At 72.1% G+C, this 110,677-nt stretch carries 110 protein-coding genes, 1 tRNA gene and 1 riboswitch (2 of these 112 cut by a window edge); of the genes, 52 read left to right on the plus strand and 59 right to left on the minus strand.

The features are described from left to right. The 9 genes from LRP67_RS06785 to typA all read right to left on the minus strand — a co-directional run. Positions 1–502, minus strand: the beginning of a protein-coding gene (locus LRP67_RS06785; RefSeq protein ID WP_231269427.1) for a LacI family DNA-binding transcriptional regulator. The gene continues 536 nt to the left of window position 1, outside the view; the window shows 502 of its 1,038 coding nt (coding positions 1–502); the start codon lies at positions 500–502; the stop codon falls past the left edge of the window. Between the two features lie 19 nt (positions 503–521). Further along, the gene (locus tag LRP67_RS06790) at positions 522–1,988 is read right to left on the minus strand and encodes a GH1 family beta-glucosidase (RefSeq protein ID WP_231269428.1); all 1,467 of its coding nucleotides are present in this window, start codon (positions 1,986–1,988) and stop codon (positions 522–524) included. Then, positions 1,985–2,803: a carbohydrate ABC transporter permease gene (locus tag LRP67_RS06795; RefSeq protein ID WP_231269429.1), complete on the minus strand. Its 819-nt coding sequence runs from the start codon at positions 2,801–2,803 to the stop codon at positions 1,985–1,987. Before LRP67_RS06795 ends, LRP67_RS06790 begins: the two co-directional genes overlap by 4 nt. Next, a complete protein-coding gene (locus tag LRP67_RS06800) occupies positions 2,800–3,813 on the minus strand; it encodes a carbohydrate ABC transporter permease (protein WP_231269430.1) in 1,014 nt (337 codons plus the stop codon). The genes LRP67_RS06795 and LRP67_RS06800 overlap by 4 nt, the downstream gene beginning before the upstream one ends. A 10-nt stretch (positions 3,814–3,823) precedes the next feature. Then, complete coding sequence (locus tag LRP67_RS06805) at positions 3,824–5,143, minus strand: ABC transporter substrate-binding protein (protein ID WP_231269431.1); 1,320 nt, start codon at positions 5,141–5,143, stop codon at positions 3,824–3,826. A 536-nt stretch (positions 5,144–5,679) separates the two neighbouring features. Beyond that, entirely contained in the window at positions 5,680–6,063 is a 384-nt protein-coding gene (locus tag LRP67_RS06810; protein WP_231269432.1) for a hypothetical protein, read from the minus strand. Beyond that, positions 6,060–6,476, minus strand: a complete 417-nt coding sequence (locus LRP67_RS06815; RefSeq protein ID WP_231269433.1) for an MFS transporter — start codon at positions 6,474–6,476, stop codon at positions 6,060–6,062. Before LRP67_RS06815 ends, LRP67_RS06810 begins: the two co-directional genes overlap by 4 nt. 59 nt (positions 6,477–6,535) lie before the next feature. Next, complete coding sequence (locus LRP67_RS06820) at positions 6,536–8,491, minus strand: MFS transporter (protein WP_231269434.1); 1,956 nt, start codon at positions 8,489–8,491, stop codon at positions 6,536–6,538. A 21-nt stretch (positions 8,492–8,512) separates the two neighbouring features. Beyond that, positions 8,513–10,399, minus strand: coding sequence for a translational GTPase TypA (gene typA, locus LRP67_RS06825; RefSeq protein WP_231244260.1), 1,887 nt, complete (start codon positions 10,397–10,399; stop codon positions 8,513–8,515). Between the two features lie 183 nt (positions 10,400–10,582). On the opposite strand from typA, the gene LRP67_RS06830 reads away from it, so the two are divergent. From LRP67_RS06830 to LRP67_RS06840, 3 genes are all read left to right on the plus strand, one after another. After that, positions 10,583–11,467 (plus strand): pyruvate, water dikinase regulatory protein, encoded by an 885-nt coding sequence (locus tag LRP67_RS06830; RefSeq protein ID WP_231269435.1) that lies wholly within the window; start codon positions 10,583–10,585, stop codon positions 11,465–11,467. Further along, a complete protein-coding gene (gene ppsA / locus LRP67_RS06835; protein ID WP_231269436.1) occupies positions 11,464–13,854 on the plus strand; it encodes a phosphoenolpyruvate synthase in 2,391 nt (796 codons plus the stop codon). The genes LRP67_RS06830 and ppsA overlap by 4 nt, the downstream gene beginning before the upstream one ends. 123 nt (positions 13,855–13,977) lie before the next feature. Continuing rightward, on the plus strand, positions 13,978–15,333 hold the full coding sequence (locus tag LRP67_RS06840) for a protealysin inhibitor emfourin (RefSeq protein WP_231269437.1): 1,356 nt from the start codon (positions 13,978–13,980) through the stop codon (positions 15,331–15,333). A gap of 6 nt (positions 15,334–15,339) precedes the next feature. Here the strand turns inward: LRP67_RS06840 and LRP67_RS06845 are convergent, their stop codons facing one another. Both LRP67_RS06845 and LRP67_RS06850 read right to left on the minus strand, forming a co-directional pair. After that, positions 15,340–16,029 carry an aspartate/glutamate racemase family protein gene (locus tag LRP67_RS06845; protein WP_231269438.1) on the minus strand — a complete coding sequence of 230 codons (690 nt, stop codon included), beginning with the start codon at positions 16,027–16,029 and terminating at the stop codon, positions 15,340–15,342. Positions 16,030–16,074: 45 nt separating this feature from the next. Further along, positions 16,075–16,827 (minus strand): SDR family oxidoreductase, encoded by a 753-nt coding sequence (locus LRP67_RS06850; protein ID WP_231269439.1) that lies wholly within the window; start codon positions 16,825–16,827, stop codon positions 16,075–16,077. A 47-nt stretch (positions 16,828–16,874) separates the two neighbouring features. On the opposite strand from LRP67_RS06850, the gene LRP67_RS06855 reads away from it, so the two are divergent. The 3 genes from LRP67_RS06855 (at position 16,875) to LRP67_RS06865 (ending at position 19,121) form a co-directional block, all read left to right on the plus strand. Next, the gene (locus LRP67_RS06855) at positions 16,875–17,222 is read left to right on the plus strand and encodes a hypothetical protein (RefSeq protein ID WP_231269440.1); all 348 of its coding nucleotides are present in this window, start codon (positions 16,875–16,877) and stop codon (positions 17,220–17,222) included. 112 nt (positions 17,223–17,334) lie between these two features. Then, positions 17,335–18,594 carry a D-inositol-3-phosphate glycosyltransferase gene (mshA, locus tag LRP67_RS06860; protein WP_231269441.1) on the plus strand — a complete coding sequence of 420 codons (1,260 nt, stop codon included), beginning with the start codon at positions 17,335–17,337 and terminating at the stop codon, positions 18,592–18,594. Positions 18,595–18,614: 20 nt separating this feature from the next. Further along, a complete protein-coding gene (locus LRP67_RS06865; protein ID WP_269211272.1) occupies positions 18,615–19,121 on the plus strand; it encodes a YbjN domain-containing protein in 507 nt (168 codons plus the stop codon). Positions 19,122–19,133: 12 nt separating this feature from the next. Here the strand turns inward: LRP67_RS06865 and LRP67_RS06870 are convergent, their stop codons facing one another. From LRP67_RS06870 to LRP67_RS06880, 3 genes are all read right to left on the minus strand, one after another. Then, entirely contained in the window at positions 19,134–20,081 is a 948-nt protein-coding gene (locus LRP67_RS06870) for a DMT family transporter (RefSeq protein WP_231269443.1), read from the minus strand. A gap of 194 nt (positions 20,082–20,275) precedes the next feature. Beyond that, on the minus strand, positions 20,276–20,953 hold the full coding sequence (locus LRP67_RS06875; protein WP_231269444.1) for a response regulator transcription factor: 678 nt from the start codon (positions 20,951–20,953) through the stop codon (positions 20,276–20,278). Beyond that, positions 20,950–22,107, minus strand: a complete 1,158-nt coding sequence (locus LRP67_RS06880; RefSeq protein ID WP_308189706.1) for an ATP-binding protein — start codon at positions 22,105–22,107, stop codon at positions 20,950–20,952. Before LRP67_RS06880 ends, LRP67_RS06875 begins: the two co-directional genes overlap by 4 nt. Positions 22,108–22,228: 121 nt before the next feature. Here LRP67_RS06880 and phoU point away from each other — a divergent pair, with 121 nt between their 5' ends. Then, the gene (gene phoU, locus LRP67_RS06890) at positions 22,229–22,885 is read left to right on the plus strand and encodes a phosphate signaling complex protein PhoU (RefSeq protein ID WP_231269445.1); all 657 of its coding nucleotides are present in this window, start codon (positions 22,229–22,231) and stop codon (positions 22,883–22,885) included. Positions 22,886–23,028: 143 nt separating this feature from the next. On the opposite strand, the gene LRP67_RS06895 is transcribed toward phoU, so the two are convergent. From LRP67_RS06895 to LRP67_RS06905, 3 genes are all read right to left on the minus strand, one after another. Continuing rightward, positions 23,029–23,772, minus strand: coding sequence for a phosphoglyceromutase (locus tag LRP67_RS06895; protein ID WP_231269446.1), 744 nt, complete (start codon positions 23,770–23,772; stop codon positions 23,029–23,031). Beyond that, positions 23,772–24,398: a hypothetical protein gene (locus LRP67_RS06900; RefSeq protein WP_231269447.1), complete on the minus strand. Its 627-nt coding sequence runs from the start codon at positions 24,396–24,398 to the stop codon at positions 23,772–23,774. Before LRP67_RS06900 ends, LRP67_RS06895 begins: the two co-directional genes overlap by 1 nt. Before the next feature lie 72 nt (positions 24,399–24,470). Beyond that, positions 24,471–25,349 carry a UbiA family prenyltransferase gene (locus tag LRP67_RS06905; protein WP_231269448.1) on the minus strand — a complete coding sequence of 293 codons (879 nt, stop codon included), beginning with the start codon at positions 25,347–25,349 and terminating at the stop codon, positions 24,471–24,473. A 208-nt stretch (positions 25,350–25,557) separates the two neighbouring features. Here LRP67_RS06905 and LRP67_RS06910 point away from each other — a divergent pair, with 208 nt between their 5' ends. From LRP67_RS06910 to LRP67_RS06920, 3 genes are read left to right on the plus strand one after another with little or no spacing between them, the layout of a single operon-like run. After that, a complete protein-coding gene (locus LRP67_RS06910; RefSeq protein WP_231244242.1) occupies positions 25,558–26,043 on the plus strand; it encodes a CarD family transcriptional regulator in 486 nt (161 codons plus the stop codon). 59 nt (positions 26,044–26,102) lie between these two features. Further along, complete coding sequence (locus LRP67_RS06915) at positions 26,103–26,609, plus strand: hypothetical protein (protein WP_231269449.1); 507 nt, start codon at positions 26,103–26,105, stop codon at positions 26,607–26,609. Positions 26,610–26,654: 45 nt separating this feature from the next. Then, a complete protein-coding gene (locus LRP67_RS06920; RefSeq protein ID WP_231269450.1) occupies positions 26,655–27,335 on the plus strand; it encodes a 2-C-methyl-D-erythritol 4-phosphate cytidylyltransferase in 681 nt (226 codons plus the stop codon). Here the strand turns inward: LRP67_RS06920 and LRP67_RS06925 are convergent. The 16 genes from LRP67_RS06925 to LRP67_RS07000 all read right to left on the minus strand — a co-directional run bounded on the left by LRP67_RS06925 (position 27,322) and on the right by LRP67_RS07000 (position 40,251). Beyond that, the gene (locus LRP67_RS06925; protein WP_231244239.1) at positions 27,322–27,630 is read right to left on the minus strand and encodes a hypothetical protein; all 309 of its coding nucleotides are present in this window, start codon (positions 27,628–27,630) and stop codon (positions 27,322–27,324) included. The two genes, LRP67_RS06920 and LRP67_RS06925, sit on opposite strands and share 14 nt — an antisense overlap. Further along, a complete protein-coding gene (locus tag LRP67_RS06930; RefSeq protein WP_231269451.1) occupies positions 27,627–28,433 on the minus strand; it encodes a 2-C-methyl-D-erythritol 4-phosphate cytidylyltransferase in 807 nt (268 codons plus the stop codon). Before LRP67_RS06930 ends, LRP67_RS06925 begins: the two co-directional genes overlap by 4 nt. Before the next feature lie 49 nt (positions 28,434–28,482). Further along, on the minus strand, positions 28,483–29,811 hold the full coding sequence (locus LRP67_RS06935) for an NAD(P)H-dependent oxidoreductase (RefSeq protein ID WP_231269452.1): 1,329 nt from the start codon (positions 29,809–29,811) through the stop codon (positions 28,483–28,485). Continuing rightward, complete coding sequence (locus tag LRP67_RS06940) at positions 29,808–30,227, minus strand: PTS glucitol/sorbitol transporter subunit IIA (RefSeq protein WP_231269453.1); 420 nt, start codon at positions 30,225–30,227, stop codon at positions 29,808–29,810. The genes LRP67_RS06935 and LRP67_RS06940 overlap by 4 nt, the downstream gene beginning before the upstream one ends. After that, on the minus strand, positions 30,224–30,595 hold the full coding sequence (locus LRP67_RS06945) for a hypothetical protein (RefSeq protein WP_231269454.1): 372 nt from the start codon (positions 30,593–30,595) through the stop codon (positions 30,224–30,226). The genes LRP67_RS06940 and LRP67_RS06945 overlap by 4 nt, the downstream gene beginning before the upstream one ends. Positions 30,596–30,704: 109 nt before the next feature. Further along, positions 30,705–31,289, minus strand: a complete 585-nt coding sequence (locus LRP67_RS06950; RefSeq protein WP_269211205.1) for a protein-N(pi)-phosphohistidine--sugar phosphotransferase — start codon at positions 31,287–31,289, stop codon at positions 30,705–30,707. Continuing rightward, complete coding sequence (locus LRP67_RS06955; RefSeq protein ID WP_231269455.1) at positions 31,286–31,906, minus strand: PTS glucitol/sorbitol transporter subunit IIC; 621 nt, start codon at positions 31,904–31,906, stop codon at positions 31,286–31,288. Before LRP67_RS06955 ends, LRP67_RS06950 begins: the two co-directional genes overlap by 4 nt. 146 nt (positions 31,907–32,052) lie before the next feature. Continuing rightward, positions 32,053–32,457, minus strand: a complete 405-nt coding sequence (locus tag LRP67_RS06960; RefSeq protein ID WP_231269456.1) for a transcriptional regulator GutM — start codon at positions 32,455–32,457, stop codon at positions 32,053–32,055. After that, positions 32,454–33,452, minus strand: a complete 999-nt coding sequence (locus LRP67_RS06965; RefSeq protein ID WP_231269457.1) for a sugar-binding transcriptional regulator — start codon at positions 33,450–33,452, stop codon at positions 32,454–32,456. The genes LRP67_RS06960 and LRP67_RS06965 overlap by 4 nt, the downstream gene beginning before the upstream one ends. Positions 33,453–33,599: 147 nt before the next feature. After that, positions 33,600–34,082, minus strand: coding sequence for a PTS sugar transporter subunit IIA (locus LRP67_RS06970; RefSeq protein ID WP_231269458.1), 483 nt, complete (start codon positions 34,080–34,082; stop codon positions 33,600–33,602). Then, positions 34,079–35,473, minus strand: coding sequence for a PTS galactitol transporter subunit IIC (locus tag LRP67_RS06975; RefSeq protein ID WP_231269459.1), 1,395 nt, complete (start codon positions 35,471–35,473; stop codon positions 34,079–34,081). The genes LRP67_RS06970 and LRP67_RS06975 overlap by 4 nt, the downstream gene beginning before the upstream one ends. A gap of 69 nt (positions 35,474–35,542) precedes the next feature. Further along, positions 35,543–35,818: a PTS sugar transporter subunit IIB gene (locus LRP67_RS06980; RefSeq protein ID WP_231269460.1), complete on the minus strand. Its 276-nt coding sequence runs from the start codon at positions 35,816–35,818 to the stop codon at positions 35,543–35,545. Between the two features lie 31 nt (positions 35,819–35,849). After that, positions 35,850–36,800 carry a sugar-binding transcriptional regulator gene (locus LRP67_RS06985; RefSeq protein ID WP_231269461.1) on the minus strand — a complete coding sequence of 317 codons (951 nt, stop codon included), beginning with the start codon at positions 36,798–36,800 and terminating at the stop codon, positions 35,850–35,852. Between the two features lie 158 nt (positions 36,801–36,958). Then, the gene (locus tag LRP67_RS06990; RefSeq protein WP_231269462.1) at positions 36,959–38,227 is read right to left on the minus strand and encodes a dihydrolipoamide acetyltransferase family protein; all 1,269 of its coding nucleotides are present in this window, start codon (positions 38,225–38,227) and stop codon (positions 36,959–36,961) included. Further along, entirely contained in the window at positions 38,227–39,249 is a 1,023-nt protein-coding gene (locus tag LRP67_RS06995; protein WP_231244225.1) for an alpha-ketoacid dehydrogenase subunit beta, read from the minus strand. Before LRP67_RS06995 ends, LRP67_RS06990 begins: the two co-directional genes overlap by 1 nt. A gap of 24 nt (positions 39,250–39,273) precedes the next feature. Then, entirely contained in the window at positions 39,274–40,251 is a 978-nt protein-coding gene (locus LRP67_RS07000) for a thiamine pyrophosphate-dependent dehydrogenase E1 component subunit alpha (RefSeq protein WP_231269463.1), read from the minus strand. A 188-nt stretch (positions 40,252–40,439) separates the two neighbouring features. Between LRP67_RS07000 and nirD the strand changes: the two genes are divergently transcribed. Continuing rightward, on the plus strand, positions 40,440–40,802 hold the full coding sequence (gene nirD, locus LRP67_RS07005; RefSeq protein WP_231269464.1) for a nitrite reductase small subunit NirD: 363 nt from the start codon (positions 40,440–40,442) through the stop codon (positions 40,800–40,802). 13 nt (positions 40,803–40,815) lie between these two features. Here nirD and LRP67_RS07010 read toward each other — a convergent pair whose 3' ends face one another. From LRP67_RS07010 to ispF, 3 genes are all read right to left on the minus strand, one after another. Next, complete coding sequence (locus LRP67_RS07010) at positions 40,816–42,201, minus strand: GntP family permease (RefSeq protein WP_231269465.1); 1,386 nt, start codon at positions 42,199–42,201, stop codon at positions 40,816–40,818. Beyond that, positions 42,201–42,728: a gluconokinase gene (locus LRP67_RS07015; RefSeq protein ID WP_231269466.1), complete on the minus strand. Its 528-nt coding sequence runs from the start codon at positions 42,726–42,728 to the stop codon at positions 42,201–42,203. The genes LRP67_RS07010 and LRP67_RS07015 overlap by 1 nt, the downstream gene beginning before the upstream one ends. Positions 42,729–42,830: 102 nt before the next feature. Beyond that, on the minus strand, positions 42,831–43,310 hold the full coding sequence (ispF, locus tag LRP67_RS07020) for a 2-C-methyl-D-erythritol 2,4-cyclodiphosphate synthase (RefSeq protein ID WP_231269467.1): 480 nt from the start codon (positions 43,308–43,310) through the stop codon (positions 42,831–42,833). 32 nt (positions 43,311–43,342) lie between these two features. Here ispF and LRP67_RS07025 point away from each other — a divergent pair, with 32 nt between their 5' ends. Then, entirely contained in the window at positions 43,343–44,896 is a 1,554-nt protein-coding gene (locus LRP67_RS07025) for a molybdopterin-dependent oxidoreductase (RefSeq protein WP_231269468.1), read from the plus strand. A 48-nt stretch (positions 44,897–44,944) separates the two neighbouring features. On the opposite strand, the gene LRP67_RS21795 is transcribed toward LRP67_RS07025, so the two are convergent. Then, entirely contained in the window at positions 44,945–46,228 is a 1,284-nt protein-coding gene (locus tag LRP67_RS21795; RefSeq protein ID WP_231269469.1) for a peptidase C39 family protein, read from the minus strand. Positions 46,229–46,313: 85 nt separating this feature from the next. Between LRP67_RS21795 and cysS the strand changes: the two genes are divergently transcribed. The 5 genes from cysS to LRP67_RS07055 all read left to right on the plus strand — a co-directional run bounded on the left by cysS (position 46,314) and on the right by LRP67_RS07055 (position 52,178). Further along, positions 46,314–47,699: a cysteine--tRNA ligase gene (gene cysS / locus LRP67_RS07035; protein WP_231269470.1), complete on the plus strand. Its 1,386-nt coding sequence runs from the start codon at positions 46,314–46,316 to the stop codon at positions 47,697–47,699. Positions 47,700–47,834: 135 nt separating this feature from the next. Beyond that, positions 47,835–48,773, plus strand: a complete 939-nt coding sequence (gene rlmB / locus LRP67_RS07040) for a 23S rRNA (guanosine(2251)-2'-O)-methyltransferase RlmB (protein WP_231269471.1) — start codon at positions 47,835–47,837, stop codon at positions 48,771–48,773. 8 nt (positions 48,774–48,781) lie between these two features. After that, entirely contained in the window at positions 48,782–50,338 is a 1,557-nt protein-coding gene (locus LRP67_RS07045; protein WP_231269472.1) for a metallophosphoesterase, read from the plus strand. 25 nt (positions 50,339–50,363) lie between these two features. Then, positions 50,364–50,993 (plus strand): TetR family transcriptional regulator, encoded by a 630-nt coding sequence (locus tag LRP67_RS07050; protein WP_231269473.1) that lies wholly within the window; start codon positions 50,364–50,366, stop codon positions 50,991–50,993. A 30-nt stretch (positions 50,994–51,023) separates the two neighbouring features. Then, a complete protein-coding gene (locus LRP67_RS07055; protein WP_231269474.1) occupies positions 51,024–52,178 on the plus strand; it encodes an acyl-CoA dehydrogenase family protein in 1,155 nt (384 codons plus the stop codon). Positions 52,179–52,241: 63 nt separating this feature from the next. Here LRP67_RS07055 and LRP67_RS07060 read toward each other — a convergent pair whose 3' ends face one another. Then, complete coding sequence (locus tag LRP67_RS07060) at positions 52,242–53,468, minus strand: DUF4032 domain-containing protein (RefSeq protein ID WP_231269475.1); 1,227 nt, start codon at positions 53,466–53,468, stop codon at positions 52,242–52,244. A gap of 10 nt (positions 53,469–53,478) precedes the next feature. After that, positions 53,479–55,272 carry a glycoside hydrolase family 13 protein gene (locus tag LRP67_RS07065; RefSeq protein ID WP_231269476.1) on the minus strand — a complete coding sequence of 598 codons (1,794 nt, stop codon included), beginning with the start codon at positions 55,270–55,272 and terminating at the stop codon, positions 53,479–53,481. A gap of 97 nt (positions 55,273–55,369) precedes the next feature. On the opposite strand from LRP67_RS07065, the gene LRP67_RS07070 reads away from it, so the two are divergent. After that, the gene (locus tag LRP67_RS07070) at positions 55,370–56,101 is read left to right on the plus strand and encodes an SDR family NAD(P)-dependent oxidoreductase (RefSeq protein ID WP_231269477.1); all 732 of its coding nucleotides are present in this window, start codon (positions 55,370–55,372) and stop codon (positions 56,099–56,101) included. On the opposite strand, the gene LRP67_RS07075 is transcribed toward LRP67_RS07070, so the two are convergent. Next, complete coding sequence (locus LRP67_RS07075) at positions 56,061–57,305, minus strand: MFS transporter (RefSeq protein WP_231269478.1); 1,245 nt, start codon at positions 57,303–57,305, stop codon at positions 56,061–56,063. The two genes, LRP67_RS07070 and LRP67_RS07075, sit on opposite strands and share 41 nt — an antisense overlap. Before the next feature lie 100 nt (positions 57,306–57,405). Between LRP67_RS07075 and LRP67_RS07080 the strand changes: the two genes are divergently transcribed. Both LRP67_RS07080 and LRP67_RS07085 read left to right on the plus strand, forming a co-directional pair. After that, positions 57,406–57,903 (plus strand): beta-lactamase hydrolase domain-containing protein, encoded by a 498-nt coding sequence (locus LRP67_RS07080; RefSeq protein ID WP_231269479.1) that lies wholly within the window; start codon positions 57,406–57,408, stop codon positions 57,901–57,903. Between the two features lie 21 nt (positions 57,904–57,924). Further along, a tRNA-Thr gene (locus LRP67_RS07085) sits at positions 57,925–57,997 on the plus strand. 147 nt (positions 57,998–58,144) lie between these two features. Here LRP67_RS07085 and pdxY read toward each other — a convergent pair. Then, a complete protein-coding gene (pdxY, locus tag LRP67_RS07090) occupies positions 58,145–58,996 on the minus strand; it encodes a pyridoxal kinase PdxY (RefSeq protein WP_231269480.1) in 852 nt (283 codons plus the stop codon). A gap of 94 nt (positions 58,997–59,090) precedes the next feature. On the opposite strand from pdxY, the gene LRP67_RS07095 reads away from it, so the two are divergent. Genes LRP67_RS07095 through LRP67_RS07110 form a run of 4 tightly spaced genes read left to right on the plus strand, consistent with a single transcriptional unit; the run spans position 59,091 to position 64,883 of the window. Then, entirely contained in the window at positions 59,091–60,734 is a 1,644-nt protein-coding gene (locus LRP67_RS07095; RefSeq protein ID WP_231269481.1) for a GMC family oxidoreductase, read from the plus strand. 2 nt (positions 60,735–60,736) lie between these two features. Beyond that, a complete protein-coding gene (locus LRP67_RS07100) occupies positions 60,737–62,296 on the plus strand; it encodes a succinic semialdehyde dehydrogenase (protein ID WP_231269482.1) in 1,560 nt (519 codons plus the stop codon). A gap of 54 nt (positions 62,297–62,350) precedes the next feature. Continuing rightward, positions 62,351–63,928: an FMN-binding glutamate synthase family protein gene (locus LRP67_RS07105; RefSeq protein WP_231269483.1), complete on the plus strand. Its 1,578-nt coding sequence runs from the start codon at positions 62,351–62,353 to the stop codon at positions 63,926–63,928. 1 nt (position 63,929) lies between these two features. After that, a complete protein-coding gene (locus LRP67_RS07110) occupies positions 63,930–64,883 on the plus strand; it encodes an aldo/keto reductase (protein WP_231270002.1) in 954 nt (317 codons plus the stop codon). A 27-nt stretch (positions 64,884–64,910) separates the two neighbouring features. Here LRP67_RS07110 and LRP67_RS07115 read toward each other — a convergent pair whose 3' ends face one another. Both LRP67_RS07115 and LRP67_RS07120 read right to left on the minus strand, forming a co-directional pair. Then, complete coding sequence (locus LRP67_RS07115; protein WP_231269484.1) at positions 64,911–65,687, minus strand: dioxygenase; 777 nt, start codon at positions 65,685–65,687, stop codon at positions 64,911–64,913. A 28-nt stretch (positions 65,688–65,715) separates the two neighbouring features. Further along, positions 65,716–66,408 (minus strand): uracil-DNA glycosylase, encoded by a 693-nt coding sequence (locus LRP67_RS07120; protein WP_231269485.1) that lies wholly within the window; start codon positions 66,406–66,408, stop codon positions 65,716–65,718. Between the two features lie 80 nt (positions 66,409–66,488). Between LRP67_RS07120 and LRP67_RS07125 the strand changes: the two genes are divergently transcribed. Continuing rightward, on the plus strand, positions 66,489–66,770 hold the full coding sequence (locus tag LRP67_RS07125) for a GNAT family N-acetyltransferase (protein WP_231269486.1): 282 nt from the start codon (positions 66,489–66,491) through the stop codon (positions 66,768–66,770). 59 nt (positions 66,771–66,829) lie between these two features. Here LRP67_RS07125 and LRP67_RS07130 read toward each other — a convergent pair whose 3' ends face one another. From LRP67_RS07130 to LRP67_RS07155, 6 genes are all read right to left on the minus strand, one after another. Continuing rightward, positions 66,830–68,266 carry an aminotransferase class V-fold PLP-dependent enzyme gene (locus LRP67_RS07130; RefSeq protein WP_231269487.1) on the minus strand — a complete coding sequence of 479 codons (1,437 nt, stop codon included), beginning with the start codon at positions 68,264–68,266 and terminating at the stop codon, positions 66,830–66,832. Beyond that, a complete protein-coding gene (locus LRP67_RS07135) occupies positions 68,263–69,597 on the minus strand; it encodes an MFS transporter (protein ID WP_231269488.1) in 1,335 nt (444 codons plus the stop codon). Before LRP67_RS07135 ends, LRP67_RS07130 begins: the two co-directional genes overlap by 4 nt. A 55-nt stretch (positions 69,598–69,652) precedes the next feature. Then, positions 69,653–70,807, minus strand: a complete 1,155-nt coding sequence (locus LRP67_RS07140) for an alpha/beta fold hydrolase (RefSeq protein ID WP_231269489.1) — start codon at positions 70,805–70,807, stop codon at positions 69,653–69,655. 33 nt (positions 70,808–70,840) lie between these two features. Continuing rightward, positions 70,841–71,251: a GNAT family N-acetyltransferase gene (locus LRP67_RS07145; RefSeq protein WP_231269490.1), complete on the minus strand. Its 411-nt coding sequence runs from the start codon at positions 71,249–71,251 to the stop codon at positions 70,841–70,843. After that, positions 71,248–72,675 carry a trehalose-6-phosphate synthase gene (locus LRP67_RS07150; RefSeq protein WP_231269491.1) on the minus strand — a complete coding sequence of 476 codons (1,428 nt, stop codon included), beginning with the start codon at positions 72,673–72,675 and terminating at the stop codon, positions 71,248–71,250. The genes LRP67_RS07145 and LRP67_RS07150 overlap by 4 nt, the downstream gene beginning before the upstream one ends. A 157-nt stretch (positions 72,676–72,832) precedes the next feature. Further along, on the minus strand, positions 72,833–73,831 hold the full coding sequence (locus LRP67_RS07155) for a Gfo/Idh/MocA family protein (RefSeq protein WP_231269492.1): 999 nt from the start codon (positions 73,829–73,831) through the stop codon (positions 72,833–72,835). Positions 73,832–73,941: 110 nt separating this feature from the next. On the opposite strand from LRP67_RS07155, the gene LRP67_RS07160 reads away from it, so the two are divergent. From LRP67_RS07160 to LRP67_RS07185, 6 genes are all read left to right on the plus strand, one after another. After that, a complete protein-coding gene (locus tag LRP67_RS07160; protein WP_231244193.1) occupies positions 73,942–74,238 on the plus strand; it encodes a DUF3263 domain-containing protein in 297 nt (98 codons plus the stop codon). 2 nt (positions 74,239–74,240) lie between these two features. Continuing rightward, a complete protein-coding gene (locus LRP67_RS07165; RefSeq protein ID WP_231269493.1) occupies positions 74,241–74,738 on the plus strand; it encodes a LytR C-terminal domain-containing protein in 498 nt (165 codons plus the stop codon). Positions 74,739–74,856: 118 nt separating this feature from the next. Next, positions 74,857–75,702: a trehalose-phosphatase gene (gene otsB / locus LRP67_RS07170; protein ID WP_231269494.1), complete on the plus strand. Its 846-nt coding sequence runs from the start codon at positions 74,857–74,859 to the stop codon at positions 75,700–75,702. 308 nt (positions 75,703–76,010) lie between these two features. After that, entirely contained in the window at positions 76,011–78,338 is a 2,328-nt protein-coding gene (gene lon, locus LRP67_RS07175; protein ID WP_231269495.1) for an endopeptidase La, read from the plus strand. 131 nt (positions 78,339–78,469) lie between these two features. Continuing rightward, positions 78,470–78,602, plus strand: a riboswitch (SAM riboswitch). Between the two features lie 9 nt (positions 78,603–78,611). Then, positions 78,612–79,904 (plus strand): threonine synthase, encoded by a 1,293-nt coding sequence (gene thrC / locus LRP67_RS07180; RefSeq protein WP_231269496.1) that lies wholly within the window; start codon positions 78,612–78,614, stop codon positions 79,902–79,904. A 31-nt stretch (positions 79,905–79,935) separates the two neighbouring features. Next, complete coding sequence (locus tag LRP67_RS07185) at positions 79,936–80,211, plus strand: MoaD/ThiS family protein (RefSeq protein ID WP_231269497.1); 276 nt, start codon at positions 79,936–79,938, stop codon at positions 80,209–80,211. Here the strand turns inward: LRP67_RS07185 and LRP67_RS07190 are convergent. From LRP67_RS07190 to LRP67_RS07200, 3 genes are read right to left on the minus strand one after another with little or no spacing between them, the layout of a single operon-like run. After that, on the minus strand, positions 80,186–81,409 hold the full coding sequence (locus tag LRP67_RS07190; RefSeq protein WP_231269498.1) for an RNA polymerase sigma factor: 1,224 nt from the start codon (positions 81,407–81,409) through the stop codon (positions 80,186–80,188). The two genes, LRP67_RS07185 and LRP67_RS07190, sit on opposite strands and share 26 nt — an antisense overlap. A 23-nt stretch (positions 81,410–81,432) precedes the next feature. Then, positions 81,433–81,786, minus strand: coding sequence for a YciI family protein (locus tag LRP67_RS07195; protein WP_231269499.1), 354 nt, complete (start codon positions 81,784–81,786; stop codon positions 81,433–81,435). Next, positions 81,783–82,148 (minus strand): YciI family protein, encoded by a 366-nt coding sequence (locus tag LRP67_RS07200; RefSeq protein ID WP_231269500.1) that lies wholly within the window; start codon positions 82,146–82,148, stop codon positions 81,783–81,785. The genes LRP67_RS07195 and LRP67_RS07200 overlap by 4 nt, the downstream gene beginning before the upstream one ends. Positions 82,149–82,238: 90 nt before the next feature. Here LRP67_RS07200 and LRP67_RS07205 point away from each other — a divergent pair, with 90 nt between their 5' ends. The 4 genes from LRP67_RS07205 (at position 82,239) to groL (ending at position 86,671) form a co-directional block, all read left to right on the plus strand. After that, positions 82,239–83,081 carry a RimK family alpha-L-glutamate ligase gene (locus LRP67_RS07205; RefSeq protein ID WP_231269501.1) on the plus strand — a complete coding sequence of 281 codons (843 nt, stop codon included), beginning with the start codon at positions 82,239–82,241 and terminating at the stop codon, positions 83,079–83,081. A 69-nt stretch (positions 83,082–83,150) separates the two neighbouring features. Beyond that, the gene (locus LRP67_RS07210) at positions 83,151–83,651 is read left to right on the plus strand and encodes a SigE family RNA polymerase sigma factor (protein ID WP_231269502.1); all 501 of its coding nucleotides are present in this window, start codon (positions 83,151–83,153) and stop codon (positions 83,649–83,651) included. Then, on the plus strand, positions 83,648–84,805 hold the full coding sequence (locus tag LRP67_RS07215; RefSeq protein ID WP_231269503.1) for a hypothetical protein: 1,158 nt from the start codon (positions 83,648–83,650) through the stop codon (positions 84,803–84,805). The genes LRP67_RS07210 and LRP67_RS07215 overlap by 4 nt, the downstream gene beginning before the upstream one ends. 234 nt (positions 84,806–85,039) lie before the next feature. Beyond that, the gene (gene groL, locus LRP67_RS07220) at positions 85,040–86,671 is read left to right on the plus strand and encodes a chaperonin GroEL (protein WP_231269504.1); all 1,632 of its coding nucleotides are present in this window, start codon (positions 85,040–85,042) and stop codon (positions 86,669–86,671) included. A 150-nt stretch (positions 86,672–86,821) separates the two neighbouring features. On the opposite strand, the gene LRP67_RS07225 is transcribed toward groL, so the two are convergent. Further along, entirely contained in the window at positions 86,822–88,609 is a 1,788-nt protein-coding gene (locus LRP67_RS07225) for a serine/threonine-protein kinase (RefSeq protein ID WP_231269505.1), read from the minus strand. Between the two features lie 126 nt (positions 88,610–88,735). On the opposite strand from LRP67_RS07225, the gene LRP67_RS07230 reads away from it, so the two are divergent. The 12 genes from LRP67_RS07230 to LRP67_RS07285 all read left to right on the plus strand — a co-directional run bounded on the left by LRP67_RS07230 (position 88,736) and on the right by LRP67_RS07285 (position 100,742). After that, positions 88,736–89,299 carry an RNA polymerase sigma factor gene (locus LRP67_RS07230; protein WP_231269506.1) on the plus strand — a complete coding sequence of 188 codons (564 nt, stop codon included), beginning with the start codon at positions 88,736–88,738 and terminating at the stop codon, positions 89,297–89,299. Next, complete coding sequence (locus LRP67_RS07235) at positions 89,296–89,967, plus strand: hypothetical protein (protein WP_231269507.1); 672 nt, start codon at positions 89,296–89,298, stop codon at positions 89,965–89,967. Before LRP67_RS07230 ends, LRP67_RS07235 begins: the two co-directional genes overlap by 4 nt. Continuing rightward, a complete protein-coding gene (locus tag LRP67_RS07240) occupies positions 89,964–90,515 on the plus strand; it encodes an NTP transferase domain-containing protein (protein WP_231269508.1) in 552 nt (183 codons plus the stop codon). The genes LRP67_RS07235 and LRP67_RS07240 overlap by 4 nt, the downstream gene beginning before the upstream one ends. Positions 90,516–90,568: 53 nt before the next feature. Further along, complete coding sequence (locus LRP67_RS07245) at positions 90,569–91,450, plus strand: MoxR family ATPase (protein ID WP_231269509.1); 882 nt, start codon at positions 90,569–90,571, stop codon at positions 91,448–91,450. Beyond that, a complete protein-coding gene (locus LRP67_RS07250; protein ID WP_231269510.1) occupies positions 91,447–92,568 on the plus strand; it encodes a VWA domain-containing protein in 1,122 nt (373 codons plus the stop codon). The genes LRP67_RS07245 and LRP67_RS07250 overlap by 4 nt, the downstream gene beginning before the upstream one ends. Continuing rightward, complete coding sequence (locus LRP67_RS07255; RefSeq protein ID WP_231269511.1) at positions 92,561–93,709, plus strand: XdhC/CoxI family protein; 1,149 nt, start codon at positions 92,561–92,563, stop codon at positions 93,707–93,709. Before LRP67_RS07250 ends, LRP67_RS07255 begins: the two co-directional genes overlap by 8 nt. After that, positions 93,709–94,767 (plus strand): S9 family peptidase, encoded by a 1,059-nt coding sequence (locus LRP67_RS07260; RefSeq protein ID WP_231270003.1) that lies wholly within the window; start codon positions 93,709–93,711, stop codon positions 94,765–94,767. Before LRP67_RS07255 ends, LRP67_RS07260 begins: the two co-directional genes overlap by 1 nt. An 87-nt stretch (positions 94,768–94,854) precedes the next feature. Further along, on the plus strand, positions 94,855–96,090 hold the full coding sequence (locus LRP67_RS07265; RefSeq protein ID WP_231269512.1) for a helix-turn-helix domain-containing protein: 1,236 nt from the start codon (positions 94,855–94,857) through the stop codon (positions 96,088–96,090). An 87-nt stretch (positions 96,091–96,177) separates the two neighbouring features. Further along, on the plus strand, positions 96,178–96,651 hold the full coding sequence (locus tag LRP67_RS07270) for a (2Fe-2S)-binding protein (protein WP_231269513.1): 474 nt from the start codon (positions 96,178–96,180) through the stop codon (positions 96,649–96,651). Beyond that, positions 96,648–99,179 (plus strand): xanthine dehydrogenase family protein molybdopterin-binding subunit, encoded by a 2,532-nt coding sequence (locus LRP67_RS07275; RefSeq protein ID WP_231269514.1) that lies wholly within the window; start codon positions 96,648–96,650, stop codon positions 99,177–99,179. The genes LRP67_RS07270 and LRP67_RS07275 overlap by 4 nt, the downstream gene beginning before the upstream one ends. After that, the gene (locus LRP67_RS07280) at positions 99,176–100,030 is read left to right on the plus strand and encodes a xanthine dehydrogenase family protein subunit M (RefSeq protein ID WP_231269515.1); all 855 of its coding nucleotides are present in this window, start codon (positions 99,176–99,178) and stop codon (positions 100,028–100,030) included. Before LRP67_RS07275 ends, LRP67_RS07280 begins: the two co-directional genes overlap by 4 nt. A gap of 4 nt (positions 100,031–100,034) precedes the next feature. Continuing rightward, positions 100,035–100,742 carry an SRPBCC family protein gene (locus LRP67_RS07285; protein WP_231269516.1) on the plus strand — a complete coding sequence of 236 codons (708 nt, stop codon included), beginning with the start codon at positions 100,035–100,037 and terminating at the stop codon, positions 100,740–100,742. Positions 100,743–100,870: 128 nt separating this feature from the next. Here LRP67_RS07285 and dapD read toward each other — a convergent pair whose 3' ends face one another. Both dapD and LRP67_RS07295 read right to left on the minus strand, forming a co-directional pair. Beyond that, the gene (gene dapD / locus LRP67_RS07290; RefSeq protein WP_231269517.1) at positions 100,871–101,815 is read right to left on the minus strand and encodes a 2,3,4,5-tetrahydropyridine-2,6-dicarboxylate N-succinyltransferase; all 945 of its coding nucleotides are present in this window, start codon (positions 101,813–101,815) and stop codon (positions 100,871–100,873) included. Positions 101,816–101,835: 20 nt separating this feature from the next. Further along, positions 101,836–102,576, minus strand: coding sequence for a hypothetical protein (locus LRP67_RS07295; RefSeq protein WP_231269518.1), 741 nt, complete (start codon positions 102,574–102,576; stop codon positions 101,836–101,838). A gap of 35 nt (positions 102,577–102,611) precedes the next feature. On the opposite strand from LRP67_RS07295, the gene LRP67_RS07300 reads away from it, so the two are divergent. Next, positions 102,612–103,037 (plus strand): DNA polymerase ligase N-terminal domain-containing protein, encoded by a 426-nt coding sequence (locus LRP67_RS07300; protein ID WP_231269519.1) that lies wholly within the window; start codon positions 102,612–102,614, stop codon positions 103,035–103,037. Here the strand turns inward: LRP67_RS07300 and LRP67_RS07305 are convergent. Together LRP67_RS07305 and LRP67_RS07310 are read right to left on the minus strand one after the other, a co-directional pair. Continuing rightward, positions 102,947–103,144: a helix-turn-helix transcriptional regulator gene (locus tag LRP67_RS07305; RefSeq protein ID WP_231269520.1), complete on the minus strand. Its 198-nt coding sequence runs from the start codon at positions 103,142–103,144 to the stop codon at positions 102,947–102,949. The genes LRP67_RS07300 and LRP67_RS07305 overlap by 91 nt on opposite strands. Then, the gene (locus LRP67_RS07310) at positions 103,144–103,557 is read right to left on the minus strand and encodes a hypothetical protein (RefSeq protein WP_231269521.1); all 414 of its coding nucleotides are present in this window, start codon (positions 103,555–103,557) and stop codon (positions 103,144–103,146) included. The genes LRP67_RS07305 and LRP67_RS07310 overlap by 1 nt, the downstream gene beginning before the upstream one ends. Positions 103,558–103,694: 137 nt before the next feature. Here LRP67_RS07310 and LRP67_RS07315 point away from each other — a divergent pair, with 137 nt between their 5' ends. Next, the gene (locus LRP67_RS07315) at positions 103,695–104,285 is read left to right on the plus strand and encodes a hypothetical protein (RefSeq protein ID WP_231269522.1); all 591 of its coding nucleotides are present in this window, start codon (positions 103,695–103,697) and stop codon (positions 104,283–104,285) included. Positions 104,286–104,297: 12 nt separating this feature from the next. Here the strand turns inward: LRP67_RS07315 and LRP67_RS07320 are convergent, their stop codons facing one another. After that, positions 104,298–104,948: a PepSY domain-containing protein gene (locus LRP67_RS07320; protein ID WP_231269523.1), complete on the minus strand. Its 651-nt coding sequence runs from the start codon at positions 104,946–104,948 to the stop codon at positions 104,298–104,300. Between the two features lie 326 nt (positions 104,949–105,274). Here LRP67_RS07320 and ileS point away from each other — a divergent pair, with 326 nt between their 5' ends. Beyond that, positions 105,275–108,496, plus strand: coding sequence for an isoleucine--tRNA ligase (ileS, locus tag LRP67_RS07325; protein ID WP_231269524.1), 3,222 nt, complete (start codon positions 105,275–105,277; stop codon positions 108,494–108,496). An 11-nt stretch (positions 108,497–108,507) separates the two neighbouring features. On the opposite strand, the gene LRP67_RS07330 is transcribed toward ileS, so the two are convergent. Further along, on the minus strand, positions 108,508–109,353 hold the full coding sequence (locus LRP67_RS07330) for an LLM class F420-dependent oxidoreductase (protein ID WP_231269525.1): 846 nt from the start codon (positions 109,351–109,353) through the stop codon (positions 108,508–108,510). Positions 109,354–109,505: 152 nt separating this feature from the next. On the opposite strand from LRP67_RS07330, the gene dapE reads away from it, so the two are divergent. After that, positions 109,506–110,585 (plus strand): succinyl-diaminopimelate desuccinylase, encoded by a 1,080-nt coding sequence (dapE, locus tag LRP67_RS07335; RefSeq protein ID WP_231269526.1) that lies wholly within the window; start codon positions 109,506–109,508, stop codon positions 110,583–110,585. Between the two features lie 8 nt (positions 110,586–110,593). After that, a protein-coding gene (locus LRP67_RS07340) for a TIGR00730 family Rossman fold protein (protein ID WP_231270004.1) crosses the window boundary here: on the plus strand, positions 110,594–110,677 show its beginning. It continues 630 nt past the right edge of the window; only the first 84 of its 714 coding nucleotides appear in the window; its start codon is at positions 110,594–110,596; the stop codon falls past the right edge of the window.

Genomic DNA, 110,677 nt, shown 5'->3' on the forward strand with positions numbered 1-110,677 from the left:
CGGCGCTGGTCCACGGCCGCCCGACGAAGGCGCACGGCAGGTCGAGCGCGGCCAGGTGGTCGGCCAGGCTGTCGCTGCGGTGGTGGGAGACGACGAGCGCCCCGTCGATGTGCCGGTTGCGCAGGTAGCGCAGCATCCGCGCCTCCTCCTCGCCCGGGCGCGTGAGCAGCAGCACCAGCTGCAGGTCACGCTCGGCCAGCACCCGCGTGACCCCACGCAGCGTGCGCGCGAAGAACGGGTCGGAGAAGACCCGCTCGTCGGGCTCGGGGACGACCAGGCCGACCGAGTCGGTACGCCGGGTGACCAGGCTGCGGGCGGCGTGGTTGGGGGTGTAGCCCAGCGCCCGCACGGCCTCGTCGACGGCGCTGCGGGCCTGCGCGCTCACGCGGTTACCGCCGTTGATCGCGCGCGACGCGGTGGCGCGCGAGACCCCGGCCAGGCGCGCGACCTCGTCGAGCGTCGGCGAGCCCCCAGGTCCCGCGATGCTGCGGCTTCCGTCCACGCGCGCCACCGTAGCGACCTCAGCTCTCCGGCGCCTGGAGGTTTCCGGTACGGGCGGTCTCCGCGTAGAGCAGGGCGCTCGACTTGGGCGTGCGGATCTGCGTCTCGTAGTCGACGTGGACGATCCCGAACCGCTTCTCGTAGCCGAAGGCCCACTCGTAGTTGTCGAGCAGCGACCACTGGAAGAAGCCCCGCACGTCCACCCCGTCGGCGATAGCGGCGTGGACGGCGGCGAGATGCGCGACGACGTAGGCGACGCGCTCGGGGTCGTGCACGCGTCCCTCCGCATCCACCTCGTCGTCGTAGGCGGCGCCGTTCTCGGTCACGTAGAGCGGGGGCGCGTCGTAGTCGGCGTCGATCCGCTTCAACAGCCGCGTGAGTCCCTCCGGCTGCACCTCCCACCCCATGGCCGTCCGCGGGAGGCCACGGCTCGGGAAGGTGACGTCCTCGCACCCGACGAACGGCGTGCGGGTCGGCCGCTCGGCGTGGGCGCCGTCGACGCCCGTCGTGTCCGGCTGCGGGTGGCCCGAGACGGCGTCGCCCTTGTAGTAGTTGATCCCGAGCAGGTCCAGCGGGGTGCCGATGAGCGCGAGGTCGCCGTCGCGAACCACCTCGGTCCAGGGCCGGCCCGCCCACGCGAGCCCGGCGGTGTCGGCCAGCAGGTCGGCGGGGTAGCGGCCGGTGAGGATCGGGTCGAGGAACACCCGGTTGTGCAGCGCGTCGATGCGCCGGGCGGCGTCCCGGTCGGCCTCGTCATCGGGGTCGAGGGCGTCCGCGACCGTGCAGTTGAGGGTGATCCCCAGGTCGGCGGTGGTGCCGCGCCGGCGCAGCTCGTCGACGACCAGGCCGTGCCCGAGCATCAGGTGGTGCGCGGCCACGAGCCCGGCCACGCCCTCCTGGCGACCGGGGGCGTGCTGGCCCCCGGTGTAGCCGAGGAAGGCCGAGCACCACGGCTCGTTGAGCGTCGTCCAGACCGGCACCCGGTCGCCGAGCGCGTCGTAGACGGAGAGCGCATAGTCGGCGAAGCGGTAGGCCGTGTCGCGGTTCGTCCAGCCGCCCGCGTCCTCGAGGGTCTGGGGCAGGTCCCAGTGGTAGAGCGTCATCCAGGGACGGATGTCGTGGGCCAGGAGCTCGTCGACGAGGCGGGCGTAGAAGTCGAGCCCCGCCGGGTTGACCGGGCCGGCGTCCGGCCGGACCCGCGGCCAGGCCACGGAGAACCGGTAGCTGCGCAGGTGCAGGCTCTTCATGAGCGCTACGTCCTGCGGCATCCGGTGGTAGTGGTCGCAGGCGACGTCGCCGGTGTCGCCGTTGACGACGGCGCCGGGCACCCGCGCGAAGGTGTCCCAGATGGACGGCGTACGGCCGTCCTCGCCGGTGGCGCCCTCGATCTGGAACGACGCGGTCGCGGCGCCCCAGAGGAAGTCGGGCGGGAAGCGGAGCTCCGCGCCCTGGCCGGTGTCGGTGCGGGTGTCGAGTGAGTGGGTCATCCCTTGACTGCTCCTTGCATGATGCCGGCGACCAGCTGGCGGCCGGTGAGGACGAACAGGACCAGCAGCGGGATGGTCGACAGCACGGCGGCGGAGAGCACCAGGCTGTAGTCGACGTAGTAGCTGCTCTGGAGCTGAGCGAGTGCGATCTGCACGGTGGGGTTGGTGGAGGGGAGCACGATCATCGGCCAGAAGAAGTCGGTCCAGACGGTCATGAACGTGAACAGCCACAGGATCGCGGCGGCCGGGCGGGCGGCCGGCACGGCGACGTTCCAGAAGGTGCTGAACATCGAGCACCCGTCGACGCGCGCTGCCTCGATCAGCTCGTCGGGGATCGCGTCGACGAGGTACTGACGCATGAAGAAGACGCCGAACGCCGTCACCAGGGTCGGCACCATGATCGCCCAGATGTGCCCGGTCCAGCCGAGCTTGGCCATCTGGATGAACAGCGGGATGACCCCGAGCTGGGTGGGGACGGCCAGCGTCCCGACGACGAACACCATGAGCCCCTTGCTGCCGCGGAACCTCAGCTTGGCGAACGCATAGCCGGCCAGCGTGCAGAAGAACACCACCGACGTGGCGCACACGGTCGAGACCGCGAGGCTGTTGCCGAGGGCCTTCCAGAAGTCGACGGTCTCGAAGACGCGCTGGGCGTTGCTGAAGAAGTGGCCTCCCGGCAGCAGGGGCGGGACCTCGCGGGTCACGACCTCCTTGGTGTGCGAGCCGACGATCAGCGACCAGTACAGCGGCAGTGCCGAGGCGAGGACGAACGCCGACAGCAGGCCGTAGACGAGGAATCCCGGACGGCGGCTCACTTGCGGCCTCCCGCGCCGAGGCGCTGCGCCACCGCGAGGTTGACGAGCGCGAAGAGCACGATGAAGAGGAACAGCAGCCAGGCGACCGCCGAGGCCATGCCGAGGTCGCGCAGGCGCCAGCCCAGCTCCCAGAGGTACAGCGTCACGGTCTGCCACTGCCGATCGGAGCCGCCGAGCCCGACGTTGTCGAAGAGGCGGGCCTCGGTGAAGATCTGCAGCCCTCCGATCGTCGAGGTGATGACGACGAAGATCACCGTCGGGCGGATCATCGGGATCGTGATCGACCGGAACTGGCGCACCTTGCCGGCTCCGTCCATGGCCGCGGACTCGTACAGGTCACGCGGCACCGCCTGCATGGCGGCGAGCAGGATCAGCGCGTTGTAGCCGGTCCAGCGCCAGTTGACCATGGAGGCGATGGCGATGTGGCTCGGCAGGGTGTCGACGTGCCAGGCGATCGGATCGATTCCGATCAGCCCGAGACCGCCGTTGATGAGGCCGTAACGGTCGCCGAACAGGTTGCCGAAGATCAGGGTGGCCGCGGCGGGGGCGACCACGAAGGGGATCAGCACGCTCATCCGCCAGAACGTCCGGGCGCGCAGCTGGGTGTCGAGCAGGCCCGCGATCGCGAGGGCCAGCAGCACCTGCGGGATCGAGGACAGCAGGAAGATGCTGACGGTGTTGCGCAGCGCCCGCCAGAAGTAGCGGTCCCCGAAGACCGCCCGGTAGTTGTCGAGGCCGACGTAGTCGCCCTGGCCGCCGATGAGGCCCCACTCGTGGACCGAGACGTAGGCGGTGTAGGCGAGCGGGAACATCCCGATGACGAGGAACAGGAGGAAGAACGGCGACACGTAGAGGTACGGCGAGAAGCGGACGTCCCAGCGGGAGAGCCGCTGCCGCAGGGTCAGTGGGGGTGGGTCCTGCGGCAGCGGCTCCGCCTGAGGGGCCGGCCCGACCGGGGAGGTCGAGGAGGAGACCTCCCCGGCGGGCGCGACTGGTGGGTGAGGGCTCATCGACGCCGGCTCAGCCGATCCGCTCGACGTCCGCGGTGAAGGACTCCCACGCCTCGTCCGGCGACTCCTGGCCCTGGTCGACCCGGAGGATGGCCGCCTGGAACGCCGTGATGATGTCGGCGTACTTGGGGCCCTTGTAGGGCTGCAGCTCCACGGCCGCGGCGCGGTTGGACAGGATCTGCCCGACCGGGGCGTCGTTGAAGAACGGCTGCGTCGCCTCGAGCAGCACCGGGTCCTTCTGGGCGTCGACCTGGCTCGGGAAGGTGAACTTGGCGTCGAAGGCCTTGATCTGCTGCTCGGGGGCGGTCAGCCACTCGGCCAGCTTCTTGGCCTCCTCCTGGTGCTCGCCCATGGCGGGCACGGTCAGGAACGAGCCGCCCCAGTTGCCGCCGCCGCCGGGGAAGGCATCGGCGATGTCCCAGCCCTTCACGCCCGCGGCGTTGCCCTCGATGATGCCGAGCATCCAGCCGGGGCAGGCCATCGTGGCGAAGCCGTCGTTCTGGAAGGCGGCGATCCAGTCGGGGGACCACTGGTCCAGGTTGGTGGCCAGCCCCGCGGCCTGCATCGACGTCACGGTGTCGAACACCTCGCGCACCTCGGGGTTGGAGGTGGCGACGACGTTGTTGTCCTCATCCTCGAACGGGTAGGCGAGCTGGTTGATCATCGCCTGGCTCGTGCCCTTGGACGAGTCGTACCAGGCGGTGTCCGGCATCTTCTCCACGAAGTCCTGGCCGGTCTCGAAGTAGGTGTCCCAGTCGGCGAACAGGGCGGCGACCTCCTCGCGGTCGGTCGGCAGCCCGGCCTTCTTGAAGAGGTCGGCGCGGTAGCAGATGCCCTCCGGCCCGATGTCGGTGCCGTAGCCGATGAGCTCACCGTCGGCGTTGGTGCCGGCCTTGACCTTCCAGTCCAGCCAGCGGCCCTCGACGCTCTCGTCGCTGAGGTCGATGAACGCGCCCTTCTCTTCGAGGATCGCCGGCATCCCGTCGCCCTCGATGGCCTCGATGTCGGAGAGCCCCGACCCCGCGGCGAGCTTGGTGTAGAGGTTGTCGCGGTGCTCCTCCCAGGTCCCCAGCTTCTTCTGGACGACCTTGATGTCGGGGTTGAGCTCCATGTACTCCTCGATGAGGCCCTCGTACCCGAACTCGTTGAAGGTCGCGACGGTGAGGGTGGTCTTGCCGTCCTCGGCCTCGTCGTCCCCGCCGCACGCGGCGAGGCCCAGGCTGAGGACCAGAGCACCGGCGGCGGCGAGCGCCAGGCGCCGGCGTCGCGTGGTGCTGGTCGTGAATGGTAAGCGGGGCTCCTGGCGGGGCCCGAAGGGTGAGATGTGCACGGGGGAACGCTCCTGCCGTTGTGCGGACTGCGGATCGGGGGTGACCCGGAGGGACGCGGTCTCGGTGTGAGAGCGCTTCCATGTTCTTGGCGTCCACAACATGACACGCGTCACACCGCCGTCACAACCTTCTGCCTGGCCCGGGCGTAATTAGGGTGTGGAGGTGTGGGAGCGCTTCCATGGGGTTGATGCTTGCGCGACACCGGGAGGACGAGTTTCACCGGGCGCCCGGTGAAACTCACGGCTCCCGTGCGAACCTTCGTACGGGAGCCGTGAGTTTCGCGCGGGTCGCGTGACGGGTGGTGCGGCCGCCGGCCGCCCGCCGCCCGCCGCCCGCCGCTCGCGCAGCCCGCGGCCGCGCCGGTCGGGCTCAGGCCCAGCGGCGGCGCGGCGGGGGATGGCGAGGGTGAGGGCCATGCCCAGGAAGGCGGCGCCGGCGCCGATGAGGAAGCCGACCACCATGGCGTCCTCAGAGGGCACCGGGAAGCCGTGGACGTCGGTGACCGAGGCCGCCAGGATGCCGACGCCGGCCGAGGTCACGCAGGAGACGACGAGCAGGTGCCGGGCGCGCCGTGGATGGCGACGGCGACCAGGTGGCCGCTGCCGAGCACGGCGGCGCCGACGGCGAGCGTCACGCGGGCGCCGTAGCGAGTGATCAGGGCGCTGGAGACCGGGGCGAAGGCCATCATGACCAGCCCGGCGGGGGGTCGTCCAGAGGCCGGCGGCGACCATCGACTACCGAGGCCGTGGTCGGTGAGCTCGGGCAGCTGCAGCAGCTGCGGCACGATGATCACCTGGGCCATCAAGCCGAAGCCGATCGCCACGGCGGCGATGTTGGTGAGCAGGACCGGGCGGCGCGCGGTGACGCGCAGGTCACAGAGCGGGGCCGGGTGGGCGAGCTCGTAGCGGCCCCAGGTCACCAGTGCGACGAGGCCGACGACGAGGCACGCCCACGGGCGCGCGGTGTCCCGACCCCACTCACGGCCCTTGGTGAGCGACCAGGACGGCCACGAGACCGACGGCGATGCCCAGCGGCGCCCACGAGGTCGAGCCGGGCTCGTCGGGCGGCCGGCACGCGCGGGATGAGGGGCGCGACGGGCAGCGCCGCGAGGACGGTCAGGACGGTCGAGGACCAGAAGAGCGCGTGGAAGTCGTAGCTGTCGGCGATCCACGCCGCCAGCGAAGGCCGATCGAGCCGCCCACCCCGAGGGTGGGCGCTCACGGCGGCCGTGGCCGTGCCGGTGCGCCCTGGCGGCACGACGTCGCGGATCAGGCTGATGCCGACCGGGACGAAGCCCATGGACAGCTCCTGCAGCGTGCGGCCGGCGAGCATGGGCAGTGCGAGGGGACGGACGCGGCGCCGTGATGGGGGAAGGGCCCAGCTGCGACCGCTCAGGCGAGCGGGGTGCCCAGAACCAGGTCCACGTCGCGCGCGGCCTCCCAGACCGTGATCGGCCGGGCGCCGATGGCGCCGTCGCGGGAAACGACCGTCAGCACGTAACGCCCGCTCGGCGGCCGAGGGATCTCGTAGCGGCCCTCGTGGTCGGTGCGGATGGTGGCGACGGCCTCACCCGAGTGGCGGGTCAGCACGACCAGGGCGTCGATCACCGGCGCGCCCTCGCCGTCGGTGACCACCCCCGCGAGGCGCAGGCGGTCGCGCAGGACGATCGGCGGCACCGGGGCCTCGCGGTCGAGGTGCATCATCCGGGACCGGGGCTGCCAGCCGTCGGCGGTGGTCACGACCAGGTAGTCCGCGGCGGTGGGGATGGCGGCGTTGAACCAGCCGTCCGAGTCGGCCTGGCCCCAGTCCACCGGCTCTCCTTCCGGTGTCAGGACGGTGACGACGGCGGTCCGGATGGGCCGGGCGCCCGCGTCGAGCACCTGGCCACGGACGACCTGCACGGGACGTCCCGCGCCCGAGCGGTCGCCCTCCTCGGCGTAGTCCTGCATCCGGAGCATCGGGACGCCGATGAGCGTGGCGCAGAGCGACGCGACGGCGGCCAGCCACAGCAGCGTGTTCAGGCCGCTCTGGCTGGGCAGCACCTGAGATCCGACCGTGATCACCGACGCGCTCGTGATCGCCGCGGTCGTGGCGCTGGCGGTCGAGGTCCCGAAGGCGCGCAGCAGCACGTTGAGGCCGTTGGCCGAGGCCGTCTCGGTCACGGGTACGGCGCGCATGAGCAGCGTCGGCACCGCGCCGTACATCATCGCGGTGCCGACGCCGACGACCACCGAGCCGATGACGACCTGGGTGAGGTTCTCGCTGAGGAAGACCCGAGCGGCGTAGGTCACCGCCATGATGGCCGCGCCGGCGATCATCGTGACCTGAGGGCCGACCCGGCGGATCAGCCACGCCGAGACGGGAGCCATCAGGCCGAACGCCGCGGCGTTCGGCACCATCCACAGCCCGGTGTGCAGCGTGTCGAGGCCCAGGCCGTAGCCGGACTCCTTCGGGACCTGCAGGAACTGGGTGGTGAGGAGCATGTTGATGAACATCGCGAACCCGGCCATGACCGAGGCGACGTTGACCAGCAGCACCGCGGGTCGGCGCGCGACCCGGATGTCGACCAGGGGGCTGGGCGTCCGCAGCTCGAGCGGGATCCAGAACGCGAGCACCGCGAGACCGACCACGGCCAGGCCGAGGGTGGTCGGGGAGCCCCAGCCCCACTGCGCGCCCTTGGACAACGCGAGCAGCATCGCGGTCAGCGCCGTCGTGAGCAGCACGGCGCCGCGTACGTCGAACGCGCCCTGCGTGCGGACGGGGGACTCCGGCAGCAGGACGAGCGCGGCGACCAGCAGGGCGCTGCCCACCAGGCCGGTCACCCAGAAGATGGCGTGCCAGTCCAGGTGCTCGACGAGCAGGCCCGAGAGCGGCAGGCCGACGCCAGCGCCGATCGCGAGGGTGGCGCTCATCAGGGCGACGCCGAGCGGGACCCTCTCGCGCGGCAGCTCGTCGCGCATGATCGCGATGCCGACCGGGACCACCGCCATGCCGACGCCCTGGAGAGCGCGGGCGCCGATCAGCAGCGGGAGCGCGTCACTGAGGGCGCCGAGCAGCGAGCCCAGCACGGTGATCGCCAGCGTCAGCGCCATCATCCGGCGCTTGCCGTACATGTCGGCCAGCCGGGAGATGGTCGGCGTGGCGACCGCCCCGGTCAGCAGGGTGGCGGTCACCAGCCAGGACGCGGAGTCCGCCGTGGTGTCGAGGTACTCGGGCAGCAGCGGCAGGAGCGGCAGCAGCAGGGTCTGCTGCAACGACACCACGATGCCGCACAGCGACAGGGTGGCGACGACGACGGCCGGGCTGCTCCGGGGGCGCGTCTCGAGCGACGCTGCGGGAGCGCTCATGCGGTCGCGACTTCCGACCGGCTACTTGCTCTTGCGGGCGCGGCTCGCGATCTTGGCCCGCTCGTTGGCGTCGAGGATCACCTTTCGGATGCGCACCGACTCGGGGGTGACCTCGACGCACTCGTCCTCGCGGCAGAACTCCAGGCACTGCTCGAGCGAGAGCTTCTTGGGCGGGATGAGCTTCTCGAAGTTGTCGGAGGTGGCGGAGCGGATGTTGGTCTGCTGCTTCTCCTTGGTGATGTTGACGTCCATGTCGTCGGCGCGGGAGTTCTCGCCGATGATCATGCCCTCGTAGACCTCGGTGGTGGGCTCGACGAACATCACGCCGCGCTCCTGCAGGGAGGTCATGGCGTACGCCGTGGCCGCACCCTTGCGGTCGGCGACGAGGGAGCCGTTGTTGCGCGAGCGGATCTCGCCGGCCCACGGCTCGTACTTCTCGAAGATGTGGTGGGCGATGCCCGTGCCGCGGGTGTCGGTGAGGAACTCCGTGCGGAAGCCGATCAGGCCGCGCGCCGGGACCAGGAATTCCATGCGCACCCAGCCGGTGCCGTGGTTGGTCATCGACTCCATGCGGCCCTTGCGGGTGGCGAGGAGCTCGGTGATCGTGCCGAGGTACTCCTCGGGCGCGTCGATGGTCAGGCGCTCGACCGGCTCGTGGACCTTGCCGTCGATGTCCTTGGTGACCACCTGCGGCTTGCCGACGGTGAGCTCGTAGCCCTCGCGGCGCATCTGCTCGACCAGGATCGCCAGAGCGAGCTCGCCGCGGCCCTGGACCTCCCAGGCGTCGGGGCGCTCGGTGTTGAGGATCTTGAGCGAGACGTTGCCGATGAGCTCCTGGTCGAGGCGATCCTTGACCAGGCGGGCGGTCACCTTGGAGCCCTTGACCCGGCCGACCAGCGGCGAGGTGTTGGTGCCGATGGTCATGGAGATCGCCGGCTCGTCGACGTGGATGAGCGGCAGCGCGACCGGGTTCTCGGGGTCGGCGAGGGTCTCGCCGATGGTGATCTCCGGGATGCCGGCGATAGCGACGATGTCGCCGGGCCCGGCCTCGGTGCCGGGCTTGCGCTCCAGGCCCTCGGTGACGAGGAGCTCGGTGATCTTGACGGTCTTGACGTCGCCGTTGCGGCGCATCCAGGCGACCTGCTGGCCCTTCTTGAGCCGGCCCTCGTGGATGCGGACCAGCGCGAGGCGCCCCAGGAACGGCGAGGCGTCGAGGTTGGTGACGTGCGCCTGCAGCGGCGCGCCCTCGGTGTACTCCGGCGCCGGGATGGTGTCGACGATGGTCTTGAAGAGCGGCTCGAGGTCCTTGGCGTCGGGCAACGTGCCGTTCGCGGGCTGCTCGAGGGAGGCGATGCCGGCCTTGCCGCTCGCGTAGACGACGGGGAAGTCGAGGGCGTCCTGGCCGTGTGACTCGTCGAGCAGGTCCATGAAGAGCTCGTAGGTCTCGTCGACGACCTCCTCGATGCGGGCGTCGGGGCGGTCGACCTTGTTGACCACGAGCACGACCGGCATGTCGGCGTTGAGCGCCTTGCGCAGCACGAAGCGGGTCTGGGGGAGCGGGCCCTCGGAGGCGTCGACGAGCAGCACGATGCCGTCGACCATCGACAGGCCGCGCTCGACCTCGCCGCCGAAGTCGGCGTGGCCGGGGGTGTCGATGATGTTGATCGTCATGCCCTCGGGCGCCGAGGGGCCGTTGTAGTGGATCGCGGTGTTCTTCGCGAGGATCGTGATCCCCTTCTCGCGCTCCAGGTCCCCGGAGTCCATGACCCGCTCGGCGACGCTCTCCGCCTCGTGGGCGGTGAAGGCGCCGGCCTGGCGCAGCATCGCGTCGACGAGGGTGGTCTTGCCGTGGTCGACGTGCGCGACGATGGCGACGTTGCGCAGGTTGGCGGTCTTGGTGGCAGACATGGGTGTACGGCGACTCTTCCAGTGGAGGTTCAGGGGGCCCGATGGGCCTCAGGGAGTCTAGTCGGGGTCTCGGTGATACCCGCATCGGCGACCTCGCGCGGTACGGGATCCGGGCGGTGTCTCGTGCAGGCGCCGGGTTTGGGACGATGCTCCACCACGCGTCACCAATGGGAGGATGCACACGTGAGCAATCCGTCGCCCGAGCGCGTGGTCCCGGTGTTCTTCCTGTCCGACAGCACGGGCATCAGCGCGGAGACGATGGGCAACGCGCTGCTCATCCAGTTCCCCGACCAGGTGTTCGAGCGCACCGTGATCCCGTTCATCTCCTCAGTGGAGGATGCCCGGCGAGTGGTGGACATCCTGGACGAGGCGATGAACGGGCCGGTGACCCCGTTGGCGTTCACCACCGCCGCCGAGGACCTCATCCGCAACGAGCTGCTCAAGACCAAGGCGCCGCTGATCGACTTCTTCGGAATGCACATGGACGCGGTGGAGGCGATCCTCGGCCAGCGCGGCATCCGCGAGCCGTCGCGGCTGCACGGCGTCGGCGACATCAAGCGCTACAACACCCGCATGGCCGCGGTCGAGTTCACCATCGAGCACGACGACGGGCAGAGCGTGCGCGCCCTCGACAAGTCCGACGTGATCCTGCTGGCGCCCTCGCGCTGCGGCAAGACGCCGACCAGCATGTACCTCGCGCTGCAGCACGGGCTGTTCGTCGCCAACTACCCCCTCGTCGACGAGGACCTGGAGTCCTCGGAGCTGCCGCGCCCGGTGCGCGACCTCCGGGACCGGTGCTTCGGCATCACCACGAGCGTCGACCGCCTCAGCCGGGTGCGCAACGAGCGTCGCCCCGGCTCCCGCTACGCCACCCCCGAGCAGTGCCGCTGGGAGCTGCGCCGCGCGAACGACATCTTCGCGGCGCACGGGGTGCCTGTCATCGACTCCTCGGCCAAGTCGGTCGAGGAGATCTCCACCCTGATCCTGCAGACCCTGAAGAAGAACGGCGGCGTCCCGAGCCGTCAGCGCTTCAAGGCCCGGGACAACCACCGAAGTGAGCAGCCATGACCACTCCCTCCCGCAACGTCCGCTGGTTCTCCGAGCTGGGCCTCGGTGACCTCGAGCAGGTCGGCGGCAAGAACGCCTCACTCGGCGAGATGGTCTCCCACCTCACCGACCTCGGGGTGCGTGTGCCCGACGGCTTCGCGACGACGGCCGAGGCCTTCCACCGCTTCATCGGGGACACCGGACTGGCCGAGCGGATCGCCGGCCTGCTCGACGGCCTGGACACCGACGACGTACGCCGCCTGGCCGAGGTGGGCCGCGAGATCCGCGAGGCGGTCGTCGGCCAGCCCTTCCCCGAGGACCTCGAGGCCGAGGTGCGCACGGCGTACGAGAAGCTCGCGGCCGAGAGCGGCGGGGAGGAGGCGTCGTTCGCCGTACGCTCCTCGGCCACCGCGGAGGACCTCCCCGACGCGTCGTTCGCGGGCCAGCAGGAGACCTTCCTCAACGTCCGCGGCATCGACGCCGTGCTGCTCGCGATCCGCGAGGTGTTCGCCTCGCTCTACAACGACCGCGCGATCGCCTACCGCGTGCACCACGGCTTCGCCCACGCCGACGTCGGCCTGTCCGCCGGCGTCCAGCGCATGGTGCGCTCCGACATCGGCTCCTCCGGCGTCCTGTTCACGATGGACACCGAGTCGGGCTTCCAGGACGCGGTCTTCATCACCTCGGCCTACGGCCTCGGCGAGGGCGTGGTGCAGGGCGCGGTCAACCCCGACGAGTGGTACGTCTACAAGCCCGCGCTGCGGGCCGGCCGGCCGGCCGTGCTGAAGCGCGGCGTCGGGGACAAGGCCACCAAGATGGTCTACACCTCCGACACCACGGTCGGGCGCACGACGGAGTTCGTCGACGTCGACCCCGCCGACCGGCGGCTGCTGAGCCTCACCGACGAGGAGGTCCAGGAGCTCGCCCGTCACGCGCTCGTGATCGAGGAGCACTACGGCCGGCCCATGGACATCGAGTGGGGCAAGGACGGCGTCGACGGGCAGCTCTACGTGCTCCAGGCCCGCCCCGAGACGGTCGAGTCGCGCCGGACGGGCGCGCAGGAGCGCTTCCGGATGCAGGGCTCCGGGCCGGTGCTCGTCGAGGGGCGTGCGATCGGGCAGAAGATCGGCGCCGGCGCCGTGCGGGTGATGACCTCGATCGAGGACATGCACGAGTTCCAGGAGGGCGAGGTCCTGGTCGCCGACATGACCGACCCCGACTGGGAGCCGATCATGAAGCGGGCCTCGGCCATCGTCACCAACCGCGGCGGCCGCACCTGCCACGCGGCGATCATCGCGCGCGAGCTCGGCATCCCGGCCGTCGTCGGCAGCGGCTCGGGCACCCGCGACCTCGCCGACGGCCGCGAGGTCACGGTCTCGTGCGCCGAGGGCGACACCGGGCTGGTCTACGAGGGCATCCTCGACTTCGCGGTCGAGCGCACCGAGCTGGCCGCCATGCCCGACGTACCGGTCAAGATCATGATGAACGTCGGCACGCCCGAGCAGGCGTTCTCCTTCGCGCAGCTGCCCCACAAGGGCGTCGGGCTGGCGCGGCTCGAGTTCGTCATCAACCGCCAGATCGGGATCCACCCCAAGGCCCTGCTCGACCTGGAGGCCGATCCCGAGAGCCTCGACCCCGCGCTGCGGGCGCGGATCACCGAGACCATCGCGGCGTACCCGAGCCCTCGCTCGTTCTTCGTGCAGCGCGTCGCCGAGGGGATCAGCATGCTGGCGGCGGCGTTCGCGCCCGAGCCGGTCATCGTACGGATGTCGGACTTCAAGTCCAACGAGTACGCCAACCTCGTCGGCGGTGAGGCCTACGAGCCGCACGAGGAGAACCCGATGCTCGGCTACCGGGGCGCCTCGCGCTATCTGTCCGCCGAGTTCGCCGACTGCTTCGCGATGGAGTGCGAGGCGCTGCGCCACGTCCGTGACGAGATGGGGCTGACCAACGTCTGGGTGATGATCCCGTTCGTGCGCACCCTCGCCGAGGCGCGCGGGGTCATCGAGCTCCTCGGCAAGCACGGTCTGGTCCGTGGCGAGAACGGGCTCAAGGTCGTGATGATGTGCGAGGTGCCCTCCAACGCGGTGATCGCCGAGCAGTTCCTGGAGTACTTCGACGGCTTCTCGATCGGGTCGAACGACATGACCCAGCTGACCCTGGGCCTGGACCGCGACTCGGCCCTGGTCGCGGAGGGCTTCGACGAGCGCGACCCCGCCGTACTGCACATGCTCGAGCTGGCCATCACGGCCTGCAAGAAGCAGGGCAAGTACGTCGGTATCTGCGGCCAGGGGCCCTCGGACCACCCCGAGCTCGCCGAGTGGCTCCTGGGCCAGGGCATCGAGTCCATGTCGCTCAACCCCGACACCGTCGTGGACACCTGGCTGCGCCTCGCCAAGCTCTCCTGAGCCTCCCGCCGCTGACCCGCCAGAAGCTTTTCTGACGGGTCAGCGGTGATTTCGTGCAGTGGGTGACGGGTCGGCGGTGATCGAAGGGTTGTGGGTGTCGGTGGGGTGGGGTTTCTTGGTGACATGTCTCGCCATCACTGCCTCGTGCCGGCGCACCGGTGCTTCGTGCCGCCGTACCTGCTCCACCGACTGAGCGACGCTCGCCCCGACCTGGCGAAGCGCTGGGCCGCGGCGGCTTTGGCCGAGGACGAGCGGCTGCGCTCGCGGCGGCTGCTGCGGGTCGGGGCGCCGCGGGCAGGCGAGGCGGCCGCCGGTGGTCCGGCCTGGGTGGTGCACACCGCCGGCAACGAGACCTCGCTCCCCGGCGAGGTCGTGCGCTCGGCCGGCGAGGCCGCTAGCGGGGACCCCGCGGTCGACGAGGCGGCGGCCGGCGTGGCCGGCTCGCTGGCGCTGTTCGAGGAGGTCTACGGACGCTCGTCGTACGACGACGCGGGCGCCCGCGTGTCGCTCACCGTCCACTACGGCCGCGACTACGCCAACGCGTTCTGGGACGGCACCCAGCTGGTCTTCGGCGACGGCGACGGGGAGGTCTTCGACCGGTTCACCAAGCCGGTCGACGTCCTCGCCCACGAGTTCACCCATGCCGTCACCGAGCACACGGCCCGCCTGGAGTACGAGGGCCAGTCGGGCGCGCTCAACGAGTCGGTCAGCGACGTCTTCGCCGCCTGCCTCAAGCAGCGGCTGCTCGGGCAGAGCCCGGTGGAGGCCGACTGGCTGATCGGGGAAGGGCTGTTCCTGCCCGGAGTGCAGGCGCGTGGCCTGCGTGACATGGCCAACCCCGGCACGGCCTACGACGACCCGGCGCTGGGGCGCGACCCGCAGCCGGCGCACCTGGACGACTACGTCGAGACCACCGAGGACTACGGCGGGGTGCACCTCAACTCCGGCATCCCCAACCGCGCCTTCCACCTCGCCGCGCTCGCGATCGGCGGCACGAGCTGGGGGGGAGCGGGGCGGGTCTGGTACGCCGCGCTGACCGGCGGGCGGGTCACCGCACGGACCGGCTTCGCCGCGTTCGCCGCGGCGACGGTGGAGGCCGGACGCGGCCTCGGCGGCGACGATCAGGCCGAGCAGGTCGAGAGGGCCTGGGTGGAGGTCGGGGTCACGCCGGCGGCCTCCGAGACCGCGCCCGGGGTCCCGCCACCCGCGGGGGAGCCGCGTCGCGTGCGGGTGCGCCGGGGCGGCGGGTTCGCGGGCCGGACCACCGAGGCGGAGGTGGACCTGGACGGCGACGACGAGCGCGCCGGCGAGCTGCGCGACCTGGTGTCGCGCATCGACCTGGCCGGGCTGCGACCGAGCCGGCCGCAGCCGGACCGGTTCGTCTACGACTTCGACCTTGCCGGCAGCACCGCGCGGGTGCTCGAGCAGGACCTGACCGACGACCTGCGCCGGGTCGTCCGGCTGGTGCTCGAGCGCTGAGCCGGGTCAGCCGAGCGCGCGGTCGAGTGCAGCCGCGACGTGCAGCGTCGTACAGGGGAAGAGCGGCAGCTCGGAGTCGGGCTGGTGCACGAGCAGCTCGAGCTCGGTGCAGCCCAGCACGAGGCCGCCGGCGCCGGCGTCCCAGAGCTCCTCGATGAGCCCGACGACCTGGCGGCGGGAGCTGTCGAGCACCTTGCCGTGCACCAGCTCGTCGTAGATGACCCGGTTGAGGGCCGCGTGGTGGCGGGGGTCGGGCACGTGCACCTCGAGCCCGTGGCCAGCGAGGCGTTCGGTGAAGAAGGAGCGCGACATCGCGAACGTGGTGCCCAGGAAGCCGACCGAGGTGACCTGCTGGGCCCGGCAGGCCTCCGCGACCACGTCGGCGAGGTGGAGCAGGGGGATCTCCACGGCGGCCGCCACCTGCTCGGCGACGCGGTGGAAGGTCGTGGTGCAGAGCATCAGGAAGTCGGCGCCGGCGCGCTCGACCCCCTGGGCGGCCGTGATGAGGATCTGGGCGACGTCGTCCCAGCGCTCCTGCTCCTGCAGGGCGGTGACCTCCGCGAAGTCCACGCTCGCGAGCACCGTGCGCGCCGAGCTCAGCCCGCCGACCCGCTGCGCTACGCCGAGGTTGAGAGCCTGGTAGTAGACGGCGCTGCTCTCCCAGCTCATGCCGCCGACGAGTCCGATGGTCTGCACGCGCTGCAGTCTGCCACCAACTCACGTGGGTGACGACCGGGGCGATCAGCCGCGCGGCACCCGGTGCACCTTGTGCTGCGCGGCCTGGGCCCGCGGCCGGATGACCAGCTCGTCGATGTTGACGTGCGGGGGACGGGTGACCATCCACCCGATCGCGTCCGCGACATCCTCCGCCGTCAGCGGCTCCGCCACGCCGTCGTAGACGGCCTCGGCCCGCTCCCGGTCGCCCTCGAAGCGCACCAGCGAGAACTCGTCGGTCTTCACCATGCCCGGGGCGATCTCGCACACCCGCACCGGCTGGTCCCAGAGCTCCAGGCGCAGGGTCTCGGTGACCACCTGGGTGCCGTGCTTGGCCGCGGTGTAGCCGGCGCCGCCCTCGTAGGCGATGCGGCCGGCCGTCGAGCCCACGTTGAGGATCACACCGGCGCCCGACGCGACCAGCGCCGGCAGCAGCGCCCGGGTGACCTGCATCAGGCCGATCACGTTGACCTCGTACATCCGGCGCCACTCGTCGCTGTCGGCCTGCGCCACCGGGGAGGAGCCGAAGGCTCCGCCGGCGTTGTTGACGAGGACGTCGAGTCGGTCGCCGACCTGCGCGGCCAGCGCAGCGACCTGCTCCTCGGAGGTCACGTCGCACACGACCGGCGTACCCCCGATCTCGGCGGCGAGCGCCTCGACCCGATCGGCGCGCCGGGCGGCGCAGTAGACGTGGAAGCCCGCGTCGGCGAGCGTGCGTGCGGTGGCGGCGCCGATGCCGCTGCTGGCACCGGTGACGACGGCGGTGGGGGAGGGGCTCATGGACGTCATTGTGGCCGCACTCCCGGCGGTGGTGGCAGACTCCCCCCGTGCATCTCATGGTCGTGGCCCGTGTCGCCGGCGTCCTGGGCGGCCTGGCGTGGATCGTCCGCCACGTGGCGGACGTCGAGGCGCTGCGCTGGCCGGGGCTGGTCCTGCTGGCCGTGGCGCTGGCGGCCTACGGCGCCGGGCTGGTGAGCCGCAGCGCGACGTGGCTGCGGGCGATCGTGGCGCTCTGCCTTCCGCTGCTGGTCTGGTCGGTCGTCGAGGTGGCCCACGGCGCCGGTGACGACTCACTCGTGGACGCCGTGGCCGGCGGGGCGGTGGCGCTGGTGAGCATCGCCGGGATGGTGCGTGCGCGGGCCGCCCGCCAGCCGGCCGGCGCGCACGCCGCCTGACCGATCTGCGCCCCGCGGGAATCAGCGGCGCCCCCTCGTGGTTGGTTGACCGGGGACGTTGGGCACGGGGCCCCACATCGGGCCCGTGCAATGGGGACAGACGAGGAGCGAGATGCAGCCGATCCGGCGGGTGGCGATGGTCAGCCTGCACACCTCGCCGCTCGACCAGCCGGGCACCGGCGATGCGGGCGGCATGAACGTCTACGTGATGGAGCTCGCCACGCGGCTCGCACGCCAGGGCATCGAGGTCGACATCTTCACGCGCGCCACCAACTCGGCGCTGCCGCCGCTCGTCCAGGCGGCGGACGGGGTCGCGGTCCACCACATCCACGCCGGCCCCTTCGAGGGCCTCACCAAGGACGAGCTGCCCGGCCAGCTCTGCGTCTTCGCCCGCGAGGTGCTGCGCGCCGAGGCTGCCCAGCCGCTGGGCCACTACGACGCCGTGCACTCCCACTACTGGCTCTCCGGTCAGGTCGGCGCGCTCGCCCGCGATCGCTGGGGGGTTCCGCTCGTGCACTCGATGCACACCATGGCCAAGGTCAAGAACGCCGCGCTCGCCGAGGGCGACAAGCCGGAGCCGGTCGCGCGGATCATCGGCGAGGAGCAGGTGGTCGAGGCGGCCGACGTGCTCCTGGCCAACACCGCTCTCGAGGCCCGGCAGCTCATCGACCTGTACGACGCCGAGCCGGCCCGCGTCGAGGTGGTCCACCCCGGCGTCGACCTGAGCGTCTTCCGCCCCCTCGACCAGACCGAGGTGCGCGCCTCGCTGGGGCTGCCCGCCGACGCCCAGGTCCTGCTCTTCGCGGGCCGGATCCAGCCGCTCAAGGCGCCCGACGTGCTTCTGCGCGCCGTGGCCGTGCTGCTCCAGCGCGACCCGCTGCTGCGCTCGCGCCTGGTGGTGCCCATCGTCGGTGGCCCCTCCGGCTCCGGCCTCGACCGACCAGAGTCGCTGGCCGCCCTGGCCTGTGAGCTGGGCATCGACGACGTGGTGCGGTTCGTGCCGCCGGTCTCGCAGGGCGAGCTGGCGCGCTGGTACGCCGCCGCGACCCTCGTCGCCGTCCCCTCCTACAACGAGTCGTTCGGGCTGGTCGCCGCCGAGGCACAGGCCACCGGCACACCGGTGGTCGCCGCGGCCGTGGGCGGCCTGACGACCGTCGTGCGCGACCAGCACAGCGGCTTCCTCGTCGACGGCCACGACGCCGGCGACTGGGCCACCGCGCTGGCCCGACCCCTCGCGGACCACGAGCTCCTGCTGCGGCTGCAGGCGGGAGCGCTGGAGCAGGCCCGACAGTTCTCCTGGGAGGCCACCGCCGCGCAGACGCTGGCCGTCTACGAGCGCGCCCACAGCCTCATGCGAGAGTCGGTGTCGTGAGCAGCTACCCCCCGGCCGCCCTGGTCCGCGACTACCTGCGCGACAACGAGATCGAGTTCGAGGAGGGCGACGAGGGCGTCTTCTCGCTCACCCTGCCCGGTGAGAAGAAGCTCCAGACCGCCGTACGGCTCGACGTGGGACCGCACGCCCTCGGCGTGCACGCGTTCGTCTGCCGCAAGCCCGACGAGAACCACGAGCGGGTCTATCGCTGGCTGCTCGAGCGCAACCTGAAGATGTATGCCGTCGCGTTCGCCGTCGACCGGCTGGGCGACATCTACCTCGACGCCCGGCTGCCGCTCGCCTCGGTCAGCCCGGACGAGCTGGACCGGCTGCTCGGCTCGGTCCTGACCTACGCCGACGACTCGTTCAACTCGATCCTCGAGCTCGGCTTCGCGGGGTCGATCCGCAAGGAGTGGGAGTGGCGCAAGCTGCGGGGGGAGCCCACCCACAACCTCGAGGCGTTCCGCGGGTGGCTCGAGGCGGAGGACGCCGCGGAGGCGGTCGGCGAGGACGCCCGACAGCCCTAGCGTCGGCGACGCTCAGGCTGGCGCGGGGGCGTCCCGGGCGGGGGTGCGGGGCTTGCGCCGCGCCACGGCGACACCGACCAGCGCGAGCGCGCCGCCGACGTACGCCATGGCCGGCGGGACCTCGTCGAGGAAGATCAGGCCCATCACGATGGTGAGGGGAGGGACCAGGTACGTCGTGACGCCCAGGCTGCTGGCCGTCATGTGCTGCAGCGCGTAGGCGTAGGTGGTGAACGCGATGGCCGTGGGGAACACCCCGAGGTAGACGACCCACAGGATCGACGAGGTGGGCGCAGCCGCCACCTCGCTCGCGAGTGCGGGCGCGAAGGGCAGGCAGGCGAGGGCGCCGACGGTGCAGGCCAGCCACGTCACGTGCAGCGCCGAGAGGCGGGCGACGAGCGGCTTCTGCAGGATCAGGCTGATGGAGTAGACGACGGCCGAGACCAGGCACAGCCCGACGCCGAGCAGGTCGCGGTCGCCGCCGCCGCTCGGCGACGTGCTGAGCCCGATCACGGCGACACCGCCGAACGCCAGCGCCAGGCCGAGACCGAGGTAGACGGTGAAGCGCTCGGAGAGGAAGACCGCCGCCAGCAGCGCGATCAGCACGGGGGAGACCTGGATCAGCATCGCCGCGGTGCCGGCGTCGACGCGCTGCTCGCCCTCGTTCAGCGCGACGTTGTAGACGCCGAACCACAGCACGCCGATGGTCACCAGCGAGACCCACTCCCGTCCGGTCGGTCGCGGCAGGCCGCGGCTGAGCGCCAGCGCGCCCAGCGCCAGCGCGCCGACCGCCGTACGGCCGAGGGAGAGGGGGCCGGCCGAGAAGTCCGGGCCGAGGTGGCGAATCGCCACGAACGCCGAGGCCCACAGGACCAGCGTCGTCGCGACCGCGGCCACCGGCAGCCAGCTCGGGGGCGAGGTGTGGTCCCGGGTGCTGGGCTCGGGTGCAGTCGTGCTCGTCACCGCCCCAGCCTATGGACCCCCTCGTGCCGCAGACACGTGGTTTTCGGACGGGGATGCGCGAGATGCGGACAGCCGTCTGACGCGGTGAGTTTCACCGGGTGCCCGGTGAAACTGGATCCTCCCGCACGAAACTTCGTACGGGAGGCAGGAGATTCACCGGGGGCCCGGTGAATCTTGTGACTCGCGCGCCGCCGCTACAGGTCGAGCTTGTACCCCAGCCCGCGGACGGTGACCAGGTACCTCGGCTCGCTCGGCTCGGGCTCCAGCTTGGCGCGCAGACGCTTCACGTGGACGTCGAGGGTCTTGGTGTCGCCGACGTAGTCGGAGCCCCAGACGCGGTCGATGAGCTGGCCGCGTGTGAGCACCCGGCCGGCGTTGCGCAGGAACATCTCGAGCAGCTCGAACTCCTTCAGCGGCAGCCGCTGCTCGTGACCCTGGACGGTGACGACGTGGCGCTCGACGTCCATGCGCACCGGGCCGGCCTCGAGGGTGTCAGGGGAGACCTCGGCGTCCTGGCCGCGGCGCAGGACGGCGCGGATCCGGGCGACGAGCTCGCGCGGCGAGTACGGCTTGGTGACGTAGTCGTCTGCACCGAGCTCGAGGCCGACCACCTTGTCGATCTCGTCGTCCTTGGCGCTGACCATGATCACCGGCACCGTGGAGGTCTGGCGGATGGTCCGGCAGACCTCGGTGCCGGGGATCCCCGGGAGCATCAGGTCGAGCAGGACGATGTCGGCGCCGTGGCGGTCGAACTCGCTCAGCGCCGCGTGGCCGTCGGCGGCGATGGCGACCTCGAAGCCCTCCTTGCGGAGCATGTAGGCGAGGGCGTCGCTGTAGCTCTCTTCGTCCTCGACGACGAGTACCCGCGTCATTGGACCTCCTCCTGGAGCTGCCGATCGGATGCCCCGCTTCCGGCATGGTGGGGCAACGAGAGGGTGAACGTCGAGCCCTGCCCCTCGGCGGACCAGACCCGGATCTCGCCACCGTGGGTGGCGGCGACGTGCTTGACGATGGCGAGGCCGAGGCCGGTGCCGCCGGTGGAGCGGTGTCGCGCCGGGTCGACCCGGTAGAAGCGCTCGAAGATCCGGTCGATCTCCGTGGTGGGGATCCCGATGCCCTGGTCGACCACGGAGACCTCGACGACCTCGTCCGCGCGCTTGGTGGTGACCAGCACCGTGGACTCCGGCTCGGAGTACGCCACCGCGTTGGCGACCAGGTTGGCGACGGCGGCGGTGATCTGCTCGTCGTTGCCGAGCACGGTCAGGCCGCTCGGACCGCTGTTGACGATGCGGATGCGCTTGGCGGAGGCGTCGATGGCGCTGGTGTCCATCGCCACCTCGATGACGTGGTCCAGCGACACCGGCACGGGGGAGTCGAGCGGGTCGTCGCCCTGCAGCCGCGACAGCTCGATCACCTGGTGCACCAGCTGCGAGAGCCGGTCGCTCTCGTGGAGCATCCGGTCTGCGAACCGCGTCACCGCGACCGGGTCGTCAGCCGCCTCGTGCACCGCCTCGGCGAGCAGCCGGATGGCCCCCACCGGCGTCTTCAGCTCGTGGCTCACGTTGGCCACGAAGTCGCGGCGTACCGCCTCGACGCGCCGCTCCCGGGTGCGATCCTCCACCAGCGCGAGCACCAGGCGCGAGCCCAGCGGCGCCACCCGGGCCGTGAGGTGGCGGTCCGGTCCGACGGCCCGTGCCATCACCAGCTCCGACTCGCGGATCTGCCCGTCGCGGCGTACCTGGCGCACCAGGTCCGCGAGCTCGTGGGACACCAGGTGAGTGCCGCGCACGAGCCCGAACGAGTACGCCGGGGCGGACGCCTTCAGCACCACACCGGCCTCGTCGACGACGAGCGCGCTGCTGCGCAGGACCGAGAGGACACCGGCGACCCCGGGCGGGACCACCGGCTCCTCCGCGTCGGGCGAGCGCTGCTGCTGGCGCTCGCTGACCGCCCAGGCGAGTACGCCGCCGCCCGCGACGAGGGCCCCCGCCAGGGCGGCGAGGAACGCCTGCGTCGTCGGGTCCACGAGGTGAATCGTACGGCCGCGTCCACCCCCGGTTCGGCCCCGGGAGCCAGGCTTCGCAGTGTTCACCCGGCGTTCATGCGTCCGCCCCGGCTGGACACCTCCGCCGCCTAGGGTCCCGGCCATGCGCGAGCTCTTCCATGACCAGCTGGACGCGATGTTCGTCGACCTCGCCGGCATCTGCGGCCAGGTCGAGACGGCGGTCGGCCAGGCCACCGAGGCCCTGCTGAGCGGCGACGTGGCCATCGCCGAGCAGGTGATCATCGGCGACATCGAGATCGACCGGGCCCGCGAGAAGGTCGAGGACGACGCCTTCGCGCTGTTGTCGCTGCAGCAGCCGGTGGCCGGGGATCTGCGCACGGTCGTCGCCGCGCTGCGGATGGTGACCGAGCTGGAGCGGATGGGGGACCTGTCGGTCCACGTCGCCAAGATCGCCCGGCTACGGGTGCCCCAGGTCGCCGTACCCGTGGAGATCCGGCCGACCGTGAGCCGCATGGCCGCCGTCGCCGAGGACATGGTGCGCCGGGTCTCGCAGATCATCACCGGCCGCGACGTCGAGGCCGCGATCGAGCTCGGTCGCGACGACGAGGTGATGGACCAGCTGCGCCGTCAGAGCTTCACCGAGCTGCTCTCCGACGACTGGCCGCACGGCGTCGAGGCCGCCGTCGACATCGCGCTCCTCGGGCGCTACTACGAGCGCATCGCCGACCACGCGGTCTCGGTCGCCCACCGCGTCGTCTTCGTCGTCACCGGCCTCAACCCGAGCTCGGTCGGCGCCTGATCGTCCGTACGGCGTGCTCGGGCGGGTCGTGCCGCGGTCCTTGCTGGATGTCGACGCGCCCGTCGCGACCTCGTCCCTCGGTCGCGGGGATCGCTCGATCTCGCTGAGCCCACGGAGCGGGCTCGTGCCTCGCCCGCTCCTGCTCAGCGACCCTGGTTGGCCACGGCGGCGGCGGCTGCGGCAGCGGCCTCGGGGTCGAGGTAGGTGCCGCCGGCGGTCACCGGGGTGAAGGTGTCGTCGAGCTCGTAGACCAGGGGCATGCCGGTGGGGATGTTGAGGCCGGCGATGTGCTCGTCGCTGATGCCGTCGAGGTGCTTGACGATGCCGCGCAGGCTGTTGCCGTGGGCCGCGACCAGCACCGTGCGACCGGCCGCCAGATCGGCGGTGATGTCGGACTCCCAGTACGGGAGCATCCGGGCGATGACGTCCTTGAGGCACTCGGTGCGTGGCATCTCGTCGCCGAGGTCGGCGTACTGCGGCAGGCCGACCTGCGACCACTCGTCGTCGTCGGCGAGCGGGGGCGGGGGAGTGTCGAAGCTGCGGCGCCAGAGCATGAACTGCTCCTCGCCGTACTCCTCCAGCGTCTCCTTCTTGTTCTTGCCCTGCAGCGCGCCGTAGTGGCGCTCGTTGAGGCGCCAGGACCGCTTGACCGGGATCCAGTGGCGGTCGGCGGCGTCGAGGGCGAGGTAGGCGGTGTTGATGGCGCGACGCTGCAGCGAGGTGTGGACGATGTCGGGCAGGACGCCGGCCTCGCGCATCAGCTCGCCGCCGCGGGCGGCCTCCGCGCGGCCCTTCTCGGTCAGCGCGACGTCGACCCAGCCGGTGAAGAGGTTCTTGGCGTTCCACTCGCTCTCGCCGTGGCGGAGCAGGATCAGGGTGTGGCTCATCAGTGCGCCTCGTCCACTTCGGTGTCGCACGACCAGGCCGTGGTCTTCTCGGCCGCGTCGTCGGTGGGCTCGGTCGACGGCTCGTCGCCGGCGCTCGCGGTCTCGCTGGGCTCGCCGCTGCCCGCGGACGGGGAGTCGGACGAGGACGCCGACGGGGCGCTGTCGAGCCCCTCGTAGAAGCCGCACTCGCGCACGACCGGGACCTCGACGTCGACGCGCTCCCCGCTGTCGAACTCGAACACCACGTCCACGACGTCGCCGGGCCGGAAGTCGCCCTCGACGCGGATGCCGTCCCCGAGGTCCGCCAGCTGTACGGCGCCGCGCCCGGTGATCTCGGTCGGCTCGACCTCGCCGGCACTCAGCTCGACCTCGCCACCACTGGTGACGCTGGCCAACTGGGCCTGGTCTTCGGTGTTGTTGGCGAGGGTGCCGCTCAGCGTGCCGGTGCCCTCGCTGCCGGAGATGATGACCGCCCCGAGCACGTCGACATCGCCGTCGCGATTGGTGCCGCCGTGCTGGACGGTGTTGATGCGGTCGGTCGCCAGGTTGAACCCGCAGGAGCTGAGGGCGGGGGTGGCGAGCAGGAGCGCTCCTGCGGCGAGCAGGAGCTTGCTGCGGTGGTGCATCGTCAGAGCCTTCGGTTCGATCGGGCGCCGCACGGCGAGGATGGGGCTCAGCCTAGTGCCCTCGCCGAGGGGTCAGCGGGCCAGGCCGGAGTACGTCGCCGCGAAGGCGATCGCCACGAGCACGGCCATGGTGTAGAAGCCCGACAGGACCAGCAGTCGAGTGGCGCCCACCCGCAGTCCGAGCTTGAGCGGCAGATAGGTCCAGCCGTCGTCGTTGTCGGGCACCAGGCCCCAGAGAGCACGCAGGAAGTGCACTCCGATGCCGAGCAGAGCGAACAGGACGACCATCAGCGTGCTGGGTGGGTCGCCCTCGAACTGCCCGCCCCATCCGCCGTAGGACAGGTAGGCCGGCAACAGGCCCCAGGAGACGGCCCAGGGCAGCCAGGAGAGGAAGCCGGTGCGCAGGACGACGTTGCCCATGATCGCGACGACCAAGGACACCAGGTAGGCGCTGCCGGCCGTGATCCCGGAGGTGACGGCCAGGGGCACCACCAGCAGGACGGCGCACGTGAGCGCGAACCACACGGTGCCGGGGTCCAGCTGCTCGCGCGCCAGCGGCTTGCCGGGTACGTCGTGGCGCGCGTCGCGCTGCCGGTCGACGAGGTCGTTGTGCCAGCCGATGATCGCCTGGCCCACGAGGACGGTCGCGCCCACCACGAGCACCTCGCGCGTCGGGCGACCCGACAGGGCGGCCGCGGCAGCCACGAATACGGCGGTCAGGATCGCCTGGCGCGGGTGGGCGGCCTGGACCAGCAGGACCGGGCCGCGCTCGGCCAGGCGCAGCCCCCGCCCCCGCCGCGGCTCGGGGTCCGCGGGGGCCGGGGCCGGGTCGGCGTCCTCGTCCGGCGTGGTCTCGGTCAGGGTCGCCCGGCTCGGGGGCTCCTCGACGCTCTCCTCGGACGGTGCCTGCCCGGCGGAGCTGCGTCGCCTCCAGCGCTGGGTCTTCGCCATCCGTGCAGTATCGACCACGACGTGCGCAGGGTGGGAGAAACACCGCCGAACACGCCATATTCGAGCTCTCCGGGCACAGGCGGAGAGGGGCTCCATCACAGGAATTCGATTTCGTCAACCCTGCTGCAAGCCTCTGACCTGCGCAAACACCAACGGCGCCGACACGCGGGCGTGTTAGAATGGACCCCTAGGAAGGGGTTCATCACATATGACTTTCACCGTCGGCGAAACGGTTGTTTACCCAAATCACGGGGCTGCAGTCATCGAGGACATCGAGATGCGGACCATCAAGGGCGAGGATCGTGAGTACCTCGTCCTCCGGATCGTCGCCCAGCAGGACCTGGTCGTGCGCGTGCCTGCGTGCAACCTGGACCTGGTCGGCGTCCGTGACGTCGTGGACAAGGCGGGGCTCGACCGCGTCTTCGATGTCCTGCGTGCTGCGCACGTGGAGGAGCCGACCAACTGGTCGCGCCGCTACAAGGCCAACCTGGAGAAGCTCCACAGCGGCGACGTCATGAAGGTGGCCGAGGTCGTGCGTGACCTGTGGCGCCGCGAGCGCGACCGCGGTCTGTCCGCGGGCGAGAAGCGGATGCTGGCCAAGGCGCGCCAGATCCTGGTCTCAGAGCTGGCCCTGGCCGAGCACACCAACGAGGACAAGGCCGAGGCCATCCTCGACGAGGTCCTCGCCTCCTGAGCTGAGCTCTTCGAAGGCCCCCGGCACCTGCCGGGGGCCTTCGACGTACCTTGGGCCACGTGGACGACGACCTCACCGCGCTCGGCGCGGTCATCGAGCAGGACCGCGGCTCGCTGCCGTTCGCGCTGATCCACGGTGAGGCGCTGGTGACCTGTGCGGCGTGGGCGCTGGGCGAGGCCGGGGTCACGCCCGTGGACCTCGGGACCGAGTGGGCCGGCATCGTCGACTCCGAGGAGCCCTTCGTGCTCCACGACAGCCTGTGCCCGATGACGCCCGCGGACTTCATCGCCTCCTGCGTTCGACTCGCCGTCGAGCGGGACCGGGTGGTCGTCGGCGTGCTTCCCGGGCAGGACGGTGCCGAGGCGGTCGCCTCGCCGGTGGTGCTCCCGGCCTCCGTGGTGAGGGCCAGCGAGGAGCCACCGGCTGCGGACTTCGAGGCTCTGGTGACGTGGCTGCGTCGCGACTTCGAGGTGGTGACGGTGCCGGCGCCGGCCACGGCCCGGCGAGTACGGTCGGTGGCCGACGTGGTCGAGCTCGAGGGCCTCACCCGGCCCACTCGCGCCTGACCGGCTCGTGACCGCGACTCTGCCACCGCCTACGGTGGGGGCGCCATGAGTACGCCCGTCGCCCGCCCTGACCACGCGGTGCTGCCGTTGGTCGGCCGGGGGGACGTCCCGTTCGCGCTCCTGCACCGCAGGCCGCTCCACGTCCATGCGGTGCGTGCCCTCGTGGAGCTCGGCTCGCACGCCATCTCGGTGCTCGTCGAGCCGCACCAGCGCGAGCGGGTACGGCATGAGGTCTCCCGCGCGGCCCCGATGGCCCGTGTCCTCGAGGTGGACGAGTGGTGGAAAGAGGTGGTCGCGGCGCCCACCGGCCTGCTCGTCCATGACCCTCTGTGCCCGCTTGCCTCCGCCGGCTTCCTGGCCTCGGTCGCCGACGAGGCCGCGCGCACCGGGATCTCCGCGGTGGCGTTCCGGCCGGTCACCGACACGGTCAAGACCGTCGTCGAGGACCGGATCCAGGGCACCATCGACCGGGAGGGGCTGGCCGGCCTGATCGCGCCCGCGGTCGTGGCCCAGGGGGTGGTCGAGTCTGCCGACGGTCCGCCCCCGCTCGGTGACTTCGGCGAGCTGGTCGCCTGGATGCGCGCGCGGGGCGACGTCTCCTTGGTCAAGGGGCCCTCGCTGGCGCGCCGGGTCGACGACACCTCGGCGGTCAACCTGCTGGAGTGCGTCGACGAGCTGCGCCGGCAGGTGCGCGCCGAGGACCACGCCCCCCTCAGCGACGGATGAGCTCGCGCAGCTCGTGCAGGAACTTGGCCGGCTGCCGCAGCACCGCCGCCGGCAGCCCGACCAGGAAGCCGCGCGGGTTGCGGGCCGCGCGGTGCCACATCCGGCGCGGCTTGCTCGTGAGGCGATGCTCGAGGTCGAGGGCGTAGGCCGGCAGCAGCGCCCGGTGCGAGAGCTCGAGGTGGCTGCCGCAGCGGGTGCAGCGCACCGACTCCAGCAGTCGGCCGGCGTAGTGGAACTCGTGGTCGGTGACGGTCTCGCAGCTGTCGCAGCGCAGGTCCGCGTGCTCGACGCTCATGCGAGCTCCCCGCTATGCCACAGGTCGCCCAGGTGCCGGCGGCCCCGCGCCGGCGCGGTCGCGCGCTCGAGGCCGCCGGACAGGTCCCACGACGCCTTGGCGAGCAGCCGCTCCGCCAGGAAGAGGTCCTCGGGGAAGGTGATCTTGATGTTCCCCGCGTCGCCGGGCACGCAGCGCACGGGGACGTCGGTGTAGCGCTCCATGCAGCTCGCGGTGTCGGTCCCGACGAAGCCGTCCGCCGCGGCCTGTCGGTAGGCGGCCAGGAGCGGCCGCGCGGCGAAGGCCTGCGGGGTCTGCACGGCCACGACCCGGTCCGGCGCCGACTCGGCGCCGTCGAGGGAGGTGAGGTGGCCCTGGTCGCGGACCGGGATGGCACCGCCGTGCTCCGCCGCCGCCGCGATGACGGCAGCGAAGAGCGCCGTCCCCGCCAGGGGCCGGGCGGCGTCATGGATCACGACCACGTCGACCTCACCGCTCTCGATGGCGGGGGCGAGGCTCTGCAGGGCCTCCCACTCGGACCCGTGGCGGCTGTCGCCGCCCGTCACGACCGTGACGTCCGGTGGCTCGACCTCGCGGTCGACCGTGGCCAGCACCTGCTCGCGGTCCTGCTCCCGGATGACCAGCAGGGTCCGGGTGACCGTCGGCAGCCGTCGCGCCCAGCCGAGCGACCAGGTGAAGACCCTTCTCCCGGCCAGCGGCAGCAGCACCTTGTTGGTGTGGTGGCCGGTACGGCGGCCCTCCCCGGCCGCCAGCATCACCAGTGCGGCCCGCGGGGAGGCCGGGTCGGAGAAGGGCGTGGCCACCCTCCGAGCCTAGCCGTCCCCGCGGGCCGTCGAGCATGTCGGACCGCGCTCAGGCGACCAGGGCCGAGCGGAGTGCGGCGAGGCCCGGGACGTCGGCTCCGGCGTCGTCCATCGCCTCCTGGATCCGGCGCATCCGCACGATCAGCAGCGACTCGTCGACCTGCACGTCGTCGTAGGTGAGGGTGTGGTCGACCGGGACGTCGCGGACCAGGGTGGCCCCGGCCAGGACTCCGAGCGGAACGCGGCCCGCCGCGGCGAAGTCGGCCGACGCCTCGATGTGGCCGCGGACCGTCGAACCGCCGATGCCGTCGACCCGCTCGCCGGCCTTCATGGCCCGCTTCGTCTGCGCGCCGACCTCGGCCGTCCAGTGCTCGGAGACCAGGCTGGCCCGCTTGTCGAGCGCCATCTCGTAGACCGTCAGGGGCGCCTCGATGCTGGCCAGGTGGTAGGGCCGGTACAGCGCGAAGTACGGACCGTCACCCATCTGCAGGTAGGTCATCTCGTGGTGCACGTAGGGGTCCTCGGTGCGGATCACCACGAAGACACCCGGGGCGACCGGGCCGGTGCAGTAGTCGACCACCCCGGCGCGGTCCAGGACGCCGCCGTCCTCCTTCAACGCGAAGGTCTGGTGCAGGGTCTGGACCGTCGAGGCCGGGCCGTGCATCCCGGGCGTGCTGACCTCGAGACCGGTCGTGTTGGCCAGCGACGCCATCTCGATCATGGCCTTGGAGCCGTCCACGAAGCTGGTCAGCATCTTGGGGTTCATCTGCTTGCCCGCCGCGCGCTCGGCCAGCGACTCGGGTGTCGCGTACGGGTCGAGCGGGTTGTTCTTGCCCTTGCCGGCGCAGATCACCTCGAAGTTCAGGTCGCGCGCGTAGTCGACCAGGATCTTGGTCTCCACGGGCTCGTCGCCGCGGCATACGGAGTAGACGGCTCCGGACTCCTCGGCGAGGCGGGCCATGTAGCGCCCGATGGTCACGTCGGCCTCGACGGTCAGCGTCGCGACCGAGATGCCGGCGGAGAGGGCGGCGACGGCTACCTGGACGGCGACCTCGGGGACGCCCGTGGCCTCGACCACGATGTCGAGGGGCAGCCCGGCGAGGTCCTCGATCCGCTCGAGGGCGACGCTGTGCCCGGCCTCGACGGCCGCGGCCGCGGCCGCGGGACCGTCGACGTCGACGGCCTCGATGCCGGCCTGGGTGAGGGCCTCCAGGGCCCGCTCGCGCTGGACGTCGAGTACGGCGGACAGGGAGATGCCCGGCATGCGGAGCAGCTGGGCGGCGAGCCCGCGGCCCATCTGTCCGGCTCCGACGAGTCCGACGCGCAGGGGGCGTCCGGTCTCGTCGAGCCTGTGTTGGAGCCGGTCTCGGTAGCTCATGGGGTCACTGCCTTCGGGGAGTCGGGGGAGCGGCTGATCCGGAACGTGTCGCCGACCGCGAGCAGCGGCAGGTCGCCCTTGCGGACACAGACGTCGCCTGGGAGCTTGGCCTCGGTGCGGCCGTCGGCCTTGAGGTCCAGGTGGCCCAGGTTGAGGAGGTTGTCGCGGACGACGTCGCCGACCGCGAGCACCTCGAGCGAGGTGCTCCCCACCAGGACGGTGTCGCCGGGGCGCGGGCCGTCGTCGGCGACGTCGGCCTCGTGGAGCACGGAGATGTCGTGGAGCTCGGCCGGCGAGCCGGCGCCGAAGAAGATGAGCAGCCCGTGCGAGAGGAAGGCCTCGACCTGGCCGCCGACCTGGGTGACCGTCGACTGGTAGACCGTGGCGGTGGTGGCCGCGCTCTCGGTTCCGCTCATGCCTCGGCCACGTCCTCGGGCTTCACGCCGGAGACGAAGAGGTCCTCGGTGATGAACTGCGCGAGCGGACCGGCGGGGCTGGTCGCGTGCACGTCGACGGTCTTGACCTTCTTCATCGGGTAGACCCCGACGCGGGCCGTGCCGCCGCAGTCGATGACGGCGACGGCGATCTTGTCGAACGGCGCCGAGCTCTTGAACCCGTCGAAGGCCTCGCCGCCCGTGAGGTCGGCGATCTTCTGCGCGACGGGGTGGATGCCGCCGCCGGTGATCGACGCGATCAGGGGACGGTCGTCGGTGGGGCAGATCGTGAGGGGTCCGCCCCAGCCGCCCCGACCCTTGGTGACCTGGACCGGCTTGTAGTCGCTCATGGTGGTGCTCCTAGCTGCCGACCGGGTCGGCGTCGAGATGGGGCCGGGGGTCCCGGCCTGGGGAGCCGCGCCGGGCGGGTCAGGGGCAACCCGCCCGGCGCGGGGTCGTTCAGTCCGTGCTGTAGAGCCCGAAGCTCGCCAGGTAGGCGATGACCACGGACAGCGGGCCGGTGACGAGTCGCGAGATCAGCACCGCTGGGACGCCGACTTCGACTGTCTCTGCCTCGGCCTCCCCGAGGGCGAGCCCGACCGGGATGAAGTCGCAGCCGACCTGAGGGTCGATCGCGAAGAGAGCCGGGAGGGCGTACTGGGGTGCGATGTCGCCCTTGGCGATGCGGTCGCCGAGGAGGACGCCGACGACCTGGGCGATGACGGCCCCCGGTCCGAGGACCGGGGAGAGGATCGGGATCGAGCAGAAGATGCTGATCGCGAGCAGCCCGATCAGGTTGCCGGCGAGCGGCTCCACGAGGTGGGCCAGCTTGTCGCCGAGCCCCGACTCGTTGATGATGCCGATCAGCACGGCGATGAACGCCATGAACGGCAGGATGTTGCGGATGACGGTGTCGATCGTGTCGCGGCCGGCTTGGTAGAGGACGCCGACGATGCCGCCGACGGACTTGCCGACGCCGACCAGCACCTTGTTGACGCCGTTCATGCCCCCGCCTCCGGGGGTGTTCGTCGTGGTGGTGCTCATGCCGGCACCTCCTCGGTGGAGGTACGGCGGGCCAGCATGCGCGCCGTGATGATCTCGGTGACGATGCCGCGGATGAGGATCACGAGCATGCCCACCAGCAGGTAGCGCACGGCCAGGTCGCTGGTGCCCAGGCCGAGCTGGGTGATGCCGGCGGCGATCCCGAAGTACACGAACAGCTCACCCGCGTTGGCGTGCGGGAAGAGCCCGGTGATCGGGTGGACGAAGCTCACGGCCGAGTCGTAGAACGCCGGCTTGTAGCGCTCCGGCAGGAACCGGCCCATGGTGTAGGCCATCGGGTTGGTCAGGAAGAAGACCGACACGACGGGGAAGATCAGGTACCGCACGGGGTAGTACTGAATGCCCGGCCGCGCGGCGTACTCGCCGAGCTTGTCGATCCGCTCGGGCCCGATCCAGCGGATCAGCGCGTTGACCGCGGTGAGCAGCACGACCAGGGTCGGGATGATCCCGGTGACGAGACCCAGGAAGACCTCGCCGCCGGCTTCGAAGAGGCCGATGAACCAGTCGGCGGCGTCGGCGAGCGCGCCGAACACACCCCCTGGCTCGTCGACCGTTGTCTCGGCGGCGGTGAGGTTCGCCGCCAGTTGGGTGAATGGCATGATTGCTCCTGTCGAGTCGACCCTCGCGTGAAGGCCTGGTCGGTGATGCTTGCCTGGCATCGATGGTTATTCCGCGGGCGGACCCGCTCGACTCCTGCGCCGCTCGTCAGTCCGGGCTCCACCCCGGACCGGCGAGCGGCGTGCTGCTACACGGGCGCCCGATCGATCGTGTCCACCCCCTGGCGCAGCAGCGTGACGGCCTGGCGTGCGGCCTCACGCTCCTGCCGGGTGAGCTGGGGGAAGTCGCGGTCGCCCTGGATGTGGTTGACCTTGACGTCGAAGAGAGCCGGGACCGGTCGGGCGCGGGCGAAGGTGGTGAAGCCGCGCAGCGAGATGGCGTCGCGCACGATCCGGTGGTCGTCGACCGCGAGGGCGACGAACGCCCGTCCGCCGCGGTAGCGCTTGCCGGCGACGCCGACGGTGACGGTGCCCGACTTCCGCAGCTCGCGCACGCGCCGGTTGAACGCCATGGACTGCTGGTAGGTGAAGTAGAGCTGGACCAGCCAGCCGGCGACGACGGCCACGAGCAGCCAGAGAGCGGTGGAGGTCATGAGTTCTTCCTGTCGGTAGAGCCGGTGGCGGACCCGCCGCGCACCTCGCTGAGGATGCTGCGGGCGAGGGTCTCGTCGCAGACGAGGGAGTCGATGATGTGCCCGCGCAGGGCGCCCACGACGCCGGGCGTCTTCGCGCGCCCGTAGGCGACCCCGACGACCTGGGGGATGGCGACGAGGTCCTCCAGAGGGAGCCCGAGGATGCGGTCGTCGACCGCGCCCCGCACGGGAGTCCCGTCGGCGGTGAAGTAGCGGGCCGCGACGTCGCCGACCGGCCCGGCGTCCCAGAACGCGCGACGGTCGGACTCGCTGAGGCTCAGCGAGTCCAAGATGGCCGACGACGAGCCGTGCGAGGGCGTGCCGACCCCGACGAACGCGATGTCGGCGCGCCCCGCCTCGACCAGCGCCTCCGCGATCGAGGGCTCACGGGTGAGCGCGTCACGCGAGGCTCGGGTCTCGAGGGTCGCGGGGGCGTGCAGGAAGCGGTACTCCGCACCCAGGCGGACGGCGAGCTCACGCACCAGCTCCTGGCCGCTGATCTCGTTGCGTACCGACGACAGGCCGCCGACCAGCTGCACCAGCGAGAGCCGGTGGAACTCCTGGTCGCTGGTCGTGGCGTACACCATTGACTGCAGCGCGTGGCCCCACGACAGCGCGACCCGCACCGAGTCCTTGAGGTTGTCGAGCAGCAGCCGGGCCGCTTGGGTGCCGACCTGCTCCTCGATCCGCGCGGCGGGGCCGAGGCTGGCGGAGGCCACCCGGACATCGCGCAGCCCGAAGGCCCGCTTCAGCTCGTCCTCGAGCTCGTGCACGCGGCCCGCCGGGTCGTTGATCCGGATCTCGACGATGCCCCGACTCAGCGCCTCCGAGAGCATGCGGGACACGTTGGACCGGCTCGTGCCCAGCTCGTCGGCGACCTGCGCCTGCGACTTGCCCGCCAGGTAGTACAGGCGCGCGGCGGCCAGCAGCATCGCTGGGTCGCGGGGATTCGGCACGGTCGTCACCTTTGTGCGTAAGGTTCGTCACATATGGTCACGACATGTATAAGAGTGTGAAGCAGGTCACGTCAAGCCCCCGAGGGGGTCCAATTCCCCCCGAGCGGTGATTCCGGCGCGGCGCTCGGGTGCGGCCGGCGGGCGCGCTCACCCCTCCAGCAGTGTCGTGAAGCGTGCCGCCAGCGCCGTGGGGGTGTCGGGGTCCGCCAGAAGGCGCTCGCGCAGGTCGGGGCGCTGCAGAGCCGTGATCAGGCGACCCAGCAGGCCGACCTGCTGCTGGGGGTCGTCGACCAGCAGCAGCAGCACCAGCTCGGCCTCGACCGTGCGGTCCTTGCTGCCCATCTCACCGAACGTGAGCGGGGCGGGCGGCACCAGCGCCGCCAGGGCCGGGACGCGCACGTGGGTGGCGTCCGCGTGCGGGATGGCCACCGGCACGGGAAGCGGCAGTCCGGTCGGGTACGCCTCCTCCCGTGCCAGCAGGGCGTCGACGTACGTCGGGGCGGCGAAGCCCTGCTCGGTGGCCGCCCGCCCCAGCAGCCGCAGCGCCGAGGTGGCGTCGCGGATGCCGGCGGCGGACGACCCCACGAAGCAGAGCGACGCCTCGAGGACCGGCTGGGAGGCGTCGGTCACGGGCCCACCGGAGCGGCGCTCTGCGCCTGGGCCTCGGCCTCGTCGCGCTTGAGGACGATCCGGCGCACGAACAGCGCGAAGGCCAGCGCGATCACGAGGCCGGCAACGGGACCGACGGGGCCGAGCTCGCTCAAGGCGACCAGGGCCCCCGTGAGGGGGTTGGCGCCGTCGACGAGGGAGGAGATGGTGTTGGAGCCGGTGGAGTTCTCGAAGCCCGAGGCCAGGGCCACCGAGGTGAAGGTGGGTGCGAGGGCCGTGGCGATGAACAGCCCGCCACCGATGGCGATCGCGCCACCGATGACCGAGCGCACGATGTTGCCGCGGAAGATCGGCACCATGACCGCCACGATGAACGGGATCGTGGCGAGGTCCACCAGCGGCAGCACCCGGTTGCCCAGGGGAGCCAGCGCGATGGCGACGAGCAGGGTCACGGGCACCAGGATCAGCGAGGTGGCGATCACGGCCGGCTGGCCGACGGCGATGGCGGAGTCGAGGCCGATGTAGTACTTGCGGCCCGGGAAGCGCTTGGCCATGAAGTCACGGGCGGCCTCGGAGACGGGCACGAGGCCCTCCATCAGGATCGCGACCATGCGCGGCAGGATGACCATGACCGCGGCGACGGTGATGCCGAGGGTCAGGATGCTGATCGAGTCGGCGCGCGGGTCGTCGAACCCGAAGCCGGCGATGCCCAGCAGCAGCCCGATGACCAGGCCCACGAAGAGGGTCTCGCCGAAGATGCCGAAGCGCCGCTGGATCGCGACCGGGTCGGCCTCGATCTTGTTGAGGCCGGGGATCTTGTCCATCAGCCGGTTGAGCGGGATCGCCAGCAGGGCGTACGGCGCCGAGGTGCCGTGCGGGAAGGAGATGTCGGGGAAGCCGAAGTACTTCTGGATCATCGGCGCGGCCAGGTCGGCCAGGGCGAGCACCATGATCATGGCGACGCCGGCGGCGAACAGGCCCCACCAGAAGCTGTCCATGACGACGGCGACCAGTGCGCCGCCCAGGGCGAAGTGCCAGTAGTTCCACAGGTCGATGTCGAAGGTGCGAGTCAGCCCCGCGAGCAGCAGGACGACGTTGAGCGCCAGGCAGAAGGGGATGATCACCGCGCCCACCTGGGAGCCGAACGCGATCGCGGCGCTGGAGGGCCAGCCGACATCGATGATGTCGAGGTCCACGTTGAGGCGGCCGGCCAGGGCCTGCGCGACCGGGCTGATCGAGTTGCCGAGCAGGCCGATGACCAGGTTGATGCCCACGAAGCCGACGCCGATGAGCACACCGGAGCGGACCGAGCGGGAGAAGCTCTGCCCGAGGGCCATCGCGAAGACCGCGATGAGGACCGGGAGCACGACCGCGGCTCCGAGGTCGTTGATGTAGGCGCTGACGGCTTCCATGGGATCACCTTCTGTGAGGTCGAGGCGGCGGGGTCGATGCGGAGGGCGGGCGGGGGAGGCGGGGTCCGGTCACTGCAGGTGGGAGACGACGTCGGCCAGGGCCTGGTCCTTGCCCATCCCGGTCAGGAACGGCAGACCGGGGACGACCGGGACGGTGATGCCGTCGGGGACCGCGGTCGTGGCGACGATGACGTCGACGTCGGGGGTGGAGCCGAGCAGGTCCATGACCTTGCCCTGGGTGACCTGCACGTCGATGCCCTGCGCGGCACAGTGCTCCTTGATGCTGCTGGCGACCATGGTCGACGTGGCGACGCCGGTGCCGCAGATGACGAGGACCTTCTTCACGGTGGTGCTCCTTCGGGTGGGGGCGTGCGGGTCAGTGGCTGAGCAGGCTCCGGGCGAGGGCCTCGTCGACGACCAGGCCGTCGACGTGGTGGCCCCGCAGGGCACCCAGGACGGCGGTCGTCTTGGAGCGACCGACCGCGACCCCGTAGACCACGGGGATGTGGTTGAGGTCGGCCAGGTTGACGCCGACGACCCGCTCCTCGACCGGGCCGCCGACGGGCTCGCCGCTCGCCGTGACGTAGCGGCCGGCGAGGTCGCCCACGGGGCCGCGCGCCCAGAAGTCCCGGTCCTCCTCCTCGTCGAGGCGCAGGGACTCGAGCACGGCCGCCGACGAACCGTGGGTGGGGTCGCCGACGCCGACGAAGGCGAGGTCCGCGCTACGGGCCAGGCCGAGGGCCGCGCGCACCGAGGACTCCTCGAGCAGCGACCGGGCGGCCTGGGCGGACTCGAGCGTCGCGGGGGCGTGGAGCAGGCGGTAGGAGGCCCCGAGCCGCACGGCGAGCTCGCGCACGAGCTCCTGTCCGCTGATGTCGTTGTTGACCGCCGAGACGCCGCCGAGGAGCTGGACGACCGTCACGTCGTGGTCGGCGTCGGTCGTCACCGCGAAGACCATCGACTGCAGGGCGCTGCCCCAGGACAGGGCCACGGTCATCGGCTCCTTGAGGCTCTCCAGGAGCAGGCCCGCGGCGAGGCCCCCGACCCGATCCTCGGCGCTGGCGCCGGACCGGGCCCCTCGGGGGGCGACCCTCGCCTCGGTGAGGCCGAAACGCGTGGCGAGCTGCTCCTCGAGCTGGCGGTGCCGGCCTGAGGGGTCGTTGAGCCGGATCTCGACGATGCCCTGCCGCTTGGCCTCGTCCAGCATCCGCGACACGTTGGACCGGCTGGTGCCGAGCTCCTCGGCGATCGCCGCCTGCGACCGGTCCTCGACGTAGTAGAGGTACGCGGCGCGCATGAGCGTGCTGGGGTCTCGTGGGGCTGCCATCGTCACCTTTGTGCATCTTGTGATCACATCTGGTAGGCAGGACTGTCGCCTGTAACGTGCGTCACGTCAAGGGGTTGACAGGGGTCGCGTGGGAGCGCCCATCGGCGCCGCGGGACCCGCAGGTCCCGCGACGCCGGCGCGGTGGGTGAGCGGCGGGGCTAGAGGGCCCCGCTCAGCCGCGCGGCGAGGCGCTGCAGGAGCTCCGCTGCGTGGGCGCCGTCGGCCACCCGGTGGTCGACGGTGAGGCCGGCCTCGACGGTGAGGGCCGAGCCCACGCCGCCGGGGACCGCGACCGGTCGCTGCCGGATGCTGCCGAGGGACAGGACGCTGGCCTGGGGCGGGGTCAGCAGCGCCTGGAAGCGGTCGACGCCGAGACCGCCCAGGTTGGACAGCGAGCCGTTGGCTACGCCCATGTAGGCCGAGTCCAGCTTGCCGGCGTGCGCCGAGCGGACCACGGCGCGGATCTCGGCGTCGAGGTCCGCCGCGCTCCCGAGGTCGGGCTCGAGGAACGTCGGCACCAGCAGCCCGCGGTCGGTGGCCACGGCGAGTGCGATGCTCGGCGGCCCGCTCTCCGTGGCGCGGTCGTCCTCCCAGCGGCACAGCAGGTCCGGCACCTCGCGCAGGGCCGCGGCGTACGCCCGCAGCAGCACGGTGGTCCAGGAGACCCCCTGGCGCAGGCCGTCGACCGCGTCGAGCTCGATCGTGCGCCATGCCGTGAACTGCGGGATCGCCGCGCTCGGCGTCATCTTGCGGGCCACGGCACCGCGGATGGCTGTCTTGCGGTCGCCGGCCGGGCGGGCCTGCGGCTGAGGCGCCCTGGCCGGTGTGGCCGGTGTGGCTGGCGCGGCCGGTGGTGCGGCCGGCGGCGCCGCAGGGGTAGCGACGGGCTGGGCCAGCGCCTCCACGTCGGCGACGCGGATCAGCCCGTCCGGGCCGCTGCCGACCACGTCGGCCAGGTCGATGCCGCGCTCGGCGGCGAGGCCGCGGGCGCGGGGGACGGCCGCGGGCGGTCCGGAGGAGGCCGGATCGGGCGGTGCGGGCGCCGCAGCCGGGTCGGGTGCGGGGGAGTCCTCGGCCTCCAGCACGGTGCGAGGGGCCTCGGTGGCGGGCACGTCCTCCGTGGTGGTCTCGACGGCCGCGGCGTCGGGCTCCGGCGCCATCAGCAGGTCGCCGAATCCGCCGCCGGTGTCCTCGCCCTCGACCCACCCGATGGGGTCGCCGACGTTCGCGACGCCGGAGGCGACCACGATCTCGACGAGGCGCCCGCTGACGGTGCTCTCGACCTCCATGTCGACCTTGTCGGTCATGACCTCACAGACGACGTCGCCCTCGGCGACCTCGGCGCCGACCGCGACCATCCACTCCGAGACCTCGCCCTCGGTCATCGTCATGGACATCTTGGGCATCCTGATGGCGAGGCGCGTCATCACGACTCCTTCATGATCGTGAGCGCCTGGTCGACGATGTCGGCGACCTGCGGGACCGAGGCGGTCTCGAGCTGAGGCGCGTAGGGGATGGGCGCGTTGAGGCCGCTGAGACGCTTCACCGGTGCGAGCAGCCGGTAGATGGTGGGGGACTCGGTGATCCTCGCGGCGATCTCGGCCGTGAACCCGCCGTGTCCCGGGGCCTCCTGGACCAGCAGCACCCGGCCCGTGCGGCCGACGTCCTCGAGGATCGGCGCGTCGTCGAGAGGGCTCAGGGTGCGAGGGTCGATGACGGAGACGTCGACGCCCTCGTCGGCGAGGATGCCGGCGGCCTCGAGCGAGCGCGACACCATGACGCCGGTGGCGACGATGGTGAGGTCGCTGCCACGGCGGACGACGTTCGTCTTCCCGAGGGGGACGCGGACGGCCTCCTCGGGGACGGGGCCGGAGGTGCGGTAGAGGAGCTTGTGCTCCAGCACGATGACCGGGTTGGGGTCGTCGATCGCGGACAGCAGCAGGCCCTTCGCGTCCGCCGCCGAGGACGGCATGACGACCTTGAGACCCGGCACGTGCGCGAACCAGGCCTCGAGGCTCTGAGAGTGCTGCGCGGCCGCGCCGGTGCCGGAGCCCAGGGGGGCCCGCAAGACCATCGGCACGGTGGCGGCGCCACCGAGCATGAAGTGGATCTTGGCGGCCTGGTTGACGATCTGGTCCATCGCCTGGTTGGTGAAGTCGGAGAACTGGATCTCCACGATGGGCCGCATCCCGGCGAGGGCCGCGCCCACCGCCGCGCCGACGATGCCGAGCTCGGAGATCGGGGTGTCCCGGATCCGCTCGGCGCCGAAGCGGTGGTAGAGGTCGCCGCTGACGCCGAAGGCGCCGCCGTAGATGCCGATGTCCTCACCGAGCATGAAGACCCGCTCGTCGGCCTCCATGGCCTGGCCAATCGCCTCACGGATGGCTTCGGAGTAGGTGATCTCGCGGCCGGTGTCGGTGGGCGCGCTGGTCGTCTGGGTGCTGGTCATGGGGGCTCCTGGGGGATGGGCGGGTCAGACGGGCGCGAAGACCGCGTCGAGGAGGTCCGAGGGGTCGGCGTCGGGGGCGGAGTTGGCGGTGCGGACCGCGTCGCGCATCTCCTCCATCGCCTGCGTCCGGATGCCCTGGATCTCCTCCTCGGACAGCAGTCCCGACTCCTTGAGGTCGTGCTCGAAGCGGAGGATCGGGTCCTGGGCTCGCCACTCCGAGATCTCCTCCTTGGTGCGGTAGAGGTTCTTGTCGGACTTGCTGTGGCCCTTCCACCGGTAGGTGAGGTTCTCCACCAGCGTGGGGCCCTCACCGGCGCGCGCCCGGTCGACCGCCGTGCGGGTGGCCTCGTAGACGGCCGAGACGTCGTTGCCGTCGACCGTGACGCCGGGGATGCCGTAGGCGGCCGCGCGGTCGGCGATGTTCTCGACGGCCATCGACTTCTCGGTCGAGAACGACATGCCGTACTTGTTGTTCTCGCAGACGAAGACGACCGGGAGCTTCCAGATGGCGGCGAGGTTCACCGCCTCGTGGAAGGCGCCCTCGTTGGTGGCTCCGTCGCCGAAGAAGCAGGCGACCACCCGGTCCTCACCGCGCATCCGGTAGGCGAGGGCCGCGCCGGTCGCGATCGGGATGCCCCCGGCAACGATGCCGTTGGCGCCGAGGTTGCCGGTCGCCACGTCGGCGATGTGCATCGAGCCGCCGCGCCCGCGGCAGTAGCCGGTCTCCTTCGCGAGCAGCTCGGCCATCATGCGGGTCAGGTCGGCGCCCTTGCCGATGCAGTGCCCGTGACCGCGGTGGGTCGAGGTGATGGCGTCGTCCGGGCGCAGCGCCATGCAGACGCCGGTCGCCGAGGCCTCCTGACCGATCGACAGGTGCATGGTGCCGTGCATGAGTCCGCGGGCGAAGAGGTCGTCCACGGCCTCCTCGAAGCGGCGGATGCTCCACATCGTGTGCAGGGCGTGGCGGGCTGCCTCCGCCGTGGCCATCGGCGCGTCGGTCATCGTTCCTCCTGATGCACATATGTGCGTGTATCAATCACGTATGACCGCACAGTAGGTGACGCGGGTCACCCGAGGCAAGGGTCGGCCGCGGCGGTCGGGGCGCGGGCGATCGTTTTCACGGCTGTTACACGGCGAAACAGGGGGCACACACGCGCAACCTAGGTTCCGAGACACGAAAGGAGGTCGCGATGACACCTCGCTCCCCTTACGCAGAGGAGTGGCAGCCGGTCTGCCGGGTGGCCGAGCTCGAGGTCGAGCGCGGCGTCACGGCGCTGGTGCACGGCCAGGCGATCGCGATCTTCCGGACGCAGGACGACCACGTCTACGCCCTCGGCAACCACGACCCGTTCGCCAAGGCCTCGGTCATCGCGCGCGGGATCGTGGGAACCCGAGGCGACGTCCCGTTCGTCGCGTCCACCTCGCACCGCCACGCTTTCGACCTGCGCAGTGGCAAGTGCCTTGAGGACGCCCACATCTCCGTTCCGGCGTACGACGTCAAGGTGGTCGACGGCGTCGTGCTCGTCGGCCACCGCAAGATGCACGCGGCCTGAGTCGACCCGGCTGCTAGATCACCAGGTTGAGCAGGAGCACGAAGATCAGGCCGGTGACCGACAGGATCGTCTCCATGGCCGACCAGGTCTTGATGGTCTGGCCGACCGAGATGCCGAAGTACTCCTTGACCAGCCAGAAGCCGGCGTCGTTGACGTGGGAGAAGAAGACCGACCCGGCCCCGACGGCGAGGACGACGAGCGAGGTCTCGCCCTGGCTGAGGCCCTCGGCCAGGCCGACCACCAGGGCGGAGGCGGTGATGGTCGCGACGGTGGCCGATCCCGTGGCCAGGCGGATCAGGACCGCGAGCAGCCAGGCCAGGACGATCACGGAGACGTCGAAGTCCTGGGCCCAGTCGGCGAGCCGGGTGCCGATCCCGGTGTCGACCAGCACCTGCTTGAAGCCGCCGCCGGCACACACGATCAGCAGGATCCCGGCGATCGGCGGCAGGGACGACTCGATGGACGTGGCGACGGCCTCGCGGTCCATGCCCGCGCCGCGGCCGAAGGTGAAGATCGCGACGACGACGGCGATCAGCAGGGCGACGACCGGGGTCCCGACCACGTCGAGCACCCGCTGGACCGGATCGTCCTCGTCGTCGATGAGGATGTCGGCGAGCGCCTTGCCCATCATCAGCAGCACCGGCAGCAGGACGGTGAAGAGGGTGACCGGGAACGACGGCCGCCGCTCCACCGTCTCCGACTCGCGCGCCTCGAAGCGGTCGGGCGCCGGCACCGGCACCCACCGCCCGGCGATCGGCGCGAACAGCGGCCCCGCGACGACGACGGTGGGGACCGCGACCAGCACTCCGAGCGCCAGCGTGGTGCCGAGGTCGGCGCCCAGAGCGTCGATGGCGACGAGCGGGCCGGGGTGCGGCGGCACCAGGCCGTGCATCGCCGAGAGGCCGGCCAGGGCGGGGATGCCCACGGTGACGAGGGAGAGCTGCGCGCGCCGGGCGACCAGGTAGATCACCGGCATCAGCAGGACCAGCCCGATCTCGAAGAACATCGGCAGCCCGATCAGCGCTCCCACGGCCGCCATGGCCCACGGCAGGCTCCGCGTGCTGGCGCGGCCGACGATGGCGTCGACGATCTCGTCGGCGCCGCCGGAGTCGGCGAGCAGCTTGGCGAACATCGCACCGAGCGCGATCAGGATGCCGACGCCGGCCGCCGTGGTGCCGAAGCCGGTCGTGAAGCTGGTGACCACGTCGGCGACGTCCACGCCGGCGACGACCCCGACGGCGAAGCCGCCCACGATCAGTGCGAGGAACGGGTGCACCTTGAGGAAGGTGATCAGCCCGACGATCAGCGCGATGCCGACCAGGGCGGCGAGCACCAGCCGGCCGCCGCCGGCGACCGGCTCGGTCAGCTCGGTCGCGGCCAGGATGACGGCGGGGGACATCAGCCGACCCCGGGCGGGGCCAGGTGTCCGGCGACCTGCTCGACGATCGCGTCCACCGACTGGTCCACGTCGACGACGAAGCCGTGCTCGTCGGCCTCGAGGGGCTCGAGGGTGGCGAACTGTGAGTCCAGCAGCGAGGCCGGCATGAAGTGCCCGGGCCGGGTGGCCTGGCGGCGGGCGATGACGCCGCGGTCGCCGTGCAGGTGCACGAAGGCCGTCTCGGGTGCGTGCGCCCGCAGCCGGTCGCGGTAGGCCCTCTTGAGCGCCGAGCAGGTCATCACCCCGCCCCCCTCGTGGTCGGCCAGCCAGATCCCCAAGGCCTCCAGCCAGGGCCGGCGGTCGTCGTCGTCCAGGGCGTGGCCGGCGGTCATCTTGGCCACGTTGGCCGCGGGGTGGAAGTCGTCGGCGTCGGCGAAGGGGGCGCTCAGGCGCTGGGCGAGGGCGGCGCCGACGGTGCTCTTGCCGGACCCGGACACGCCCATGACCACCACTGGTCCCCCCCCGTGGTGACGCCCGTCTGGAGACATGGCCGACAGCCTGCCCACCTGATCTGGTCTTGACAAGGGAGAGGGCCAGAACGTCTGGCCGAGACGGCGATGGACGAGGTCATCGCCTCGGGAGGCCTCGCGTCAGGCCTCGCTCAGCAGCAGGGCCGTGGCGATGGCGGCGACACCCTCGCCGCGGCCGGTGAGGCCGAGGCCGTCGGTCGTGGTGGCGGAGACGCGCACCGGCGCGCCGGCGGCGCCCGACAGGGCGGCCTCGGCCTCGGCGCGTCGCGGCCCCAGACGGGGGCGGTTGCCGATGACCTGGACGGCGAGGTTGGCGATCTCGAATCCGGCCTCGCGCACGCGCCGTGCGGTCTCGCCCAGGAGCGCCGCCCCGGAGGCACCGGCCCAGGCCGGGTCCGACGTACCGAAGTTCGAGCCGAGGTCACCGAGGCCGGCCGCCGACAGCAGCGCGTCGCACGCCGCGTGGGCCGCGACGTCGGCGTCGGAGTGGCCTTCGAGCCCGGCGGGCTCGTCGGGCCAGGCCAGGCCGGCGAGGTGGAGGGGGACGCCGGGGACGAGCCGGTGGACGTCGGTGCCGATACCGATCCGGGGCTGCTTCACCCCCCGATGATGCCTGAGCCACAATCGAGGGTGTGACGTCGACTCGTGGGGCCTGGCCTCTGGCCGGGATCCTCGCCGGTGCGGCGGGGCTGACGACGAGCTACCTCACCGCCAACCTGCTCTCCATCCGCGAGTCGCCCGTGGTCGCCGTGGCCGAGGACGTCATCCGGCTGACCCCGGGCCCCGTGGCCGAGGCGGCGATCGACCTGCTGGGGCATCAGGACAAGGCGGTCCTGGTCGCCGGGATCCTGGCGGTCGTCACGGTGCTGTTCGCCGTCGTCGGCCACCTCGCCCGGAGCAGCTGGTGGGCGCCGGTGCTGGTCCTGACCGCGCTCGCGGTCGCGGCGGCATTGGCGGTGCTGCTACCGCAGGGCACCGCCAACGCCACCGACGCGCTGCCGGTGCTGGTGGGGTTCGTGACCTGGTTGGTGGCCCTGTCGCTTCTCGCCGCCCCGCTGCGTACGGCGGACGTGGCGACCGAGTCGATCGAGCTCGGTGAGCCGGCCGCCGCGATGCCGGAGTCCTCGCGGCGAGGGTTCCTCATCGGTGCCGGCGCGGTCGCCGGCACGGCGGCGGTGGCGGGAGTGCTCGGACGGTTCGTCGGTGCGGGGCGCCGCGAGGTGGAGCGCATCCGCGGGCTGCTGCGGCTGCCGGGCGTGAGCGCCCCCCAGGTCCCGCCGCGCGCCCTCATTGGCGCCGACGGCATCTCGCCGTGGCTGACCAGCGCCACGGACTTCTACCGCATCGACACCGCCATCGCCATCCCGGTGATCAACCCGAGTGACTGGCGGCTGCGCATCCACGGGCTGGTCGACCGCGAGATCGAGCTGACCTTCGACGAGCTCAACGCCTTCGAGAAGACCGAGGCCTGGGTGACGCTCAACTGTGTGTCCAACCCGGTCGGCGGCGACCTCATCGGCAACGCCTGGTGGAGCGGGGTCCGCGTCGCCACGCTGTTGGCCGACGCCGGTGTGCAGCCGGGCGCGGACGCGGTCCTGCAGACCTCCGAGGACGGCTGGACCTGCGGCACCCCGCTGGAGGTGCTGACCGACGACCGCGACGCGATGCTGGCGGTCGCCATGAACGGCAAGCCGCTCCCCATCGAGCACGGCTTCCCGGTGCGCACGATCGTGCCCGGGCTCTACGGCTACGTCTCCGCGACCAAGTGGGTGGTGGACCTGGAGGTCACGCGCTTCGCCGACATCCAGGCCTACTGGACCGAGAAGGGCTGGGCCGAGCGTGGCCCGGTCAAGCTGGCCTCGCGGATCGACGTACCGGACTCGGGTGCCGAGGTCGCGGCGGGCGAGGTGACCGTCGCCGGGGTCGCCTGGGCCCAGCACACCGGCATCTCGGCCGTCGAGGTCGCCGTGGACGGCGGTGCCTGGCAGCAGGCCGACCTCGCCGACCCGGGCACGATCGACACCTGGGTGCAGTGGCGCGCGGTGGTCGACCTGGAGCCGGGCGAGCACCGCATCGTGGTCCGCGCGACCGACGCGGAAGGACTCGTGCAGACCGAGGTCGAGCGCGACGTCCTGCCCGACGGCGCCACCGGCCGGCATGGCATCGACCTGTCGGCGTCCGGCTGAGCGGCGGGCGTCGCCGTTACCAGAGCCGCGTCAGCGGCGCCGCCCCGATCACCAGTTGGTGTGGGCGGTGTCCGGGACCGGGTGGGCGGCGTCGGTGATGACGTAGGTGGTGCCGCCGGTGGTGGGGAGCCAGGCGTTCTCGAGCTCGCCGCGGTCGTAGGTACGGCGCACGCCCGCGCGGGTGGTAGAGGCGGGGTCGTTGACCACCACGTCGCCGGACTGGGTGAAGCCGACGACCACGAGCAGGTGTCCGTCGGTGGCGGAGATCGGGGCGCCGGTGAGCTCGCCCGAGCCGAATGCCACGGAGATGACCAGCGGGATGCCGGCGGCGATGAACCGCTCGGCCTCGCGCATCGAGCGCAGCCTCGTGACGAACGCGCCGCCGGTCTGCGCGGCGGCATACGCGGTGTTGAACGGCCAGTTGCCGGTGCCGTCGTAGGCCGTGTCGTAGGTCATCCGCGCCGCGTGGTCGACCCACGGGTCGACGTGGTCGGAGGGCAGGTAGGCATAGCGCACCGGCTTCGGCAGCGCGCCGTAGTAGCCGAGGACCATCGAGGTCGAGGTGGGCGAGCACCACGCCTCGCCGCCGCCGCCCCACTGCGGGTAGTGGCCCTCGTGGACCATCTGGGAGTAGCGCGGCACGTCGAGCACCGTGCCGCGGGCGACGCCGGGCTTGGACTCGACGACGTCCCCGGTGGGCAGCCGGGAGGCGACGGCCCCGATCGTGTCGACCGTCGGGCTGGCCTTGCCGGGCAGGCGCATGAGGGAGACGCGCAGCTGGTAGGAGCTGAGCCCGGCGCTGGCGTTGCTGCGCCAGGTGTCGACCGCGACGCTGGCCAGGTCGTCCTTCTGGCCCGAGACCGTCTGCCGCTTGGTGTGGCTGTCGCCTGAGGTCCAGCGGCCGAGCACGTCGAAGCTGGACCGCGCGCCGGCCGTGGTCCGCCCACGCACCTCGATCTCGACCCAGCTGTTGCCGGGCGTGGTGGCCTCCCAGGAGGCGATCAGCTCGGTGAGGCCGAACTTCGTCGGCGTCCACGGCGAGAGCCAGCGCCCGACCTGGTAGCTCTTCCCCGCATAGGTACGGCGCGCGGTCGCCGCCTTCGTGACGGCGAGGCGACCCTTGAGGACCATCGTCCCGGTGCGGGCTCCGGCGCGCAGCTCGGCCCCGGTCTCCCACTGCGTGTAGGCGATCGACCGCGGCTTGGCCGCGGCGGTGGAGGAGGACGAGGAAGTCGAGGCGGCGCCGGTGGCGGGCGTCAGCGGCGCGAGGAGCGCGAGGCCGAGGCCGGCGGCGGCGGTCGTGGTCAGCAGGGCGGGGAAGGGGAGGCGCACCGATCCACGGTAAGTCACACCAGTCACTTCTGTCACAGACTCGCTCGATGCGGGTCTGGGCACCCGCAACTCCTAGACTTGGCAGGTGACATTCCGGCTCTATGACACCGCGACCCGCGAGGTCCGAGACTTCGTCCCCCTCGAGGAGGGGAAGGCGGGTCTCTACCTGTGCGGGCTCACCGTGCAGTCCGAGCCACACGTCGGCCACGTCCGCTCCGGCGTCAACTTCGACGTCCTGCAGCGCTGGCTGCGCCACCGCGGCTTCGACGTCACCTTCATCCGCAACGTCACCGACATCGACGACAAGATCCTCACCAAGGCCGCCGAGCAGGGCCGCCCCTGGTACAACCTCGCCTACGAGATGCACCGAGAGCTCGACCGCGCCTACCGCGCGCTCAACGTCGCGCCGCCCACCTACGAGCCGGCCGCGACCGGCCACGTCCCGGAGATGATCGAGCTGATCGCCGAGCTCATCGTCAAGGGCCACGCCTACCCCGCCGAGGACGGATCCGGCGACGTCTACTTCGACGTGCGGTCGTGGCCGTCGTACGGCGAGCTGACCCGGCAGGGCATCGAGGACATGGCCGCCGCCGAGGACGCTGATCCGCGTGGGAAGCGCGACCCCCGTGACTTCGCCCTGTGGAAGGGCTGGAAGAAGGAGAGCGAGCCCGAGACCGCCGCCTGGCCCAGCCCCTGGGGACCGGGTCGCCCCGGCTGGCACATCGAGTGCTCCGCGATGGCCGGCAAGTACCTCGGCGCGGCCTTCGACATCCACGGCGGCGGTGTCGACCTGCGCTTCCCGCACCACGAGAACGAGCAGGCCCAGTCCCGTGCCGCCGGTCGCCCCTTCGCGACCTACTGGATGCACAACGCCTGGATCACCACCGCCGGCGAGAAGATGAGCAAGTCGCTCGGCAACTCGCTGACCATCCCCGCGGTGCTCCAGCGCTACCGCGGCATCGAGCTGCGCTTCTACCTGCTCATGGCCCACTACCGCTCGCACGTGGAGTTCAGCTTCGAGGCGCTCGACGAGGCCGCGGCCGGGCTGCGCCGCATCGAGAGCTTCCTGGAGCGTGCCCCCGAGGTCGAGACCGGCACCCTCCCGGACGCCTTCGTCGCGGCGATGGACGACGACCTCGGTACGCCGGCGGCGGTGGCGGTCCTCTATGACGCGGTCCGCGAGGGCAACCGGCTGCTGGCCGCCGAAGGAGATGCCTCCACGGCCGCCGCCGAGGTGCTGGCCATGCTCGACGTGCTCGGCCTGCACCCGGACGACCCCGCCTGGGGCGGCTCCGGCGGCGACGCCAAGCTGAGTGCCGCCGTCGACGTCCTCGTGGCCGGCCTGCTCGAGCAGCGGGCCCAGGCCAGGGCGGAGAAGGACTTCGCGCGCGCGGACGCCATCCGCGACCAGATCAAGGCAGCGGGGATCGAGATCGAGGACACCCCTGCCGGAGCAAGGTGGACCCTGTGACGCCCGGGGTTCACTTCGAGACGCTCCCTTCGAGGCTCGCAGGCTCGCACCACAGGACGAGCGCTGCGCTCGCTCCTCAGTACAGGTCGAGACGCTCGCTTCGCTCGCTCCTCAACCACCGAAAAGGACACTGACGTGGCCGGCAATTCGAGCCGCAAAGGCGCGATCCGCAAGACCAGCAAGAAGCCCACGGCCGGATCCGGTGGGCGGGTCAAGCGCGGCCTGGAGGGCAAGGGCCCCACGCCCAAGGCCAAGGAGCGCCCGTACCACAAGGCCTACAAGGCCGAGCAGAGGTCGCAGCGCTCGACCTCGACCCGCCCGCGCAAGAAGGGCACCGAGGCCGAGTGGGTCGCCGGGCGCAACTCCGTCGTGGAGGCGCTGCGGGAGGGCGTGCCGGTCACCGGCGTCTACGTCGCCGAGGGCGCCGAGCGCGACGGCCGGCTGCGCGAGGCCTTCCAGATCGCGTCCGACCGGGGCCTGAACCTGCTCGAGGTGAGCAAGGGCGAGCTGGACCGGATGACCAGCGGCGCCGTCCACCAGGGCCTGGCCGCGCGGATCCCGCCGTACGAGTACGCCCACGCCGACGACCTGCTCGACCTGGCCGCGGCCAACCACGAGCCGCCGCTGATCGTGGCGCTCGACTCGGTCACCGACCCGCGCAACCTGGGCGCGGTGATCCGCAGCGCCGCGGGCTTCGGCGCGCACGGCGTGGTCATCCCCGAGCGGCGCGCCGCCGGCATGACCGCGTCGGCCTGGAAGACCAGCGCCGGCGCCGCCGCCCGGATCCCGGTGGCACAGACGGTCAACCTGGTCCGCCAGCTCAAGGCCTTCCAGGACGCCGGCTGCATGGTGGTCGGCCTGGCGGCGGACGGCGAGGTGTCGCTGCCCGACCTGAACCTGGCAGACGGGCCCCTGGTGCTCGTCGTCGGCTCGGAGGGCAACGGGCTCTCGCGCCTGGTCGCCGAGACCTGTGACCAGCTGGTCTCGATCCCGATGGCTCACAGCCTGGAGTCGCTCAACGCGGGGGTCGCGGCCTCGGTCGCCCTCTACGCGATCGCGCAGGCGCGGGCCTGACCGATCCCGTGGCGCCGCAGCCCGACGAGCCGAGGGGCCACCGCGGGCGGGTCGGTCGTACGACGGTGCGCGGCGCGATCGGGCTGTCCTACGTGGCTGCCTGGCTCGGGCTGGCGCTGGTCGCGTCGGCGCTGGTGTTCCTCAACAGCAGCCGGACGGTCACGCTGGCCAGCCACGATGCGGTGATCCGGCCCGACCTGACCGGCCGGGCGGTGCTGCACACCGGCCCGGTGCTGCCGGACCTGCGCGTCGACTCCGGATCGCCCATCGGCGCCGACATCAGTCTGGGCAAGACCGAGGCGCCGTCGACCGAGGCGCTGGTCGAGCGCTACGCGGTGCTGGCCAGCCAGCCCGACGGTGCCGTCCGCAAGGTCAAGGGCGCGATCCAGGGGCTGCTGGTCGATGCGCTGCTGCGCGGCGCCGTGCTCGGGCTGGTGCCGGTCCTGCTGTTCGCGGCCGTGGGGGCCGCTCGCCGCCGCGAGCTGGCCCGCCAGGCGCTGTCTCGGCGGGGGGCGCTTGCGGCGCTCTTCGTGCCGCTGATGGTCATCGGCCTGTGGGAGCCCTGGGACGACGAGGACGAGCGCGTCGAGTCCGGGCGCAGATGGGTGTCGCTGTCCACCTTCCTCGGTCCCACGGTCCCGATCCCCGAGGAGGCCGACGGCGTCGAGGTGCTCGGCGACGTCACCACCTCGCAGACCCGCCGGCTCATCGAGAGCGCGGTCGACACCTACGCCAAGAGCGAGGAGTTCTACGCCCGGGCCGCCGAGGACGCCGCGGGCCTGGCGCTGCGCGAGCCCGAGGAGGACGAGACCGTCGTCGCCCTGATCTCCGACCGCCACGACAACATCGGCATGGACGCCGTGGCCCGCGCCATCGCGGACGCGGGCGGCGCCACCGCGGTCTTCGACGCCGGCGACGACACGTCGACCGGCAAGGCCTGGGAGGCGTTCTCGCTCGACTCGGTCACGGCCGCCTTCGACGGCTATGACGGGCACTGGGCCGTCACCGGCAACCACGACAACGGGCCGTTCGTCGCCGACTACCTCGACGAGCAGGGCTGGACGGTGCTCGACGGCGAGCCGGTCGATGGGCCCGGCGGCACCCGACTGCTTGGGGTCGGCGACCCCCGCTCCAGCGGCCTCGGCAGCTGGCGCGACGAGACCGGCCTGAGCTACGCCGAGGTCGGGGACCGCCTGGCCGACGCCGCCTGCGCCGCCGACGAGGGGGGCGAGCGCGTCGCGACCGTGCTGGTCCACGACTCCGACCTCGGTGACGAGGCGCTCGCCCGCGGCTGCACCGACCTGGTCGTCGGCGGCCACCTGCACGTGCAGGACGGACCGACGGCCGTGACGGCCGAGGACGGTCGGGTCGGCTACTCCTTCACCACCGGCACGACCGGCGGGGCGGCGTACGCCATCGCGATCGGCAGCAAGATCCGCCGCCCGGCGCAGGTCACCCTCCTGACGTACGCCGACGGCCGCCCGGCCGGGCTGCAGCCGGTCGTCCTGCAGTCCAACGGCCGGTTCGACGTCGGGGAATTCGTCCCGCTGGACTACAGCCCGTAGGCCTGGGAGGCCCTAGTCTGGCGAGATGGTCACGACCCGGCAGCGCCTCGTGGAGGCGGCGACCCAGGGCTTCGCCGACCACGGCATCCAGTCGGCCTCCCTGGTCGAGATCACGCGCCAGGCAGGGCAGCGCAACCGCGGCGCGGTCCACTACCACTTCGGCGGTCGCGACGGACTCCTCGTCGCGGTCCTGGAGCAGCACAACGCCTTCCTGCACGAGCGCGAGCTCGAGCTCCTCGCGGCCGCGCGCAACCGGTCCGACGACGACGTCGCCTCGGTCGTCGAGGCGATCGTCCGCCCCTGCGTGGAGCTCGCCGAGCAGTCGATCAGTGGCGCCAACTACCTGGTGATCATCGCCGAGCTGTCCGAGCACGACCCCTCGACGTACAGCCCCGAGGTCGAGGCGGCGCTGGCCGGCAGCGGGGCCTACGAGGTCTACGCCACGCTGCTGGAGCGGCTGCCGCAGCTCGACGAGGAGCTGCGCGACGAGCGGCTGAACCTGATGACCGCCTTCGTCCTGGGCACCGTGGCCCGACGCGTCCGGGCGCTCGCGGGCGACGAGCGTCACCGCGGGCAGCTCCCCACGAGCCGGTTCGTCGACAACCTGGTCGTCATGGCCTCCGCGATGCTGACCGCGCCCACCGTGGTCGCCTAGGAGCGTCGGCCGGGACCTAGAGTGGTCGGCGTGCCGACCGCCGTGGACCGACTGCTGCCCGACGAGGACGCCGAGGCGCTGCTCGCGTTGACGCGCGACATCGCGACCCGCGAGCTGGCGCCCCAGGTCGACGCGATGGAGGAGCGGGCGGAGTTCCCGGCCGACGCCTACCTGCTGCTCGGCCGGTCGGGCCTGCTGAGCCTGCCGTTCCCCGAGGAGGTCGGCGGTGGCGCACAGCCCTATGAGGTCTACCTGCAGGTGATCGAGGAGATCGCCACTGCCTGGCCCAGCGTGGGCGTCGGCGCCTCGGTGCACTCCCTCACCGCCACGGTGGTGGCCGCCAACGCCTCCGACGAGCAGCGCGCCACCTGGCTGCCGCGGATGCTCGCCGGTGACTGGCTCGGCGCCTACTGCCTCTCCGAGCCGCAGGCCGGCTCCGACGTCAGCGCGATCCGCACCAAGGCGGTCCTGGACGAGGCCTCCGGCGAGTACGTCATCACCGGCACCAAGCAGTGGATCAGCAACGGCTCCTGCGCCGACTACTACATCCTCTTCGCCCGCACCGGCGAGGACCCCAAGCGCGGGCTGTCGGCCTTCATCGTGCCGGCCGACACCCCGGGGATGAGCTTCGGTGCCCCCGAGAAGAAGCTCGGGCTGCACTGTGACGTCACCACCCAGGTGCTCTTCGACGGGGCACGGATCCCGGCCGCGCACCGCATCGGCGACGAGGGCGCCGGCATGCGGGTGGCGCTCTCCGCCCTCGACGCGGGCCGGCTCGGCATCGCCGCCGTCGCCACCGGCATCGCGCAGGCGGCCCTGGCCCACGCCGTGGCCTATGCGGGGGAGCGGGAGCAGTTCGGCCGGGCGGTCGGGGAGTTCCAGGGGATGCAGTTCCTGCTCGCCGACATGGCCGCGGACGTCGAGCGCGCGCGTGCGACGTACCTGCACGCGGCCCGGCTCAAGGGCGCCGGCCGCCCGTTCTCCCGCCAGGCCAGCATCGCCAAGCTCACCGCGAGCGACGTCGCCATGCGGGTCACCACCGACGCGGTCCAGGTCCTCGGCGGCAACGGCTACACTCGCGACTACCCCGTCGAGCGCCTCTTCCGCGACGCCAAGGTCACCCAGATCTTCGAGGGCACCAACCAGATCCAGCGCATGGTGATCGGCCGAGACCTCCTGCGCTGAGCCCTCCGTCGGGGTAGTCCCTCACGAAATTGCGATGAGAGCGCTCCCTGATGCGCGCATTCGTTAGGGACTATCCCGGACGTCGGCCGGCGCCGTGACGACCTCGTCGGGGCGGTGGGGCAGGACGTGCTCGACGTAGTCGCGGGCGGTGTCGCGGATGTTGACCTCGTGGCCGGCCTGCTCGGAGAGGTACCAGCGGTGCACGAGCACCTCGTGGAAGAACTCCGCGGGTGGGAGCTTGCCGCGCAGGTCGGCCGGGATCATGGCGGTGATGGGCTCCCAGACGTCGATGAGCCAGCGGTTGGCGACGAGCGTGCGGTCCTCGCGGCCGAGGTCGTGGTGGGCCGTGAAGGACGCGATGTCGTTGAGCAGCCGGCGGGCCTGGCCGTCCTCGACGTTGAGCCCGGTGAGCGCCTGCAGCTCGCGGCGATGGTGGCCGAGCTCGACGACCTTCGGCTGGATGCGGACCTGGTCGCCACCGAGGTCGGTGACGATGTCGAGCTCGTCGACGTCGAAGCCGAGGTCGTTGAGCCGCTCGATGCGCTGCTCGATGCGCCACATCTCGTCGGCCGAGAACTCCTCGACATCGGTCAGCTCGCCCCACAGGGCGGCGTACCGCTCCTCGATGGAGCCCGCCACCTCGAGGGCCTCGGCGTGCTCGTCGAGGGAGCCGCTGGCCTGCAGGTCGAGCAGCTCGGCGAAGACGTTCTCGGTGGCGATGGTCAGGTCGTACCCGCGCATCTGCTGCGACAGGCTGCCGCGGAGCTCGCCGGTCTCGGCATCGACGAGGTACGCCGCGAAGCCGCCGGCGTTGCGCCGGAACAGCACGTTCGACAGGGACACGTCGCCCCAGAAGAAGCCCTCGAGGTGCAGCCTGACCAGCAGCACCACCAGCGCGTCGATGAGCGAAGGGACGTTGTCGGCGGCGAGACCGTGCGCGAACAGGCTGCGGTAGGGCAGCGAGAACCGCAGGTGCTCGGTCAGCAGCGCCGCCGGCAGCTCGTTGCCCTCGGGGTCCACGCGCCCGGTGACCACGCCCTGGGGCCGCACCGCGGGCAGCCCGAGCCGGTTGAGGTCGCGCAGCAGGTGGTACTCCTTGAACGCGATGTCCGCGACCGTCTCCTTGATCGCGTAGGTCCGCTCGCCGAGCCGCACGATCCGCACGATGTGTCGTGACAGGCCGCGCGGCAGGGGGACGACGTAGCGGTCGTCCCACTCCTCCAGACAGGTCGCCCATGGCAGGCGCAGCAGCGCTGGGTCGGGCCGGTTGGCCACGATGTGGAGGGCCATACCCGCCACCCTAGACCCGCCAGACGGTCAATCCAGGGTGCTCGGAGGCGTGCGGCCCGACGGGGGCGTCCTCGGTCGAGACCAGCACCTCGCCCAGCTCGAGCGGCAGGTCCACCGCCCGACCCCCCGCTCGCCGGGCGCAGACGAGCACCGAGCCGGCGGGGTGCTCGCGCAGGTACATCAGGCAGTCGTCGTCGACGTGCGCCCAGCGCAGGCTGCCGCGGCGCAGGGCCACGTGCTCGGCGCGGGCCCTCGCGAGGGCGGAGTACGTCGCCAGCGTGGTGCGGTCCCAGGTCTCGGGGCGGTCCCACGGCATCGGCCGGCGCGAGTCCTCCCCGGCGACGCCCCCGAGGCCGATCTCGTCGCCGGCGAAGACCATGGGGACGCCGGGCAGCGTGAACTGAAGCCCGGCGGCGAGCCGGTGCAGCGCCGGGTCGCCGACCACGGTGCGGATCCGGGCGCTGTCGTGGGAGCCGAGCACGTTCCACGACGCGCCGGTGGCGCGCCAGCCGTAGCGGGCCTGCCACTCGCGCAGCGCGCGCTGGACGCTCCCGCCCGGCCGACGGGAGACGGGGACCGGACGGCCGAAGGCCCGGGCCGGCGAGGCGGGGTCGCGCAGCCAGGACCAGACGGGCCAGGCGAAGCCGGAGTAGTTCATGGTGCCGTGCCAGCCGTCGCCCTCGAGGTCGCCCGAGGCGTCGTGGTTGTGCTCGCCGATGACCAGCCCGTCGGGGCGCCCCTCCGCGACCGTACGCCGTACGTCGCGGGCGACGTCGTGGTTGACGTCGATCGCGCCGAGCCGGCCGGTCATGTTGGCGACGTCGATGCGCCAGCCGTCGACGTCGAACGGCGGGCGCAGCCAGCGCGCCACCACGCTGTCCGCACCGGCGACCATCGCGCGCCGGACGCCCTCGTCGGCGTGGTTGAGCTTGGGCAGGCTCTGCCAGCCCATCCAGCACTCGTAGCTGCCGTCGGGCCGGAAGTGGTACCAGGTGCGCCGCTCGGAGGCGGGGTCGGCGGCGGCGTCGAGGAACCACTCGTGGGTGTCCCCGGTGTGGTTGGTGGTCAGGTCGCCGAGGATCCGCCAGCCGCGCGCGTGGACGGCGGCGCTGAGGCGCGCGTAGGCGTCGTCCCCGCCGAGCAGGGGGTCGACGCCGTCGAAGGTGGAGGCGTTGTAGCGGTGGTTGCTCTCGCCCGGGAAGACCGGCGTCGTGTAGAGGATCGTGGCGCCGACGTCGGCCACGTGGTCGAGGTGCTCGACCACGCCATCGAGGTCGCCGCCGTAGAGCTGCACGGCGGTACGCGGGTCGTCGAGCTCGAAGACCACCTCGTCGTCCCACGCCGCGGGCAGCGCCCAGTCCGGGGTGGGCCGCTCGTCGGCGCGTGCCGAGCGCGCGAAGCGGTCGGGGAAGACCTGGTAGACGACGCCGTCGCGGCCCCAGTCGGGCGCGGGCTCGTGCCAGGTGACGGTGAAGTCGAAGGCGTCGGGCGGGTCGTGCTCGACCAGCCCGGCCGCGGTGAGCCAGCGCTGCCCGTCGGGCCCGTCGAGGAGGAAGCGGTAGTGGGTCACCGGGTTGTGCGCCGGCAGCTGCGCGGTCCACCAGACGGTGTCGCCGTCGCGGCGCTCGATGCGGCACTCGTGGAAGACCGGCTCGGCGTCGTACGTGGTGCGCACCCAGGCGGCCGTCACGGGATCGCCGGTGTGCGTGCGCATGCGGACGGCGACCGTGCCGTCGGGCGTGGGCCGGTCGTCGGGCAGGTACAGGGGAGAGCCGTCGTGGTGCGGCTCGTTCAGCAGGCTCATGACGCTCCCAGCCTCGCACGACCCGGCGCTCGAGCCGGGGGAGGGAGGAGCCCCGCCGAGACGAGAACAGGTTCTAGTTCGCTGCTACGCTCCGCGCATGGCCGAGACCCCCGGGCAGCCCCAGCGCGTCGTCGTCGTCACGGGCGCAGCGAGCGGGATCGGGTTCGCCACGGCCGAGCTCTTCCGCGACCTGGGCGACGTGGTGTTCGGGCTGGACATCCGGGCGGGCGTCCCCGAGGGGGTGACCTTCGTCCAGTGCGACATGGCCGACCGCGGGTCCATCGATGACGCGGTCGCCGTCTGCGCCGGGGGAGGGCGGATCGACGTGCTGGCCAACGTGGCGGGGATCGTGCAGTTCGGTCGCTTCGAGCAGATCACCGAGGACGAGTGGGACCGCGTGCACACGGTGGACCTCAAGGGCCCCTTCCTGCTGACGCAGGCCGCGCTGCCCTACCTCAAGGCGGGCGGCGGCAACGTCGTCAACGTCTCCTCGGTGGCCGGCCGCGTCGCGCAGCCCTATGCCACGGCGTACGCCGCCGCGAAGGGCGGCCTGACCATGCTGACGAAGGCGCTGGCGCTGGAGCTGTCGCCCGACGGCATCCGGGTCAACGCGATCTGCCCCGGCACCGTCGACACTCCGATGGTGTCCCACGTCGCCAGCATCTTCCCGCCGGACCTCGACCCGCGGCTGGCCGACCGGCTGATGATGATGCTGCCCGGCCGGGCGATCAGCCCCGCCGAGATCGGCTCCGCGATCGTCTACCTCGCCTCGAAGGACGCCCGCATGATCACCGGGTCCGTGCTCGCCTTCGACGGCGGGATGAGCTAGCGAGCTGGTCCTCGAGGTACTCCGGTCGCGCGACGGACAGGCCCACGGCCAGGAGCGGGACGCTCAGCGCGATCAGGGCCAGCAGCGGGACGGGCCAGCCCCCGCTCGCGTCGTGCAGCAGCCCGACGCCGAACGGTCCCAGCGCCGCCAGCAGGTACCCCGTCGACTGGGTGAAGCCGGACAGCGCGGCGGTGCCCGCCGGCGTCCGCGCCCGCAACCCGATCTGGGTGAGGATCAGCGGGAACGTGCAGGTTCCGACGCCCACCAGCACCGCCCACAGCCAGGCACCGTCGTACGGCGCCAGGATCATGCCGGCGTAGCCGAGCGGGTAGCAGCCCACCACCACCCACACGATCGAGCGCTGGTCCGTGCGGCGAGCGGCGAGCGAGGGGATCACGAACGACAGCGGGATGCTCACCCCGGTGATGACACCGAGCAGCACCCCGGCCTGCGCCGCGGAGTAGCCGGCGTCGCGGAAGATCGCGGGGAACCAGCCGAAGATCGCGTACGCCTGCAGCGACTGCAGCCCGAAGGAGAGCCCCATCGCCCGGCCGAGCCGGGTGCGGGCGACCGCCAGCAGGCCGATCGGCGCGTGGCCTGCCCGGTCGGGGTCGGCGTGCGGGCGGTCGTGGCGGAGCAGAGCCAGCCAGGGCAGCGCCGCGACGGCGGCGGTGAGCGCCCACACCGCGAGGCCGTCGCGCCAGTCGCCCAGGGCCTCACCGATCGGGACGGTGCTGACCGAGGCGGCGGTCAGGCCGATGGCCAGCGCCGTGGAGTAGAGCGCGGTCAGGAGGCCGACCCGTTGCGGGAAGTGCTGCTTCACCAGGGACGGCAGGATGACGTTGGCCGTGGCCATGCCGCCCAGCGCCAGGAGCGAGAGCGCCAGGAACGGGGCGACGGGGTCCGTCCGGCTGCGCAGGAAGAGCCCGGCGACCACGCACAGCAGGGCGACCAGGGTGAGCCGGTGCGTGCCCACCCGCCGGGCGAGTCGCGGCGCCAGCCCGCCGAACAGCGCGAACGCGAGGACCGGTAGCGACGTGAGCACGCCGGCCTCCGTGCCGGACATCCCGAGACCGTCGCGGATCTCGTCGAGCACCGGCCCCACGCTCACCGCAGCCGGGCGGAGGTTGAAGGCCAGCGCCACGATGCCGACCAGCACCAGGAGCTTGGCGGCGCGGCTCTCGGGAGCGGGCGCGTCGGTCACCGGGCGAGTCTGCCAAAACGTCGCGGAGGCGGCGCGGACGGGTGCTCGAGCGTCGCGTCGGCGGCCCGCCCGGGATGAGCGGCGGTGGCAGGATCGGGGCATGGAGTTGTTCGCCGTCGCCCGGGACGGGGCCGGGACCCTGAGCACGATGACGATGCCGTCGTACGACGACCTGACGCGGCTGGCCGCGGCCGGGGTGGAGCGGGTCGTCTGCCTGCTTCCGGAGCCGGAGGCGGCCCAGCTCGGGCTGGCTGACGAGGAGGCCGTGGCGGAGGGCGCCGGGGTGCGCTTCCACCGGCTGCCGGTCGCCGACTTCGGAGTGCCGGATCAGGACGCGGCCTGGGCACTCGTCGGCGAGGTGGCGGCCGCGCTGGCCGACGGTGAGCATGTGGTCGTCCACTGTCGTGGCGGCATCGGCCGGTCCTCGGTGCTCGCCGCCGCCCTCCTCGTGGCGGAGGGGGTGAGCCCGGCCGAGGCCTGGGCGCGCCTGACGGCCGCGCGCGGGGTCCCGGTGCCGGAGACCGACGAGCAGCGTGCCTTCGTCGACGCCTTCCATGCCAAAGGCGCCCCTGAGACCGAGCCGCGCGACACCGCCTAGGATTGCCCCGCGCGAGAGCGTGCCGCGTTAGCTCAGTTGGCAGAGCATCGCCCTTGTAATGCGATTGTCGAGAGTTCGATTCTCTCACGCGGCTCTGTGAGGGGAGACGCGTCCGGGCTCGTCACAAGTTTCACCGGGCACCCGGTGAAACTCACGCTTCCCCCACGAAGCTTTGTCGGGGAGGCAGGAGTTTCACCGGGCACCCGGTGAATCTCACGCCCCACGCCCCCCCCGCGCCACCTCAGCGCAGCCGGCGCACCTCGAACCGCTCGGGCGGGTGCGCGATGGCGTCCTGGGCGGCGACGAGCTGGATCTCGCGGGTGCCGGCGGCGAGGGTCGCCTCGAGGATCGCGAAGACCGAGGACGTGGTGCGGCCCAGGGCGAGCGCGGGGGAGCCGGTGGTGCGCAGGTGGGCGAGGTAGAGCGCGGCTGTGACGTCGCCGCAGCCGTTGGGCGTGATGGGCAGCAGGGGGGTGGTGACGACCCAGGCGCCGGCGTCGGAGACGGCGACGACGTCGAGCGAGTCGGGGTCGGAGCCGGCGTGCAGGACGCTGGTGACCAGGACGTCGCGGGGGCCGCGGTCACGTACGACGTCGACGGCCGCCAGCACCTCCTCGAGCGTGGTGGTGCTCGTCCCGGCCAGGAAGTCGAGCTCGAAGTGGTTGGGGGTGATGATGTCGGCGGTGGGGACGACGGTGTCGCGGAGGAACTCCGGGATGCCGGGCTTGACGAACATCCCGCGTCCGACGTCGCCCATCACGGGGTCGCAGCAGTAGACGGCGTCGGCGTTGGCCGACTTCACGGTGGCGACGGCGTCGAGGATGACCTGGCCCATGGCCGGGTCGCCCTGGTAGCCCGACAGCACCGCGTCCGCCTTGCCGAGCACGCCGCGGTCGCCGATGCCGGCGATGACCTCGGCGACGTCGGCCGGCGCGAGGAGCGGCCCGCGCCAGGCGCCGTACCCGGTGTGGTTGGAGAAGTGCACGGTGATCACCGGCCAGACCTCGTGCCCGAGCCGCTGGAGCGGGAAGACTGCCGCGGAGTTGCCGACGTGGCCGTAGGCGACCGAGGACTGGATCGAGAGGATCTGCACGGCGATGAGTGTCCCGTCCAAGGCCTGTGCGGAGCAAACTAGAACGCGTTACAGTTGCGGCCCGGCATCACTCGACCGACGCGAGGACCCACTGATGGCCAAGGCTGCCCCCTATCGCAACGAAGCCGACTACGTGGTGGTCGGCTCCGGCAGCTCCGGGGCTGCCATCGCCGGTCGCCTCGCCCAGTCCGGCGCCAGCGTGATCGTGCTCGAGGCCGGCAAGAGCGACGAGCAGTACCTCGTCAAGAAGCCCGGCATGATCGGGCCGATGCACTCGGTGCCGCAGATCAAGGCCCGCGTCGACTGGGGCTACTACTCCACGCCGCAGAAGCACCTCCTCGACCGCACGATGCCGGTGCCGCGCGGCAAGGTGGTCGGCGGCTCCAGCTCGATCAACGGCATGGTCTACGTCCGCGGCAACCGCGCCAACTACGACGCCTGGGCCGCCGAGGGCAACACCGGCTGGTCGGCCGACGAGGTCAACGACGCCTACCGGCGCCTGGAGGACTTCGAGGACGGCCCCAGCCGGTACCGCGGCGCCGGCGGGCCGATCAAGATCACCCGCAACAAGGCGCCCCAGGAGGGGACGCTGCAGTTCATCCAGGCCACCTCCGACGCCATCGGCGTGAAGATCCTCGACGACTACAACGCGGAGTCGCAGGAGGGCGTCAGTCGGATGCAGCAGAACGCCGCCCATGGTCTGCGCTACAGCGCCTCGCGCGGCTACCTCCACCACCTCGACGTGCCCTCGCTGCAGCTGCAGTCCGAGGTCCTGGTCACCAGGGTCGCCATCGAGGGCGGCCGCGCCACCGGCGTGGAGGTCACCGACAAGGACGGGTCGCGGCGCACGGTGCGTGCCGGCAAGGAGGTCATCCTCTCGGCCGGCTTCGTCGGCTCGGCGCAGCTGCTGATGCTCTCCGGCATCGGCCATGCGCAGCACCTCATCGACCACGGCATCGAGGTCGTCGCGGACCTCCCGGTCGGCGACAACCTGCACGACCACATGTTCCACGCGCTGACCTTCCACACGACCACGTCGAAGATGCGCGGCAATGCGTTCTTCTTCGCCAGGGGTGTGGCCCAGGAGGCGCTGCGTCCGGGCAGGACCTTCCTCGCCAACTCGGTCTTCGAGTCGGTCGCGTTCCTGCGGACGTCGCAGGCGACCGACGTACCCGACCTGCAGCTGCACCTGCTGCCCTGGTCCTATGTCTCGCCCAACCAGGACGAGCCGATCCAGCACAAGGTGGACCCGCGTACGTCGCTGACGCTGCTCGCCACGCTGATCTACCCCAAGAGCCGGGGCACGCTGCGCCTGGCCTCGGGCGACCCGACCGCGGCGCCGCTGATCGACTTCCAGTACCTCGCCGACGACGCCGACCTCGAGGTCCTCGCGGAGGGCTCGGAGATGGTGCGCGAGATCATGGGCGGCGCTGCGTTCGGTGGCGCGGTCAAGGAGGAGATCCACCCCGGCAAGGGGCTTCGCGGCTCCGAGCTGCGCCACGCGATCCTCAACCGGGCGACCTCGGTCTACCACGGCGTCGGCACCTGCCGGATGGGCGTCGACGAGCTGGCTGTGGTCGGCCCGGACCTCAGGGTCCGCGGCGTCGAGGGGCTGCGCGTGTGCGACGCCTCGATCATGCCGTCCATCACCGGCGGCAACACCAACGCGCCCGCGATCATGATCGGCGAGCGCGGCGCCGACCTCGTCCTCGGCAGCACCGGATCCCAGGGGGCATGAACATGACCCTGCAGCGCCCGGCGTCGGTCACCGACGCCTTCCTCCAGCGGCTCGTCTCCCGGGTCCCGTCCACCAGTGGCGGCACCTGGAAGCTCACCGAGGTCTACACCGGCGAGGTGCTCGTCGAGCTCCCGCAGTCGACCCCGGCCGACATCGAGGCGGCGTTCGCGACGGCGCGCTCCGCGCAGCGCGAGTGGGCGTCCTGGCCGCTCAAGAGGCGGCTCGCGGTCTTCGACCGCGCGCACCGGATCTTCCTCGACAACGCGGTCACGACCACCGACCTCATCCAGGTCGAGAGCGGCAAGAACCGGCGGATGGCGATCGAGGAGAGCTGCGACCCGCCGATGGTGATGAGCCACTACCTCAAGCGCGCTCCCCGGCTGCTCGCACCGGTCAAGCGCGGCGGCCCGGTCCCGTTCCTCACCACCTCGACCGAGATCCGCCAGCCCAAGGGCGTCGTGGGCGTCATCGCGCCGTGGAACTTCCCCTTCGCCACCGGCATGTCCGACGCGATCACCGCCCTCATGGCCGGCAACGGCGTGGTCCTCAAGCCCGACAACAAGACCGCGCTGTCGCCGCTCCACGGCATCGAGATGCTCGAGGAGGCGGGGCTCCCCCAGGGGCTGTTCCAGGTGGTGTGCGGAGAGGGAGTGGACGTCGGGCCCACGCTGATCGACCACGCCAACTACGTGATGTTCACCGGCTCCACCGCCACCGGGCGGGTGATCGGCGAGCGGGCCGGCCGCAACCTCATCGGCTGCTGCCTCGAGCTCGGGGGCAAGAACCCGATGATCGTCCTCGACGACGCCGACCTGGAGGAGACCGTCCAGGGCGCCGTCTTCGGGGCCTTCGGCAACACCGGCCAGATCTGCATGCACATCGAGCGGATCTACCTGCCCGAGGCGCACTACGACGAGTTCAAGGCGCGGTTCGCCGCCGCGGCGCAGTCGCTGTCGGTGGGGGCGTCGTACGACTTCGAGCCCGAGATGGGCTCGCTGGTCTCGCCCGAGCACAAGGAGCGGGTCCAGGCGCACGTGACGGACGCGCTCGCCAAGGGGGCCACCCTGGTGACCGGGGGTCGGGCGCGCCCCGACCTCGGGCCGGCGTTCTTCGAGCCGACGATCCTCGAGGGCGTCACCCAGGACATGCTGGCCGGCTCCACCGAGACCTTCGGCCCGGTCGTGGCCCTGCACCGCTACCGCACGGTCGATGAGGCCGTCGAGCTAGCCAACGACACCGAGTACGGCCTCAACGCCTCGGTGTGGGGCGGTGACCTGAGGCGGGCCGAGTCCGTCGCCCGGCGCATCGAGTCGGGCAACGTCAACATCAACGACATCCTCGCCACGGCGTTCGCGTCGAAGGGGACGCCGTCGGGGGGCGTCAAGCAGTCCGGCGTCGGTGCCCGCCACGGCGACCAGGGCCTGACCAAGTACACCGACGTGCAGAACCTGGCGGTGCTCAAGAAGCAGGTCATGGGCGCGCGCCCCGGCCAGGACTACGACGAGTACGTGAAGGGGATGCTGTCCGGGCTCCGGATGATGCGCAGGACCCGCATCCGCTGACCTGCTGGCCTCCTGCCCTGTCGGTCGGGCGGGTTTGCGGGTACCTCTAGGGGTATGAAGCTCACTCGGGCGGCCGCGCTGGGCGCCGCCGCGCTCGGCGCCGTGGCCGCACACGACCTGACCCAGCGCAAGCATGCGATCCTGCGCACCTTCCCGGTGATCGGGCACCTGCGCTTCCAGCTGGAGCGGTTCGGCCCCGAGCTGCGCCAGTACATCGTCACGTCGAACGACGAGGAGCGGCCCTTCAGCCGTGACCAGCGGCGCTGGGTCTACGCCTCCTCGAAGCTGGAGAACGCCTACTTCGGCTTCGGCACCGACAACGACGTCGAGAACGTCGTGGGTTACCCGATCATCAAGCACCGCACGTTCACCGGGCCCGGCGCCGCCACCGGGCGGCACGCCGAGGAAGGCGTCCGGGTGCCCGCCGCCAAGATCCTCGGCGCGGCCCGCGGCCGCGCTCTGGCCTTCCGCCCGGGGTCGGTCGTCAACATCTCGGGGATGAGCTTCGGCTCGCTCTCGGCCAACGCGATCGAGGCGCTCAACCGGGGCGCCGAGCTGGCCGGCTGCCTGCAGAACACCGGCGAGGGCGGGCTCTCGCCCTACCACCGCAACGGCGGCGAGCTGGTCTTCCAGATCGGCACGTCGTACTTCGGGTGCCGCGACGATGACGGGCGCTTCGACCTGGCGCGGCTCAAGGACCTGGTGGCCGGGGCGCCCGTCCGCGCGATCGAGATCAAGCTGTCGCAGGGCGCCAAGCCGGGCCTGGGCGGCATGCTGCCGGCAGCCAAGGTGAGCGACGAGATCGCGGAGATCCGCGGGATCAAGGCCGGCGTGGACTGCGCCTCGCCGAGCCGGCACCAGGTCTTCCACGACGTCGACTCGATGCTCGACTTCGTCGAGCTCGTCGCCACCGAGACCGGGCTGCCGGTGGGGATCAAGTCGGCGGTCGGCAACCTCGACTTCTGGGACCGCCTCGTCGAGGAGATGGTCGGCGGCCAGCGGGGCGTCGACTTCGTCAACATCGACGGCGGCGAGGGCGGCACCGGCGCGGCGCCGATGGTGTTCGCGGACTCGGTGGCCTACCCCTTCCGGGTCGCGTTCAGCGAGGTCTACCGGCGCTTCGCCGCGGCCGGCCTGACCGACGACGTCACGTTCATCGGCGGCGGCAAGCTGGGCCTGCCGGAGAACGCGACGGTGGCGTTCGCGCTCGGTGCCGACCTGGTCCAGGTGGGGCGCGAGGCGATGCTGGCGATCGGCTGCATCCAGGCCCAGAAGTGCCACACCGACCACTGTCCCACCGGCGTCGCGACCCAGAACTCCTGGCTGCAACGCGGCCTCGACCCGACCCTGAAGGGGGTGCGGACGGCCAACTACCTCACCTCGCTGCGCCGGGACCTGATCAAGGTCAGCGAGGCCGTCGGCGTCGTCCACCCGGCCCTCATCGGGCCCGACGACGTCGACCTCCTCGACGGCACCCGCTCTCGGATCTCGCTGCGCGAGCTCTACGGCTACGGGCCGGGGTGGGGCGAGCTGGGGCCGCGCCTGCAGGAGGACGTGCGCACGCTGATGGCGGTGCCCGGCTCGGAGTCGCGCCCGACCGGCGACGTCTCCGTAGGCTCGGGCCGTGAGTGAGATGGAGTACCGGCCCCTGGGCGACTCCGGGCTGATGGTGAGTGCGGTCGGCATCGGCTGCAACGCCTTCAGCAGGCGCGTCGAGCTGGCCGGCGTACGCGACATCCTGGCCGCCGCCCGCGACACCGGGATCACGCTGCTCGACACCGCCGACACCTACGGCGACCCGCCGGGGGGCAGCGAGTCGCTGCTCGGGGAGGCGCTCACCGGGCAGCGGGACCACTTCGTCGTGGCCACCAAGTTCGGCATGGACATGCGCGGCGAGTACGGGGAGGACCACGGTGCTCGCGCGTCGCGTCGCTACGTGCGGCGCGCGGTCGAGGGCTCGCTGCGGCGGCTGCGGGTCGATCACATCGACCTCTACCAGCTGCACGTCCCCGACGAGGTCACGCCGATCGAGGAGACGCTGACGGTCCTCACCGACCTGGTCCACGAGGGCAAGATCGGCTACCTCGGGTGCTCCAACCTCGACGCCTGGCAGGTCGCCGACGCGGACTGGACGTCCCGCTCCGCCGGGCTGGAGCGCTTCGTCTCCGTGCAGAACCGCTACTCGCTGCTCGACCGGAGCATCGAGGACGAGGTGGTCCCGGCCTGCGAGCACTTCGGCCTCGGGATCCTGCCGTTCTTCCCGCTGGAGTACGGGTTGCTGACCGGCAAGTACCGCCGCGGCCAGGCCGCCCCCGCCGGCTCCCGGGCTGACCTCGACCCCGCCCGCGCACAGTGGCTCGCCCAGGCCGACTGGGACCGGATCGAGGCCGTGACCGCCTACGCGGAGGCTCGTGACCTGTCGATGCTCGACGTGGCCATCGCGGGCCTCGCCGCCCAGCCCGCCGTCTCCTCGGTCATCGCCGGCGCCACCTCCGGCGACCAGGTCCGCCTCAACGCCGCCGCGTTGCGCTGGGTGCCGTCCGAGGCGGATCTGGTCGAGCTGGACGAGGCGACCGGGGTGGGGTGAGGACCGGGCCGGTCCCGGACTGGGGCGTCACGCCACCTGGAGGGAGCGCTTGGACAGTCCCATCCAGAAGCCGTCGATGACCTGGATGCCCGGATCGTCGGCGGTGGTGGCGGCGCCCAGGGTGACGAACAGCGGCGTGTAGTGCTCGACGGTGGGGTGGGCGTACGGCATGCCGGGCGCCTCGGCGCGGTAGTTGGCCAGGGCGTCCACGTCGCCGCGGGCCAGCGCCTCGCCGGCCCAGGCGTCGAAGTCCTGTGACCAGGCGGGGGCCGGCGCCTCGATGCGGAACTCCGTGAGGAAGGGCAGGCCGTGGGTGAGGAAGCCGCTGCCGATGATCAGCACGCCCTCGTCGCGCAGCGGGCGCAGGCGCTCGCCCAGCGCCAGGAGCCGCGTCGGGTCCTGGGTCGGCAGCGACATCTGCAGGACCGGGATGTCGGCTTCCGGGTACATGATCCGCAGCGGCACCCACGCGCCGTGGTCGAGCCCGCGTGAGGCGTGTTGGTGGACGGGCTCGCGGGCCGGCATCATCGCGGCGACGCGCTGCGCGAGCGCGGTGGCGTCGGGGGTCTGATACGTCATCCGGTAGTACTTCGCGTCGAAGCCGCCGAAGTCGTAGACGAGCGGCGCCCCGTTGGCGCTGAGGCTGACCGGCGCCGACTCCCAGTGCGCGCTGACGATCAGGATCGCCTGGGGGCGCGGGAGGTCGCGCGCCAGCGCGGCCAGCTCACCGGACCAGATCGGGTCGTCCAGGAGCGGGGGTGCTCCGTGGCCGAGGTAGAGGGCCGGCATGCGGGAGTCGTTCATGCCCACCTCAATGGTTGACGTTTCAACTTTATTCCTGGGGGAGGTCCCAGTCCAGCGCCTCGCCGCCCTGGTCGCTCAGCAGCCGGTTGACCCTGCTGAAGGGTCGGGAGCCGAAGAACCCCCGGCTGGCCGAGAGCGGCGACGGGTGCACCGACTCCACCCACGGCACCGGCGCCAGCAACGGCTTGAGGGACTGCGCGTCGCGTCCCCACAAGATCGCCGCGCACGGACCGCCACGACGCGACAGCGCACGGATGGCGCACTCGGTGATCTCCTCCCAGCCGCGGCCGCGGTGGGCGGCGGACTCGCCTGGCCGGACCGTGAGGACGCGGTTGAGGAGCATGACGCCCCGGTCCGCCCAGGCGGTGAGGTCGCCGTGCGCCGGTGCGGTGACCCCGACGTCGGTAGCCAGCTCGCGGTAGATGTTGGCGAGGCTGCGCGGCACGGGCCGCACGTGCGCGTCGACCGCGAAGCTGAGCCCGATCGGGTGGCCCGGCGTGGGGTAGGGATCCTGGCCGACGACGAGGACGCGTACGTCGGCGAGCGGGCGCTGGAACGCGCGGAAGACGTGGTCGCCGGCCGGGAGGTAGCCCCGTCCTGCCGCGACCTCCTCGCGCAGGAAGGCGCCCATCCGGGCGATCCGGTCGTCGACCGGGGCCAGCGCCTCGGCCCAGTCCGGGGCCATGAGGCCCTTGTCCACGAGGCTCTCGAGCGCACTCATGCGGCCTATTGTGGACGACGCCTCAGCGCCGCGGCGAAAGGTCGCCCTCCCGCTGGGTGATCCGTCGTAGGTTGGGGGCCATGGCTGCCACCCAGGTCACCGACAACGCCGAGCACCACCGTTTCGAGATCACCTACGACGGCGCGCTCGCCGGCTTCGCGGAGTACGAGCTCACCGACGGCGGCATCGACCTCACCCACACCGTGGTGCGCGACGAGTTCGAGGGCAAGGGCATCGGCGGCAACCTGGTCAAGCACGCCCTCGACGAGGCCCGCGACCGTGGCCTGCGCGTGACCCCGACCTGTGCGTTCGTGAAGAGCTACATCGAGCGCCACCCGGAGTACGGCGACCTGGTGGCCTGAGGGTTTCGAGACGGGACTTCGTCCCTCCTCAACCACCGGGGGAGGGACTACGTCCCTCGTCACCCTGCGGAGGGACGCGACAGGCGGTCGAGGAAGGCCAGCAGGACGGCCTCGCGCAGGGCAGGGGAGGCGAGGTCGAGGAGGGCGTTGATGTCGGCCCTTCGCGCGGGCAGCGCGAGCCCCTCCTCGCCACCACCGTCCAGCAGCCCCGCGGCGGCGAGCAGGCCGTCGAAGTCCTCCTCCGTGATCGAGGCCGGGTCCAGGGTGGCGACGTACGCCGCCACTGCGGGGTCCACCTGCACCGGACCGGCGGCCACGGCGACGCGCACCGACTCCGCCAGCGAGGCGAGGAGGTCGTCGACGTGCGCGAGGGTGGCGGCGCTGACGGAGAGATGCAGGTTGGCGGGGACGTCACCGTAGGTGAGCTGGGGCTGGACGTACCAGTCGCGCTCGCCCATCTCGTCGCAGATCGTGAACGGGTCGCAGGTCTCGTCGGTCGCGATCGCGACGAGTGTCGAGTCCGGCCGCGAGAGCAGCCGCAGCCCCTGGATCTCCGCCACCCCGGCGGCGATCCGGTCGGTGGCCTCCAGGACGTCGCGGGCGAGCGTGTCGTAGCCCTCGTCCCCGAGCATCTGCACGACCGCCCAGGCGCCCGCCGTCGGCCCGCCGGAGCGCGTCGACTGCATCGTGGAGTTGAGCATCGTGTAGCCGGGCCACGCAGCGGAGGCGAAGAACTGCGGGCGCCGCAGCGCCGGCGTGGCGTGCAGCAGGAGCGAGACGCCCTTGGGCGCGTAGCCGTACTTGTGCAGGTCGACCGAGATCGAGGTGACGCCCGGGACGGCGAAGGTCCACGCGGGCACGTCGCGGCCGAGGCGACCGGCGTACGGCAGCACCCACCCGCCGATGCAGGCGTCGACGTGGAGGCGCACCCCGCGGGCTGCCGCGGCGGCGGCGATCTCGGTGACGGGGTCCACCACCCCGTGTGCGTACGACGGGGCGCTGGCGACCACCAGCACGGTGGTGTCGTCGATGGCGGCCGTCATGGCCGCCGCGTCGGCGCGCAGGTCCGGACCGCAGGGGACAACGACGGCGCGCACGCCGAAGTAGTGCGCGGCCTTGTGGAACGCGGCGTGCGCGGAGCTCGGCAGCACCATCGACGGCGCGGCCACGTCCGGGCGCGCGTCCCGGGCGGTCTGCACCGCCAGCAGCACCGACTCGGTGCCGCCGGAGGTCACCGATCCCACGACGGTGTCAGGGGCGTCGAGGATCCCGGCGGCGAACGCGACCAGGTCGTTCTCCATCTGCAGCAGGCTGGGGAAGGCCGTCGGGTCGAGACCGTTGGCCCCGGCGAACGCGGCCACCGCGTCGCGCCCGAGCTGGTCCACCTCGGCCAGCCCGGAGTCGTAGACGTAGGCCAGCGTGCGGCCCCCGTGGACCGGCACGTCGCCGCGCCGCAGCACGTCGAGCCGGGCCAGGATGTCGCGGGAGCGGGTCATGCGTCGACCTCCGAGGCGTCGAGGGAGTAGCGACTCAGCCACCAGAGGCTGAGCAGCGTGAGGGCGGCGGGCAGCAGGGAGAAGCCCAGCACGATGGCCGTGAGCGCGGAGTCCGGCTGCACGGCATCGCCGTCGGTGCTCGAGCGGTAGTCGCCCAGCGCCAGCACCAGCGCGAAGACGCCGGGGCCCAGCGCGAGCCCGAGCGTCTCGCCCGCGGTCCAGACGCCGGTGTAGACGCCGGCCCGGTTGCTGCCGGTGCGACGGGCGTCGACGGCCGCTGCGTCGGGCAGCATCGCCATCGGGAACACCTGGCAGCCGGCGTACCCGACGCCGACCAGTCCCGTCGCGAGGAACACGACCGCGGCCGGAGCCGACTGCGCCACCACGGCCAGTGCGGCCCCCGCGGCGAGGATCAGCGAGGAGTAGACGTAACCGCGCTTCTTGCCGATCCGAGCCCCGATCGCCGACCACGCCGGGGTCAGCAGCAGTGCCGGCCCGACGAAACAGACGAACAGGAGCGTCGCCGCGCCCTTGCTGTCCAGCACGTCCTCGGCGAGGTAGGCCACGCCGGCGAGCATGCAGCCGGTGGCCAGCGCCTGGATCACGAACGTCGTCAGCAGGTTTCGGAAGTCGCGGGCGGTCGCCACGATCCGCAGCTGGTCGCGCAGCGACCCGGGACCGGCTTCCACCGCGCCGACGGGCGCCTCGCGGGTCCCTCGGTAGGCGCCGATGACGCCGGCGGCGATGATCAGCGCCATCACCAACCCCATCACGCGGTAGCCGTCACGCCCACCGACCGCGTCCCGGATCGCCGGAGCGGTTGCGCCGGCGATCATGATCGTCAACGCCAGGATCGCCACGCGCCAGGTCATCAGCCGGGTGCGCTCGTCGTAGGACGTCGTCAGCTCGGCCGGCATCGCGACGTAGGGCACCTGGAAGAAGGCGTACGCCGTCGCGCAGGCCAGGAAGGCGACCAGCACCCAGGCCGCCTCGGCGACCTTGGACCCCAGCTCGGGTGCGGCGAAGATCAGCGCGAACGCGACCGAGAGCGTCAGCCCGGCGCGCAGCAACCAGGGGCGGCGCGGCCCGCGGTGGTCGACGGTGCGGTCGCTGATGCGTCCCGCGATCGGGTTGAGCACGACGTCCCACGCCTTCGGCAGGAAGACGATGACGCTCGCCACGAGGGCCGCGATGCCGAGGCTGTCGGTGAGGTAGGGCAGCAACATCAGCCCGGGCACGGTGCCGAAGGCGCCAGTGGCCACCGACCCCGAGCCGTAGCCGATCCGGACTGCGCGAGGCAGTGCGGCGGTGCTCGCCACGGGTGCGGACATGCCCGCACCCTAAGGCGTATTCACCGCCCCCGCCGTCAGCTCTGCGAGGCCGCCGTCAGGTCGAGAGCGCCCGAGAGGACTGGGAGCCGTGCCGGCGCCGGCGGCGGGTGCCGATCGTGGCCGCCTCCGCGGGCACCGTGGGCGGCAGCTCGCTCGACCACTGGGTGAGCCAGTCATCGAGCGTCGGCCAGGTCCCCGAGCGGGCCTCGCGGCCCGTGAGCATGCCGAGGTGGCCGCCCGGCGCGATCTCGAACCGGACCTCGGGCGAGCTCTCGAGCAGGGGCTCGACGGCCCGGACGGCGGGCAGCGGGGCGATGCCGTCGGTCGCGCCCGCGAAGACCAGCACCGGTCGGTCGACGCCGGCCAGGGAGATGGTGCGCTCGCCGAGCTCGATCGAGCCGCTGGCGAGCGCGTTGCCCCGGATGAAGCGGTGGAAGAGCTGACCGTAGGCACGACCGGAGTAGGCCCGCATGCCTGCGGTGAAGCGGTCCACCGCCTCGACCTGGGCGAGGAACTCGGTGTCGTCGAGGCGGGTCCCGACCGCGACCGGCTTGGCGAGGAGCCGCTGGACGGCCGTGTGTCCGGACGCCCATCGCACCAGGGGGAGGGAGGCGAGCACCTGGGCGCCGCGCGCGGTCAGCCCCGAGCCTTGGGTCGGGTCGAGCAGCGGGCGCGCCGGCGCCACGAGCGGCACCTGGTCGAGGTCCACCGCCGCGCCCAGCACGGCCAGCGACGCCAGCGGGAGCTCCGGCCCGTCGGCGGCGGTGAGCAGCGCGAGGATGCCCCCGAGGCTCCAGCCGACCAGGTGGACCGGCCGGCCCCCGGCGTGCGCGGAGACCTCGCGGACCGCCGCCGGGAGCACGTCGCTGACCCACGGGTCGAGGTCGAGGTCTCGGTCCTCGAACCGCACCTCGCCGTACTCCACCTGGTACGTCGGGTGGCCGCCCGACACCAGACGCTCGGCGAGGGAGCAGCCGCGTCGCAGGTCGTAGCACAGCCCCGGCGCCCCGGGCGGCGTCACCAGCAGCACGGGGTCGCCGTGCTCGACGACCGTGGTCTCCGGCCGGTAGTGGTAGAGCTGCCGCAGCGGACCCTCGTCGATCAGCGTGCGCGGCGTCCCGCGCAGGTCGGCCACGCCGCCGCGCAGCACGACTCGTGCGACGTTGCCCGCCGCGGCGACGACCTGACCGGGCCTCGGGATCAGATCCATGTGCAGAACCTACCCCTGAGCCCCGACCGGGGCTCAGGGCTCGTAGGTGCGCAGGAGCCAGCGATGCTGGTCGGGGAGGGGCGCGAAGCCGACGGCGGCATAGAGCGCGTGCGCATCCTCGGTGGCGAGCATCGCCCGGCGTACGCCGAGGCCGCGCAGCGTGGCGTCGATCGCGGCCACGAGCGCCTTGCCGACGCCGTGGCCGCGCGCCGCGCGGTCGACGTAGACGTCGCAGACCCACGCGAACGTCGCGCGGTCGGTGACGACCCGGGCGTAGCCCACCTGGCGCCCGTCGTCGTAGGCGCCGAAGCTGAGCGAGCCCTCGATCGCGCGCTCGACGACCTCGCGCGAGCGGCCGAGGGCCCAGTAGGCGTCCTCGGACAGCCAGCGGTGGATCAGGCCGACGTCGAGCCGAGCGGGGTCGGTCGAGACCTCGAGCGTCACGAGCGCTTGGCGGGCCGGACCGGCTTGGCGTGCGTGTTGTCGACGTCGGCGAGCTCGGTCATGAAGCTGTCGGCCCACGCCGCCACGTCGTGCTGGCGGATGGTCCTGCGCATCGCGCGCATCCGCCTGGTCAGCCCCTTCTCGTCGGCGCCGTAGGCCTCGAGCATGGAGGACTTCATCGCGTTGATGTCGTAGGGGTTGACCAGCCAGGCCTGGCGCAGCTCGTCGGCGGCGCCCGCGAACTCCGACAGGACCAGTGCTCCGTCGTCCTCGAACCGGCAGGCGACGTACTCCTTGGCGACGAGGTTCATGCCGTCGCGGTAGGGCGTGACGACCATGATGTCGGCGGCGCGGTAGAGCGCGGCCATCTCCTCACGCGGGTAGGAGGAGTGCAGGTAGCTGATGGCGGGACGGCCGATGCGGCCCAGGTCGCCGTTGATGCGCCCGACCAGGCGGTCGATCTCGTCGCGCAGGATCTTGTACTGCTCGACCTGCTCGCGCGAGGGCACGGCCACCTGGACGAACACCGCGTCCTCGACGTCGAAGTGGCCGTCCTTGATGAGCTCGCTGAACGCGCGCAGGCGGGCGTAGATGCCCTTGGTGTAGTCGAGGCGGTCGATGCCCAGGAAGATCCGGCGTGGGTTGCCGAGGGCCTCGCGGATCGCCTTCGCCCGCTCGGCGACCGAGTCGCTCTGGGCGAGCTCCTCGAAGCCGCGGGCGTCGATGGAGATCGGGAACGCCGCGGCGCGCACCGTGCGGCCGTCGGGCAGGTAGACCAGGTCGCGGTGGGTCTTGTGGCCCACGCGCTGGCGTACCAGGCGCACGAAGTTGCCCGCGCCGCCCGGCAGCTGGAAGCCGACCAGGTCCGCGCCGAGCAGGCCCTCCAGGATCTGGCGGCGCCAGGGCAGCTGCTGGAACAGCTCGGCCGGCGGGAAGGGGATGTGCAGGTAGAAGCCGATGCGCAGGTCGGGGCGCAGCTCGCGCAGCATCTGCGGGACCAGCTGCAGCTGGTAGTCGTGGACCCAGACCGTCGCGCCCTTGTTGGCCAGCGCGGCCGCCTTCTCCGCGAAGCGCCGGTTGACCGCCACATAGGCGTCCCACCACTCCCGGTGGAATTCCGGCTTGGCGACCAGGTCGTGGTAGAGCGGCCAGATCGTGGCGTTGGAGAAGCCCTCGTAGAAGAGCTCGATCTCCTTGGCCGTCATGGTCATCGGCACCAGGTGCATGCCCTCGAACTCGAACGGCTCCAGCTCGGTCTCCGTGCCACCGGGCCAGCCGATCCAGGTGCCGTCGTTGGCCCGCATCACCGGCTCGATCGCGGTCACCAGGCCGCCGGGGGAGCCACGCCACCCCGGCGTCCCGTCACTCTGCTCCACCCGGTCGACGGGGAGCCGGTTGGCGACGATCACGAGGTCCGCGGGCACGGGCCCAACCCTATGCGCTGTCCGGCTGGTCCGGCACGGGTGTCGGGGCGGTCGGGCCGTACTCCAGCAGCGCCTCTGGGCATTTTCAGGCGCTTCTGGGGCGTTGTTCTGGCCCAGAAGGTCAGGTTTATCAGCAGATGCTGATAAACCTGCCCGCTCAGTCGGACGCGTACCGCACGCCCACCTGACGACGTAGGTCGTCCATCTGCCGCATCAGGAGCAGGGTGCGGTCGAGGGGGACGAGGGGGCTCTCGCGCAGGCCCGCCTGGACGCACCGGCCGACCTCGGCGATCTCGTTGCCGTAGCCCTCGCCGATCACCGGCTCGCCGGCCTCGATGCGCTCGGGCTCGCCGCCGACCGGCGTCCAGACGGCGTACCGAGGGTGGTGGAACTCCGGTGGGACCTCCAGCCGGCCCTCGTCCGTGGCGACCGAGGCCGCCCGCGACGACCACGACGTGAGCGAGGCGCACATGGTCGCGAGCGCCCCGCCGGCGTACCGGCCGGTGATGGCGACGTCGAGGTCGACCCCGGACCCCGAGGGGCCCGAGAGCGTGGCCGTCGCCGTCAGCTCCTCGGCGGGGCCGAGCATGAGATGGGCGAAGGTGAGCGGGTAGATGCCCATGTCGAGCAGGGCGCCGCCGCCGAGGTCAGGGTTGAGTAGGCGGTGCTCGGGGCTCTCGTCGACGCGGAACCCGAGCTCGGCGTGGGCCTGGCGGGGGGTGCCGAAGCGCCCGGCGCGCATGTCGTCGCCCAGACGGCGGATGACCGGGTTGCAGGCCATCCACATGGCCTCCATCAGGAACCGGTCGTGCTCGCGCGCCAGCCGCACCATCTCCGCCGCCTCGGCGATGTTGAGGGTCAGCGGCTTCTCGCACAGGACGTGCTTGCCGGCCGCGAAGGCCAGCCGCGCGCACTCGAGGTGCAGGGCGTGCGGGGTCGCCACGTAGACGACGTCGACGGCCGGGTCGGCCACCAGCTCCTCGTAGGATCCGTACGCCGCCGGCACGCCGTACTGTTGCGCGAACGCCTGCGCCGACTCCGACCGCCGCGAGCCCACGGCGACCAGCTCGTTGTCCGGGGTGAGGGCCAGATCGGCTGCCAGCTTGTGGGCGATCTTGCCGGTCGCGAGGATGCCCCAGCGCGTCGTCCGTGCCATGCGCCGACCCTAGGGGACAGCCGCTTGCGCGAGGCGAATGACATCGTTGTGGTTCGTCGCCTACAGTGGTGCCCGACGAGCACCGCACACACCGCACCGGGAGACAGCGCATGGACGCCGCGAACGCCCTCGACGGCCAGCAGGCCGGGGCCACGCCGACCCTGAGCGACCGCGACCGCGAGATCCTCGAGTTCGAGCGGCAGTGGTGGAAGTTCGCCGGCGCCAAGGAGACAGCCGTACGCGAGAAGTTCGACATGAGCTCCACGCGCTACTACCAGGTGCTCAACGCGCTCATCGACCGTCCCGAGGCCCTCGAGGCCGACCCGCTCCTCGTACGGCGTCTGCGCCGACTGCGCTCGCAGCGCCAGCGCCAGCGCTCCGCCCGCCGCCTCGGCTTCGAGGTCTGACCGTGCGTGCCCGTCGCCGCGACGAGCGCGGGGTGGTCTTCCCGTCGCCGGTGGTGATGCTCAGCATCCTCGCCGTGGCCATGGCGGCCGTCGCCTTCCTCGCCACCCGCGGCGCCGAGCCCACCGAGCGGGAGGTCGTCGCCTCCTCGGGGGAGCCGTCGGTCTCACCCACGCCCAGCGCGCAGCCCACCCCCAAGCCGAAGTCCAAGCCCAAGCCGGTCGTCGAGCGGGGCAAGACCTACGTCGAGGTCTACAACAACTCCGGCATCACCGGCCTCGCCGGCCAGGTCGGGAGCCGCGCCACCGACGCCGGATGGCAGGTCGTCGGCACCGACAACTGGGTCGGCTCGGTCAACGGCAACACCGTCTTCTACCCCCAGCGGCTCAAGGCGGCCGCCGAGCTGCTGGCCCTGGACCTCGGCATCGGGCGCACGGCCCTCGCCGTCGACCCGATGCGACTCGACCGGCTCACGGTCATCCTGACCGGCGAGCTGCGCTAGCTCGGGCGACCGGCCGCGTCGAGGAACCTCTCGAGCCGGCCGGGCCGACGCCGGCCTCGGGGTCGCAGTAAGCAGGACTCCTGCTCACCCCAGGTGGGGGGCATGGTTGGGTTGAGGCGTGGAGTTCACCTCGACTACCGGCGAGCAGAAGTACGCCGCCCTCGTGCGGGCCGCGGCCGAGACCATCGTCGGGCTCGACTTCGACGGCACCCTGTCGCCGATCGTCGAGGACCCCTCGCAGGCGCACATCCACCCAGATGCCCCCCAGGTGCTGCTCGACCTGGCCCTGCAGGTGGCCGCGGTCGCCGTGATCACCGGTCGCCCGGCGCGACAGGCGCTCGACCTGGGTGGCTTGGAGGAGGTCGGCAACGCGATCGGCGACGCCGGCAAGGAGCTGTACCTGTTCGGGCAGTACGGCAACGAGCGCTGGAGCTCCACCAACCGGCGCGTCATCGGCCCCCGCCCGCCCGCCGGCCTGGCGAGCTTCGAACGCGAGCTGCCCCGTGTGCTGCGCCGCGCTGAGGCGGCCGACGCGCACCTCGAGGACAAGGTCCTCTCGGTGGCCGTCCACACCCGCCGACTGCCCGACCCCGAGGCCGCATTTCGCCGGCTGCTACCCGAGATCCAGGAACTGGCCGCGCGCCACGACCTGGTGGTCGAGCCGGGCCGCCAGGTGATCGAGGTCCGCTCCGACGGCATCCACAAGGGCGTGGTCGTCGAGCGGCTGGTCGAGGAGCTCGGCGCGGGCGGCTTCCTCTTCGCCGGCGACGACCTCGGCGACGTCGAGGCCTTCGAGGCGGTCGCCACCCTCGACAAGCAGGGCCTGGCCACGCTCCTCGTCTGCTCCGCCTCCGACGAGGAGAACCGCCTCATGGACCTCGCCGACGTCGTCGTCCACGGCCCTGAGGGCGTCATGGAGCTGCTGCGCCAGCTCGCCGACGACGCGGCGGCGCTGCGGGCGTAGCGGGCGTAGCGGGTGGGAGATTCACCGGGCGCCCGGTGAATCTTGTGACTGCTGGGTCGATGGGCGCGTACGGACATCGCGCAGGCCCCTGCGTCATCGTCGGGCACCCCCGCACCACGGCAGGCACGAAACTCGCGCCTCCTGTACGAAGCTTTGTCAGGGAGGCGTGAGTTTCACCGGCCACCCGGTGAAACTCACGCGTGTCGCCCCCGGCGTTCGCTCACGACGAACAGCGGAACACCGAGTGCGGGCCGGAGGTTGAGTCGATCACGCTCAACCTTTGATCTCTCCTTCGAAAGAGGCGCCCCATGTCCGTGACCAATCTGCCTGTGCTGTTCGTCAGCGACCTCGTCGTGCTGCCCGGCATGGTCGTCCCCATCGAGCTCGACGAGGCCGCGCAGGCTGCGGTCGACGCCGCGCGCGCCGGCAGCGAGAACCGGCTGCTGGTGGCCCCGAGGCTGGAGGACCGTTACGCCTCGTACGGCGTGGTGGCCACCGTCGACCGGGTCGGCAAGCTCGCGGGCGGGGCGCCCGCCGCGGTGCTGCGCGCCGAGACCCGGGCCCGGATCGGGGCCGGGGTCACCGGTCCCGGCGCCGCGCTGTGGGTCGAGGCGGAGCCGGTCGAGGAGGTCGTGACGGACCACGTCCGCGAGCTCGCCGAGGAGTACAAGCGCCTGGTCGTGGCCGTGCTCCAGCGCCGCGAGGCCTGGCAGGTGATCGACTCGGTGCACCGGATGACCGACCCGAGTGCGATCGCCGACGCGGCCGGCTATGCGCCCTACCTCAGCGACGAGCAGAAGCGCGAGCTGCTCGAGACCCCCGATCTGGAACGGCGGCTGGAGACGGTGATCGCGTGGACGCGGGAGTACCTCGCCGAGGCCGAGCTGACCGACAAGATCGGTGCCGACGTGCGTGAGGGGATGGAGAAGACCCAGCGCGAGTACCTGCTGCGCCAGCAGCTCGCCGCCATCCGGAAGGAGCTGGGGGAGGGCGAGCCCGACGGCTCGGACGACTACCGCGCGCGCGTCGAGGCCCTGATCGAGCGGGGCGTGCCCGACGGTGTGGGCCAGTCGCTGCTGCGGGAGGTCGACAAGCTGGAGCGGTCCAGCGACCAGAGCCCCGAGACCTCCTGGATCCGCACCTGGCTGGACACCGTGCTCGACCTGCCCTGGTCGGTGCGCACCGAGGACAGCACCGACGTGGTCGCCGCCCGGGCCGTGCTCGACGCCGACCACCACGGGCTGGAGGAGGTCAAGGAGCGGATCGTGGAGTATCTCGCCGTGCGCGCGCGGCGCGCCTCCCGCGGCCTCGAGGTCGTCGGCGGCCGCGGCTCCGGCGCCGTGATCCTGCTCGCCGGCCCGCCGGGAGTCGGCAAGACTTCGCTCGGCGAGTCCGTCGCCCGGGCGCTGGGGCGCAACTTCGTGCGGGTCGCACTCGGCGGCGTTCGCGACGAGGCCGAGATCCGCGGCCACCGGCGCACGTACGTCGGAGCGCTCCCGGGCCGCATCGTGCGCGCCATCAAGGAGTCCGGCTCGATGAACCCGGTCGTGCTGCTCGACGAGGTCGACAAGGTCGGTGCCGACTACCGCGGCGACCCCGCCGCGGCGCTGCTCGAGGTGCTCGACCCGGCGCAGAACCACACGTTCCGCGACCACTACCTCGAGCTCGACCTGGACCTGTCCGACGTGCTGTTCATCGCGACGGCCAACGTCGTCGAGCAGATCCCCGGCGCCCTGCTGGACCGCATGGAGCTGGTCACCCTCGACGGCTACACCGAGGACGACAAGGTCGCGATCGCCCGCGACTTCCTGCTGCCGCGCCAGCTGGAGCGGGCCGCGCTGACGGCCGACGAGGTGACGGTCACCGACGCCGCCCTGCACGAGCTCGCGGCCGACTACACCCGCGAGGCGGGAGTGCGGCAGATGGAGCGGCTGATCGCCAAGGCGCTGCGCAAGGCGGCGACCCGGCTCGCGACGACCGACGCGGCCACGGTCTCGATCGACGTGCCGGATCTCAAGGAGCTGGTCGGGCGCCCGCGGTTCACTCCCGAGTCCCACGAGCGGACCTCGGTGCCCGGAGTCGCGACCGGGCTGGCCGTGACCGGGCTCGGCGGGGACGTCCTCTTCATCGAGGCGTCGGCGCACGACGGCGCGGCCGGCCTGACGCTGACCGGCCAGCTCGGCGACGTCATGAAGGAGTCGGCCCAGATCGCGCTGTCGTTCGTGCGGGCCCACGCGGCCGACCTCGGCGTCGACGCGAGCTTCTTCGACCGGGCGATCCACGTGCACGTCCCCGCAGGTGCGACGCCCAAGGACGGCCCGTCGGCCGGGATCACCATGGTGACCGCCCTGACCTCGCTCGCGACCGGGCGACCGGTGCGCTCCGAGGTCGGCATGACCGGCGAGGTCACGCTCAACGGCCGGGTCCTGCCCATCGGCGGGCTCAAGCAGAAGCTGCTGGCCGCGCAGCGCCACGGCCTGAGCGAGGTGTTCGTGCCGCTGCGCAACGAGCCTGACCTGGACGACGTCCCGGCCGACGTGCTCGACACGGTCACCGTCCACGTGGTCGGCGACGTGCTCGACGTGATCAAGGGCGCCCTGGCGCCGCAGGAGGCGGTGCACACCGCCGCCGCCTGACCCTCAGCGGTCGCGGCGTGCAGTGGGACGGGTCGATCGGGACGAGGCGGGCGCTCTCACGACGTGGGCAGGAGGTCCAGCATCCGGACCCGGCGTGCGCATCGTGAGACGCGGCCCGTACTGTTTCCACCAGCTCATCAAGAGGGACTGAGGGTACGGCCCAGTGAAGTCCCGGCAACCGCCGCGTGCTCCCTGCCATCGCGCAGTCGCGGAAACGGTGCTAATTCCGTCCCGGCGCGAGGTACGTGCCGGGGAAGATGAGAAGGAGGATCCATGAGCGCCGTCATCGCCGAGCACGTCACCGGCACCACCCCGGGCAGCACCCCCGGCATCCGCGAGGGCGCCTTCGGCAACGCGCGGGCCCTCACCTGCCGCGAGTGCGGCCACGAGGTCGAGCTCGGCCCGCACTACGCGTGCATGGAGTGCTTCGGCCCCCTCGAGATCGCCTACGACTTCCCGGTCGTCACGCGCGAGGAGATCGAGGCCGGCCCGCGCAACATCTGGCGCTACAAGGCGCTGCTGCCGGTGCCGACCGACATCGAGCAGAGCCCCAACATGGAGCCGGGGTTCACCCGGCTGCTGCGGGCCCGCAACCTCGGTCGCGAGCTGGGCATCGAGACCCTGTGGGTCAAGGACGACAGCACCAACCCCACCAACTCCTTCAAGGACCGCGTCGTCGCCTGCGCGCTGAGCGCGGCCACCGAGTTCCACTCGAAGGTGTTCGCCTGTCCGAGCACCGGCAACCTCGCCAACGCGGTGGCCGCGGCCGGCGCGCGGGCCGGGATCAAGACCGTCGTCTTCATCCCCAGCAACCTGGAGAAGCCCAAGCAGGTCAACTCCGCGGTCTTCACCGAGTCCCTGGTCGCCGTCAACGGCAACTACGACGACGTCAACAAGCTCGCCTCCGAGATCGCCGGCGAGGAGGACGGGTGGGCGTTCGTCAACGTCAACGTCCGCCCTTACTACGCCGAGGGCTCCAAGACCCTGGGCTACGAGATCGCCGAGCAGCTTGGCTGGCGCCTGCCCGACCAGATCGTCATCCCGGTCGCCTCCGGCTCGCAGCTGACCAAGGTGCACAAGGCCTTCCAGGAGCTCGTCAAGCTCGGCCTGGTCGAGGACAAGCCCTACAAGGTGTTCGGCGCCCAGGCAGAGGGCTGCTCGCCGGTCTCGACCGCGTACAAGGCCGGCACCGACGCGATCCGCCCGGTCAAGCCCGACACCATCGCCAAGAGCCTGGCGATCGGCAACCCCGCCGACGGCATCTACGTGCTCGACATCTGCCGCGAGACAGGTGGTGCCGTCGAGGACATCACCGACGACGAGGTCCGCGACGGCATCGTGCTGCTGGCCCGCACCGAGGGCATCTTCACCGAGACCGCCGGGGGCACCACCGTCGGCGTCCTGAAGAAGCTCGTCGAGAGCGGCCAGCTCGACCCCACCCTCGAGACCGTCGTCATCAACACCGGCCACGGCCTCAAGACGCTCGACGCGGTCGCCGACTCCGTCGGTCCCGCCGCCACCATCGACCCGTCGTACGCCGCGTTCGTCAAGACCGGCCTGGCCTGAGCCCCGCCCCACCGAACCAGGAGCCCCACCCGTGAGCGTTTCCGTCCGCGTCCCCACCATCTTGCGCACCTACACCGGCGGCGAGTCCGAGGTCACCGCCCAGGGGGCCACGCTCGCCGAGGTGCTGGACGACCTGGAGAGCTCCTACGTCGGCATCAAGGCGCGCATCCTCGACGACAACGGCGCGCTGCGCCGCTTCGTCAACGTCTACGTCGGCAACGACGACGTGCGCTTCCTGAACGACCTGGCGACCCCCACCCCCGACGGCACCCAGGTCTCGGTCATCCCGGCGGTCGCGGGCGGCTGAGCCCGTCGCGCCGGCGCCGCAGGTGCCGGCGCTCGGCCTCGTGGTCGCACGCCGCCAGCGCGTCGTCGTACGCCGCGCGGGCGGCGTCGGGGCGCCCGGCACGCGCCAGCAGCTCGGCGCGTACGGCGGGCAGGCGGTGGCCGGCCAACCGCAGGCCCTCCAGCGCGGCCAGACCGGCCAGCGGCCCGTCCGCCTCCGCGACGGCGACCGCGCGGTTGAGCCGGACGACCGGGGTGTCGGTGAGCGCCAGCAGCTCGTCGTAGTGCCGCACGACGCGCGGCCAGGCGGTGTCCTCGGGCCGCGCCGCGATCGCGTGCTCGCCGGCGATGAGGGCCTGCAGGAGCAGCGGCGTGGCGGGACCTTGGGCGAGCGGGACCAGCAGGGCCAGCCCCTCCGCGGCCTCGTCGTGGTGCCATCGGCTGCGGTCCTGCTCCGGCAGCAGCACCAGCTCGCCGTCCACGACCCGCGCGTCGCGGCGCGAGTGCTGGACCAGCATCAGCGCGAGCAGCGCGTCGGCGTCGCGGCCCGGCGCCAGCTCGCGGACGACCCTGGCCAGCCGGATGGCCTCCGCGGCCACGTCCGCGCGCAGCACGTCGGCGCCCGAGCCGGGCGCGTAGCCGGCGGTGAAGGCCAGGTAGGCGACGTCGCGCACGCCGGCCAGGCGGCGGTCGAGCTCGGTGCCGCTCGGCAGCCCGAAGGACGCGCCGGCGAGACGCTTGCGGGCGCGCGTGAGGCGAGCCGCCATGGTGGGCGTGCTCACCAGGAAGAGGCGGGCGATGTCGGCCGTGGACACGCCGAGGACCAGGCGCAGGGACAAGGCGGCGGCCGCCTCGGGAGGCAGGTCGGGGTGGGCGCAGAGGAGCACCAGCCGCAGGCGCTCGTCGGCGAGCGCGGCGGACACGCCGGGATCGGCCATGACGCGCTGTGCCTCCCTCCTCAGGTCGGCCTCGACGGCCAGCAGCGGCAGCGTGCGCGCCGCGACGGCCTCGGCGCGGAGCCGGTCGAGGATGCGCCGGCGAGCGGCGGTCAGCAGCCACGCCGCCGGGTTGCCCGGTACGCCGCCCGCGGGCCAGGTGCGTGCAGCCGCCTCGAAGGCGTCGGCGAGGCCGTCCTCGGCCAGGTCCAGGCGCCGGTACCGCGCGACGAGAAGGGCGAGCAGGCGCCCCCACTCGTCGCGCAGCGCTCGCCCGAGGGCCACCTCGAGAGCGTCGTCGGAGGCGCTCAGTCGAAGACCACGTCCAGGACGGGGCGCACCTCGACGGTGTACGCCGGCGGCAGCAGTGCGGCGGCCTCGACCGCGGCCTCGTGCGACGGCAGGTCCACGAGGTAGAAGCCGCCGGTCTGCTCGACGGTCTCGGCGTAGGGCCCGTCGGTGACGGCCCGGCCCGGGCCGGGACGGACGGTCCTCGCCTCCGCCGGTGACGCGAGAGCCTCACCCGCGACGATCGTGCCGCGCTGCTTCACAGCCGCGTCGAACGCCTGGAAGCACTCGAACACCGCCTGGCGCTCGGCCTCGTCGGCCGCGTCCCAGCGGGCGAAGTGGTCCTCCTCGGCCATCAGCACCAGGAACCTCATGACGACGCCTTCGCGCGGATCTCGATGGCGCCCTCGCCGCGGCCGAGGATCCGGCACACGTCGACCAGGTCGTCGAGGTCGGAGGACTCCACGACGTAGAAGCCCGTCAGCTGCTCGGCCGCCTCGGCGTAGGGGCCGTCCGTGACCGTCATCGAGCCGTCCGCGTCGGTGCGCAGGGTGCGTGCCTCCCGCGAGGGGCCGAGCTCGAGTCCGCCGGTGATCGTGTGACCGCGCGCCTCCAGGGCCTCCGAGAACTCCTGGTGCACGGCGTAGACCGCCTGCCTCTCCTCCTCGGACGCCGCCTCCCAGGCGGACTCGTCGCCCGGCAGGAGGATGACGTACGTGATGCTGCTCTGGGTCATGGGGACCTCTCACTTCGTCGCTCTCGGATTCTGACACCTCGATGACGGGCGAGGCACGCCGCGATCGACAGGGATGACAGTCTTTTCCGCATGACCGCCCCGCTCGTCCTGCTGGCCACCGACCGCGCCCACGCTGAGGGCGAGCCCGGGCACGCCGCGCTCGACGCGGCGTTCGCGGAGCGCGGCATCCGCAGCCGCTGGGCCGTCTGGGACGACCCGGCCGTGGACTGGGGCGAGGCGTCCCTGGTGGCGGTCCGTTCGACGTGGGACTACGAGGACCGCCTGGCGGGCTTCCTGGCCTGGGCCGAAGCGGTCGGTCCGAGGCTGCTGCACGGCGTCGACGTCTTCCGCTGGAACACCGACAAGGCCTACCTCGTCGAGCTCGCCCGGGACGGTCGGGTGCCCGTGGTGCCCACGGAGGTGCCGTCGACCGCGCAGGACCTGCGCGCGGCCGTGGCCCGGGTCCGGCCGGCGGTCGTGAAGCCGCGCGTCGGCGCCGGCGGGCGCGGCCTGGTCGTGGTCGACGACCTGGACGCGTGGTCGTCGCCCTCCGACCCCGGCGCCTGGGTCGTGCAGCCGCTGGTGCCCTCGGTGCGCGAGGAGGGCGAGGTGTCGGTCTTCGTCATCGACGGACGCCCGGTCGCCCAGGTGCGCAAGGTCGCAGGGAACGGGGATGTCCGGGTGCACGAGGAGTACGGCGGAAGCAGCCACGACACCCCGCTGTCGGAGGAGGCGACGCGGATCGCCCTGGACGCGGTCGGTGCCTCGGCCAAGATCCTCGATCGCGAGCTCGTCTACGCCCGCATCGACCTGCTTCGCCACGAGGGCGGGCTGATGGTCAGCGAGGTCGAGGTCACCGAGCCGGGTCTCTACCTGGACGTCCGGCCCGCCAACGGCGGCCTCTTCGCCGACGCGGTCGCGGCCCGGCTCTAGCGCCGTCCTCCAACCTTTGCCCGCCGCCGAGCGTTTGATGGGTGTCGAGGGGCGACGGGAAGGAGGGGCATGGACGACCAGGAGGCCTTCACGCGCTGGGCGCGCGAGCGGCAGCTCGCGCTGCTGCGGACCGCCATACTCCTCACCGGGGACCACCACCGCGCCGAGGACCTGGTCCAGGAGGCGCTGACCAAGGTGGCCGTGCGCTGGCGCCGGCTCCGTGCAGGCAACCCCGAGGCCTACGCCCGGCAGGTGATCGTGCGCGCCAACATCTCGTGGTGGCGCAAGCACCGCCGCGAGCTCGTCTCCGACGTGCCCGACCGCACCGATGCCACGGACGGCTACGGCGCCGTCGACACCCGCCGGCTGCTCGACGGTGCCTTCGCCGCGCTGACCCCGCGGCAGCGGGCCGTCGTCGTCCTCCGCTACTACGACGACCTGTCGGAGCGCGAGACCGCCGAGGCGCTCGGCGTGAGCGTCGGCACCGTCAAGAGCCAGACCCATCTCTCCCTCCGCCGATTGCGTGAGACCGCACCCGAGCTCGCCGAGCTGCTCCAGGAGCTGGGATGACCACCGACAGGCTGCGCGACCTCCTGCACGACCAGGTCTCCGACGTGACCACCCACGACCTGTCGGCGGCCGCCTGGCGCCACGGGCAGCGGATCCGACGGCGGCGCGGCATCGCCGTCGTGGGCGGTACGGCGGCAGCGGCGCTGGCGGTGACCGTCGGGGTGAGCGTGCTCGACGAGCCCGCCGGCCGTCCAGCCGACCTCTCGACGACGACGCCCGCACCGACGCCCGGCCCGACCGCCGAGCCCGATCCGCGGCCGACCTCCTCGGAGCCCGACGCGCGCTACGCCGGCGCGCCGGTGTGGGTGGGGCCGCGACCGGGGGAGGAGGCGGACCTCCCGCGGCTGGTGGGCACGGGGCTGCCGGAGGAGATCGACCTGTCGTCCGGCGCCCCCACGGCGGCCGGGATCGGCCGGGCCGTGGGCGTGCTCGGGGTCTGGCCCGACGGTGACCTGTCGCGGGTCGTCGCCGTCGGCGCCGACGGGTCGTCCTACGCCGTGCCGGTCGAGGGCGTGCTCGAGCGGGTCGCGGACGCGGGTGGCAACGTCGGGTCCGCGCTCACGTCGGAGAGCCTGTCGCCAGGAGGGCGTCGCGCCTTCTTCGTCCAGGAGCGCTCGCTCGAGGTCTACGACTTCGCGACCGGTGAGTGGACGAGCATCGCCACGCCCCCGTTCCTCGCCGAAGGTGCCATCTGGCTCACGGACTCCGAGATCTGGGTGCCCGAGAGCCTCGGCGCCCTCTCCGGCACGTCCTACGGCGTCAACGGCAGCGAGCCGGTGCCCTCGATGGTGAAGTCACTGGGCCTGGCCTGGCCCGGCGCTGCGGACGGCGAGCCGTTCGGGCCGCTGAGGTCGAGCTCCCGCGCGATGGCACAGAGCCACTTCCTCTCGGACGGGAGGGACGCGGTGGTCGCCGTCGTCGGCAAAGAGCCCCAGGTGTTGGTCTTCGACGCTCGCTCCGAGCGCTGGAAGGGCTGTTGCCCGGTCGTCGGCTGGGCTGCCTCAGGCACGGTGCTCTTCGAGTCCCGCCAGGAGGACGCTCGGGTGCTGGCCTGGCGGGTCGGCAGCGGCGACGTGCGCCAGGTCTCGAGAATCATCGGCTGGGTCGCCGGCCAGGAGTCCTATGTGGCCAGCTGGTCGCTGCCGACCGGCTGACGCGCGGAGGCGGCACGGGCATCGCGCCAGGGCGCGCCCAGTTGTTTGCACTCGCCTTGCCCGAGTGCTAAACATGAGGTTGGCACTCTCCACATGAGAGTGACAATTTTCCCCGGACCGGGGAGCTGAGGTCCGAAGCGCCGGCGAGAAGGGTTCGCCGGGCAGCCTGATCGTCCGTCGCGGGCAGCGAACCGGTCCGTCCACAGCTCTGAAGTGCGAAGGATCGCAGCAGATATGTCGAAGCTGATCGCTTTCAACGAGGAGGCCCGGCGCGGCCTCGAGCGTGGCATGAACACGCTCGCAGACGCCGTCAAGGTCACCCTCGGTCCCAAGGGCCGCAACGTCGTGCTCGAGAAGAAGTGGGGCGCGCCCACCATCACCAACGATGGCGTGAGCATCGCCAAGGAGATCGAGCTGGAGGACCCGTACGAGAAGATCGGGGCCGAGCTCGTCAAGGAAGTTGCCAAGAAGACCGACGACGTGGCCGGTGACGGCACCACCACGGCGACCGTCCTGGCCCAGGCGATGGTCCGCGAGGGCCTGCGCAACGTCGCCGCCGGCGCCAACCCGATGGGCCTCAAGCGGGGCATCGAGGCCGCGGTGGACGCCGTGTCCGAGCAGCTCTCCGCCATGGCCGTCGAGATCGAGACCAAGGCCCAGATCGCGTCCACCGCGTCGATCTCCGCCGCGGACACCACCGTCGGCGAGATCATCGCCGAGGCGATGGACAAGGTCGGCAAGGAAGGCGTCATCACCGTCGAGGAGTCGAACACGTTCGGCCTCGACCTGGAGCTGACCGAGGGCATGCGGTTCGACAAGGGCTACATCTCGGCCTACTTCGTGACCGACCCCGAGCGCATGGAGACGGTCCTCGAGGACCCCTACATCCTCATCGCCAACCAGAAGATCTCCTCGGTCAAGGACCTGCTGCCGCTCCTCGAGAAGGTCATGCAGTCCGGCAAGCCGCTGCTGATCCTCGCCGAGGACGTCGACGGCGAGGCTCTGTCCACGCTGGTCGTCAACAAGATCCGCGGCACCTTCAAGTCCGTCGCCGTCAAGGCCCCGGGCTTCGGTGACCGCCGCAAGGCCATGCTGCAGGACATCGCGATCCTGACCGGCGGCCAGGTCATCTCGGAGGAGGTCGGCCTCAAGCTCGAGTCGACCGGCATCGAGCTGCTCGGCCAGGCCCGCAAGGTCGTCATCACCAAGGACGAGACCACCATCGTCGAGGGCTCGGGCGACGCCGACCAGATCGCGGGCCGGGTCAACCAGATCCGCGCCGAGATCGAGAAGTCGGACTCCGACTACGACCGCGAGAAGCTGCAGGAGCGCCTGGCCAAGCTGGCCGGCGGCGTGGCGGTCATCAAGGTCGGCGCGGCCACCGAGGTCGAGCTCAAGGAGCGCAAGCACCGCATCGAGGACGCCGTTCGCAACGCGAAGGCGGCCGTCGAGGAGGGCATCGTCGCCGGTGGCGGCGTGGCGCTCGTGCAGGCCGCGGTCGTCGCGTTCGACAAGCTGGACCTCAAGGGTGACGAGGCGACCGGTGCCAACATCGTGCGCGTCGCGACCGAGGCCCCGCTCAAGCAGATCGCCATCAACGCCGGCCTCGAGGGCGGCGTCGTGGCCGAGAAGGTGCGCAACCTGCCTTCCGGTCAGGGCCTCAACGCGGCCACGGGCGAGTACGTCGACATGATCGCCGAGGGCATCATCGACCCGGCGAAGGTCACGCGCTCGGCGCTGCAGAACGCCGCCTCCATCGCGGCGCTCTTCCTCACCACCGAGGCCGTCGTGGCCGACAAGCCGGAGAAGGCGGCGCCCATGGGCGGCGGCGACCCGACCGGCGGCATGGGCGGCATGGACTTCTAGCCCCCCTGGTGCGAGCTTGCTCGCACCAAGCCAGGTGCGAGGGCGTGTCGAGACTCAGTCCGATCGCAGCACAGCACCACAGGAAGGCCCCCGGTCACAGACTGGGGGCCTTTCCCCTTTCCGCTCGACCGACGAGGGCGACGCCGGCGCCTAGCGCCAGCGGAAGGACACGACCACCGGATCGATGTCGGCCCGCCGCTCCTCGAGGCTGTCGGCGCGGCTGTGCTGGAAGGTCAGCCGGTAGAGGAACTTGCCCTTCTGCACGAACCAGGACTCCTCGGCGAAGTAGAGCCCGGTCCCGGTGTTCTTGTAGACGCCACGCACCCGGGCGGCCTGGGCGCCGTCGAGCCAGCCGGCCGGGAGCTCGTCCTTGGCCACGAGCTCGATGTCGGCGTTCTTCTCGGCGAGGGACTCCACGGCGGCCATGGCGACGATCTCGAGCAGGCTGAGCGACTCCAGCGGAAAGACCGGCTCCGTGCGCTCGAGGAAGACCGAGGAGTAGTAGCCCTCGTAGTCGGAGTAGTCGCGCGACCCGACGCCGTTGGGGATGTTGGTCTGGGTGACCCGGCCCCAGCCGGCCGGCGCGCGCATCTCCGCCCTGCCTACCTGCAGCTTGATCCCGGTGGCGGGCGGCACGGCCGGGTACGTCGGCGTGGGTCCCGTGCTCGTCGGCGGCGGCGGGGGCGGCGTAGGGCTGTAGGTCGGCGCCGTGACCGACGGTGGCATCGGCTCGGTCGGCTCGGTCGGCTCGGTCGTGGGGTCCGAGGCCGTCGGCTCGGAGGAGGAGGTCGAGGTGGTGCTCGGGTCGTCACCCGGGCCGCGCGTGGCGACCGCGGCGACGGTCCCCGCGATGAGGACCACCGCGGCGACGACGGCCCCCACGACCAGCGCGGTGCGGTGCCGCTTCGGTGCCGGCGGCGGTGGGCGGAACGGCAGCATCGTCGGTGCGGCCGGATGCGACGGGTGCGACGGCTGAGCGGGGTACGCCGGTCGCGGCGCCGAGGGCTGGGAGGGGTGCGAGGGCTGGGACCGCGGCGGCGCAGGCGGCGGGGGGCCGGGGGAGGTCGCCCGGTCGGGGACCAGCGGCGGGTGCGGGGTCGTCTGCGCGAGCCGCGCCAGCTCCTGCAGGGCGCTGCGCATCGCGTTGGCCGAGGGGTAGCGCTGGGCCGGCTCCTTGGCCATGGCCTGCCGCAGCACGTCGTTGACGGCCCGGGCGACCGGCGAGGTGGGCGCCAGCTGCGGCACCGGGTCGCTGAGGTGGCTCATGCCGATCTGCACGTCGCTGCCGGCGTACGGCGTGGAGTTGGTCAGGGCGGTCCACAGGACGCAGCCCAGGGCGTAGAGGTCGGCGCTCGGCGTGGCCGGCTCCCCGCGCAGGCGCTCGGGCGCGAGGTAGGCGAAGGTGCCGGCGACCGCGCCCGGTGCGGTGAGGCCCGGGCTGCGGTCCTGGGCGATGCCGAAGTCGCAGAGGTAGGCGAAGACGTCGGCGCCGTCGACGTTGCGCAGCAGGACGTTGCTGGGCTTGAGATCGCGGTGCACGATCCCGGCCGCGTGCGCGTCGGCCAGCGCCCAGGCGACCTGCGCGGCGATGTGGGCGGCAGGGGCGGTCGGGACCGCGCCGTGGCGACGCATGGCCTCGCTGAGGTCGCCGCCGGCGACGTACTGGGTGGCGATGTAGAGGCAGCCGTCCTGCTCGCCGTGGTCGTAGACCTGGATGATGTGCGGCGAGTCGAGCCGGGCCAGCACGGACGCCTCGTGGGCGAACCGCCGCCGGTAGTCCGGCTGCTCCGCGAGCTCGGGGGCCAGCACCTTGAGGGCCACGGTGCGCGCCAGGCCGCGCTGCTCGGCGGCGAAGACCACGCCCATGCCGCCGCGGCCGAGCGTGCCCGTGATGCGGTAGTCGCCGAACTGCTCGCCCACCGAGGGGAAGCGGGCCATCGTGTCTCCTCCGTCGCGGGCGGTCCGGCGAGGGGAACCTATCCGCTGGGAGGGTGTTCGAAACCCGGCGGGGTCGCTGAGGGACGTGCGGGGTCACGCGGGGGCGGCGTGTGTGAGGCTGGGGGTGTGGCCGACGACGACCCCCGCGCCGCCGAGCGCCGCGCCCGGTTCGAGGCGATGGCGCCCGGACTGATCGAGCCGCTGCGGCGGTTCCTGGCCCGCCGTACCGACCGCGCGGGTGCCGACGACGTGCTTGCCGAGACCCTGCTGGTCTGCTGGCGTCGCCTCGACGACATGCCCCAGGGCGCCCCCTTGCCGTGGGCGTACGGCGTGGCGCGCCACTGCCTCGCGAACGCGGAGCGCTCCGCGCGCCGGCAGGTTCGGGTGGCCGCGCGGGTGGCGACGGTCGATCCGCCCGCGCAGACGCAGCCGGGGCCCGCTGACCTCGCCGGGGCCGGTGATGAGCGGCTGCAGGAGGCGCTCGCGAGACTCACCGCGACGGAGGGCGAGCTGATCCGGCTCTGGGCCTGGGAGCAGCTGACGCCGGCCGAGATCGCCGAGGTCCTCGACCTGACGCCCAATGCGGTCAGCATCCGGCTGCACCGCGTGCGCGAGAAGCTCAGGCGGATCCTGCGAAAGAGCGGGGCCGCTCCCGGACATGAGGAGGCGACGGAAGGGAGGACCCCGTGAACGACGACGAGCTGCGACAGCGGCTGCAGGCCGGCGACCCGGCGTCCGACCTGCCCCCGGCGGACCCCGCCCGGGTGGCCCGACTCCTGGAGGACACCATGAACGCCGACCTCGACGAACCCGCCGACGACGGACAGCACGAGCAGCACGAGCCGCAGGAGAGTCGCGAGACCGGGACCCGCAACCGCAGCCCGCTCACCTGGCTGGTGGCCGCGGCCGCGGTGCTGCTCGCGGCGGTCGGGGTCTTCGCCCTGCTCGGCAACGACCCGGAGTCCGACGACGTGCCGTCGGCCGCGCCGAGCTCCTCGGCGTCGCAGCCGCCCACCGTCACCGAGCTCATGGCGCCGCCGCCGACCTCGGCGAGGTGCATGGTGCCCAACGCCGAGACGCTCGCCACCGCGCAGGTCGCCTTCTCGGGCACCGTCGAGTCGGTCGCGGCTGACTCGGTGAGGCTCGCGCCCGACCGGTTCTACGCCGGCGAGCCGACCGACCTGGTCGAGGTGAGCTCGCCGCCGGAGCTGATGACGGCGCTCGTGGGGGCGGTCAAGTTCGAGGAGGGCCGCCGCTACCTCATCAGCGCCAACGGGGGGCAGGTGGCGGTCTGCGGCTTCAGCGGCCCGTTCAGCCCCCAGCTCGAGGCGCTCTACGTCGAGGCGTTCCCGGGGTGAGCCTCGCGGGCCTGCTGCTCGCCGCCGGAGCCGGCAGCCGGATGGGCCTGCCCAAGGCCCTGGTCCACGACGGCGAGGAGTCCTGGCTCGGGCGGTCGGTCGCGGTGCTGCGCGCCGGGGGCTGCGAGGAGGTGAGCGTCGTGCTGGGTGCCGCCGCCGACGAGGCGCTCGGCCTCCTCGACGGGCTCGGCGTGGACGTGGTGATCGCCTCGGACTGGGCCGAGGGGATGGCGGCCTCGCTGCGCGCCGGGCTCGGCGCGCTCCCCGACCACGCCGAGGCGGCCGTCGTCCTGCTGGTCGACCTGCCCGACGTCACCGCCGAGGTCGTACGGCGCGTGGTCGCGGCGGGCGGGGGGGCCGGCGTCCTCGCGCGGGCGGCGTACGGCGGCCGGCCCGGCCACCCGGTGCTCCTGGGGCGCGACCACTGGGCCGGGGTCGGCGCCACCGCCGTGGGCGACCACGGCGCCCGCGGCTACCTCGCCGCCTACGGCGTCCGGCTGGTCGAGTGCGGGGACCTGGCGAGCGGCCGCGACGTGGACGCACGCTGACCCGCCCCGCGTCGCCAACCCGCGGCCAACGCGCACCGGGATAGATTCGAGACATGGAGCCCGCGTCCGCCGCCGCTCTCGCCGCGCAGCTCGGCGGGACCGGGTACCTGTGCGACGACGCCCTGGCGACCGTGGTGTTCCTGGCGCTGCGCATGGAGCGGCCGCTGCTCCTCGAGGGCGAGCCCGGCACCGGCAAGACCGCCCTGGCGGAGGCGGTCGCCGAGAGCCTCGGACTGCCCCTGGTGCGGCTGCAGTGCTACGAGGGCATCGACGCGACACAGGCCCTGTACGACTGGGACTTCCCGCGCCAGATCCTGCACCTGCGCGCCCTGGAGGCCGCCGGGAGCGCGTCCGGACAGGGCGTGGAGGAGGCCGAGAAGAGCCTCTACGACGAGCGGTTCCTCCTGGCACGCCCCGTGCTGGCCGCCCTGCAGCAGAGCCCGGCGGTGCTGCTGGTCGACGAGGTGGACCGGGCCGACGACGAGTTCGAGGCGTTCCTCCTGGAGGTGCTGTCGACCTACCAGGTGAGCATCCCCGAGCTCGGCACGGTCAAGGCCGCGACGCCGCCGGTCGTGGTCCTCACCTCCAACCGCACCCGGGAGCTGCACGACGCCCTGAAGCGGCGCTGCCTCTACCACTGGATCGACCACCCCGGGCTCGACCGCGAGGTCGAGATCCTGCGCTCACGGGCCCCCGAGGTATCGGCCCTGCTGGCCCGCCAGGTCGCGACCGTCGTGCAGCAGCTGCGCGACCGGCACGACCTGGAGAAGCCGCCCGGTGTGGCCGAGACCCTCGACTGGGCCCGCGCGCTGCACCACCTGGGCGCCTCCGAGCTGGATCTGGAGTCCGCGGCCCGCACGCTCGGCGCGCTCGTGAAGTACCGCGAGGACACCGACCGGGTCCGCCGGGCGCTCGACCAGATGCTGCGGGCATGAGCGACCCGGCGGCGCCACCGGTGCGCCACGAGGCCGACGAGGTGCTGGTGGGCTTCACCCGCGCGCTGCGGGCCACCGGCCTGCCGGTCACCCAGGACCGCGCGCGGACCTTCGTGGAGGCGGTCGCCCTCGTCGGCCTGGGCGACCAGCGCGCCACCTACACCGCGGGCCGCGCCACGCTCTGCGGCTCTCCCGACGACCTGGTCCGCTACGACCAGGTCTTCACCGCCTGGTTCGACGCTCGCGACGGGCTGCCCCGGGGCCGCTCCGCTCCGCCGTCGGTCCCGACCCTGTCCGGCCTGGCCGCCGACGAGGGCCCCGGCAGCGTTGGGGCGGCGGAGGAGAGCGTCCACGCGAGGGCCTCGGCCGCCGAGGTGCTCCGCCACCGCGACGTCGCCACCCTCTCCGCCGCCGAGAAGGGCCGGCTCGACGCCATGTTCGCCACGCTGCGCCCGCGCGCACCCGTCCGCCGTACGGCGCGGCACCGGGCGTGGCACCGCGGACGGGTCGACGCGTCCCGCACGCTGCGCGCGAGCCTGCGCCGCCTCGGAGAGCCGGCCGCGATCGAGTGGCGCCGCCGCGCGGTGCGCCCGCGGCGCATCGTGCTGCTGGTCGACGTGTCCGGCTCGATGAACGGCTACGCCGATGCGCTGCTGCGCCTGGCCCACCGGATCTCGCAGGGGGCCGGAGCGGTCGAGACGTTCACGGTCGGCACCCGGCTCACGCACCTGACCCGCGCGCTGCGCAATCGCGACGTCGAGCGGGCGCTGGTCGCCGCCGGGGACGCCGTGCCCGACTGGTCCGGCGGCACCCGCCTGGGCGAGACCCTGCAGGTCTTCCTCGATCGCTGGGGCCGCCGCGGCATGGCGCGCGGGGCGGTCGTCGTGATCTTCAGCGACGGCTGGGAGCGCGGTGACACGGCGCTGCTCGGCGCGCAGATGGCGCGCCTGAGGCGGGTCGCGCACCACGTGGTCTGGGTCAACCCGCACCGCGGCAAGGAGGGCTACGAGCCGGTCCAGCAGGGGGTCCTCGCGGCGCTGCCCCACGTCGACGACTTCGTCGCCGGACACTCGCTGGCGACGTTCGCGGAGGTCCTGGAGGTGGTGGCCCGTGCGTGACGTCCTGGACGACCTGATGGCGCGCTGGCAGGCCGGCGAGGAGATCGGCCTCGGCACCGTCGTGGCGACCTTCCGCTCCGCGCCCCGCCCGCCCGGCGCCTCGATGCTGGTGGCGCCCGACGGGGCCGCGGTCGGGTCGGTCTCGGGCGGCTGCGTCGAGGGCGCCGTCTACGACCTGGCCCAGTCGGTCGTCGCGAGCGGCGCGCCCGTGCTGGAGCGCTACGGCGTGAGCGACGACGACGCGTTCGCGGTCGGCCTCACCTGCGGCGGCATCCTCGACGTGTACGTCGAGAAGGTCTCGCGCGAGACCTTCCCGGACCTCGGGGAGCTCGCCGCCGACGTCGAGGTGGGGCGCCCCGTCGCGCTCGCCACGGTCATCGAGCACCCCGACCCCATGCGGGTCGGCCGCCGCCTGGTGGTGCGGGCCGACCGGGCCGCGTGCACCGGAGGCCTGGGGTCCACGCGCGCCGACGACGCCGTCCACGACGACGCCCTCGGGCTGCTCGCCGCCGGCAGCAACGCCACGCTCACCTACGGCCCCGACGGCGAGCGCCGCGGCGAGGGCATGCGGGTGTTCGTGTGGGCCTTCGCCCCCAAGCCGCGGCTGCTGGTCTTCGGCGCGATCGACTTCGCCGCCGCGGTCGCCCGGGTCGGCGGCTTCCTCGGCTACCAGGTCACCGTCTGCGACGCCCGGCCGGTCTTCGCCACCACCAGCCGGTTCCCCGACGCCCACGAGGTGGTCGTCGACTGGCCGCACCGCTACCTCGAGGCCGAGCAGGCCGCCGGGCGCCTCGACGGCCGCACGGTCATCACCGTGCTCACCCACGACCCGAAGTTCGACGTCCCGCTGCTCGAGGTGGCGCTGCGGCTGCCGGAGGTGGCCTACGTCGGGGCCATGGGCTCGCGGCGTACCCATGACGACCGGATGGCCCGCCTGCGCGAGGCCGGGCTCACCGAGGAGGAGCTCGGTCGGCTCTCCAGTCCGATCGGGCTCGACCTCGGCGCGCGCACTCCGGAGGAGACCGCGATCAGCATCGCCGCGGAGATCATCGCCGGCCGCTGGGGCGGCAGCGGTGAGCGCCTGGCGGCCACCGAGGGGCGGATCCACCGCGACCTCGACCGCGTCGACGGGGCGTCGTGATGCGGGCCCCGGGCTGGGTCGCGCCCCTGCTCCTGCTGCCGCTCGCGGCCTGCACCAGCGACACCGAGGAGCCCGGGCTGCAGCCGGCCGACGAGGCGCCGACCTCGTCGGCCAGCCCATCGGCCAGCCCATCGGCCAGCCCATCGACTGCGCCGCCGTCGCCGGTCGCGCCCTCCGAGACCCTGCCGCCGGTGCTGGGCCCCCGCTCGCTCCCGGCGCTGATGCGCGAGGACTTCCGCGCGAGCCGGATCCGCTACGGCGCGGTGATCGAGCAGACCGAGCGCTACACCCGCTACGAGGTCACCTACCGCAGCGGCGACCTCACGGTCTCGGGCATCCTGCTGCGCCCGCGCGGTCGGGGACCGTTCCCTGGCATCGTCTTGAACCACGGCTACATCGAGCCGGCCTACTACGCCCCTGGGCAGGGGCTGGCGCGCGAGCAGATCGCCCTGGCCGACGCCGGCTTCGCCGTGCTGCACACCGACTACCGCGGCCACGCCGGCTCCGACCCTGCGGGTCGGCTCTCCCGGGAGACGCGCCTGGGCTACACGCGCGACGCCATCCACGCCGTACTGGCCCTGGAGCGCGAGCCGTTCGTCGACGACGACCGGATGGCGATGCTCGGGCGCTCGATGGGCGGCGGCGTCACGCTCAACGCCCTCGTCGTCGCCCCCGGACTGGTGGACGCGGCCGTGATCTACGCGTCGGTGTCCTCGCGCTACCTCGACAACGTGCGCCACTTCGTCGAGCCCGAGCGCCCCGACGAGGTCGCAGCGCTCTACGACGCGCTCGGCACGCCGCGGTCGGCGCCCGAGGTGTACGCCGGGCTCTCGCCACGGACCTACTTCGACCGGATCACCGAGCCGGTCCTGGCCCACCACGCCGACACCGACGAGACCTGCCCGTTCCCCTGGGCCGTCGCCACGGACCGCGCCCTGCGCCGCGCGGGCGTCGACGCCCAGCTCGAGGTCTACCGGGGTGAGTCACACGCGTTCTCGTTCGACTGGCAGCGCTCGATGGACCGCACGATCTCGTTCCTGCGCCGCCGGCTCGGCTGAGGCTCGCCTCCGAGGTCCGCTCGGCGGCTGTGATGCAGGTCACCTCCTGGGTGCTACGTTGGCGCGGAGACCAGATCGGGGATCACCATGGCGCTCGGTGAGCTGCGTGACCGCAAGCGCGAGGCCATGCGCGCCTGGACCACCTTCGTCGAGTCCGGCGACCTGGCCGCGCCCGTCGTACGCCCCGAGATCCTCTCCAGCTGGACCCGCTCGACCGCCGCGATCACGCCCGATGTCACCGAGGCGCCGCTCGCCGACGAGGACGAGACTGCCTCGATCTGGAAGGACTCGCCGCTCCAGGTCGCGGTCGAGAGCGTCGAGGCCGAGCTGCGCCGTACCGCCGAGGACGGCGACCTCGTGCTCGCCGTGACCGACGCCGAGACGCGCATCCTGTGGACGTACGGCGGTCGGGTGATGCGCCGCAAGGCGGAGACGGTCAACTTCGTGGCCGGCGGTCGCTGGGACGACGAGTCGGTCGGCACCAATGCGCTGGACCTGGCCAACCGGCTGGGAGAGCCGGCCATGGTCTTCAGTGCCGAGCACTACGCCTCGATCGTGCACAGCTGGGTCTGCTGGGCAGCGCCCGTGGTCGACCCGGTCACCGGCCTCCAGCTGGGGGTCCTCGACCTCTCCACGACCTGGGACCGCACCCACCCCATCGGACTCGCGACCGCGCGCGTCATGGCCCGGCTGATCGCGTCGGCGCTGCCCCAGTCGGCGCACCATCCCTCCGCCCGCGCCGACGAGCTCACCCAGGACCCCGGTCTGGTGATGACCCTGCTCGGCACCGCCGAGGTGCGGCTGGACGGGCAGCGGCTGCTGCTCAACCGCCGTCAGACCGAGATCCTCGCGCTTCTCGCCCTGCACCCCGAAGGGCTCTCGCTCGACCAGCTCCACGCGCTGGTCTACGGCGACCAGGCGGTGACGTTCTCGACCCTCAAGGCCGAGGTGTCCCATCTGCGCGCGGCGCTCGGTGGCCAGCTCTCCTCGCGCCCCTACCGGCTGCTGATGCCCGTCGCCACCGACGTCGAGCACGTGCTGACCCTGCTGCGCGGCGGCCATGTCTCGGCCGCGGTCGACGCCTACAGGGGCGACCTTCTGCCCGGCACCAACTCGCCTGCCCTCGGGGACCTGGCCGAGTACGTCGCCGTCGCCGTCCGCGAGGCGCTGTTGGCCGACCCGGTCCCCGACGCCGTGGTCCGCTACAGCGACCTCGCGCCGTACGACACCCAGGTGATCGAGGTCTGCCTCGCCCGCCTCGCCGGCAGCGCCCACCCCGCCGTCCCCCTGCTCAAGGGTCGCCTCGCCGTCGCCACCCGCTGACGCCACGCAGGCGACCTACCTTCCGCCAACCGGGGGCTCCTAGCGTGAGGCGGGTCACACCACCACCCAAGCGCGAGGGAGTCGTAGATGACCCGAATCAACCTGACCGTCGACGGATCGAGGGTGTCCGACGAGGTCGAACCGCGGATGCTGCTGGTGCAGTACCTGCGCGAGCGGCTCGGCAAGACCGGGACCGTCATCGGCTGCGACACCAGCAACTGCGGGGCGTGCACGGTCCACCTCGACGGGGTCAGCGTGAAGTCCTGCAACGTGCTGGCGGTGCAGGCCGACGGCGGGGAGGTCACCACGATCGAGGGGCTGGCCCAGGACGGCGAGCTGCACCAGGTGCAGAAGTCCTTCCGGGAGTGCCACGGCCTGCAGTGCGGCTTCTGCACGCCGGGGATGATCATGCAGAGCGTCGACCTGCTGAACACCAACCCGAACCCCTCCGAGCAGGAGATCCGAGTCGGCCTCGAGGGCAACCTGTGCCGGTGCACCGGCTACCACAACATCGTGAGGTCCGTGCAGCACGCGGCCGCGGCCACCGGGGGTGCCCAGTGACGCTCACCGAGGACGAGATGACGCAGGCGCAGCCCGACGCCGCGCTCGAGATCGGCAAGGACCGGCGCCGCAAGGAGGACCAGCGGCTGATCACCGGCCGCACGCGCTGGACCGACAACCTGGTCCTGCCCGGCATGCTGCACCTCGCGATGGTCCGCAGCCCCTTCGCGCACGCGACCATCACGAAGATCGACACCAGCCTGGCGAAGGCCGCGCCCAACGTCGTCACCGTCATCACCGGCGCCGAGGTCGCCGACGAGCAGGGCGGGCTGCCCAACGCGTGGCCGATCACGCCGGACCAGGTGACCCCGAACCACCCGCCGATCGCGGTCGACCGGGTGGTGTTCGCCGGCGAGATCGTCGCCGTGGTCGCGGCGCGTACAGCGGCCGAGGCGCGCGACGCGGCCGAGCTCGTCGACGTCGACTACGAGGAGCTGCCGGCCGCGCTCGACCTCAAGGAGGCGGCGGCGGCCACCCCGGAGAACGGCGGAGCGCTCGCGCACCCCGACCTGGGCACGAACAGGTCGGCGCTCTGGAGGTTCGACTCGGCGGAGGCCGGCACCGGCGGCAACGTGGACGAGGCGATCGCCCGGGCCCGCACCGAGGGCATCGTGATCGAGCGCGAGTACCGTCAGCAGCGCCTGATCCCGGCGTTCATGGAGCCGCGCTCCACGGTGGTCGACCCGACCGGCGAGCAGATCACCATGTGGTCGGCCACCCAGATCCCGCACATCCTGAAGTTCCTGCTCGCGGCGGTCACCGGCGTCTCCGAGTCCAAGATCCGGGTCATCGCCCCGGACGTGGGCGGCGGCTTCGGCGGCAAGCTGCAGACGACGCCGGAGGAGTTCATCACCTTCCTCCTGGCCCGTCGGCTCGGCAAACCGGTCAAGTACACCGAGACCCGCTCGGAGTCCCTCATGGCCGCCCACCACGGGCGCGACCAGTGGCAGAAGCTCACGCTGTCGGCCGACAAGGAGGGCCGCGTCACCGGCTTCAAGGTCGAGCTGCTCGCCGACCTCGGCTCGCACGTCTCGCTCGTCGGTGGCGGGGTGCCGGTGCTCGGCGCCTTCATGTTCAACGCGATCTACAAGTTCCCCTCCTACCGGTTCCACGTCCAGACGGTCCTCACCAACAAGACCTGGACCGACGCCTACCGCGGCGCCGGCCGGCCCGAGGCGACGTACGCCGTCGAGCGGATCATGGACGAGCTCGCCGCCGAGGTCGGAGTCGACCCTCTCGAGATCCGCGAGCGCAACTGGATCACGCACGAGGAGTTCCCCTTCACCACCGTGGCCGGCCTGGAGTACGACTCCGGAAACTACGAGGCCGCCACCGCCCGCGCCAAGGAGCTCTTCGGCTACGACGAGCTGCGCGTCGAGCAGCGCGCCCGCCGCGAGGCGGGGGACCGGGTCCAGCTCGGGATCGGTGTCTCGACGTTCACCGAGATGTGCGGGCTGGCGCCCTCGCGGGTGCTGGGCTCGCTCGACTACGGCGCGGGCGGGTGGGAGCACGCGAGCGTGCGGATGCTGCCGACCGGCAAGGTGGAGGTCCTCACCGGGGCGTCGGCCCACGGGCAGGGCCACGAGACGGCGTTCAGCCAGATCGTCGCCGATCGGCTCGGCGTCGCCTTCGAGGACGTGGAGGTGCTCCACGGCGACACCATGGTGAGCCACAAGGGCCTCGACACCTACGGCTCCCGGTCACTGGTGGTCGGGGGCGAGGCGATCGTGCGGGCCGCCGACAAGGTGATCGAGAAGGCCAGGCCGATCGCCGCGCACCTGCTCGAGGCCTCGGCCGACGACCTGGAGTTCAAGGCCGGGCGGTTCTCCGTCAAGGGCACCGACCAGGGGATGGCGATGGCCGAGGTCGCGCTGGCGACGTTCGCCGCCCACAACCTGCCCGACGGCGTCGAGGCGTCGCTGGACTCCGAGGCGACGTTCGACCCCGTGAACTTCAACTACCCGCACGGCACCCACCTGTGCGCGATGGAGGTCGACACCGAGACCGGGCAGGTGAGGATGCGCAAGTACGCCGCCTGCGACGACGTCGGCAACATCATCAACCCACTCATCGTCTCCGGGCAGCTGCATGGCGGCCTGGTGCAGGGGATCTCGCAGGCGCTGTGGGAGGAGGCCGTGTACGACGACTCCGGCACGCTGGTGACGGGCTCGTTCGTCGACTACCTGCTGCCCACCTCGGCCGACACGATCAGCTTCGACCTCGACCACACGACGTCGCCGGCGACGACCAACAGCCTGGGCACCAAGGGCGTGGGAGAGGCCGGGACGATCGCCTCCACGCCGGCGGTCGTCAACGCGGTGGTGGACGCCGTACGGCACCTGGGCGTCAACGACGTCCGCATGCCCTGCACGCCGGAGCGGGTGTGGAGGGCCATCGCGGAGGCTCGTGGCGGGGCTGCTCGAGGCGGTGGGCAGGCCGAGACGCTCGGCGCCGCGGCACCGCACTTCGACGAGTCGACCGGCATGGAGGGCACCGTGGACCGCACGACCGGAGGGAGTGACGCATGATCCCCGCTCAGTTCGACTATCTGGCCCCGACCACGGTCGAGGAGGCGCTCGCCGCGCTCGGCCAGCACGGCGACGACGCCAAGATCCTGGCCGGCGGTCAGAGCCTGCTGCCGGTGCTGCGGATGCGGCTCAACGCGCCCGAGGTCGTGATCGACCTCGGGCGGATCGAGGGACTGCGCGGTGTCCGCGACGACGGCGACGCGCTCGTCATCGGCGCGATGACCCCGCACTCGGTGGTGGAGCACGACCCGCTCGTCGCCGAGCACACCGCGCTCATCTCCCAGGCCGTCGAGCACCTGGCCGACCACCAGATCCGGCACCGCGGCACGTTCGGCGGGGCGCTCGCCCACGCCGACCCGGCCGGGGACCTCGGCGCGCCCGCGCTCGCGCTCGGCGCGCAGTTCGTGATCGCGGGACCCGGCGGGACCCGGACCGTCGCGGCAGACGACTTCTTCGTCGACCTGTTCGAGACCGCGATCGGCGAGGACGAGATCCTCACCGAGGTCCGGGTGCCCAAGCACACCGGCTGGGGTGCGACGTACGAGAAGTTCGTCCGGGTCGCGCACCAGTGGCCGATCGTGGCCGTCGCGGCGACCGTGCGGATCGAGGGCGACGCGATCGCGGACGCGCGGATCGGGCTGACCAACATGGGCTCGACGCCGTTGCGCGCGCGCTCGGTGGAGGAGGCGCTGGTGGGCCAGCCGGTGACCGAGGACGCGGTGGCCTCGGCCGCCGCGCATGCCGCGGACGGCACGAACCCGCCCTCGGACCTCAACGGCGATGCGGCCTACCGCCGGCATCTCGCCACGGTGCTCGTACGCCGTGCCGTGCTCTCGGCAGCGGGCAGGTGAGCGCGTGGACCTCACCCACCGCTTCACCGTCCCGACCGGCGTCGAGCAGACCTGGGCGCAGTTCCAGGACATCGCGTCGGTCGCCGAGTGCTTCCCCGGCGCCACGGTGTCGTCGGTCGAGAGCGACACCTTCCAGGGCTCGTGCAAGGTCAAGCTGGGCCCGATCGCCCTGGTCTACAACGGCTCCGGCACCTTCGTGGAGAGGGACGAGGCCACCCACCGCTTCGTCGTGGACGCCAAGGGCAAGGACAGGCGCGGCAACGGTACGGCGGGAGCGGTCGTCACCTGCACGATGACGGCATCGCCGGCAGATCCGTCGGGCGCCACCGAGGTGGAGGTCGTCACCGACCTCCACATCACGGGCAAGCCGGCGCAGTTCGGGCGCGGCGTGATGCAGGACGTCTCGGACAAGCTGCTCGGGCAGTTCGTCGACTGCCTCGAGCAGCGGCTCTCACCCGAGACTGCTGGCGAGGGTGCTGGAGAGGCCGAGCCCGAGCCGACACCCCTGGCCGACGCGGCGGCCGCGGCGGCGTCCCAGCCGTCCCCTCCGGAGCCGACGTCCTCGCCGCCACGCCCGCAGCCGGCGTACCAGGAGCACGACGCCCTCGACCTCGGGGCCACCGTCGTCCCGATCCTGCTCAAGACGTACTGGAAGCAGGCGCTGGGGGGCGTGGTCGTCTTGGTGCTGCTCCGGCGCCTGCTGCGCGGCTGACGGCCGCTGCTCCGAGCCCCACCGACCCCAGGGAGGTCGTGAAACTCGCGCTTCCTGCATGCAGTTTCGCACCGGAAGCGCGAGTTTCACCGGGCACCCGGTGAAACTCGCCGACCGCCGCGGCGGCGTCAGTTGGCGTGCAGGTCCTCGTTGAGCACGATGCCCTCGCCGTGCCACGGGACGGCCTCGATGGCGCCGGTGACGGAGTTGCGGCGGAAGAGGACGTTGCTGGCGCCGGAGAGCTCGAGCGCCTTGACCACCTTCGTCGTACCGTCGACGTCCTTCATCGTGACCTTGGTGCCGGCGGTGACGTAGCAGCCGGCCTCGACCACGCAGTCGTCGCCGAGCGAGATCCCCAGACCCGAGTTGGCGCCGAGCAGGCAGCGCTCGCCGATGGAGATGACGTGCTTGCCGCCTCCCGAGAGGGTGCCCATGATCGAGGCTCCGCCGCCCACGTCGGAACCGTCGCCGACGAGCACCCCGGCGGAGATGCGCCCCTCGACCATCGAGGCGCCGAGCGTGCCGGCGTTGTAGTTCACGAAGCCCTCGTGCATGACCGTGGTGCCCGCGGCGAGGTGCGCGCCGAGCCGCACCCGGTCGGCGTCGGCGATGCGGACGCCGGACGGCAGCACGTAGTCGACCATGCGGGGGAACTTGTCGACGCCGTAGACGGTCACGTGCTGGCCGGCCGCCCGCAGCCGGCCGCGGGTCTCCTCGAAGCCCGCGACCGCGCACGGCCCGGCCGAGGTCCACACCACGTTGGCCAGCAGGCCGAAGATGCCGTCGAGGCTGATCGAGTGCGGGGTGACCAGGCGCGCGGACAGCAGATGCAGCCGCAGCCAGACGTCCTCGGTGGACACCGGGGCCGACGACAGGTCCGCGATCTCGACCAGGCGGACCTCGCGGCGTACGCCGCGCGCGTCGTCGTCGCCCTCGAGGGTCGTCAGCGAGTCGGGCGCCTCGGTGCCGTCGCTCGCGCCGAGTGCGGGGGAGGGGAACCACACGTCGAGCACGCCGCCGCCCGCGTCGAGGGTGGCGAGGCCGAAGCCATGGGCAGTCGTCGCGTCACTCACGCGGACCAGCCTAGGGGCTCTCAGGCGCTGGCAGACGGCCTGTCCGGGTCGACGCCCGTCGCCGCGAGTCGGCGCCGGGCGCGGGCCATGAGGACCAGGGCAAGGACCAGGGCGAGGAGGGCGACGCGGCCGAGCCAGGCGACGGCGTCGCGGCCGCCGGCGGCGTCGCTGACGCCCAGGAGCAGCAGGAGGCCACGCACGAGCAGGCCGCTGCGCCCGCCGACCGGGTCGATCACCACCACGCAGACCGCCACGAGGACGGTCAGCAGCAGCACCGCGCTGCAGGCCACCGCGTAGCGGGCGTCCGGGTCGCCGCGCAGCGCGACCAGGGACCTCGTGGCGATCGTGGCGACCGGACCGATCACCAGGGCGAACGTGACGACCGCGAGCAGGATCGCGCCGAGGCCGAGGGCGAGGACGAGCAGGGCGACCACGCCGTACCACGAGCGGTCGGGGCTCTCGCCCTCCACCAGCGTCGCCGGGAACAACAGGAAACCCACGAGGAGCTGGACCAGCAGCGCGCTCGTGCCCGGGACGAGCACCGCCGACATCCGGGCCGGGAACTGGCGGGGGTCCAGGCTGCCGGGCCCGAGGTAGAGGACGACCCCGAGCGAGGCGTCGGCGACGAGCAGGACGAAGATCGGCCGGTCGAAGGTCTCGTCGTAGTCCGTCTTCGCCAGAAGCCACAGGGCGTAGCAGGCGACGAGCAGGCAGACCAGCCACATCAGCCATCGCAGGAGCCGGAGGCCGCGGGAGGTCACGCGCTCACCGTATTGCGCTGGGCACAATGGTCGGCGTGACCCGTCCGGTGTGGGTGCTCCACGAGCACGAGCAGCCACGTCACCACTTCGACCTGCGCCTGGAGGAGGGCGGCACGCTGCGGTCCTGGGCGGTGCCCAAGGGTCTGCCCACCGACAGCACCCACGACCGGCTCGCGGTGGCCGTCGCCGACCACGACCTGGACCATGCGACCTACACCGACGAGCACAAGTCGATCGCCGACCACGGCTGGTGGGAGCTGGTGGACCGCAACGACCGGCGGTTCGTTTTCGACCTGCACGGCACCGGCGGGGTACGCCGCTACGCGCTCATCCACACCGGGCGCGACTGGCTGCTGCACCTGGTCAAGGATCAGTCGGGGTCGGGGATGAAGACCTCGTCGAGCGGGACCTCGAAGAGCCGGCCGATCCGGAAGGCAAGCGACAGCCGCGGGTCGAAGTGACCCTTCTCGATCGAGATCACGGTCTGCCGCGACACCCCGAGAGCCTCGGCGCACTCGCCCTGAGACAGCCCCGCCTGCTCGCGCAGCGCCCTCAGGCGGTTGTGCATCAGCCCTCCCGGCGCCCGAGCAGCACCAGGCGCGTGCACATGTCCAGCAGCCCCAGGACGATGAAGACCCAGACCGGCACCGAGTCGGTGTCGAGGACCGAGGAGCCGACCGTGGCCAGCCCCATCGCCACGATGGTGTCGTAGAACGCGCCGCTGCTGGCGCGGGTGGCCCACTGGGACTCGATGGAGTCCTCGTCCCGCTCGGGCCGCGGCGTGCGGTCCAGCAGGAGGGCCGCCAGCGCCGTCACGAACGGCAGCGTCAGCAGCGCGAACACCGTGAACGTGATGCCGTCCGACGCGTCGTCCCTCGCCCAGGCCGCGAGGCCTCCCACCGCCGCCGCGGCGGCGAGGCCGCAGCCGACGGCGGTGGCCCAACGGGTGGCGGTGGGCAGGTCGGTCCGAGTGGCGTTCATGGCACCTCCGATGTATGAGTTCTTTGACACCACTCTGGGTGGGCGTCGTCCCGATGTCAAGTTTCTCTAACAGATCGCGCCGTTGGTGTGTGCAAACCGCTCGCCGTGCCCGGCTACGCCCGGCTACCGTCCGGCCCATGAGCGAGGGGGAGCTACTGCTGATCATCGGTCCGCAGGCCGTGGGCAAGATGACGGTGGGCCGGGCGATCTGCGCGGCCTCGGACTTCCGGCTCTTCCACAACCACCACACGATCGAGCCGCTGCTGGAGATCTTCGGCTACGGGACGCCACCGTTCGAGACGCTCAACGCGGAGTTCCGGCTGCGCGTCATCGAGGAGGCCGCGGCGTCGGGGACGCGGCTGGTCTTCACCCTCGTCTGGGACGTCGACTCCGACGCCGACGCCGCAGAGGTGCGACGGCTTGTGGCGCCGTACGCCGACCGCGGACTGCGGATCTCGGTCCTCGAGCTGGTCGCCGACCTGCCCACGCGGCTGGTCCGCAACGCCGGCGCCGACCGGCTCGAGGCCAAGCGCTCCAAGCGGGACCTGGCCTGGTCCGACGCGCACCTGCGCGAGATGGAGCGGGCGCACCGCACGAACACCGATCCGGACCTACCTTCGCCCGCCGACGACGTGCTGCGCGAGCTGCCCCACCTGCGCCTGGACAACAGCGAGCTCAGCCCCCCAGAGGTCGCCCGGCGGGTCCTGGAGTGGCTGGACCGCAGCTGAATCGCGCGCGCCTCAGTCGTCGCGCTCGGTGCCCTTCACCTTCCCGGTCACGCCGTCGACCGTGACGGTCTGCTCCTCGGGGGTGTCCTCGTCGAGATGGACGTCCCACGTGGGAGCGCCGCGGTCCAGCTCCAGGTCGACCCCGGTGACGGAGCCGGCCGGTGCGGTGCCGCGAGCCGAGCGGATGGCGTTGGCGTAGTCGACCGTGGTGTCGTCGAGCAGCGTCCGGCGCTCGGCGCGGTCGTCGGCGTCGTCGCCGCGTTCGGCGCTCGGGCCGCGCTCCACGGTGCTGCCGTCGGCGGAGACCCGCAGCTTGTTCTCGGTGCCGTCCGGGGTCACCACCTCCACGTCCCAGGAGCCGGCCTCCTGGTCGACCGAGAAGACGGTGCCGCCGTTCACCGCGTCCAGGGCGGTCGCGCCGGCGGCCAGCAGGGCGGTGTCGTCCGCTGCGCCTGGCGCGCTGGGGCTCTCCGACGACGTCCCGGACGAGCTCGGAGCCGACGCGGTCGGGCTGGCGCTGGAGTCGGCGTCCGAGTCCGAGTCGTCGTCGCCACAGGAGGCCAGCGCGAGAGCGAGGGTGCCGGCGGCGAGGGAAGCGAGGACCTGGCTGCGCCGGCTGCGTCGGCTGGGTCGGGTACGCCGGGTGTGCGGGCGAGTGGACATCGGGGGCTCCTCGGCTGGGTTCGGTGACGGACCCCCCAATCTCCTGAAACGCGGTACCTACGGTACGCCCCCGTGAGGCGGAGAACCATCGGTGAGTCCGTTACGCTGGTCCCACAGGCGTCTGAGCCGTCATCAGCGGTGAGCCTCCGGAAGAACGGCACGCGAGTGCTCACTAGACCCGGACGGGTAGGCCCGTCACAGCCGTGAACGAAGCGGTCGTCCCGGAGACGGGGCGGCAAGCGAGGTGGTACCGCGGCCCAGCAGTCAGGGCGTCGTCCTCGTGGCAGCCAGCCCGAGTCGACCGACGTACCAGCAGGAGCGCAGCCATGACCTATCCGAAGGTCTCCACCACCGGCGACGGTGTCCCGTCCAGCCCGAGGTTCCCCGAGATCGAGGAGCGGGTGCTCGACTACTGGGACGCCGACGGGACCTTCCAGGCCAGCATCGAGCAGCGCGACGCGGGCGAGGACGGCGCCAACGAGTTCGTCTTCTACGACGGCCCGCCGTTCGCCAACGGGCTGCCGCACTACGGCCACCTGCTCACCGGCTATGTCAAGGACCTGATCCCGCGCTACCAGACCATGCGCGGGCGCCGGGTCGAGCGCCGCTTCGGCTGGGACACCCACGGCCTGCCGGCCGAGCTCGAGGCGATGCGTCTGAACGGCATCAAGACCACCGACGAGATCGTCGAGATGGGCATCGACAAGTTCAACGAGGCCTGCCGCGAGTCGGTGATGAAGTACACCGGCGAGTGGCGCGAGTACGTCACCCGCCAAGCGCGCTGGGTCGACTTCGACCACGACTACCGCACCATGAACCCCGACTACATGGAGTCGGTCATCTGGGCGTTCAAACAGCTGCACGACAAGGGCCTCGTCTACGAGGGCTTCCGGGTGCTGCCGTACTGCTGGAACGACGAGACGCCGCTGTCCAACCACGAGCTGCGCATGGACGACGACGTCTACCAGATGCGTCAGGACCCGGCGGTCACCGTCGGGTACGACGTCACGACGCCGGGCGACTTCGCGGGTGTCAAGGTCCTGGTCTGGACGACGACGCCGTGGACGCTGCCGTCCAACCTCGCGGTGATGGTCGGCGAGGACATCGACTACGTCGCCGTCGAGGTGGAGGGGACGCGCTACCTGCTCGCCGAGACTCGCGTGGCGTCGTACGCGCGTGAGCTGGGGGAGAGTCCCGAGGTCACGTGGCGGGGCAAGGGCAGCGAGCTGGTCGGCCTCACCTACACCCCGCCGTTCTCCTACTACGCCGGGCACGACAACGCCTTCCGCCTGGTGCCGGCGGAGTTCGTCACCACCACCGACGGCACCGGGCTCGTGCACACCGCGGGCGCCTTCGGTGAGGACGACAAGGTCGTCACCGACCGCGAGGGCATCGAGGCCGTGATGCCGGTCGGCAAGGACGGGAGGTTCACCTTCCCCGTCGTCGACTACGAGGGTCTGCTGGTCTTCGACGCCAACCTGCAGATCATCGACCACCTCAAGGCCGCCACCGCGGGCTCGGGGGAGACCGGCTCGGTCTCGCCCGGCACCGTGCTGCTGCGCCGCGAGACCTACGACCACTCCTACCCGCACTGCTGGCGCTGCCGCGAGCCCCTGATCTACAAGGGCGTCTCGTCGTGGTTCGTGGAGGTGACCGCGGTCAAGGAGCGGATGCTGGAGCTCAACCAGGAGATCCGCTGGGTCCCCGAGCACATCAAGGACGGCCAGTTCGGCAAGTGGCTGGAGAACGCCCGCGACTGGTCGATCACCCGCAACCGCTTCTGGGGATCCCCGGTCCCGGTGTGGAAGAGCGACGACCCGACGTACCCGCGCATCGACGTCTACGGCAGCTTCGAGGAGATCGAGCGGGACTTCGGACGGCTGCCGGGCAAGGACTCCGCCGACGGTGGGGGCGTGCCCGACCTGCACCGGCCGTACGTCGACGACCTGGTGCGCCCCAACCCCGACGACCCCACGGGCAGGTCGATGATGCGCCGCGTGCCGGACGTGCTCGACGTGTGGTTCGACTCCGGGTCGATGAGCTTCGCCCAGGTGCACTACCCGTTCGAGAACGCCGACTGGTTCGAGCACCACTTCCCGGGCGACTTCATCGTCGAGTACATCGGCCAGACCCGCGGCTGGTTCTACACGCTGCACGTGCTGGCGACCGCGATCTTCGACCGGCCGGCGTTCAGCTCGTGCATCAGCCACGGCATCGTGCTGGGCTCGGACGGCAACAAGATGTCGAAGTCGCTGCGCAACTACCCCGATGTCAGCGAGGTCTTCGACCGTGACGGCGCCGACGCGATGCGCTGGTTCCTGATGTCCTCCCCGATCCTGCGCGGAGGCAACCTGATCGTGACCGAGCAGGGCATCCGCGACTCGGTGCGCCAGGTGATGATCCCGCTGTGGAACAGCTGGTACTTCTTCCAGCTCTACGCCAACGCCGCGCGCGACGGCTCGGGCTACGAGGCCCAGTGGTCGACGGCGTCGACCGACCCGCTCGACCGCTACCTGCTGGCCAAGTGCCGCCAGTACGTCGAGCAGATGACGCAGCAGATGGACGCCTACGCCGTGGCGGACGCGTGCGACTCGACGCGGTCGTTCCTCGACGTGCTGACCAACTGGTACATCCGGCGCTCCCGCCAGCGATTCTGGAGCGACAGCCCTGAGCAGAACGAAGGTGCCTTCGACACCCTCTACACCGTGCTCGAGGTCGTCTGCCGCGTCACCGCGCCGCTACTGCCGCTGACCACCGAGGAGGTCTGGCGCGGACTCACGGGCGAGCGCTCGGTGCACCTGGCCGACTGGCCGGACGCCGACCAGCTGCCCGCGGACGACGCACTGGTGGTGGCCATGGATCAGGTGCGCGAGGTCTGCTCGGCCACCTCGGCCCTGCGCAAGGCCGGCAACCTGCGCAACCGGCTGCCGCTGGCAACGCTGACCGTCGTCGTCGCCGACCCCGGGGCCCTCGCGGGCTTCGAGGGCATCGTCGCCGACGAGGTCAACGTCAAGCAGGTGCGGCTGCTGGCCGCGGACTCGCCGGAGGCGGCGTCGTACGGCGTCGAGCAGCGGCTGACCGTCAACGCCCGCGCGGCGGGCCCGCGCCTGGGCAAGGACGTGCAGCGCGCGATCAAGGGGTCCAAGTCCGGCGACTGGTCGGTGGCCGAGGACGGCACCGTCACCGCGGGCGGGCTGGAGCTGGTGGAGGGCGAGTACACGCTGGACACCATCGCCGGCTCGGCCGACCCCGACTCGGCGACCGGGGTGCTGCCCGGCGGCGGCTTCGTGGTCCTCGACACCGCGGTCACCCCGGAGCTCGCCGCGGAGGGGCTCGCGCGCGACCTGGTCCGTCAGGTGCAGCAGGCCCGACGCGACGCCGGCCTCGACGTCTCCGACCGGATCTCCCTGGTGATCTCCGGGCCGGCCGCGGTCCAGGAGGCCGCCCGCACCCACGAGCGGCTGATCGCCTCGGAGACCCTCGCCACGGCGTACGACGTCGTCGAGGGGCCCGACGGCGACCCCGTCGTCACCGTGGCCAAGGCCTGAGCGACACCGGGTCAGCCGAGGCCGAGCCGGCCGGCCAACCGGTCGAGCGAGGCGAGCACCTCGTCCTCGGCCTTGTCGGGGACCCCCCAGATGAGCTCGGTCGCGCCCTGCTCCGCCCAGGCCGCCAGGTCGTGGGGGTCGGGCTTGAAGGCGATCAGGATCCGGATCTCGGGGGCGCCCGTGCGGCCAGCATCGGCCCAGGCCTTCTGGAGGGCCTCGATCTGGCCCGAGATGTCCTGCTGGGTGGGGGTGGTCATCCAGCCGTCGGCGTGAGCGGCGATCCACGCGAACGTCTTGGGTCCGCCACCGGCGCCGATGATCAGCGGGATGTGGGCAGCCGGCTTGGGGAAGGCCCACGACGGCCCGAACGACACGAACTCGCCGTCGTAGGACGCCTCCTCCTGCGTCCACAGCGCGCGCATGGCCTCGACGTACTCGCGCAGGACGGTGCGCCGCCTGCCTGACGGCACGTGGTGGTCGGCCAGCTCGTCAGTGTTCCAGCCGAAGCCGGCACCGATGTCGACCCGGCCCCCGGAGAGGTGGTCGAGCGTGGCGATCTGCTTGGCCAGCGTGATCGGGTCGGACTCGACCGGCAGCGCCACCGCGGTGGCGAGCCGGATCCGCGACGTGGCCTGCGCGACGGTCGCCAGCGAGACCCAGGGGTCGAGGGTGCGCAGGTAGCGGTCGTCGGGCAGCGAATCGTCCCCGGTGCCGGGGTGCGCGGCCTCCCGCTTCACGGGGATGTGGGTGTGCTCGGGCACGTAGAACGTGTCGAACCCGCGCTCCTCCGCGGCCGCTCCCAGCGTGGCCGGCCGGATGCCGCGATCGGAGGTGAAGAGCACGAGTCCGTGGCGCATGCACCGAGACTAGAACCTGTTCCACTTCGTGGGAAGGTCGGCCGTACTGCGCGCGCGTTTCGGTCGCTTGTCAGGTGTGGCAAACCCTGACAAGCGACGGGATACCCGGTCAGCCGGGTATCCATCCCGCCGCGGGCTGGTTGACTGGCGTCATGCAGCTAGACCTGAACGCGGACGTCGTGACCCTGACCCGGCAGCTCGTCGACATCGAGTCGGTGAGCAAGGACGAGGGGGCGATCGCCGACGCGGTGGAGGCGGCGCTGACGCCGCTGACCCACCTCACCGTCAGCCGGCACGGCAACACGGTGGTCGCCCGCACCGACCTCGGCCGCGACGAGCGGGTCGTGATCGCGGGGCACCTCGACACGGTCCCCCTCAACGACAACCTGCCGAGCCGGCTCGACGACGCGACCGGCCTGCTGCACGGTCTGGGCACCTGCGACATGAAGAGCGGCGACGCGGTCATCCTCAAGCTCGCCGCGGGCCTCACCGAGCCCCTCCGCGACCTGACGCTCGTGCTCTACGAGTGCGAGGAGATCGACGCGGAGTTCAACGGCCTCCACCTGCTCAGCCAGAGCCACCCCGAGCTGCTCGCCGCCGACTTCGCGATCCTCATGGAGCCGTCCAACGCCGTGGTCGAGGCCGGCTGTCAGGGCACCTTGCGCGTCGAGGTCCGCACGACGGGCGAGCGCGCGCACTCGGCGCGCAGCTGGAAGGGCGTCAACGCGATCCACAAGGCGGCCGAGGTCCTCGCCCGCCTCAACGCCTACGAGGCGCGGCGGCCGGTGATCGACGGGCTGGAGTACCACGAGGGGCTCAACGCGGTCTTCGTCCGCGGGGGAGTGGCCGGCAACGTGCTGCCCGACGAGTGCGTGGTCGAGGTCAACTTCCGCTTCGCCCCGGACCGCAGCGAGGCCGAGGCCGAGGCGTTCGTGCGCGAGTTCTTCGACGGCTTCGAGGTGACGCTGACCGACATCGCGCCGGGAGCCCTGCCGGGGCTGGACCGGCCCGCGGCCAAGGCGTTCATCGAGGCGGTCGGCGGGCCCGACGGCATGGTCAACCCCAAGTTCGGCTGGACCGACGTCGCGCGCTTCACCGCCCTCGGCGTGCCGGCCGTCAACTTCGGTCCCGGCGATCCGATGCTCGCGCACAAGCAGGAGGAGTACGTGCCCGTGGAGCAGATCCGCAGCTGCGAGCGCGCCCTGACCGCCTGGCTGGGAGGCCCGACGTGAAGTTCAAGATGAAGGGCCCGGTGATGCAGCGCCGCGCCCAGGTCGACCGCACCACCACCGACCAGCGGCTGCTCGACTCGCGCGGTCCCGCC

The organism is Nocardioides sp. cx-169 (assembly GCF_021083605.1).
In the GTDB taxonomy this organism is placed as follows: Bacteria; Actinomycetota; Actinomycetes; order Propionibacteriales; family Nocardioidaceae; genus Nocardioides.

Excerpts from the sequence above, each read along its gene's own strand:
- LRP67_RS06790 (WP_231269428.1), bottom strand. The coding sequence starts at position 1,988 with ATGACCCACTCACTCGACACCCGCACCGACACCGGCCAGGGCGCGGAG.
- LRP67_RS06800 (WP_231269430.1), bottom strand. The coding sequence starts at position 3,813 with ATGAGCCCTCACCCACCAGTCGCGCCCGCCGGGGAGGTCTCCTCCTCG.
- LRP67_RS06815 (WP_231269433.1), bottom strand. The coding sequence starts at position 6,476 with ATGCTCGCCGGCCGCACGCTGCAGGAGCTGTCCATGGGCTTCGTCCCG.
- LRP67_RS06820 (WP_231269434.1), bottom strand. The coding sequence starts at position 8,491 with ATGAGCGCTCCCGCAGCGTCGCTCGAGACGCGCCCCCGGAGCAGCCCG.
- typA (WP_231244260.1), bottom strand. The coding sequence starts at position 10,399 with ATGTCTGCCACCAAGACCGCCAACCTGCGCAACGTCGCCATCGTCGCG.
- ppsA (WP_231269436.1), top strand. The coding sequence starts at position 11,464 with ATGACCACTCCCTCCCGCAACGTCCGCTGGTTCTCCGAGCTGGGCCTC.
- LRP67_RS06840 (WP_231269437.1), top strand. The coding sequence starts at position 13,978 with ATGTCTCGCCATCACTGCCTCGTGCCGGCGCACCGGTGCTTCGTGCCG.
- LRP67_RS06850 (WP_231269439.1), bottom strand. The coding sequence starts at position 16,827 with ATGAGCCCCTCCCCCACCGCCGTCGTCACCGGTGCCAGCAGCGGCATC.
- mshA (WP_231269441.1), top strand. The coding sequence starts at position 17,335 with ATGCAGCCGATCCGGCGGGTGGCGATGGTCAGCCTGCACACCTCGCCG.
- LRP67_RS06875 (WP_231269444.1), bottom strand. The coding sequence starts at position 20,953 with ATGACGCGGGTACTCGTCGTCGAGGACGAAGAGAGCTACAGCGACGCC.
- phoU (WP_231269445.1), top strand. The coding sequence starts at position 22,229 with ATGCGCGAGCTCTTCCATGACCAGCTGGACGCGATGTTCGTCGACCTC.
- LRP67_RS06895 (WP_231269446.1), bottom strand. The coding sequence starts at position 23,772 with ATGAGCCACACCCTGATCCTGCTCCGCCACGGCGAGAGCGAGTGGAAC.
- LRP67_RS06900 (WP_231269447.1), bottom strand. The coding sequence starts at position 24,398 with ATGCACCACCGCAGCAAGCTCCTGCTCGCCGCAGGAGCGCTCCTGCTC.
- LRP67_RS06905 (WP_231269448.1), bottom strand. The coding sequence starts at position 25,349 with ATGGCGAAGACCCAGCGCTGGAGGCGACGCAGCTCCGCCGGGCAGGCA.
- LRP67_RS06910 (WP_231244242.1), top strand. The coding sequence starts at position 25,558 with ATGACTTTCACCGTCGGCGAAACGGTTGTTTACCCAAATCACGGGGCT.
- LRP67_RS06920 (WP_231269450.1), top strand. The coding sequence starts at position 26,655 with ATGAGTACGCCCGTCGCCCGCCCTGACCACGCGGTGCTGCCGTTGGTC.
- LRP67_RS06925 (WP_231244239.1), bottom strand. The coding sequence starts at position 27,630 with ATGAGCGTCGAGCACGCGGACCTGCGCTGCGACAGCTGCGAGACCGTC.
- LRP67_RS06935 (WP_231269452.1), bottom strand. The coding sequence starts at position 29,811 with ATGAGCTACCGAGACCGGCTCCAACACAGGCTCGACGAGACCGGACGC.
- LRP67_RS06940 (WP_231269453.1), bottom strand. The coding sequence starts at position 30,227 with ATGAGCGGAACCGAGAGCGCGGCCACCACCGCCACGGTCTACCAGTCG.
- LRP67_RS06945 (WP_231269454.1), bottom strand. The coding sequence starts at position 30,595 with ATGAGCGACTACAAGCCGGTCCAGGTCACCAAGGGTCGGGGCGGCTGG.
- LRP67_RS06950 (WP_269211205.1), bottom strand. The coding sequence starts at position 31,289 with ATGAGCACCACCACGACGAACACCCCCGGAGGCGGGGGCATGAACGGC.
- LRP67_RS06955 (WP_231269455.1), bottom strand. The coding sequence starts at position 31,906 with ATGCCATTCACCCAACTGGCGGCGAACCTCACCGCCGCCGAGACAACG.
- LRP67_RS06960 (WP_231269456.1), bottom strand. The coding sequence starts at position 32,457 with ATGACCTCCACCGCTCTCTGGCTGCTCGTGGCCGTCGTCGCCGGCTGG.
- LRP67_RS06975 (WP_231269459.1), bottom strand. The coding sequence starts at position 35,473 with ATGGAAGCCGTCAGCGCCTACATCAACGACCTCGGAGCCGCGGTCGTG.
- LRP67_RS06985 (WP_231269461.1), bottom strand. The coding sequence starts at position 36,800 with ATGGCAGCCCCACGAGACCCCAGCACGCTCATGCGCGCCGCGTACCTC.
- LRP67_RS06990 (WP_231269462.1), bottom strand. The coding sequence starts at position 38,227 with ATGACGCGCCTCGCCATCAGGATGCCCAAGATGTCCATGACGATGACC.
- LRP67_RS06995 (WP_231244225.1), bottom strand. The coding sequence starts at position 39,249 with ATGACCAGCACCCAGACGACCAGCGCGCCCACCGACACCGGCCGCGAG.
- LRP67_RS07000 (WP_231269463.1), bottom strand. The coding sequence starts at position 40,251 with ATGACCGACGCGCCGATGGCCACGGCGGAGGCAGCCCGCCACGCCCTG.
- nirD (WP_231269464.1), top strand. The coding sequence starts at position 40,440 with ATGACACCTCGCTCCCCTTACGCAGAGGAGTGGCAGCCGGTCTGCCGG.
- LRP67_RS07010 (WP_231269465.1), bottom strand. The coding sequence starts at position 42,201 with ATGTCCCCCGCCGTCATCCTGGCCGCGACCGAGCTGACCGAGCCGGTC.
- LRP67_RS07015 (WP_231269466.1), bottom strand. The coding sequence starts at position 42,728 with ATGTCTCCAGACGGGCGTCACCACGGGGGGGGACCAGTGGTGGTCATG.
- LRP67_RS07050 (WP_231269473.1), top strand. The coding sequence starts at position 50,364 with ATGGTCACGACCCGGCAGCGCCTCGTGGAGGCGGCGACCCAGGGCTTC.
- LRP67_RS07060 (WP_231269475.1), bottom strand. The coding sequence starts at position 53,468 with ATGGCCCTCCACATCGTGGCCAACCGGCCCGACCCAGCGCTGCTGCGC.
- LRP67_RS07065 (WP_231269476.1), bottom strand. The coding sequence starts at position 55,272 with ATGAGCCTGCTGAACGAGCCGCACCACGACGGCTCTCCCCTGTACCTG.
- LRP67_RS07070 (WP_231269477.1), top strand. The coding sequence starts at position 55,370 with ATGGCCGAGACCCCCGGGCAGCCCCAGCGCGTCGTCGTCGTCACGGGC.
- LRP67_RS07080 (WP_231269479.1), top strand. The coding sequence starts at position 57,406 with ATGGAGTTGTTCGCCGTCGCCCGGGACGGGGCCGGGACCCTGAGCACG.
- LRP67_RS07095 (WP_231269481.1), top strand. The coding sequence starts at position 59,091 with ATGGCCAAGGCTGCCCCCTATCGCAACGAAGCCGACTACGTGGTGGTC.
- LRP67_RS07100 (WP_231269482.1), top strand. The coding sequence starts at position 60,737 with ATGACCCTGCAGCGCCCGGCGTCGGTCACCGACGCCTTCCTCCAGCGG.
- LRP67_RS07105 (WP_231269483.1), top strand. The coding sequence starts at position 62,351 with ATGAAGCTCACTCGGGCGGCCGCGCTGGGCGCCGCCGCGCTCGGCGCC.
- LRP67_RS07110 (WP_231270002.1), top strand. The coding sequence starts at position 63,930 with ATGGAGTACCGGCCCCTGGGCGACTCCGGGCTGATGGTGAGTGCGGTC.
- LRP67_RS07115 (WP_231269484.1), bottom strand. The coding sequence starts at position 65,687 with ATGAACGACTCCCGCATGCCGGCCCTCTACCTCGGCCACGGAGCACCC.
- LRP67_RS07120 (WP_231269485.1), bottom strand. The coding sequence starts at position 66,408 with ATGAGTGCGCTCGAGAGCCTCGTGGACAAGGGCCTCATGGCCCCGGAC.
- LRP67_RS07125 (WP_231269486.1), top strand. The coding sequence starts at position 66,489 with ATGGCTGCCACCCAGGTCACCGACAACGCCGAGCACCACCGTTTCGAG.
- LRP67_RS07130 (WP_231269487.1), bottom strand. The coding sequence starts at position 68,266 with ATGACCCGCTCCCGCGACATCCTGGCCCGGCTCGACGTGCTGCGGCGC.
- LRP67_RS07135 (WP_231269488.1), bottom strand. The coding sequence starts at position 69,597 with ATGTCCGCACCCGTGGCGAGCACCGCCGCACTGCCTCGCGCAGTCCGG.
- LRP67_RS07140 (WP_231269489.1), bottom strand. The coding sequence starts at position 70,807 with ATGGATCTGATCCCGAGGCCCGGTCAGGTCGTCGCCGCGGCGGGCAAC.
- LRP67_RS07155 (WP_231269492.1), bottom strand. The coding sequence starts at position 73,831 with ATGGCACGGACGACGCGCTGGGGCATCCTCGCGACCGGCAAGATCGCC.
- LRP67_RS07160 (WP_231244193.1), top strand. The coding sequence starts at position 73,942 with ATGGACGCCGCGAACGCCCTCGACGGCCAGCAGGCCGGGGCCACGCCG.
- lon (WP_231269495.1), top strand. The coding sequence starts at position 76,011 with ATGTCCGTGACCAATCTGCCTGTGCTGTTCGTCAGCGACCTCGTCGTG.
- thrC (WP_231269496.1), top strand. The coding sequence starts at position 78,612 with ATGAGCGCCGTCATCGCCGAGCACGTCACCGGCACCACCCCGGGCAGC.
- LRP67_RS07195 (WP_231269499.1), bottom strand. The coding sequence starts at position 81,786 with ATGAGGTTCCTGGTGCTGATGGCCGAGGAGGACCACTTCGCCCGCTGG.
- LRP67_RS07200 (WP_231269500.1), bottom strand. The coding sequence starts at position 82,148 with ATGACCCAGAGCAGCATCACGTACGTCATCCTCCTGCCGGGCGACGAG.
- LRP67_RS07205 (WP_231269501.1), top strand. The coding sequence starts at position 82,239 with ATGACCGCCCCGCTCGTCCTGCTGGCCACCGACCGCGCCCACGCTGAG.
- LRP67_RS07210 (WP_231269502.1), top strand. The coding sequence starts at position 83,151 with ATGGACGACCAGGAGGCCTTCACGCGCTGGGCGCGCGAGCGGCAGCTC.
- LRP67_RS07215 (WP_231269503.1), top strand. The coding sequence starts at position 83,648 with ATGACCACCGACAGGCTGCGCGACCTCCTGCACGACCAGGTCTCCGAC.
- groL (WP_231269504.1), top strand. The coding sequence starts at position 85,040 with ATGTCGAAGCTGATCGCTTTCAACGAGGAGGCCCGGCGCGGCCTCGAG.
- LRP67_RS07225 (WP_231269505.1), bottom strand. The coding sequence starts at position 88,609 with ATGGCCCGCTTCCCCTCGGTGGGCGAGCAGTTCGGCGACTACCGCATC.
- LRP67_RS07245 (WP_231269509.1), top strand. The coding sequence starts at position 90,569 with ATGGAGCCCGCGTCCGCCGCCGCTCTCGCCGCGCAGCTCGGCGGGACC.
- LRP67_RS07250 (WP_231269510.1), top strand. The coding sequence starts at position 91,447 with ATGAGCGACCCGGCGGCGCCACCGGTGCGCCACGAGGCCGACGAGGTG.
- LRP67_RS07260 (WP_231270003.1), top strand. The coding sequence starts at position 93,709 with ATGCGGGCCCCGGGCTGGGTCGCGCCCCTGCTCCTGCTGCCGCTCGCG.
- LRP67_RS07265 (WP_231269512.1), top strand. The coding sequence starts at position 94,855 with ATGGCGCTCGGTGAGCTGCGTGACCGCAAGCGCGAGGCCATGCGCGCC.
- LRP67_RS07270 (WP_231269513.1), top strand. The coding sequence starts at position 96,178 with ATGACCCGAATCAACCTGACCGTCGACGGATCGAGGGTGTCCGACGAG.
- LRP67_RS07280 (WP_231269515.1), top strand. The coding sequence starts at position 99,176 with ATGATCCCCGCTCAGTTCGACTATCTGGCCCCGACCACGGTCGAGGAG.
- LRP67_RS07305 (WP_231269520.1), bottom strand. The coding sequence starts at position 103,144 with ATGCACAACCGCCTGAGGGCGCTGCGCGAGCAGGCGGGGCTGTCTCAG.
- LRP67_RS07310 (WP_231269521.1), bottom strand. The coding sequence starts at position 103,557 with ATGAACGCCACTCGGACCGACCTGCCCACCGCCACCCGTTGGGCCACC.
- LRP67_RS07315 (WP_231269522.1), top strand. The coding sequence starts at position 103,695 with ATGAGCGAGGGGGAGCTACTGCTGATCATCGGTCCGCAGGCCGTGGGC.
- LRP67_RS07320 (WP_231269523.1), bottom strand. The coding sequence starts at position 104,948 with ATGTCCACTCGCCCGCACACCCGGCGTACCCGACCCAGCCGACGCAGC.
- ileS (WP_231269524.1), top strand. The coding sequence starts at position 105,275 with ATGACCTATCCGAAGGTCTCCACCACCGGCGACGGTGTCCCGTCCAGC.
- LRP67_RS07330 (WP_231269525.1), bottom strand. The coding sequence starts at position 109,353 with ATGCGCCACGGACTCGTGCTCTTCACCTCCGATCGCGGCATCCGGCCG.
- dapE (WP_231269526.1), top strand. The coding sequence starts at position 109,506 with ATGCAGCTAGACCTGAACGCGGACGTCGTGACCCTGACCCGGCAGCTC.